Consider the following 94,790-nt stretch of genomic DNA (forward strand, 5'->3'; position numbering starts at 1 on the left):
ATTGCAAGTTTAATGGATCATTTTGTAATAATTATGATCAAATTTGCGTCCAGATATATATTTATTTTTACACTTGGAAAACAGTATTTAGGCGTTAGTGCACTTTTTTCAAGTATTATAACAATACTTTCGTTAGCAGATTTGGGATTTGGTATTGCCCTGCCGCAGGCATTATATAAGCCGTTAGCTCAAAAGGATGAGAGAAGTATTTGTAAAATACTTAAATTTTACTCAAAGGTTTATACAGTAATTTCAATAGCCGTAATTGCTGTCGGTTTGATTTTATTGCCATTCCTTAGATGGATAATAGCGGATAAAGGTACGAATGGAATTAAATATATAAATATTATTTATATATTGTTTATATTACAATCAGCTTCTTCGTATTTATTTATTTATAAGAAAACTCTTTTTGCTGCTGATCAAAAAGATTATTGTATTACATTTATAGAATCTGCTACAAGTATTATATCAACCTTATGTCAGATTTTTGTATTATTATTAACCCATAATTACTTATTGTATCTTAGTGTGTCAATAATTGCTATTATTTCACAAAATATGTTTATTTCAAGAAGATGTGATAAATATTATCCATTTTTAAAAGAAGTAAAGTTAGCTGATAATTTAGATGTTTCTGAGATAAAAACATTATCTAAGAAAATATATGCATTATTTATTTATAAGGTATCAATTGCAGTAGAGAATGGGACAGATAATTTAATAATGACTGCGATGTGTGGAATAATTATTACAGGTATTTGTTCAAATTACACACTTATCATTAAATCAGTAACAAGTGTATTGATGAGAGCAATGGCAGCTGCAACAGCTTCAATAGGTAATGTTATAGCAACAGAAAGTAATAAAAATACATATAAGATATATTCATGGCTTGATTTTATAGGTTTTTGGGTATATTCGGTTTGTGGGATATGCATGGTTATTTTGTTGAACCCATTTATAGAACTGGTTTTAGGAAGAGAATATTTAATTGGGATTAGTACTGTAGTTGTTCTATGTATAAATTTTTATATATGTGGAACGCAAGGGGTTAATTCAAACTTTAGAAATGCATATGGACTGTTTTATGAAGGAAGATACAGGCCGGCATGTATGATAGTAGTGAATATAGTATCATCAATAATATTGGCAAAATATATGGGTATTACAGGTATTTTTGTAGGTACAATTTTAAGTAGAGTTTTTACAGTTGGTGTATTTGATCCATACATAGTTTTTAAGCACGGATTAAAAATGCCGCTGATAAATTACTATAAGTCACATAGTATCTACCATATAGTTACATTCATTGTTGGTTTTGCTTTATCTTTTATATTTAATAAATGGAAAATATCTTCATTGATATGGTGGATATTGAAAGCTATTTGCTTGTTTTTATCTATTAATGTCATTTACATTATTCTATTCTTTAGATATAGAGTCTTTGCAGAATTGAGAATGAAATTTACTAACTTCGCTAAAAATATATATTATAGAAAATTTAAGCAAAGTAATGGTGTATATTATGATAACAAAAGATTTGACATATGATTACATAGATAATGTATTGAGGTGGCAGTATGAAGATTGAGAATATAACTTTAAAAAATAAGACAATACTGGTTACAGGTTCATCAGGTTTTATCGGCAGCAACTTAGTTATGGAACTGTTAAAAAAACAACCTTGTGTGAATATTATAGGCATTGACAATATGAATGATTACTATGATGTATCTATAAAGGAGTGGCGTTTAGAGCAGATTGAGAAGGTGGCAGGTGAGCATAGGAATTCAGTTTGGAAATTTATTAAAGGAAATATAGCGGATAAAGAACTCATAGACAGAGTATTTAGTGAGTATAAGCCTGCGGTAGTAGTGAATTTGGCGGCACAAGCCGGAGTTCGCTATTCAATTACAAACCCTGATGCATATATAGAGAGTAATATAATTGGATTTTACAATATACTGGAGGCGTGCAGACACTCATATGACGATGGCAAAATAGGTGTAGAACATTTGGTATATGCGTCATCATCGTCAGTATATGGATCTAATGAAAAGGTTCCATATTCTACAGAAGATAAGGTAGATAATCCGGTTTCGCTGTATGCCGCCACGAAGAAGTCAAATGAGTTATTGGCACATGCATACAGTAAACTTTATAATATTCCGTCTACAGGTCTTAGATTTTTTACTGTATATGGTCCTGCAGGAAGACCTGATATGGCTTATTTTGGTTTTACCAATAAATTGCTTGAAGGTAAGATTATTGAGATATTCAACTATGGAAATTGTAAAAGAGATTTTACATATGTGGATGATATTGTAGAGGGTATAAAAAGGGTTATGGAAGTGGCACCGGAAAAGCAGAATGGAAATGACGGTTTACCGATACCACCTTATGCTATCTACAATATCGGAAACAGTAAACCCGAGAATTTACTTGAGTTTGTAGATATTTTACAACAAGAATTGGTTAGTGCAGGGGTATTACCTAAGGACTATGATTTTGAAAGTCATAAGAAATTAGTTTCTATGCAGCCCGGGGATGTTCCTATTACTTTTGCGGACACTAAGGCATTAGAAAAAGATTTCGGCTTTAAACCGTATACAAGCTTAAGAGACGGGCTTAGAAAGTTTGCACAGTGGTATAAAGAGTTTTATAAAATTTAATTTTAGGAGGGGTATATGAAAATAGCAATAGCAGGTACAGGCTATGTAGGTTTATCAATCGCAACATTATTGTCGCAGCACAATGAGGTGGTGGCGGTGGATATTATTGCAGATAAGGTTGAGAAGATAAACAAAAGAATCAGTCCTATTCAGGATGAGTATATTGAAAAGTATTTTAGGGAAAAGGAGCTTAATCTGAAAGCCACTTTGGATACAAGGGAGGCTTACAGTGATGCGGATTTTGTAGTGATAGCGGCTCCTACAAACTATGACAGTCAGAAGAATTTTTTTGATACTTCAGCTATTGAAAATGTGATTGAGTCTGTTATAGCTTACAATCCGGATGCTGTCATCGTGATTAAGTCAACCATTCCTGTCGGATATACAGAGAGTATCAGAAGTAAGTATCACTGTGACAATATTCTTTTCTCGCCTGAGTTTTTGAGAGAGTCAAAGGCACTTTATGATAATTTGTATCCGTCAAGAATTATCGTAGGTACCGACACTATGAATGCCAGACTTATGAAGGCTGCGGATACTTTTGCAAAGCTTTTGAAAGAGGGTGCTGTCAAGGAGAATATTGATGTCTTACTTATGGGATTTGCTGAGGCTGAAGCTGTAAAGCTTTTTGCAAATACATATCTTGCACTTAGGGTATCTTATTTTAATGAGCTTGATACATATGCCGAGATGAAGGGACTTAACACTAAGGAGATTATAAGCGGAGTCTGCCTTGATCCAAGAGTCGGAGAACATTATAATAATCCGTCTTTCGGATATGGAGGATACTGCTTGCCCAAGGATACCAAGCAGCTTTTGGCCAATTATGAGGATGTCCCTCAGAATATGATTTCAGCTATTGTAGAGTCAAATAAGACAAGAAAAGATTTTATTGCAGATCAGGTTTTGCAAAAGGCGGGATATTATGACTACGGTGAAGGCAGAGATTTTAATCCTGCAATGGAAAGAGATGTGGTCATAGGCGTTTACAGGCTTACTATGAAGTCGAATTCGGATAATTTCAGAGAGTCATCCATACAAGGTGTTATAAAGCGAATCAAGGCAAAAGGTGCCAAAGTGGTTATCTACGAGCCTACGCTTGAAGACGGTACCACTTTTTTCGGAAGCAAAATTGTGAATAATATTGAAGCCTTTAAAGAAGAAAGTGATGCTATTATTGCCAACAGATATGATGACTGTTTAAATGATGTAAATGCAAAAGTATATACAAGAGATTTGTTCGGAAGAGACTAGAATTTACTCATATCAGTACAAGTAAATGTAATAACTATTGTACAGCATAATACTATACAAATAATGGCAATTGTGGTAGTATAAATATATGAGGAGGTTCTATTATGGCACAAATTAGCTTTAGAGTTGATGATGAAATAAAAAAGAAGGCAGAGAGAACATTTGATGATATTGGAATTAGTATGTCTGCAGCAATTAATATTTATTTAAAAACAGTAGTGCGTGAGAATCGTATACCTTTTGAGCTGTCTGCCGATCCTTTTTATTCAGATGAAAATATGTCAAGACTTAGAGAGTCTATAAGGCAGGTAAGAGACGGAGAAAAGAAGTTAACTGAGCATGAAATTATAGAGGTATAGTTTATGCAAAAAGTATGGAGCGAAGAAGCATGGGAGGATTATTTATACTGGCAATTGCAGGATAAGAAAACTTTAAAGAAGATAAATCAGTTAATAAAGGATATTGAAAGAAATGGTTACAACTGTAGTGGAAAGCCGGAACCATTAAAGGCAGATTTATCAGGATACTGGAGCGTAAGGATTGATAATAAAAATAGAATTGTATTTAGTATAAATAAAAATTACTTAGAAATTTGGCAATGTGGTTCCCATTACAGAGACAAATAAACAACCGGCTGTAGGAGCTTTCCTACAGCCGGACTTTTATATCCTTATATTTTCTCTTGCCTCGCGGTTTATCGGCAGCGGTATCTTTGCGTAGATAAGCTGATAGATAACATATGAGAGTATGGTGGCACCTACCACATCAAGGAAAGAGTGTTGTTTTAAGAACAGTGTGGACAGGCATATGGATACCATTATTATAAATGATATTACCTTTACCTTCATGTTGTTGTAGAAGAATCTTGACCTTACAACGGCTACATGAGTCGCTATTGAGTTGAAGACATGAATACTTGGAAACACATTGGTAGGTGTATCACTTCTGTATATGAAAGTCACCAACTGTGTAAATATATTCTTGCCCGGGTTAAGGTTCATAGGTCTTAAATTGGTTCCGTTCGGGAATATCTGGCAGATGAACAGTGAGATGCTCATGCCGAGCGCCAGGTACAGGCCGAATCTGTAAAACTCATCCACATCTTTGAAAAAGAAAAAGATCAGCACAGATGATACATATATAAACCAGATGAAGTATGGGATTATGAAGTATTCGTTGAACGGAATAAGATCATCTACCCAAGTGTGCATTATATGATAGTCACTGACTACAGTTCTCTCAAGATACATATACCATGGTAAATATATGAAACTATATAAAAAAACCCATGCGTGTTTATACTTTCTCAAAAAATCTGTTATTTTTTTCATAATATCTCCCCTATTTATTTTACATATCAATAGACATTTTCTAATTGATTGTATAGCCATATGAAAAATAATTCAAGTAAATTGGCAAAACAGATATTACAATTTCTTGAAGAAAAAATAAAAAAGCACTTTATTAGTGCTTTTCTATTATATATTTTGCCTCGTCCTCGCTTATACCGCAATCTGTAGCACTCCATCCGTTTTTCAAAAGCCCGTATATTCTAAGCTCACGGTCACTGAGATCGCTCTTTTTTTTAGCCAGATGAACTCTGATTGAGATGATAATTATAAGAAGCAGTATAATGCCTGCGATGCCGCCTCCTATAATCATGTTTTTCTTTGAAATACTAAGCATTACATTTGAAAAACCTTGAGTACCTGTATTAGCGGTACTTGTAGGGTTTGAATTGCCGGTTGCTGTTGAAGCGACCTCACCTGTATTATTATTTGTGTTTGCCTCATAATTTGCATTCTTTTTTGCAATTACATCTACAGAACCGATAGGCCTGCCGTTGTATTTATAATCTATCTTACAAAGTGTATTGGAGGCAGGGCTTTCAGACTGCTCAAAGTCCATAGCCGACTCCACTTCAGATACATCAGCATCGTTTGGAAGTGTTATGGATGCGTTGTCATCAGGCTCTATAGTGTATTCATTAAAATTAGGTATCAGTGCGAGATTGCTTTTAAAGTTTGTACCGATATCGGATGATTTCAACTTTACATTTTTGAAGTTTGCAAAACCGAAATCAAGCAAGCTTTGTGTATCCACATAATGCGTCTTGTTGCCGTTTAATACTACTGTAATAAGTCCTATCTTGTCGGTTCTTGCATAGGTCACCAGTGTATTTCCTGCCAAGGTGGTATAGCCTGTCTTTCCACAGATGGCGTTTTGGTAGTAATTGCCCGAGTTTTTCCTAAGCATGGAGTGGTGGCTGTAAAGCGTCTGACCGGTAGGTACTCTGCTTGTAGGCGGCAGATTATAATATGTTGCGGAGTCTATCTCCGTAACTGTAGGATTTTTGAATGCCGCACGACTTATAAGTGCATAGTCATAGGCACTTGTGTAGTGTTCGGGGTTATTCAGACCGCTTGGGTTTGCAAAATGTGAATCCTTACATCCGAGTGAAGCAGCCTTATCATTCATCATTTTTGCAAAGGCTTCAATGCTGCCTGCAGTATGTTCCGCCAGTGCATTGGCGGCCTCATTTGCAGACTGTAAAAGCATGGCATAAAGACAATCTCTTACAGTAAGAGTATCACCTGCATCTATGCCTGCACTTGATGAACCGGGCTCCACATTATAAACTGCGTTTTTTGAAAAAGTTACCGTGTCATCCAAGTTACAATTCTCCACTACTATCAGTGCTGTCAAAAGCTTTGTAATGCTGGCCGGATAGTAGTGCTCATGCATATTTTTACCATATATAACCGCTCCCGAGTCTGCATCCATCAGTATGGCGCCCTCTGATAAAACGTTTACATTTTCAGGCCAGTCCACATATGCAAATGCATTCATGGGCATGTTCAATATGGTAATCAGTGTTAAAAAAAGTATTAGAGTTAATTTTTTTAGGTTTTTTATTTTTGCGTTCATTCTTATATTATGCATCTATTGTTTAAATTAGTAAAGTAAAAGAATTATAAATATTTACAGCTGAATATTTTCAAAGCTGATAAAGTTGCACGAATTATCAATTCCATATTGCGGGTATGACAAAGAAATATTATAATAGGAATACTGCATTGCGATTTTTCAAATGAGATATCGCATCTTTTATGTAAGATATATTGCTTTTGTGAAAGGGAAAGATATGAAATATGATGTAATGATAATAGGAGCAGGTCCGGGAGGAATATTTTCTGCTTATGAACTTATAACTCAGGACAGCTCACTAAAAATTGCAGTCTTTGAGTACGGTAATCCTCTTGAGAAGAGGCATTGTCCGATAGACGGTGATAAAATAAAGTCCTGTATCAATTGTAAGAGTTGCGGTATTATGAACGGATTTGGTGGTGCAGGTGCGTTCTCAGACGGAAAGTACAATATTACAAATGAGTTCGGAGGTACTTTGCACGAGTATATCGGAAAGAAAAAAGCTATTGAACTTATGCACTATGTTGACGGTATCAATGTAAAATACGGCGGAGGCAAGACAAAGCTGTATTCCACAGCCAATTCCGATATAAAAAGACTTTGTCTTCAGAACAATTTGCATTTGCTTGATGCAAGCGTTCGTCACCTTGGAACAGACATAAACTACGAGGTGCTTGAGAATATCTATAATTATCTTAAGGATAAGGTGGAATTCCACTTCTCAACACCTATAAAGAAGATAGAAAAGCTTGAGAAGGGATATAAGATTTACTCAAAGGACGCTGAGTTTGAGGGTGACAAGTGTATAGTATCTGTAGGTAGAAGCGGAAGTAAGTGGATGGAACAAATCTGTAAGGAACTGAAGATTCCTACCAAGTCAAACCGTGTAGATATCGGTGTGAGAGTGGAACTTCCTGCAGAAATATTCAGACATCTTACAGACGAGCTTTATGAGAGTAAGATTGTATACAGAACAGAGAAGTATCAGGATCTTGTAAGAACCTTCTGTATGAATCCTAAGGGTGCGGTGGTAAATGAGAATACAAACGGTATCGTTACTGTAAACGGACACAGCTATGAAGATCCGGCTCTTCAGACTGAAAATACCAACTTTGCACTGCTTGTTTCAAAGCATTTTACAGAGCCTTTTAAGGACAGTAACGGCTACGGTGAGAGTATTGCCAGACTTTCAAATATGCTTGGCGGCGGTGTAATGGTTCAAAGGTTCGGAGATCTTATAAGAGGTCAAAGAAGTAGTGCAGGCAGACTTAACAAGTCATTTATGACGCCTACTCTTACTGCTACTCCGGGAGATTTGTCTTTGGTTATTCCAAAGAGAATTCTTGACGATATCATTGAGATGATCTATGCGCTTGATAAGATTGCACCGGGTACTGCAGGTGATGAGACATTGCTTTACGGTGTCGAAGTTAAGTTCTACAATATGGAAGTTGAGCTTGATAACAATCTTGAGACCATCCATAAGGATTTATATGTAATAGGTGACGGCAGCGGTGTTACACATTCACTTTCACATGCTTCAGCAAGCGGCGTATTTGTGGCAAGACATATATTAGGAAAGTAAATAGATAAAAAATATATATAGATAATAGCAATGAATATATCTATAAAACGAATATATGCTATAAATATATTCAAAAAAGCTATATAAAATACCTCATTTTTAGTGCAGATACCCAAAATCTGCACTTTTTTTAGTATACAAAAATATTTTTCAGTGTTAGAATATATGAAAATGTTTTTTTGGAGGAAATTATGAACATTAAAGGTGAAATAAGTGTTGACAAGGTAAGACAGGACGCTGAGGACAATTACAGAAACGGATATTTTTGCTGCGAAGCTCTGATGGCGGCAATTGTAGACAATTTTGAGATGGATGTACCGAGAGAAGTTATAGCCATGTCATCAGGTATGGCTGTAGGTGCAGGAAAGAGCGGTTGTATGTGCGGTGCTCTAAACGGCGGAATCATGGCTTTAGGTATGGTATTTGGAAGAACAGAACAAAAAGGTCCTAAGGATCCTAAGGTTGTGAAGTGTATGGAGCTCACACATGAACTTCACGACTATTTCAGAGAGGCAAACGGCAAGCATTCAAACTGCTGCAGAGTACTGACAAGAGAGTTTGATATGGGTGCAGGTGAACATAAGGAGCAGTGTATAAGATTTACAGGAATTGCAGCCAAGAAAGTTGCAGAGATTATAATAAGAGAAAAGGGATTAAAAAACTTAGACGAAGAGTAAGAGGGTGATATGAATTTTTTGAAACGAGTACCGCTGCCTTTAAGTGGTGTTGCACTTGGATTTGCCGCACTTGGAAATCTGCTTGCAGCTTATAATATGTCTTTTAAGATAATCTGTGGGATTTTGGCTTTTGTAGGTCTTTTGTTTGTTGCAGGGAAATATCTGTCAAATCCGCAAGTTTTTGCTACGGATATGAAAAATCCTGTAATTGCAAGTGTTTCAGGCACATATACTATGGCTTTAATGCTTTTGGCAGGTTATATAAAGCCTGTTTTGCCGGCATTTGCTATTGTAGTGTGGTATATAGCGATTGTACTTCATTTTATATTGATAGTATATTTTACATTAAATATAGTTTTGAAGATAAAATTGCCTGATGAGATGATGAAGATTGCAGCCAGCTTTTTTATCGTATATGTCGGAATAGTAGTTGCTTCTGTTACGGCACCGGCTTTTAAAAATATAGCGCTCGGTCAGATTTGTTTTTGGATAGGATTTATACTTTATATACCTTTCTTTATATATGTTTCATACAGATATATAAAGCTTGGAAATAAAAAGATTGAGGCTAAGGCGCTTGCCTGTATATATGCAGCACCTGCAAGTCTTTGTGTGGCAGGTTATATAAGTTCGTTTGAGCAAAAGAATATGTCACTGCTTACAGGAATTTATATCTTTTCATTACTTATGTATTTGGTCGGAATAGTGGTGGCAATAGATCTTTTCGGAAGCTTTTTAAAGAATAAGGAATTTAAGTTTTATCCGAGTCTTGCAGGACTTACTTTCCCTTTTGTAATCAGTGCTATTGCGACAAAGCAGTTTAATGCGGTGCTTACCAGGGCGGATATACAGATGTCTCTAAGACCTGTACTTCCGATGCTTTTTAAGATTGAACTTGTAATTGCGATAATCGGAGTGGTATTTGCGGCTCTATGCTTTGCAAAGCATGTATTTGGTAAAGAAGTTAATAATAGTTAATATGAATGTTTAACTGAAAGGCTGACTGATGTAGTATCAGGCGGCCTTTTTTGATGAAATTTTTGTTTTATTGTGCTATAATCTTTGCGAAAACTTTGGGACACACGGTGTCGGTTTTACAGATTGGTTATGAAAGGTGCATATGGAGAAAAGAGATACAATTACAGAGATATTTGGAGCTAATGTATTCAATGATGAAGCAATGCAGGTATATTTACCGAAGGCTGTATTTAAAAAGTTAAAAAAGACTATTGAAGACGGGCTTGAGCTTGACAATGATATAGCGGATTCGGTTGCTCACGGAATGAAAGAGTGGGCTATAGACAGGGGAGCTACACATTATACTCACTGGTTTCAGCCACTGACAGGTGTAACCGCAGAAAAACATGATTCTTTTATTTCCGCACCGAAAAACGGCAAGGTTATAATGGAGTTTTCAGCCAAAGAGCTTACAAAAGGAGAGTCTGATGCTTCAAGCTTTCCTTCAGGAGGTCTTAGAGCGACATTTGAAGCCAGAGGATATACCGCATGGGATTGCACTTCTCCGGCATTTTTAAAGAAGGATTCACTGGGTGTTACATTATACATACCTACGGCGTTTTGTTCATATAAGGGTGAGGCGCTTGATAAAAAGACTCCGCTGCTTCGTTCCATGCAGGCTATAAATACACAGGCACTTAGAATACTCAGACTTTTCGGCAATACCACATCGCACAGAGTAGTGCCGTCTGTCGGTGCGGAACAGGAGTATTTCATTGTTGACAGGGATAAGTATCTGCAAAGAAAAGACCTTATATATACAGGCAGGACACTTTTCGGAGCAATGCCGCCAAAGGGACAGGAGCTTGAAGACCACTATTTCGGTTCTATCAGAGAGAGAATAGCTTCATATATGAATGATATCAACCATGAGCTTTGGATGCTCGGAGTGCCGGCAAAGACACAGCACAACGAGGTGGCTCCGGCACAGCACGAGCTTGCACCTGTATATGAGCAGGTAAATGTAGCCGTAGACCACAACCAGGTGACTATGGAGACTATGAAAAAGGTGGCCGGAAGACATGGGCTGACCTGTTTGCTTAATGAGAAGCCTTTTGCAGGCGTGAACGGTTCGGGAAAGCACAACAACTGGTCGCTAACAAGTGATGACGGAATAAATATGTTAAATCCGGGAGATACACCGCATGAGAATATACAGTTTTTACTTGTACTGGCATGTATACTTAAGGCGGTTGACAGGCATGCCGATTTGCTGCGTGAGTCTGCAGCCTGTGTAGGTAATGACCACAGACTTGGAGCACATGAGGCGCCTCCTGCAATCATATCGGTATTTTTGGGAGATCAGCTTGAGGATGTTATAGACCAGCTTTGTTCTGTAGGTGAGGCTACACATTCCATTCAGGGCAGCAAGTTAAGAACAGGTGTGGCTACATTGCCGAACTTTGAAACGGATGCCACGGACAGGAACAGAACATCACCTTTTGCATTTACCAACAATAAGTTTGAGTTCAGAATGGTAGGTTCTTCAGATTCCATAGCTTCTCCGAATATTGTACTAAATACTATAGTGGCGGAAAGCTTTAAGGAGGCGGCTGATATACTGGAAGTATCGGAGGATTTTGACGAAGCCGTACATGATATGATAAAGCAGCTTTTTACCGATCATCGAAGAATTATATTTAACGGTAACGGTTATTCAAATGAATGGGTAGAGGAGGCCAAAAAAAGAGGGCTTTCCAATCTGCCGAGTATGATTGACGCTATCCCTGCTTTGGTTTCTGAAAGTTCGATAAAGCTTTTTGAGAGTTTTGAGGTATTTACAAGAAAAGAGCTTGAGTCAAGGGTCGAGATAGAGTATGAGGCATATTCAAAGGCAATCAATATAGAAGCCAAGGCTATGATTGATATAGCCGGCAAGTCTATAATACCTGCGGTTATAAGGTATACAACAAGGCTTGCGGACTCTATTATAAAGTTAAAGACCGCCATGGCGGATATAGATACTTATGCACAAAGTTCTATTCTTATAGATGTGAATGCACATTTAAAGAGTGCAAAGCTTGCACTTGAAAATTTGATAAAGCTTATGGATGATGCAGGTGAGGTTGTAGGAGTAGATAAGCATGCAAGGTATATGAGAGAAGTGATTGTACCTGCTATGGAGGAACTTAGAAAGCCTGTTGATGAGCTTGAGATGATTGTGGATAAGGATCTTTGGCCTATGCCGAGCTACGGCGATCTTTTATTTGAGGTGTAAAATGATAAAGGCTGTTGTTTTTGACTTGGACGGAACATTACTTAATACATTGGAGGCGTTGTCATACTGTATGAGCCTTACAATGGAGCATTTCGGACTTAAAAAGATAGATAAGGAACATACAAGATATTTTGTAGGTGAGGGTGCAAGAAAGTTTGTAGACAGGTCTTTGATATATAACGGAGACAAGGAACTTAAACTGGCAAATGAAGCCTACAAAGTATATGATGAGATTTTTGCAAGGGATTGTCTAAAGGATGTCAAGCCTTATGACGGTATCATAGAACTTTTGAGTGATTTAAAAAAAATTGATATAAAGACTGTGGTACTCTCAAACAAATCACAGTCGGGGGTTGAAAAAAACATTCATACGATTATCGGAGAGGGAGTCTTTGACCGTATATACGGAGAAAGGCCGGGTATCCCGAAAAAACCCGATCCTACCGCATTGAATCTTATAATAAAGGAACTGGGATTTTCAAAAGATGAGATACTCTATGTAGGTGATACCGCTACAGATATGAAGACCGCTCTTGGTGCCGGTGTGACAAGTATCGGAGTGCTTTGGGGCTTTAGAGATGAGAACGAGCTGAGAGAGAATAAGGCCGATTATATTGTGAAGAGTCCTTGTGAGATACTTGAGATAATAAAAAATTATAAGGCTTTATCTTAAAATTTAAAATAAAGCCTTAAGTTTATTCTTTTATCATGGATATAAATTTGATAAGTGAGGGATTGAAATTCTTCTCGTCGTAGAGGAATACAATCTCTCTTTTCGGTATATAAAGGTCAGGCGGCATTTCGATTTCAATCAATGTGCCTTCTTCCAATTCTTTTTGTATAAATTCTTTGATAACACAGGCTATGCCGATGCCGGTTTTTGCAAACTCTATCAAAAGTTCCATATTTCCGGTCTCTATGGACTGGTTGAGCTGTAATTTTGAACCTTCTATGCAGCTGTCTATAAATCTTCTGGTTGCATTGTTCTTATCAAGCATCATTATATTGCCGTCTCTAAGCGGGTCGAAGTTGTTGTTAAAGATATGTTTAAGACTGCTAAGATATGCAGGTGATGCGACAAATATATCATGTATCTCCATAATGCTTATATATGACATACTCTGTGTTCTGGCAGGTTTTGCTACAAGTCCTATATCTATCTTGTTCTCTGAAAGCAGAAAAGATGTCTCATCGGATGACTGTGTAAAAATACTTACCATTGTATGCGGGTTTTCTTTCATGAACCTGTTCAAATATGGGAGCAGTATATATTTGCAAAGTGTGTTGCTGGTACCTACAGTTATTTTCCCTATATTAAATTGTTTTATTTTGGCCAGATGAGTCTCGCCTGCTTCTATTGCAGAGAATGCATTCTGCAAATACTCATAGAATATCTGTCCCTCAGGTGTGAGGCTCACGCCCTTTGATGTTCTTGTAAAAAGGGCGATTTCAAGGTTTTCTTCCAATCTTAGAATAGATTTTGAGATGGCGGGCTGACTTATATAAAGAAGTTTGGCGGCTTTTGAGATACTGCCGGCTTTTGCCACTTCAAAAAATATTCGATATTGTGCTAAGTGCTGTTCCATATTCCTCCGGATAAAAATAAAATCAGTATAACTATATGTAATACTTGATATATTTAATTTATATCGCTATTATATCATTTGATATGTTACAATCAACATTATTTGAAAGAAAAGAGGAAAAATTTATGGGAATGACTATGACGCAGAAGATTTTAGCTGCCCATGCAGGTCTGGACTTCGTGGAGCCGGGTCAACTTATCGAGGCGGATTTAGATCTTGTACTCGGAAATGATATCACATCACCTGTAGCAATAAATGAGATAAAGAAATTTGAAAAAAAGGATGTGTTTGACGGCGGCAAAATAGCGCTTGTAATGGATCACTTTGCTCCTAATAAGGATATCAAGTCGGCACAAAACTGTAAGACTTGCAGAGATTTTGCAGATGACAACAGTATAGTAAATTTCTTTGATGTAGGCAGAATGGGTATTGAGCATGCACTTTTGCCTGAGCAGGGGCTCACTGTTGCAGGAGATTGTATAATCGGTGCAGACTCACATACATGTACATACGGAGCGCTTGGAGCATTCTCAACCGGTGTGGGTTCTACAGATATGGCTGTAGGTATGGTGACAGGTAAGGCATGGTTTAAGGTGCCGAGTGCGATTAAGTTCAACTTAAAGGGCAAGTTAAATAAAGATGTATGTGGTAAAGATGTAATACTTCATATTATAGGAAAGATAGGTGTGGACGGCGCACTCTACAGATCAATGGAATTTGCAGGAGAGGGTGTATCATCACTTTCTATGGATGACAGATTTACTATCTGCAATATGGCAATAGAAGCAGGCGGAAAAAACGGAATCTTCCCTGTAGATGATATAACTTTGGATTATATTAAGGAACATTCAAACAGAACTCCGAAGATATTTAAAGCCGATGAGGACGCGGTATATGACGAGGTGATAGATATTGATTTGTCTGCACTTAAGCCTACGGTTGCATTCCCGCATTTGCCTGAGGATACAAAGGAAATCGGAACTTTCGGGGATATAAAGATTGACCAGGCTGTAATCGGTTCATGTACAAACGGTCATATTTCAGACCTCAGAAGTGCGGCGGCACAGATGAAGGGCAAGAAGGTAGCCAAGAATGTAAGATGTATTGTAATTCCTGCAACACAAAAGATTTATAAGCAGGCAATCAAAGAGGGACTTGTAGATATCTTTATTGATGCCGGTGCAATAGTTTCCACTCCTACCTGCGGACCTTGTCTTGGCGGATATATGGGAGTTTTGGCTGCAGGTGAGAGATGTGTCTCCACTACAAACAGAAACTTTATAGGTAGAATGGGTCATGTGGAGTCCGAGGTTTATCTGGCATCTCCGGCAGTGGCTGCAGCAAGCGCCATAGCAGGTAAGATAGTAGGACCGACAGTTTAGAATAGGAGAGAAATATGGAAGCAAGAGGTCATGTATTTAAGTACGGTGAAAATGTAGATACTGATGTTATAATCCCTGCAAGATACCTTAATGCAACAACAGGTGAGGAACTTGCAAAGCATTGTATGGAAGATATCGATAAGGATTTTGTAAATAAGGTGCATAAGGGTGATATAATAGTAGCAAGAAAAAATTTCGGCTGCGGATCGTCCAGAGAGCACGCACCGCTCGCTATCAAATCAAGCGGAGTGAGTGTGGTAATTGCAGATACATTTGCAAGAATCTTTTACAGAAACGCTATCAATATAGGACTTCCGATTATAGAAAGTCCCGAGGCGGCAGCAGAGATAAATGAAGGTGATGAGGTAAAAGTGGACTTTGATACAGGTATCATAACCGATATCAATACAGGAAAGACATATAAGGGTCAGGCATTCCCTGAGTTTATGCAAAACATCATCAATGCCGGCGGACTTATAAACTATGTAAACAATAAGAATAAATAAATTAAGGGGCTGCAATCAGCCCCGATTTTTTATTTCTCTTTATTAACTTCTGCCATCTTCATAGCCCTTACCTTCAGAGGAAGTCCGAACAATGTGATAAAACCGTCAGCGTCGTGGTGGTCATACAAATCACCTGTAGTAAATGAAGCGAGGGATTCGGAGTATAGTGAGTATGGGGATGTTGTACCTGCCTTTATGATATTTCCTTTATAAAGCTTTAATTTAACTTCACCTGTAACATACTTCTGTGTGGACTCCACAAAGCTTTGTATAGCTTCACGAAGAGGTGTGAACCATTTGCCTTCATAAACTATCTGAGCAAACTTATTTCCCATATCTTTCTTTACTTCAAATGTTGCCCTGTCAAGTACCAGTTCTTCAAGTGCGTCATGAGCTTCCATAAGGATAGTTCCTCCCGGAGTCTCGTATACACCCCTTGACTTCATACCTACAACACGGTTTTCCACTATATCTATAATACCGATACCGTTTGCACCGCCAAGCTCGTTTAATTTGGTAATAATCTCTGAAACTTTCATCTTCTCACCGTTTAGAGCTACAGGAACACCTGACTCAAAGCTTAGTGAAATCTCGGTTTCCTTATCAGGAGCCTTTTGAGGTGTAACACCAAGCATAAGTACATGGTCGTAGTTCGGCTCAAGTGAAGGATCTTCAAGTTCAAGTCCCTCATGGCTGATATGCCAAAGGTTACGGTCACGGCTGTAGCTTGAGTCTGCTGAGAACGGAAGATTGATTCCATGTGCCTTACAATATTCTATCTCGTCTTCACGTGACTGCATTGTCCATATATCAGTCATACGCCAAGGTGCGATAATCTTAAGATCGGGAGCCAATGCCTTGATACCAAGCTCAAATCGTATCTGATCGTTTCCTTTTCCTGTAGCACCGTGACAGATTGCAACTGCGCCTTCTTTTCTTGCCACTTCCACAAGTTTCTTTGCAATACCCGGCCTTGCCATAGATGTTCCGAGCAGATATTTGTTCTCATATACCGCACCTGCCTGTACACATGGAACTATATATTCGTCACAGAACTCATCAATCATATTTATAATGTAGAGTTTTTCCGCTCCTGAGAGCTTAGCCCTCTCTTCAAGACCGTCAAGCTCATTTCCCTGACCACAGTCTATACAGCAGCAAATTACATCATAATTAAAATGTTCTTTCAACCAAGGTATGATAGCGGTAGTATCAAGACCGCCTGAATATGCCAATACAACTTTTTCCTTTGCCATAAAGCCTCCTATGTATAAAAATACGAATAAAATATAGTAATATACTTTATATATACTGTTTGCTATAAAATACGCTTATAAATATACAATAAAAAAGAATATTATGCAAGTGAATTTTTCTTTTTACAGAAATAAATTTTTCTGTACTCACTTGGAGTCAGATTTGTTTCGGCTTTAAAAATCCTGTTAAAATGAGTGAGAGAAGCAAAGCCGGTCTCATGAGATATTTCGGTAAGTGACTTTTTGGTTTCCATTATCTTCCTTTGTGCGTGCATTATTCTGGTTTTATTTATATATTGAACTATAGTTTTATCTGTTCTTTTTTTAAATTCTCTGGATAAGTGATATTTTGATATAAAAAATTTCTCTGACAATATTTCCAAACTCAAATTTTCCTTATAGTTATTATGTATATAATGTATTATCTGACTTATTCTGTTTTTATCATTAACTCTTTCCTCAGGTTTTGCCTGCCTTAATATGGTAATAAGCAGTAGATTAAGCAATGTTTTCCTATATTCCTTTGAAAATTTGTTTGTATCTTCCTCTTCAGCAAGAAGCATTTCAAGAATGCGGTGAATTGAGAAGCTGTTATTTTTGTTGCAGTGGTAGTAGCCACAGTTATTTAGCAGCTTTTGATACATAGACTCCGATTCTATTTGATCTGTATAGAAGTATAGTACTATCCTTTTGAAAGGAATATTTTCTCTACCGAACGAGCGGTGCATTGCGTATGGCGGAAATAATATAAAGTCTCCGGGTTTTATAGGAATGTATTCATTATTCAGTATATGACATCTTTCGCCGCTTTCAAGATAATATAATTCAAAAAATTCATGGTAATGCGCTTCGTTCATATTGTCATTGATACCTTCTATTTGCTCACAGGATATTTTTTCACCCAAAGCTATTTTTATACCGGCATTATCTAACATAGTATCTCCTAAACATATATTTTATAAGTACTTTAAGGCAAAAAAATATAAATATCAAGAAAAATAAAAAACCGCTTGACAAATATAATTAAATAGATTATTATAAACCCATAAAACAAGTAGGAAAACAGGAATACAGAAAATGGAGGTTTGTATGTCTAGAGTTTATAAGAGCAGCAGCGAGTTGATTGGTAACACACCACTTTTGGAGGTGTCAAATATAGAGAAGGAGCTTGGACTTAAGGCTAAGGTTTTGGTTAAGCTTGAGTACTTTAATCCGGCAGGTTCCGTAAAGGACAGAATAGCACTTGCTATGATAGAGGCGGCTGAGAAGGCAGGAAAGTTAAAGCCGGGAGCAACTATCATCGAGGCTACATCAGGAAATACAGGAATCGGTCTTGCTTCAGTAGGTACATCCAAAGGATATAAGGTTATTCTTACAATGCCTGAGACTATGAGTGTTGAGAGAAGAAACATTCTTAAGGCTTACGGAGCTACTATAGAGCTTACAGAAGGTTCAAAGGGAATGAAGGGTGCTATTGCAAAAGCTGAGGAGCTTGCAGCAAGCATTGAAGGAAGCTTTATTCCTGCACAGTTTGACAATCAGGCAAACCCTGCAGTACATAAGGCTACAACAGGTCCTGAGATCTGGAATGATACAGACGGTGAGGTTGATATCTTCATATCAGGTATCGGTACAGGCGGTACTATTACAGGTGTAGGTGAGTTCCTTAAGGAGAAAAAGCCAAATGTTAAGGTTATTGCTGTAGAGCCTACAGGTTCACCTGTACTTTCAGAAGGAAAGAGCGGCCCTCATAAGATTCAGGGTATCGGTGCAGGATTTATCCCTAACACACTTAATACAAAGATTTATGATGAGATAATCACAGTTGAGAACGAAGAGGCTTTTGAGTACGGCAGACTTATAGCATCAAGAGAGGGTGTACTTGTAGGTATATCTTCAGGTGCGGCATTATTTGCAGCTATCAAGGAAGCAAAGAAGCCTGAGAATGAGGGAAAGACAATAGTTGCTCTTTTACCTGACAGCGGTGACAGATACTTCTCAACACCTTTATTTACAGAATAATATTTTATCCCCTTTTACATTGTCCGGTAAAAGGGGATTTTTGTATACAAGTGTCTCCGGGATTGCGATAGATTTATATCAATGATATAATGATATCTTAGTTAATAAAGCAAGAGATGGGAGAAACTTATGTCGGAAGAGATTAAGAATACTGAGACAGTTTCAAAGAATTTTATTGAGATAGAGATAGACAAGGACCTGGCGTCCGGGAGATTTGATCATGTACAGACCAGATTTCCTCCGGAACCTAATGGATATTTGCATATAGGTCATGCAAAGTCGATTATCTTAAACAATGATATTGCAAAAGAGTATAACGGAAAGTTCAACTTAAGATTTGACGATACCAATCCTACCAAGGAAAAGGAAGAATTTGTCAATTCAATAATTGAGGATGTGAAGTGGCTTGGAGGAGAGTTTGAGGACAGACTCTTCTTTGCATCAAACTATTTTGAAGAGATGTATGAGAAGGCTGTAATGCTTATCAAGAAGGGAAAGGCGTTTGTCTGCGATTTAAGTGCGGATGAGATAAGAGAGTACAGAGGCGACTTTAAGACTCCGGGTAAGGAGAGTCCATATAGGAACAGATCCGTTGAAGAAAATTTAAAACTTTTTGAGGATATGAAAAACGGACTTTTTGAGGACGGAAGCCATGTACTTCGTGCAAAAATAGATATGGCATCACCTAATATCAATATGAGAGATCCTGTAATCTACAGAGTGGCAAGAATGACTCATCACAACACAGGTGACAAGTGGTGTATTTATCCGATGTATGATTTTGCACATCCTATAGAGGACGCTATTGAGGGTATTACACACAGTCTTTGTACACTTGAGTTTGAAGACCACAGACCGCTCTATGACTGGGTCGTAAGGGAATGTGAGTACAAGAATCCTCCAAGGCAGATAGAGTTTGCAAAGCTTTATCTTACAAATGTGGTTACAGGTAAGAGATATATAAAAAAGCTTGTAGAAGACGGTATAGTGGACGGATGGGATGATCCGAGACTTGTTTCAATTGCCGCACTCAGAAGAAGAGGCTATACTCCTGAGGCTATCAGAAACTTTGTAAAGCTTGCAGGTGTGTCAAAGGCCGATTCATCTATAGAATCCGCAATGCTTGAATACTGTATAAGAGAAGACCTTAAGCTTAAGAAGTCCAGAATAATGGCTGTACTGGATCCTATAAAACTTATAATAGACAATTATCCTGAAGGTCAGTCTGAATTATGTACAATGCCTAATAATCTTGAAAATCCCGAGCTTGGCGAAAGAGAGATTGAATTCGGCAGAGAGTTGTATATCGAAAGAGAGGACTTCATGGAAGTTCCTCCAAAGAAGTATTTCAGACTTTTCCCGGGAAATGAAGTAAGACTGATGGGTGCTTATTTTGTGACCTGTACTTCTGTAGAAAAGGATGAAAACGGCGAGATTATTGCAGTTCATGCAACCTATGATCCGGAAACCAAGTCAGGTTCGGGATTCAATGCCAGAAAAGTAAAGGGAACAATACATTGGGTAAATGCAAAGACCGCACTTAATGTTGAGATGAGACTTTATGAGAATATCGTTGACGAGGAGAAGGGTAAGCTTGATGAGAACGGAAATCTTAACCTAAATCCGAACTCACTTACAATACTGAAAAATTGCTATGTTGAAAGCTGTCTTAAAGACGCCAAGGCATATGACAGCTTCCAGTTTGTAAGAAACGGATTCTTCTGTGCGGATGCAAAAGACTCAAGACCTGATGCACTTGTATTCAACAGGATTGTTTCACTTAAGAGTTCATTCAAGCTTCCTAAGAATGACTGATGGAGCTTCTTATAGATTTAAGAGCCGATTGCCCGATATATGAGCAAATCTATGAATTTATAAAGAATGAAATAAAAAACGGACAGATTTTGCCCGATACCAAACTTCCGTCCACAAGAAGGCTTTCACAGAGCCTTAAGATATCAAGGACTACAGTGGTCAATGCATATGAACAGCTTTTGGCTGAAGGCTATCTAAGGTCAAGAGGCGGCAGCGGCTATATTGTAAATAAGCTTGATGATATGGATATTTTAAAAAGGGTACCGGATAACGGAGAAAGGTCACATTCCATACTTTCAGGTTGTAAGACTGACAGTAAAGAAGATGATAATTTAATTGACTTTTCTCCGACAAAAATCGATTCAAAGAGTTTTCCGTATGCTTCATGGAGAAGTATTGCAAGAAAAGTATTTTCCGGCTCGGATGTATTCACGGCAGGAGATAAGCAGGGTGAGTACGGACTGAGAGCACAGATAGCGGACTATTTGCATACTGCAAGAAGAGTGGAATGTACTCCTCAAAACATCATAATAGGTGCCGGAAGTGAGTATCTTATATTGCTTTTGGGGCTTTTACTCGGAAGGAAGCATATAGCGCTTGAAAATCCCGGTTATATCAAGGCAAGAAAGATTTTTGAATCTATGGATTGGGATATCATAAGCGTTGATATGGATGATGAAGGTATGGATATAGACAAGCTTGAAAGTGTTAAGGTGGATATTTGCTATTTGATGCCTGCCAACCAATATCCTACAGGTGTTATAATGCCTATAAAAAGAAGAAGAGAGCTGATTGCATGGAGTTATGAAAAGTCGGGCAGATATATTATAGAGGATGATTATGACTCCGAGTTTCGATTTGTAGGTAAACCTATACCTGCAATGCAGGGGCTTGACCCTCAAAAGGTTATATATATAGGTACATTTTCAAAGTCGGTTGCACCTGCAATAAGAGTGGCATATATGGTGCTTCCGGATGAGCTTATAAAGGAGTACGGTTCAAGACTTGATTTCTTTTCATGCACAGTGCCGAGGTCCGATCAGGATATACTTGAAATATTTATAAAAGAAGGGTATTTTGAGAGGCATCTGAACAGGATGAGGACAAACTACAGAATCAAAAGAGATATTTTGATAGAAAGTATAAAAAAGCACCTTCCTAAGGCGAGAGTAGCAGAAAATAATTCAGGGTTGCATATTTTAATGACTTTGGAAGATTTAAGTGAAAAAGAGATACTTGACTACGGGGTAAATGCAGGAGTGAGGTTTTATCCGATATCGGTTTTTTATACCGGTAAGAATATAAAGAAATCAACTGTTTTGGTAGGCTTTGCCTCATTGACGGAAGGTGATATAAAAAAGGGAATAAAAGATTTTTCCATATTAGAGGAAAGAAGAAAGGAGTCTTTATGACAATAAACAAGAATATGACAATAGGTGAGCTTTTGATAACCAATGATTTGATTGCACCTATGCTTATGAGAGCAGGTATGCACTGCCTGGGATGTCCTTCATCACAGATGGAAACACTTGAAGAGGCTTGTATGGTACATGGAATTGACTGTGATACATTGGTTTCACAGATAAATGAAATACTTGCTACAGTATAAGAAAAGTGCCGTTTGAGTTTATTCTCAAACGGCACTTTTTTATTACATAATCTTCGCAAAGAATGAAGCGAAGATAACTGTTATAATACCTGCAACAGCTATGGAGAGTGAACTCATAGCACCTTCGGTTGCACCCATTTCAAGGGCCTTTGATGTACCGATAGCATGGGCTGAGGCACCGAGGCCGATACCCTTTGCTATAGGGTTTGTAACTTTAAATACTTTGTATACAATATCCGCCATAACATTTCCGAACACACCTGTTACAATGATGACTGCGGTAGTGATAGTGGAAATACCGCCAAGCTCTTCAGATACACCGATACCGATAGCGGTAGTAATGGACTTCGGTAACATTGAAACATAGTACTCATGCTTCAGGTGGAAGAGTATTGACATAACCAGTATTGAGATAAGTGATGTCAATACGCCTGCTATAAGGCCGGACATAATAGCTTTAAAGTTGTCCTTTAAAAGTGTCAGCTTTGAATAAAGAGGAATAGCAAGCGCTACAGTTGCCGGTGTAAGCAAATAGCTTATATATTTTGAACCGTTATAAAAATCTTTAAACTTGATATGGAATATAACAAGTACAAAGATTACTATAATGATAGAGATTAGCAGCGGATTAAAAGCCGCTATCTTGGTCTTTTGCCTTAAAAATACACCTATTTGGTATGATACAAGGCATAGTAACAGACCGAAAAATACAGAATTACTCAAAAAGTTAGTCATTCTTTTTTGCCTCCTCTTGCATTTCTTTTATTATTTCTTCCTCTCTTTGTTTTTCCTCTTTTTTTACCTTTTTATCAAACTTTATAACAAATTCAGTCACTTTAGCTGAAACCGCCATTACAAGTATGGTTGAAACAAGAGTCATAATAAGCAAAGGTATAAGCACAGGCTTTAAGCTTGGCCAAACATCAATAAGTCCTGCCGAAGCCGGGATGAACATAAGCGGCATTATGTCAATAAGAAACATTGAGCCGCTTTCCACTTGATGTAATTTAACTTTCTTTGAAACAAGTAAAGCAAGCATAATGACCAGTCCATAGATGCTTGCCGGTATGGGAAGCGGTAAAATTGCTTTTAGCACTTCCCCAAAAAAACTTACTAATAATATAATCAGAAATTGTCTGATAAAACGCATAAACTTCCCTACAATTCTATTAAATTAAAATCTTGCATTGTAGCCGTCATAAGTTGAGCTTCTCTCATATGGCAGCTGAATACTATAATCTGCTCCGGAACATTGTTGGCAATCCATAGTAGTGCAGCTCTAAGTCTGATTGAATCGTAATTTACAAAACTGTCATCAAATATAAAAGGTAATTCCTTGGCACGATTTTGCATAAGTCTGCCGGCGGCAATTCTAAGCGCCAGATAGACCTGATCCATAGTGCCTGAGCTTGCCTGTTCGATAGGAACAAGTCTGTTAGGTGTATTAAGGAATACGTTGAAGTTCTCATCGATAGAGATGGAGTCATATACGCCTCCTGTAATACCCTCAATAAGCTCTGAAGCGTCTTTGTTCAGATACAGACCGAAAGAGTTTTTGATGGTTTCGGAAAGGTTTCTTAGAGTTTCCGTTGCAAGATCTATAGCATCTATCTCAAATCTTATCTTATCGTTTTCTGCAATAATGTTTTTGAGAGCCGCATTGTCGTCCTTCATCTTTGCAAGCTTTTCCATAAGTTTTTCAAGTTCCCACTCGTTCTGCTTTTTAGCATCGATACCGCTGGCATAGGCGGCTTTTTTTGCACGAAGATTTTCAATATCTACGTTCAATGCCTCACTCTTTGCAATATCGGCAGCCATCTCATCAAAAATACTTATCTTTGAGCTGAGCTTTTTATTGGCACGATGTATATTTTCTTCAGTAATAGAGTCAAATGAACCTACTCTTGCCATTGTAGCCATCAAATTGACCTTCAGCTCCGTCAGATGCCTGTTGTCTTTATTGTATACGGTATAGATATATGCCGCAAATATAAGAGATGCCAAGCATATGATAATGAAAAGTACCATAGCAAAAGGATAGCTTACACCTGTGGATGCGGTAATTATATTGGTTTTACCGGTCTTAAAGATATAAAGAGACATTATCACACTCAGTATTGATAAAATCAGGAAAATCACAGAATATACCTTATTTATAGACTTCTTTTCAGACTCATAAGCTGAAAGGTAGTCGTTGTAACCCTTGTTCAGTTCGTCCTGAAGCTGTACTATAGTGGATTTATCCACAAAGCCGAGGTCTGAAAGATGTTGCCTTTTGGAGGCGATACTCTCTATCAGAGTCTCTTTTTGAGCATTCAAGTCCATAATTCTTTTATCTGTTATGGCATCGGCTTCTTTTAATGTCTTCAAATGGCTTGAAAATTCAGGAGAGGAGATCTTCTTTTCCAAAACCCTGATTTCAGTAAGATTCTGGTTATAAGTCTTTGCGGCATCAGGATTTAGAGTAGCGGCAAATGCCTTTTTCTTTTCTTTCAAAAAATCCGACGCCTTATTGATGTTCAAAGACATATTTCCGGTGGTGTTCATATTTGCAATGTAGTTTTTCAGCTCTACAACCATTTTTGCATCTGTAGCGGATTTTAACTGTGAGATGCTTACAGTATTTGAGTAGGCTGTCTCAGTAAGGCCACAAAGTACTTCTTTTAAAAATTCGGATGCACCCTCAACAGGTTTGCCGTCAGTCTCGTTGATGATTGCAAAGGGGGTAGTGGCGGTCTTTGTAAAGTCTCTCTCTATACGATATGCCCTGTCGTGGTATGAGAAGCGAAGATTTCCGCCGTATATATCACCGTTGCCCCAAGGTTTGAACTTGGTCCATGTATCACTTTTGCTTGCTCTGCCCTTGGCTCTTTCAAGTCCGTAGAGCATTGCTTTGATGAACATAAATATAGTGGATTTGCCGGCTTCATTGTATCCGTAGACAATATTCATATTGTCACTGAAGGTCAAATCCTTATTTTTGAATTTGCCGAAGCCGTCTATATGTAGGCTAAGCAGTCTCATGTCTTCCCCCTTTCATCAGTAGTTCTGAGAAGTGCATTGATACCGTAGTATAGCGCCTTTTTATCAAGTTTGCTCATATTCGGCCTGTCAAGCTCACGTATAAAAAATCCTATCATATCTGAAGGATGTTCCGCAAAAAGCTTTGCAAAATCATACTTGGGCTCGGAGTCGTCTATAATTTCCGCAATTCTCAGTGTGGAGGCTAAAGATTCCAAATCAAATTCGATATCAGGATCTCTAAGCCCCTTTATTTTGAATCTGTATATATTTTGTTTACCTTTTTTGTCTATAGTCTCTGTAAGAGAGGTGTGCAGCTCCGAGTTGGTAGTCTCAGGAGTCACATTGATGGTGAGCGATATATATGAAGTATTTGAAATCTTTATAAACTCAAAAGACTTCATAAGTTTGGTTTCATTGTCAATCTCACCGTAATAAATTCCGTGGTCACCGGTTTCAGTCATATCAAGAGGTTCCGGTGAACCGCAGTACGCCATATGCCTGTCAAAAAGTACCTCATGCTTATGTATATGTCCAAGAGCTATATAAGATGAAGAAATCTTATTGAGTTCATTTTTATCAAACGGCAAATGTGTGGCATCTCCGCCATGTAAAAGAAGAATCTTTATTCTGTCGTTTTCACGAATAGAAAGTCCTGAAACGATATTTTCTTTTACCTCCCTGTCATGGTATGAGAAGCCGTAGACTTCCGTATTGATGTCCGGAAAATATACACTGCTGATAGTAGGAGTGGACAAATAAACCACATTCTGCGCCCAAGGAAAGGTAAGTATATTATTGTTTTCTCTTAAGCAGTCATGATTTCCGGCTATTATAACCACCTTTGTATCAGGTATTGTGGAAAAAAGAAAATTGACTTCCTTTAAATCACGACTGAAGGGCTGGGAGTGGAAGAGGTCTCCTGCGATAAGCAAAAGGTCAACTTCACGCTTTTTTGCAACCTCAATAATCTTTTGAAGTGAAGCTTTTACGGCGTCCGCCCTTTCCTTGCCCCAAGGTTTATTTGAATCAGGTTTCATACCATAATGAATATCACCTGTATGTATAAATTTCATATGGCTAAAGTTTACCTCCCTATTATAATTCGCAATTGCCTACTGTTCTTGGGAATGGAAGTACGTCTCTGATATTTGACATTCCTGTAAGATACATAACGCAACGTTCAAATCCGAGACCGAAGCCTGAATGTCTGGTGGAACCGTATTTTCTGAGGTCAAGATAGAAGTCATAGTCTTTTTTATCCATACCGAGTTCCTCTATTCTTGCTAAAAGCTTATTATAGTCATCCTCTCTTTGGCTTCCGCCCATTATCTCACCTATTCCCGGAACCAAACAGTCCATAGCGGCTACAGTCTTTTTGTCCTCGTTTTCCTTCATATAGAATGCCTTGATTGCCTTAGGATAATCTGTCACAAAGATAGGCTTTTTAAATACCTGCTCTGTAAGGTAACGCTCGTGCTCAGTCTGAAGGTCACATCCCCATGAAACTTTGTATTCGAAGTTGTCATTGTTCTTTTCAAGTATTTCAACAGCTTCGGTATATGTAATTCTGCCGAAGTCGGACTCTGCAACATGGTGTAATCTTTCCAAAAGTCCCTTGTCAACAAACTGATTGAAAAACTCCATCTCAGGTGCCGCATTTTCAAGAACATAGTTTATTATATATTTTAACATACTTTCAGCCAAATCCATATTGTCGTTAAGGTCGCCGAAAGCAAACTCAGGCTCAATCATCCAAAACTCCGCAGCATGTCTTGTAGTATTTGAATTTTCAGCTCTGAATGTAGGACCGAAGGTGTAGATATCTCTGAATGCCATAGCAAATGTCTCACCGTTTAACTGTCCTGAAACTGTAAGGTTGGTTTCCTTACCGAAAAAGTCCTGTGAAAAGTCCACACTGCCGTCTTTATTAAAAGGTATATCCTTAGGATCAAGAGTTGTGACTCGAAACATCTCGCCTGCACCCTCCGCATCACTTCCTGTAATTATTGGAGTATGTACATATACAAAGTCTCTTTCCTGGAAGAACTTATGTATTGCATATGCGATAAGAGATCTTACTCTGAATACCGCCTGGAATGTATTTGTTCTCGGACGAAGATGAGGAATAGTTCTAAGATACTCAAGCGTATGTCTTTTCTTTTGAAGAGGGTAGTCAGGGGTTGACTCACCTTCTACATCTATATGTGTAGCTTGAATCTCAAACGGTTGCTTTGCATTAGGAGTTGCAACAAGCATCCCCTTTACAATGAGCGCGGCACCGACATTTATCTTTGTCAATTTATTGAATTCGGGAAGTGTATCATGGTATACGACCTGTATTTGTTCAAAATAACTTCCATCACTTATAACTAAAAAGCCAAATGACTTTGAATCCCTGTTGCTTCTTACCCATCCACCGATTGTGATTTCACTGTCAATATACTTATCCCTGTTTTTGTATATTTCTCTCACTGTTGTCAGCTTCATTAGATTTCCTCCTTAATACCACTTAGGCATAGATTTAGTAACATCTAATTATAGCATAAAAGACTTTGTTTCGACAACTTAAGAACGGATATTATTTTGTGTTTTATACGATATAAATGCTCTGGTGAAATCTAACAAAAATTATTTGAAAAATTTGTGCAATTTTTATTGAGAATCTCTGTATTGAATAATTGAAAGGTAAGTATATAGATTGAATATGAAATTTCGCTAAAACTTAGAAAAAATCGTGTTAAAATAAAATCTTTTATTCACAATCGAGTAAATTTATGCTATAATTCTAAATGTAAACATAAGGAATTAGCATTAGGCAACGAGGTGTGTACATGATTAAAAAGGAAATGATAGCTATGTTGTTGGCAGGAGGTCAAGGCAGTCGTCTTGGTGTACTGACACATAATGTAGCAAAACCGGCAGTTTCGTTTGGTGGTAAGTACAGGATTATAGATTTTCCATTGAGCAATTGTATCAACTCAGGTGTTGATACGGTTGGAGTCTTGACTCAGTACCAACCTCTGAGACTGAATACCCACATAGGAATAGGTATTCCGTGGGATTTGGATAGGAATATGGGTGGCGTAACCGTTTTACCGCCGTATGAAAATGCTTCAGGTAGTGACTGGTATTCAGGAACTGCCAATGCAATTTACCAGAATCTTGAATATATGGAGAGTTATAATCCTGATTATGTTTTGATACTTTCGGGTGATCATATATATAAGATGGACTATGAGGTAATGCTTGATTATCATAAAGCAAATAATGCAGACGTGACTATAGCAGCTATGCCTGTTTCGATGGAGGAGGCATCAAGATTTGGAATATTGATAACCGATGAACATAGCAGAGTGACGGAGTTTGAAGAGAAACCTAAACATCCGAGATCAAATCTTGCTTCTATGGGTATATATATTTTCTCATGGAAGGCGCTTAGGGATTCTTTGATAGAATTGTCAAATGTAGCCGGATGTGATTTTGGTAAACATATTATTCCTCATGTTTTTAATAACGGCGGAAGAATTTTCAGCTATGAGTATAACGGCTATTGGAAAGACGTAGGTACTCTTGAATCATATTGGGAAGCCAATATGGAACTTGTAGATATTATACCGGAGTTCAACCTTTATGAAGAATACTGGAAGATATATACAAAGGGAGATATTATCACTCCACAGTATATATCGGCTACTTCTACTATAAATAAGAGTATCATCGGAGAAGGTGTTGAAATTTATGGAGAAGTCAACAACTCGGTTATAGGTGCCGGGGTTGTTATTGAAGAGGGGGCTGTAGTTAACGACTCCATAGTTATGAAAGGTAGTAGAATAGGAGCAAACTCCAAGATAAATAAGGCTATTATCGCTGAGAATTCTGTAGTTGGAAAAGATTGCGAGATAGGTGCTTTCGATTATTGTGAAAGCAATTACGATAAAAAAGTATATAATTGTGATCTGGCAGTTATTGGAGAAAAAACAAATATCCCTGATGGCGTGGTTATCGGTAAAAACACGGCTATTTTGGGAAATACAACCATAGATGATTATGTGGATAAGAAACTTTTAAGCGGTGACTTCATTGTAAAGGTAGGTGGCAGGTTATGAGAGCAATAGGAATAGTATTGGCGGGTGGAAACTCAAAGAGAATGAAAGAACTGTCCAACAAGAGGGCTATTGCTGCAATGCCTATCGCCGGAAGCTATAGAAGTATAGATTTTGCACTCAGCAATATGTCAAATTCACATGTACAGAAAGTGGCTGTATTTACACAGTATAATTCAAGATCTCTAAACGAACATTTAAGTTCATCAAAGTGGTGGGATTTTGGAAGAAAACAAGGTGGATTGTTTGTTTTTACACCGACTATTACCGCTGAGAGTTCAGATTGGTATAGAGGTACTGCAGATGCGCTTTACCAAAATCTGATTTTTTTAAAAAGATCTCATGAGCCGTATGTTATTATATGTGCAGGTGACGGTGTATATAAACTTGACTATAATAAAGTATTGGAGTATCATATAGAAAAGAAGGCAGATATTACTGTAGTATGCAAGAAAGCGAATGATACAGAAGATTTGACGAGATTCGGTATGGTTTCAATAAATGATGACGGAAGAATAGTCAGTTTTGAGGAAAAACCGATAGTTACAGATTCTGTAAATATATCTTGTGGTATTTATATTATCAGAAGGAGACAGCTTATTGAATTGATTGAGAGAAGCATAGCGGAGGACAGATATGACTTCGTAAAAGATATCTTGATCAGATACAAGAATTTAAAAAGAATTTATGCATATAAGCTTAATACATATTGGAGCAATATAGCTTCGGTAGAATCGTATTATAAGACTAATATGGACTTTCTTAAGAAGGAGGTGAGGGATCATTTCTTTGTAGAATATCCCGGCATTTATTCTAAGGTTGACGATTTGCCGCCGGCGAAGTATAATCCGGGGGCTAAGGTGTCAAATTCACTTATTGCAAGTGGCTGTATCATAAACGGTACAGTTGAAAACTCAGTTCTTTTTAATAAATCGTACGTAGGAAACGGTTGTATAATTAGGAATTCTGTTATTTTGAATGATGTATACATCGGCGACAATACAGTTATTGAAAATTGTATCGTAGAGAGCCGTGATACAATACGTGCAAATTCGACTTATATTGGGACAGCAGAGCAGATCAAAATAGTAATAGAAAAAAACGAAAGATACACTCTATAAGGAGACTAAGGGGGGGATTCAAATAATGCAGATTACTGATGTCAGAGTTAGAAGAATTGATAAAGAAGGTAAGATGAAGGCTGTTGTTTCTATCACTTTGGATAATGAGTTTGTTATTCACGATATTAAGGTGATTGAAGGTGAAAAAGGATTATTTATTGCTATGCCAAGCAGAATGGCGGCAGATGGCGAGTACAGAGATATCGCACATCCTATAAATTCTCAGACAAGAGAACTTATTTCAGAGACAGTCATCGGAAAGTATGAAGCAATGTTGCTTGAAGGGGCAGCAGACGTAAATGTATAATTTGTTGAGTGTGAAATTTATATAATGAAGTTTTTTGGGGGCTGTGTAAACAGCCCCTGTTTGCGTTCTATATAATTTTACTAAGCTTGATAGATTGGAGTTTTCCTGATATAATCAGACTGAGCTTTCTTAATGAAAGTATAAGAGTTTTGTCTTATATGAATTAAGACATTATTTTGATACAATGGAGATGCTATGAAAAATAAAAAAAATACAAAAGCACTATTAGTAAAGAATATAAGTTATTCGCTTATAGTCTTGGTATTTTTACTTGTAATATTACTTGTTGCACCGGGTAAAGGCTGTGGTGCAATAATTTTTTTACTTGCACTGTTGGCAATAGCCTACATTGCCATATGGTATATCAGATTATCTAAAAATATGTCAAACTATATGGTGGAGTATTCTATGGCAAGTGAAAATACGCAGAATATATTTTCACAGGATCTTGATATACCGTATGCCCTGATGGATAAAAAGGGGATCATTGCGTGGAGAAACAGAGCCTTTAACGGACTTGTGCAAAAGGACAGGCTTTCAAAAAAGGATATTCATGCAATGTTTGAAAATATCACACCTTCGGATATAGAAAATATTTCCGACAAGGCGGATTTTCACGGTGAATATCAAGGTAAGAAATACAGGATCAGAATAACAAGATTATATATAGAAGAATCATTTGTTTATACTGTCTGTCTTTTTGATGAGACTGACTTGGTTGATCTTAGGATTCAAAAGGAAAATTCAAAATTTGTAGTCGGACTTATGTATATGGACAACTACGATGAGGCTATGGAAAGTGTGGAAGAGGTAAGACGCTCACTTTTGGAGGCTCTGATTGACAGAAAGATAAATCAGTATATAAACGGATTCAACGGTATTGTAAAAAAACTTGAAAAGGATAAGTTTTTCTTCATTATAAAAAAGGGAGATCTGGACTCGGCAATAAGCGTCAGGTTTGACATCTTGGAGGATGTAAAGACTGTAAATATCGGCAATGAAATGAGTATCACTTTGAGTATCGGTATAGGATACGGAAGTGAGAATCTTGCAAGAAACTATGAACTTGCAAGAATGGCTATGGATATGGCGCTTGGAAGAGGCGGAGATCAGGCCGTGGTAAAGACTGAGGATGATATCAGGTACTTCGGCGGCAAAGCTCAGACTGTGGAAAAGCAGACCAGAGTAAAAGCCAGAGTAAAGGCTCATGCATTCAAAGAACTGCTTGAGAATAAGGATAAGGTCATCATAATGGGACATAAGATGCTTGATATGGATGCTTTCGGTGCTGCAATAGGTATTTGGAGAATAGCCACACATCTTAATAAAAAGGCATATATACTAAGAAGTGATGTAAATCCGTCTGTAAGGCCTATGATAGAAAAGTTTAAGGCGCCTGAGTACCCTGAAGATTTGTTTATGTCTGAAGAAAAAGCACTGAACAGTCTGACAAACGACTCTTTGGTAGTGGTAGTGGATGTTAACAGACCGAGTATAACGGAGGGGCCTTCGCTTTTAAAGAAGGCAAAGAATATAGTGGTACTTGACCACCACAGGCAGAGTTCTGAAATTATCACAAATGCCACACTGTCATATGTGGAGACATTTGCATCGTCTGCTTGTGAGATGGTGTCTGAGATAGTACAGTATATATCGGATGATATTAAGCTCAAGACTTTGGAAGCCGATGCGATGTATGCGGGCATTGTTATAGATACACAAAATTTCAATGTTCAAACAGGTGTAAGAACCTTTGAAGCCGCCGCATTTTTGAAGAGAAGCGGCGCGGATGTTACAAGAGTCAGAAAGATGTTCAGAGAGGATGCCGCAGATTACCTTGCTAAGGCTGAGGCTATACATAATGCGGAGATATATGAAAATTATTATGCTATAAGCGAATGTGACTCCGCAAATACGGCATCACCTACTTTGGTATGTGCTCAAGCTGCAAATGACCTTTTGAATATAAAAGGAATAAAGGCAAGTTTTGTTTTGACATTATATAATGATGTCATATATATAAGTGCAAGATCCATGGATGAAGTAAATGTACAAACAATCATGGAGAAGCTTGGAGGCGGAGGGCATCGCTCCGTTGCCGGAGCACAGATAAAAGAGGGAAGTATAGAAGATGCTAAGAATCTTGTAAAGAAGGTTTTGAAGGAATTGATTGAGAGAGGTGAAATATAATGAAGGTTGTGTTATTGGAAGATGTAAAATCTTTAGGAAAAAAGGGAGAAATAGTAGAAGTAAGTGAAGGCTATGCCAGAAACTTTATTATACCTAAGAAAAAAGGTGTGGAAGCCAATAATGTGAACTTAAATACATTAAAGTTACAAAAGGCAAACGAGGAAAAGATAGCAAAAGAAAAGCTTGAGGCTGCAAAGGAACTTGCTGCAAAACTTAATGAAGCGAGCATATCTTTGACAATAAAGGGCGGAAAGGACGGAAGAGCCTTCGGTTCTGTGTCTTCAAAGGAGATTGAGGAGGCTATAAAGGAGCAGCTCGGTCTTGAAATAGATAAGAAGAAGCTTGTTATAGGTGAGCCTATAAAGACTTTCGGAAATCACGAGGTAAAGGTAAAGCTGCACAAGGATGTTACAGCTAACTTAAATGTAAAAGTTGGAGAAGAATAATGGAAGAAGTTCCGGTTAACAGGGTGATGCCCAACAGTATGGACGCCGAGAAAGCTGTTCTCGGCTCTATGCTGCTTGATAAAGAAACTACGGCAACCGCTATAGAGATGCTTGAAGGAAAGGATTTTTACAGCAAGGCATACGGTCTGGTATTTGAATGTATGGTGGAACTTTTCAATGAGGGAAAGCCGATAGACCTGGTACTTATTCAAAACAAATTGCTTGAAAAGCAGGTGCCTCCCGATATAACGAGCCTTGATTTTTTCAGAGGAATAATGGACTCGGTGCCTACCTCGGCAAATATAAAGAATTATTCCAAGATAGTGAAGGACAAGTCAAATTTAAGGAAGCTTATAAGGGTGTCACAGGATATAGTAAATGATTGCTATATCGGTGAAAAGAGTGTCGATGAGCTGTTTGCAAAGACTGAAAATGAAATATTTAAGCTTTTGGAGACTAAAGAGACTAAGGATATAGTGCCTATAGATGAAGTTGTGCTGAATGTGCTGGATAAGATTGAAGCCGCATCAAAAAACAGTGAGACTGTTACCGGTATTCCTACAGGCTTTATCGATTTGGATTATAAGACAAGCGGGTTGCAACCTTCAGATCTTGTCTTGGTTGCCGCCAGACCTTCTATGGGAAAGACCGCATTTGTGCTGAATATAGTACAGAATATCACTATGAAAAAGAAAATATCCTGCATGGTATTTTCACTTGAGATGAGTGCCGAGCAGCTTGTCAACAGACTTTTGAGTATGGAGAGCAATGTGGACTCGCAAAAACTTCGTACAGGTAATCTTAACGACAATGACTGGAGCAGCCTTATAGCCGGTGCTGTAAGCGTAGGTTCTTCCACGCTTGCTATTGATGATACTCCGGGTATTTCCATAAATGAACTCAGGTCAAAGTGTAGGAAGATGAAGCTTGAAAAGGGGCTTGATATTATAATAATTGACTACTTGCAGCTGATGAGTGGAAGCGGCAAATCAAATGTAAGCAGACAGCAGGAAATTTCAGATATTTCAAGAAGCCTTAAAGCGTTGGCAAGAGAGATGAAAGCTCCTGTGATTGCATTGTCACAGCTTTCAAGAGCCTGTGAGACAAGGCCCGATCACAGACCCATGCTTTCAGACCTTAGAGAGTCGGGAGCTATAGAGCAGGACGCCGATGTCGTTATGTTTCTATACAGAGATGACTACTACAATAAAGATACCGAGCATCCCAATGAAGCTGAAGTAATTATTGCAAAGCAAAGAAACGGTGCAATAGGCACTATAAATCTTGTATGGAAGCCGGACATAACAAAGTTTGTAAATATGGCGAGATAATTTGTCTCGCTTTTTTGTACACAAAAATATTTTGACAATAAAAAAGGACCTGCAAAGCAGATCCTTATCTTATGATAAGCAATTATTACCTGAGCAAGTAATAATTAAGCTATAATAGCCTCTGTTGGGCAAACTGAAGCACAAGTTCCGCAGTCGATGCAAGCATCAGCATCGATGTTGTACTGTGTATCTCCCTGTGAAATAGCTCCTACAGGACACTCTCCCTCACAAGTTCCGCAACTAACGCACTTATCTGTAATTGTATATGCCATTGAATTTTCCTCCTAAAATTTATATGTTTCTCTTACTTGATGCCATTCTAATATATATCTTAGAAAATGGCAAGAGGTATTTTCGATGTATTGAATAAAATACAAGCTAGTAAGGTAGTACTAACTATACAAATTATACAATGATTATATGATTGTTTTCAACCAAAATCCGTTAGCTTGCTTTTAAGAGGTTTTTAGTATATAATAACTAATCAAGTTTAAGAAAAAAGGGGAAATAACAATGACCTTATTGGAAAATTGGAGAAATAAAGCTTACGGAGATGCAACAGATAATAAACAAAAAGAAGAGATTTGGAAGAATTACTTCTTGGTGGAAAAAGGAATCTATGAAAAGATTCTTTGTAACCCTAAGGATGTTATCACTTGCACTGTAGCTGAGTTGGCGGCAAAATTTGATACTGATATAGAGACTATCACAGGCTTCTTAGACGGAATAAATGATTCACTAAACAAGCCTAATCCTATTGAAGAGATGAAAGAGGATACTACAATCAGTCTTGATATCGACCTTGAAAAGCTCTACTACAATATGGTGGAAGCTAAAGCGGATTGGCTTTACAACTTACCGCAGTGGGACAGCCTTTTGAGTGAAGATAAGAGAAAAGAACTTTATAAGGCTCAAAAGAAGAGCGGAACTGTAGTAAAAGAAAAGAAAGTCGGCAGAAACGATCCTTGTCCTTGCGGAAGCGGCAAGAAGTACAAGTTCTGCTGCGGTAAAAACTAAATAGAGGTAGCATTTTAGGTGGCGGTTTGACTGTCACCTAAAATTTTAAGGATAAATAATGGAACAGTATACAAACTTTGCAAAAGTATATGACTTATTCATGGATAATGTACCCTATGAAAAATGGGTAAAGCAGATAAAAGATATATTACAGGCTGAAAATATATATGACGGACTTATATGTGATCTGGGTTGCGGAACAGGTACTATAACAGAGAGTCTTGCAAACAGCGGCTATGATATGATCGGTATAGATAATTCATACGATATGCTGGAGGTTGCAACCGAGAAAAAATACGAGTCCGGAAATGATATATTGTACTTATGTCAGGACATGAGAGAGTTTGAACTTTACGGTACGGTAAGGGCCGTAGTCTCAAGATGTGACAGTTTAAACTATATACAAAGTCTGAAGGATTTGAAAAAAGTGTTTGCGCTTGTGAACAATTATCTCGATCCGGGCGGTCTGTTTATCTTTGATATGAATACTGTATATAAGTATAAAAATATACTGGGTGACAATACTTTTGCGGAAGTAAGAGATATGGCGGGCTTTATATGGGAAAACTCATATGACAGTGAAAAAAGGATAAATGAATATGATTTGAATCTGTTTATAAAGCTTGAAGGAAATACATATCAGAGGTTTGAAGAGAGACATGTACAAAAGGCATTCACATTTGAAGAGATAGTATCCGCTATAGAAGCAAGCAAAATGGTGCTTGAGAGCTATGTGGATGCGGATAATCAAAAGTCTGTAAGTGAGAGTACGGAGAGGATACTTTTTGTAGTTAGAGAGAAGGGTAAATAAATGAAAGATTATATGGTGAAAGCCACAGCGGCAAACGGCTATATAAGAGCGTTTGCAGCAACTACAAGGGATTTGGTTGAAGAGGCGAAAGACGACCACAACACATCACCTGTAGCCACAGCGGCACTTGGCAGAATGCTTACGGCAGCCGCAATGATGGGAAGTATGATGAAGGGGGAAAAGGACCTTCTTACACTGAAGATAGAAGGTGACGGTCCGCTTGGCGGAGTGATTGCCACTGCAAACAATCATGGAGAGGTGAAAGGATATCCTTTCAATCCTACAGTGCTTATACCTGCCAATGCCAAGGGAAAGCTTGATGTGGCTGAGGCTATCGGTGTCGGACTTATGAGTGTAATAATGGATACAGGCATGAAAGAACCGTATGTAGGTCAGGTTGCGCTGCTATCAGGTGAGATAGCTGAGGATTTGACATACTACTACGCGACAAGCGAGCAGACTCCGTCAAGTGTAGGTCTTGGAGTGCTGTTAAATAAGGACAACACTATAAAGGCGTCAGGCGGATTTATAATACAGCTTATGCCGGGATGTCCTGACGAGGTAATAGATAAACTGGAAGAAAAGATAAACGGCTTAAGTCCGGTTACAACAATGCTTAGTGAGGGAATGTCGCCAAATGATATATTAAAGCATATCCTGGGTGATATGGAGCTTGAGTTTACTGAAAGTCTTGACCTTTCATTTAAGTGCAACTGCAATAAAGAAAGAATAGAAAAGGCACTTATAAGTGTGGGAGAAAAAGAACTCAAAGAAATGATAGACGATGGTAAGCCTATAGAGGTAAAGTGTCATTTTTGTAATAAAGCATATGAGTTTAAGGTAAATGAGCTTGAGGATATGTTAAGGAAAGCTACATCAAAGTAGTTACAATGTGGTAGTGGAAATAAAAAAGAGCTCTGTAAAGAGCTCTTTAAACATATATGATTACCTAACGACTGTAACATTTACAGCCTGCGGACCCTTGGCACCCTCTGTCAAATCATACTCGACTGAGTTGCCTTCATTAAGAGTCTTAAATCCGTCCATGTTTAAATCAGAAAAATGTACGAATACATCGTTTCCACCTTCATCTGAGATGAAACCGTAACCTTTCTGGTTATTAAACCACTTAACTGTACCTCTGTTCATAATAATGCCTCCAAATAAATAAGTGTAACTACAGAAAAAAGTTAAATAGCTTGCAAGATTATAGGCTCAATAATCCGATTCAGGGATAATTATAAGTCGTTCTTTGTTTTGATGAAAGTAAAACTTTCTATCATCAAGCATTCTAGTGGTAATTTTTATCTGCAATATTATGTTACCATAGAATGTATGTATTGTCAAATATTTTAATTAGAGGAGATAGATATTTATGCATAATAACAGTGTATTTAATCATTTAAAGACAATAAATAAACATAAGCTAACTGTAATGGACCTTTGTTTTAAAATTGGCTTAATTAAGCAAGGTTTACTACACGATTTAAGCAAATACTCGCCGGAAGAGTTCTTAATCGGTATCAAATATTACCAAGGTGACAAGAGTCCGAACTCTGCAGAGAAGCTTGAAAAGGGATATTCAAGCTCCTGGTTACATCACAAAGGCAGAAATAAACACCACTTCGAGTACTGGATTGACTACGGAAAAGATATGAAAGACGGCCTTCAGGGCATGAAAATGCCTTTAAAATACGTGCTTGAGATGTGCTGTGACAGAATAGCGGCCTCAAGAGTGTACTCGGGAAGTGAATATACAACAGACGTTCCTTGGAATTATTACAGTAAAAGAAAAGACTATATGGATATACATAAGGATACAAGAGCTTTGCTTGAAAAGATTCTTCTTATAAATAAGAATGAGGGAGAAAAGAAGGCTTTGGCCTATATGAGATGGATGCTGAAACACCCATATTTATACTAAAAAATATTTATGTCTTATTAAAAATTGTTTGAGATATACAATTAAAAGTAATATAAAACCCTTATAATCTGATTTTATAAGGGTTTTATAAATTAGAGGCTGTATTTGTAAATTTTTATATCAATTTTCTGAATAATCCAATCATTGTTTTAAAAGTTTGAATTGTTTGAGCATTTCGATGGCATACTCTCTGAAAAAGACCTTGTCTGAAAAATCAAGCTTTGCTAAATTTATATATTTTTCTTTAGATTTATATTCTTTTCTAAAGATTTCACCAATTAATCCTGTATTAAAACATGGAATATACTCGGCAACTTGCTTTATATAGGCGGTTTGTTTTGTGGCTTTCTTTTTTACACTCTTATCTACAAATTCACCTATACTTTTATGTACGGCGTAGTCTTCAATTGTCAGATAATAGTAGTCTTTGTAGTTCTCAAAGAAAAACTTCAGCTCAGACTTCAGTATGGGAATATCAAGTATAAGTTTATTCTCTGAAGCGTTTAAAAATATTTCATCTTCAATGCTTAGTTTATAATCAAGGTACTCGTTGCAGGTATAATAAAGCGTGAGAAAGTCCTCATTCTTTTTTATATCCGAGAGTGTAAAATCCGAATTGAAAAAATCCACAAAGGAGAGCATCTCAACGACCTTAAGCATACCAAGTAAATCCTCTTCATTGTGTAAGAGTAAAAGATGAAGAATTTTTTCATCACGACTGTTTATATAGTCGTAGTAAAACCTTATAAGCGTACCTCCGTCATACTTATCCTCTCTGTAAAGCCCCAGAAACTCTTCCAAGGACTTTTGGTTCATTCTCTCAAGTCCGAGAGGCTTTTTTAAATATCTTACCTCTTTGTAGATATCAAGACTTTTGTAGGTTTCAAGCGGATTAAACAGATAGTACTGCTTTGAACATTCTCTGATATAAGGCAAATCAAAGCCGTCACCGTTGAAATTTATCAGTGTATCAAAGTCTGCGGCATATTCAAAAAAAGCTTGCAGCACGGCGGTTTCATCGGAGAGGCTCTCACAAAACCACTGCTTGAATATAACAGTATCATTATCGATATTTATGCTGCCTATAAGATAGAGGTTTGAGTTTTTGGGACTGAGTCCGGTAGTTTCTATATCAAAAAACAGCAGCCTTTTGACATCACCGATTTTTGATAAATCGTATTTTATATTATTTTTAAATTTCTTTGTTATCTCTTTCATATCTATATTATAATAGTTATTTATAGGTAAATCAAGAAATCACGAAAGTATGTTCGATTTCAATTGATTTATAATCCTGTAGTATGTTATGATAAAATAAAGAAGAAAATAAATGTAGCAGATTTTAGGAAGAACTATGATTGCATATATAAAAGGAATTGTAACTGAAAAGAATATAAATACCGTGGTAGTGGAGTGTGGCGGAATCGGATATGATATTTTCGCTACGGGCAGAGATATTGATAAGCTGTCAAAGGGCGGTGAAGTACTTATACATACATATTTGAGGATTTCAGAGGATGCGCACACGCTTTACGGCTTTTTGAATAAGGACGATATGGATATGTTTAAAAAGCTTATCAGTGTAAGCGGAGTGGGACCGAAGGCGGCTCTAAGCATTATGTCCACATTAAGCGGCTTTGACCTTAAGATGGCAATAGTATCTGAAGATCACAAGGCTATCAGTGCGGCTGTAGGTGTAGGAGTAAAGATTGCAAAAAAGATAATCCTTGAACTTAAAGAAAAGGTGGATATAGACGGTATAGCTTCCATAGAAGCAGATAATACCGGTGTAAGCTCTGTCGCATCCGAGGTTGTGGAAGCACTTGTATCACTCGGTTATTCAAGCAGTGAAGCCTATAAGGCTGTAAAAGATATCGAGGTTAAAGACGGTGATACGACTGAGGATGTATTGAAGCTTGCGTTAAAGAAGATGGCTATATTCTAAGTGAAGTGAGTGTGAAGATGGAAAAAAGGATAATTTCAACTGAAATAACAAAAGAAGATAAGCAGATAGAAAAGAGTCTTAGACCGCAGTTTTTGAGTGAATATATCGGTCAGGAGAAAATTAGGAAAAATCTTAAAGTCTATATAGATGCCGCCAAGCTTAGAAAAGAGAGCCTTGACCATGTGCTGTTTTACGGACCTCCGGGACTTGGAAAGACTACTCTTTGTAATATAATAGCAAACGAGATGGGTACAAATCTTAAGGTGACTTCAGGCCCGGCTATTGAAAAACCGGGTGATATGGCAGCTATACTTAACAATCTGAATGAGGGCGATGTGCTCTTTGTAGACGAGATACATAGGCTCAACAGGCAGGTGGAAGAGGTGTTGTATCCTGCTATGGAAGATTTTGTGATAGATATTGTGATAGGTAAGGATGCCGGAGCCAGAAGTATCAGACTTGATTTGCCCAAGTTTACTTTGGTGGGAGCGACTACAAGAGCCGGGCTGCTTACGGCACCGCTGCGTGACAGATTCGGTGTGGTACAAAAGCTTGAGTTTTATAATACGGACGAGCTTAAGGAGATAGTGAGACGTTCAGCAACAGTGCTGGGTGTGGAGATAGATGAGAGCGGAGCCATAGAGATCGCAAGAAGAAGTCGCGGTACACCGAGACTTGCAAACAGACTGCTAAAGCGTGTAAGAGATTTTGCGCAGGTAAAATACAACGGAGTAATTGATAAGAGTGTGGCTGATTTTGCACTTGATACTTTGGATGTGGACAAGCTTGGGCTTGACAACAACGACAGAATGATTTTGCTTACTATAATAGAGAAATTCGGCGGAGGTCCTGTAGGACTTAATACCTTAAGTGCCGCAATCGGAGAGGATGCAGGCACACTTGAGGAGGTATATGAGCCGTATTTGCTGATGAACGGACTTATAAACAGAACGCCGGGCGGAAGAGTTGCGACTGAGAATGCATATATTCACCTGGGTATTGAAATGAAAGGTTGATGATGAAGATAACAGAGCTTTTGGCGCCTGCCGGCTCATATGAGAGCTTGGTGGCGGCGGTCAATGCGGGAGCGGATGCGATATATATCGGAGGAAAGAAGTTTTCCGCCAGAGCGTATGCAAACAATCCTGATGAGGATGTGCTTATAAAGGGGATTGAATATGCACATACCTTCGGTGTAAGTGTATATATGACAATCAATACACTTTTTAAAGAAAGTGAGATGGATGAACTCTTTGACTACATAAAGACCTACTACAATGCAGGTATTGATGCCGTAATTGTGCAGGATTTGGGAGTATTTGAGTTTATCAGAAAGCATTTTAAAAAGCTTCCTATACATGCCAGCACACAGATGACCATTACAGGAAGTTACGGTGCAATATTTTTGAAAAATATAGGTGCGAGCAGAATAGTCCCTGCCAGAGAGATATCACTTGCAGAAATAAAGGATATCGACAGTAAATGTGATATAGAAATAGAGTGCTTTGTACATGGAGCGCTCTGTTACTCATACTCCGGTCAATGTCTTATGAGTTCCATAATAGGAGGAAGAAGCGGCAACAGAGGCAGATGTGCACAGACTTGCAGACTGCCTTATGACCTGTATGAAAACGGTAAGAAGTTAAATAAGGCCGATGAGCGTAATCTTTTAAGCTGCAAGGATTTATGCAGCCTTGATATTTTGCCGGATTTGATAGAGTCAGGGATTGACTCACTGAAAATAGAGGGCAGAATGAAGGCGCCAAGGTATACAGCCGGAGTTGTAAGTATATGGAGAAAGTATCTTGATTTGTATAATTCAAAGAAAAGAGTCGGATATAAGGTAGATAAGAAAGACAGAAAACTTTTGCTTGACCTTTTTGACAGAGGCGGACAGACGGAAGGCTATTATAAGGAACATAACGGCAGGGATATGATTGCGGTACATGAAAAACCTGCAAACAAAGATGTGAATGCCGATTACTTTGAATACCTTGATAAGACATTTGTAGAGGGCAAGAAAGTACTGCCTGTTTTGGGAGCGGTAAAGATTAAAAAAAATATGCCTATAAGCTTTGAAGTGAGTGTAAACAATCTGAGAGATGCTTACGGCAGGCAAGAGCAGGTAAAGAGTATATCCATAGAAGTATCAGGTGAGGTACCGCAGCTTGCAAAGACCAGAGCAAGCTCTGCTTGTGATGTGGAAAAACAGCTTAAAAAGACAGGTAATACCTTATTTACATTTGAAAGTCTTTATATTGATATGGATGAGGGCTTATTTATCCCTGTAAAGACTTTAAATGAATTAAGAAGAGATGCACTTGATAAGCTATATCAAAAGATATTGGACAGATACAGAAGAGATGACAGCGATGTAGTCGACTATACCGGTTTTATATATCCACATTCCGCTATAAAGGACGAAAATAAGACAGAAACAAAGTTTAATATACTCTGTGAAACTTTAGAGCAAATAGATGCCACAGTCGACTTTGCAAAAAGTGAGGGAATCGTCTTTGATGAAATAAGTATAGAAAGCGAGCTGATATCGGAGTCTTCACTATATGATAAGCTAAACTCGATAAGAGAGTGTTGTGCCGCATTTAATCTTTATATGCCGCATATTTTCAGAGATGAGGCCAAGGCGTTTTTTAACAAATATTTACAAAGGATAAGAGAGCTTAAGTTTGATAATTTTATAGTAAGAAGCTTGGAAGAAATCTTCTATATTAATGACAATATAGATAATAATGCGAATATTATCCTTGATTACAGCGTTTATGCTTACAATAAGAATACAGTAGACTTTTATAATGACAAGTTCAATATAAAAAGACTTACATATCCGCTTGAGCTTAATCTTTCGGAGATAAGACAGCTTGACAACCCGGGCAATGAGATGATTGCATACGGAAAGATACCTATGATGGTGTCTGCACAGTGCTTAAAGAAGACTACAAAGGGATGTGATCACAAAAAAGAGATACTTGTTTTAAAGGACAGAAAAAACAGTGAGATGCAGGTAAAGACTCACTGTGATTTTTGCTACAACACTATTTTAAATTCAAAGCCTTTATCAATTCTCGGCATGGAAAAGGAAGTAAAAAAGATATCACCAAGTATTTTAAGGCTTTGGTTTACCACGGAGAATGCAGGTGAAACAAAGAATGTGCTGAGAAAATATTTGGATGATTTTTGTAATAATGTCAGCGTTTTAAATATAGATGACTTTACAAGAGGGCATCTTAAAAGGGGCATAGAGTGATATGTCCTTTACTATAATGCATCATTGGTTTATACTTCTTTTAGTTATCACTAAAGTGGAGGTGTGCAATGATAGAAGCAACTAGCTGCGGTGGTGTAGTTATATATCATGGAAAGATATTGACCTTATTTAAAAATTATAAAAATAAGTATGAGGGATGGGTTTTGCCAAAGGGAACTGTAGAGCATGGTGAGACATTTGAACAGACTGCACTAAGAGAAGTATATGAAGAGACCGGAGCGAAGGCCCGAATAGTACAATTCATAGGAACAAGCCATTATACATTCAATACGAGTACGGATTTGATTGATAAAAGAGTACACTGGTTTTTGATGAAGGCGGACAGCTACTTTTCAAGGCCGCAAAGAGAAGAGTATTTTGTGGATTCGGGTTATTATAAATACCATGAATCCTTTCATCTTTTAAAGTTTTCAAATGAGAGGATGATGCTTGAGCGAGGTTACAATATTTATACCGAATTAAAGAGAATTGGGAGATGGAATGATAGATTTTAAAGAGTGTTATGTAATGAATTTTGAAAACGCCATGAGGGGAGCAAGAAATCCTATGAACTCATGGGCAAGGTCCGACAGTCACTATGATGAAAAAGGTAATTATATTTTGGGTGAGAATGACCTTTCACTTGCAAAAAGGCTTAGAAATGCCGGAACAAGCGATCACAGAAAGTATTTAAGACAGATAATGGTTTCTATAGATATTACGGCTCCTATGTATTGGTGGAAAGAATATGACACTTACAAGGTTGCAACGGTAGCAAACTCCACCTCCACAATGCATAAGATTCATTCAAAACCTTTTGAACTTGATGATTTTTCACATGATCATCTTGGGGGAAACGGTCTTAATATTTTGAAAAATCTTATAGATGAACTTGAGAAGATAAGACTTTTATATGTGGAGACTAAGGATAAGGCACTTTGGTATGAGCTTATACAGCTGCTGCCTTCAAGCTACAATCAGATGAGAACCTGTACACTTAATTATGAGACTTTGGTGAATATATACAGGTCAAGAAAAAATCACAAGCTTGATGAGTGGAGAAGTTTTTGTGATTGGATAAAGACATTACCGTATGCAAATGAAATCATTATAGCCGAGGATTAAGATGAATATAATAGTTGCGGTAGATAAAAAATGGGGTATCGGTAACAAGGGAAAACTTTTGGTATCAATACCCAGAGATAAAAAACTTTTCAGAGAAGAGACTACAGGAAAGGTGATAATAATGGGACATAATACATTATTATCACTTCCCGGCTCACAGCCGCTTGCAGGAAGAAAAAATATAGTACTGTCAAGAGATAGCTCTCTTTCTATAAAAGGCGCTACTGTTTTAAACAGTGTAGATGCCTGCATAGATTACTTAAATAAAAACAATATAAAAGACAGTGATGTTTTTGTGATAGGGGGAGAAAGTGTTTATAACGATTTCTTGCCCTATTGTGATATTGCGCATATTACATATATAGACTATGAGTATGAAGCGGACAGACATTTTTTAAATTTGGATATCAGTAATGAATGGAGTCTTGTTCTTGAAACAGAGGAAGAGACATATTTTGATATACCGTATACATTCAGATTATATAAGAGAAAGTAAATAGGCTTTAGCTACATAAGGGTCTAATATAAATATTTTTTGAGAGGCAAAAAGATGGATAAGAAATTTGATTTGTTGACTTTCGGGCAGGCACTTTTAAGACTTTCACCGATAAGAGATGACAGACTGGTAAGAGGAGAAACTCTTATCAGACAGGTAGGCGGAGCGGAACTTAATGTTGCGGTGGGAGCTTCACTGCTTGGACTTAAGACCGGCGTAATAACCAAATTACCTTCACATGAGATGGGAGCTTATATAAAAAATACTGTCAGATCCTACGGTATAAGCGATGACTATATAATATATGATAAAAGTAAAGATGCAAGAGTCGGAATATATTTTTATGAGCACGGAGCGTATCCAAGAAAGCCTAATGTAATCTATGACAGAAAAAACTCATGTTTTGAAAATATAAATATAAACGAGTTTAAGGATGATATGTACAAGTCTACAACCTGCTTTCATACAACAGGTATCACATTGGCACTTTGTAAAAATTCAAGAGAAACAGCCATTGAGATGATAAAAAAGTTCAAAGAAAACGGATCCATTATATCATTTGATGTGAATTTCAGGGCAAATCTTTGGACAGGAGATGAAGCAAGACAAACTATAGAGAGAATACTTCCTTTTGTGGATATTTTCTTTTGCTCGGAGGACACCGCCAGACTTACTTTTGATAAAAGCGGCGATGTAAAAGATATTATGAAGTCATTTACACAGGAATACCCTATATCGATAGTGGCATCCACACAGAGAGTTGTACATTCTCCTAAGGTACATGACTTCGGATCTGTAATATACAATGCATATCAGGATGAGTTTTACACCGAAGAACCGTATAAGTCCATTGACGTTGTGGACAGGATAGGCAGCGGCGACGCATATATTGCAGGTGCACTCTACGGACTTTTACACTACAGACTGGATTGCAGGAAGGCTATAGCATACGGAAATGCATATTCTGCAGTAAAAAATACTATACCGGGTGATATTCCTTCCTCAAATCTTAACGATATAGATAATATTATTGCAGACCACAATATGACAGAAGGCTATAGATCTGAAATGAACAGATAGCGTATAAAGGCGATTGTTTTTTAAAATAAACAAAAAATTAACGAAGTATTCTGATATATTGCTCTGAACAGGGTTGGTTTTTTCTTTTTTTTATGTTACTATAGACATGAGATTTTATCTATTTGGAGGAATAAGCAATATGTTTCCTATTGTAAAAAAAAGACAATTAGCTGAAAATATTTATCTTTTTGATGTTTTGGCTAAGAGAGTGGCATCAAAATGTCTTCCCGGCGAATTCGTTATTGTAAAACAGAATGAGCAGGGTGAAAGAATCCCTTTGACTGTCTGTGACTATGACAGAGAAGCCGGAACTGTTACCATCGTTATTCAGGTTATTGGCGGCTCAACCAGACTGATAGCGGATGACCTCAAAGAAGGCGATGAGTTCATGGACTTTGTGGGTCCGCTTGGAAACCCGAGTGACCTTATATCTGAGGATATTGAAGAGCTTAAGAAAAAGAAGATCCTTTTTGTAGCCGGAGGTCTTGGAACCGCTCCTGTATATCCGCAGGTTAAGTGGCTTCACGAAATGGGCATTAAGGCTGACGTGGTACAGGGTGCCAAGAGTAAGGACTTTGTAATACTTGAGGATGAGCTTAAGTCGGTATCCGACAATCTTTATGTATGTACAGATGACGGTTCTTACGGCTTTAAGGGTCTTGTAACAGACAAGATAAAAGATCTTGTACAAAATGAAGGAAAGAAATATGATCATTGTGTTGTTATCGGACCGATGATTATGATGAAGTTCGTATCACTTCTCACAAAGGAACTTGGTATACCTACAATTGCCAGTATGAATACCATTATGGTAGACGGTACAGGTATGTGCGGTGCCTGCAGACTTTCTGTCGGAGATGAAATCAAATTTGCATGTGTTGACGGTCCTGAGTTTGATGCTCATAAGATCAATTTCAATGAGGCACTTCAAAGATTGCAGATATATAAGACGGAAGAAGGCAAGGAACTTTTGAAGGTTATAGAAGGCGAAACACATCACGGTGGATGTGGCGTATGTGGAGGTGACAAATAATGGCACAGGATATGTGGAAGAAAGTTGCTGTTGCTGAACAGGACCCTGAGGTAAGAGCTAAGAATTTTGATGAGGTATGTCTTGGATACTCCAAAGAAGAAGCTATGGAAGAAGCTGCAAGATGCTTCAACTGTAAAAATGCAAAGTGTATACAGGGTTGTCCCGTATCAATCAACATCCCGGGATTCATTCAGGAGATATTAAAGGACGATATTGAGGGTGCTTCAGATGTTATAGCACAGTCAAGTTCACTGCCTGCAGTATGCGGTAGAGTTTGTCCGCAGGAAACACAGTGCGAGGGCGTATGTATCAGAGGAAACAGAGGTGAGGCCGTTTCTATAGGTAAGCTTGAGAGATATGTAGCGGATACAGCAAGAAAGATGGGCATCAAGCCTAAGGCAAATCCTAATAAGAACGGTAAGAGAGTAGCTGTAATAGGTTCAGGTCCTGCAGGACTCAGCTGCGCCGGAGACCTTGCAAAGCTCGGATATGAAGTTACCATATTTGAAGCATTACATGAGCCGGGCGGCGTTTTAATCTACGGTATTCCCGAGTTCAGGTTGCCTAAGGACGGAGTGGTACTCCCTGAGATACAAAACGTTATCGACCTTGGCGTAAAGATTGAGACTGACGTTATTATCGGTAAGACCGTTACTATTGATGAACTTCTTGATGAAGAGGGCTTTGATGCGGTATTTATCGGTTCAGGTGCCGGACTTCCTATGTTTATGGGTATTCCGGGCGAGAACGCAAACGGTGTGTTCTCTGCAAATGAGTACCTTACAAGAAACAACCTTATGAAGGCATACAGAGACGACTATCATACACCTATCATAAAGAGTAAGAAAGTATGCGTTGTCGGCGGCGGAAATGTTGCTATGGATGCTGCAAGAACAGCTCTCAGACTCGGTGCCGAAGTACATATCGTATACAGAAGAAGTGAAGCCGAGTTACCTGCAAGAGCAGAGGAAGTTCACCATGCAAAGCAGGAAGGTATTATCTTTGACCTGCTTACAAACCCTGTAGAGATCATTGAAGATGAGAAGGGTTGGGTAAAGGGAATGAAGGTTGTCAAGATGGAACTTGGTGAGCCTGATGCAAGCGGAAGAAGAAGACCGGTTGCTATAAAGGGCAGTGAGTTCGTTATTGACTGTGATACCGTAATCATGTCACTTGGTACTTCACCGAATCCGCTTATTGCAAAGACTACAGACGGACTTGATATCAACAAGTGGAAATGTATCGAAGCTGATGAAAAGACAGGTCAGACATCCAGAGAGGGTGTATTTGCAGGCGGTGATGCCGTTACAGGTGCCGCAACCGTTATCCTTGCCATGGAGGCGGGCAGAGCGGGTGCAAAGGGAATAGATGAGTACCTTTCAGGAAAATAATATATAAATAAATAATATAAATTTTGAGCCTTTATCATAGTATTTTATAAAAAATAACTGTGATAAAGGCTTTAGTATGTCTATTTGTTATAGCTACTATAAAAAAATAATATAGGCATTTCAAATGTGTTTATTGACAGACTTATATGAAATAAATATAATGAGATGAGTTTGACTAAATTTTTAAATTTTATGGAGGTATTATGAAGAAAAGAGTATTATTGTCAGCATTGGCATTAACTTTTGGATTGGCACTTACAGCCTGCGGAAACTCAGGTTCTAATAAGGCGGCAGATACAGGTTCAAAGAGTGAAACGGAAGCTGCAAAGGTGGACGGAGATGTATTTACTATAGGTTCTACAGGTCCTCTTACAGGAGCTGCGGCATCTTACGGTAACTCTGTAAAGAACGGTGCAACTGTAGCTATTGACGAGATCAATGCGGCAGGCGGTGTAAAGGTCGGAGATAAGACATATAAGCTTGCTCTTAATTTTCAGGATGACGAGGCAAAGGAAGATAAGGCCGTTAACGCATATAACAAGCTTATGGACAGCGGTATCAATGTATATATGGGTGCCGTAACAAGCGGTTCTTCACTTGCACTTACAGATTTGACAGCAAAGGACAATATCTTACAGCTTACACCTTCAGGTTCAGCTAAGGATATCACAAAGAATCCTAACGCATTCAGACTTTGCTTTACAGATCCTCTTCAGGGAAAGATGATTGCGGATTTTGTACTTGACCAGGGATATGAGAGCGTAGCGGTTTTATATAACAACTCGGACGAGTACTCAACAGGTGTTTATGAGGCTTTCAAAGACGAGCTTAATACAAAAGGTCAGTCTGCTCTTATAGTAAATGAGCAGTCATTTACAAACGATGATGTGGACTTTACAACACAGCTTACACAGATCAAGGCTTCAGGCGCAAAGATTATTTTCGTACCTGCATACTATGAGGCGGCTGCACATATCGTACAGCAGGCAAAGCAGCAGGGTATTGATGCGGCTTTTGTAGGTTCAGACGGTTGGGACGGTATACTCGGACAGCTTACAGACAAGACACAGGCTGAAGGCGCCGTATTCTTAAGTCCGTTCCTTGCTTCAGATCCTTCTGCAGCCAAGTTTACAGACGCTTATAAGAAGGCATACAATGCAACTCCTGATCAGTTCGCAGCTGACGGTTATGATTCTGTATATGTAATCAAGGCGGATATGGAGAAAGCCGGAAGCATTAAGAGTGAAGACCTTATAAAGGCTATGACTGAGATTCAGGTTGACGGTATCACAGGAAAGGTATCATTCTCAGCTGACGGTGAGCCTAACAAAGAGCCTAAGTTTGTTACTATAACAAACGGTGAGTATCAGCTTTTTGATAATAACTAAAAAAACCGAGAGGACGGGATATATGTCCCATCCTCTTTTTTAAACATAGACCTCGGAAAGCTTCCGGCATCAGTCGGGAGTTTTCCGTAGTTTAGGTAAAGAGGGGTAATGAAATGTTAATTAACTTTATTGAGCAGTTAATAAACGGTTTGAGGACCGGAAGCATTTATGCGTTGATTGCTATAGGCTATACAATGGTATACGGTATAGCCAAAATGATAAATTTTGCCCATGGAGATATAATAATGGTAGGTGCTTACGCCCTTTACTTTAGTATATCCGTTTTGGGACTTCCTGTACCGGTAGCGCTTGTAATAACTGTTATTGTGTGTGCGGTACTTGGAGTGGTAATAGAAAAGGTGGCATATAAGCCGCTTAGAAGTGCACCTCCGCTTGCGGTTTTGATTACCGCTATCGGTATGAGCTTCTTTTTACAGAGCGCTTCACTTCTTATATTCGGATCGACACCGATTCCTTTCCAGTCTGTAATTCCGAATGTGAATATAAGTGTAGGGCCTGTGGTTATTTCAAGTATAACGGTGGTTACCTTGATAGTAACGGCCATAGCTATGATACTTCTTACACTGTTTGTAAATAAGACAAAGATGGGTTCGGCGATGCGAGCCGTATCTGAGGATAAGGGTGCTGCAGAACTTATGGGAATCAATGTAAACAGTACTATTTCACTTACATTTGCTATCGGTTCCGCACTTGCCGCAGTTGCAGGTGTACTGTATATATGTCAGTATCAGTCTATGAAGCCGACACTTGGAGCACTTCCGGGAATCAAGGCGTTCGTAGCGGCGGTACTTGGCGGTATAGGAAGCATACCGGGTGCGATGCTTGGCGGAATACTGCTTGGGCTTATTGAGAGTGTTTCAAAGGCATATATCTCAACTGAGCTTGCAGATGCTATTGTTTTCGGCGTGTTGATTGTAGTGTTACTGTTCAGACCGTCAGGACTTTTGGGTAAGAAAAAGATTGTAAAGGTATAGGTGATATATGAAGGTAAATAAAAAAACTATAATAAATATAGTAATAATGTTGCTGGCCTATGCATTGGTATTTGTGTTGATAAATTCAGGTGTGTTAAGCAGACAGTATAAGTCGCTTATAGTTCCGATATGTGTAAATATAATGTTGGCTGTGTCACTTAACCTTGTAACCGGATTTTTGGGAGAGCTTTCGCTCGGTCATGCAGGCTTTATGTCAATAGGTGCATATTCAAGTGCCCTTATTTCTATTGCATTAAGCAATACATTGCCTCCTGCACTTGCTTTTTTTATAGCATTGCTTTGCGGAGGAATATTGGCCGCATTTTTCGGATTCATAATCGGTGTGCCTGTACTTAGACTCAGAGGAGACTATTTGGCGATAGTGACTCTTGCTTTCGGTGAGATAATAAAGTCTATTATCAACTACCTTAAGTTTACAGGCGGTTCAAAGGGGCTAAGTAAGATACCGCTTTATTCGGATTACAGAAACTTTACCGTAGTATTTATTATAACGGTGATAACCATAGTTTTGATTTCAAACCTTATAAATTCAAGAGACGGAAGAGCGATAAAGTCCATTCGTGACAATGATATTGCGGCCGAATCTATAGGTATAAATATAAGTAAGTATAAGGTAAGTGCATTTGTTATTGCTGCGGGATTTGCAGGAATTGCAGGCGCACTCTACGCTCACAATGTAGGTATTATAAAGCCGAGTATATTTGACTACAACAAGTCTATAGAGATACTTGTATTCGTGGTACTTGGAGGTATGGGCAATATTCCTGGTTCTATAATCTCGGCAATAATACTTACATTGCTGCCTGAGTTCTTAAGAGGTGCGGATAATTTGAGAATGTTACTCTATGCAATAGTACTTATTGTAATGATGATATTCAACAACAGTAAATTTAAGTCAAGCTTATCTCTTAATAAGACTTTCAGAAAGCTTGGAAAGGAGGAATAATGCTGGAGTGTAAAAATCTCGGAATACAGTTTGGCGGATTAAAAGCCGTTGACAGTTTTAATCTGAATATAGAAAAAGGAATGTTGTACGGACTTATAGGACCAAACGGTGCAGGTAAAACTACAGTATTTAACCTTCTTACAGGAGTGTATAAGCCTACAACCGGAACTATAAGACTTGACGGTAAATTGATAAACGGAAAAACACCTACTCAAATCAACAATATTGGCATTGCCAGAACATTTCAGAATATAAGACTTTTTTCAAATATGTCGGTACTTGACAATGTTAAGGTGGCGCTTCATGAGAAGGTGAAATATCCGCTTCTTGCATCCATGACTCATATGTTCGGCTTTAATAAAAAAGAAAAAGAGATGGATGAGCTTGCAACCGATATACTTAAAGTATTTTCACTTGATGATAAGAGCGACACTTTATCAGGCAATCTGCCTTACGGTGAGCAAAGAAAGCTTGAGATTGCAAGAGCGCTTGCTACAAGTCCTTCACTTTTACTGCTTGATGAGCCGGCTGCAGGTATGAATCCGAATGAGACTGAAGAACTTATGGAGACTATCAGACAGATAAGAGACAGATATAATCTGACAATACTTTTGATAGAGCATGATATGAAGCTTGTTGCAGGTATCTGTGAGAAACTCTCCGTGCTTAACTTCGGTACGGAGCTTGCAAGCGGTACACCGAGTGAGGTACTTAACAACCCTGAAGTTATTACAGCGTATTTGGGAGAATAGGAGGGACTATGGAAATATTAAAAGTAAATAACCTGGTCGTAAACTATGGAATGATAAAGGCTGTAAAGGGTGCAAGTTTTTTTGTAAATCAAGGTGAGATAGTGGCGCTGATAGGTGCAAACGGTGCCGGAAAGACTTCCATATTGCATACAATCACAGGACTTCTTAGCGCAAAAGACGGAAATATAGAGTTTGAAGGTAAGGATATCACAAGAACCAAGGCGCATGATATTGTTAAGCTCGGTATGGCACATGTTCCTGAAGGCAGAAGAGTGTTCGGAGATTTGACAGTACTTGAAAATCTGAAACTCGGAGCGTATATAAGAAATGACAAATCCGGTATAGAAGAGAGTCTTGAGAAAATATATAAGAGATTTCCAAGACTGGCAGAGAGAAAATCTCAGCTTGCAGGTACTCTCTCAGGCGGTGAGCAGCAGATGCTTGCAATGGGCAGAGCGCTTATGAGCAACCCTAAGGTAATAGTAATGGATGAGCCTTCAATGGGACTCTCGCCGCTGTATGTAAATGAGATATTTGATATTATAGAAGAAATACATAAGAGTGGAACCACCGTACTTTTGGTGGAGCAGAATGCTAAAAAGGCACTCGGTATTGCAGACAGGGCCTATGTACTTGAGACCGGAAATATAGTATTGGACGGAGACGCCAAGACACTGATGAATGACGACAGTGTAAAAAAGGCATATCTCGGAGAATAAAAAGAGGACACATTTGTGTCCTTTTTTATTCTATACCTCCGAGAAGTTTTTTCATAATATACTGATAGATATCCTGACTGCATGAACGCCAGTTGTTGGTCATAATGGTGGCCTGTTCCTCGTCAGGTGAGTTGATTTCTATATTTATAAGAGGGGTTTTGCCTTCGAGCACTTCACAGTGTACGATAAGGTCATTGCCCGGAAGCTTATAATATTCGGCGGTAGTGGAAACTTCGTTTCGCATACGGAACTTGTTTTCCTGTATAAATTCATTTATATCGGTGATAATGGCAGGTGAAATCTGATTTCCGAAAAATGAGAGAGCTTCTTCACCCTCTTTTGTCATCTCATATCTTGAAGTATTGTTGATATTTTCAACACTTATAAGGTTTGCTTCAAGCAGCTCTGTAAGAGCCTGCTGAACAATAAAATATGTGGTATATTCCTTGCTGACAAAAAAGTCTGATATATTTGAGTTGGTAAGCGGGAATTTCACTTGCTTTAACATATATAGTATCATCAATTTGTATAATGTCATAGGTTCTGAGAGCATCATGTGACCTCCTGTGTATTATAAAGATTTTACAACAAATACATAGGTCTGTAAAGCACAATGCCGACTTATATAATTGATATAGTAATTAGGATATTTTTATGTTAAAATGTGACTTATGGTTTATAGAAGAGGTGTATAGATGAGAGAGCGAATCAATCGTTTGGCAAAGGGTATTATAGAAGAAGAATTACCGATGTTGGTCTGTGAGCCGAGTAATATAGACCTGCCTATAAAGGTGGATGAAGCAGTTCGCTTTGAAATAGAAGTAAGAAGTGACAATAAGATACCTTTAAAGGGAGTAGCCTACTCTGACAATATAAGAGTAAAAGTGGTAGATGCGACCTTCGGCGGGATAAAAAATGTACTTGTACTTGAGATCAATTCTAAAAATCTGAACAGTGATGAAAAGATAGAGGGCAGTATCACCTTGGTTACAAATGCAGGTGAAAGAGAGATACCCTATATTTTCTATATAAAAAATACAGATACAGTGTTGGTACTTGATTCATTAAAGACTGTAGATGACTTTATGGTCATTGCAAAAGAGGATATGAGTATTGCACTGGCTATTTTTATGTACAAAGATTTTTGCAGCTCAAGCTTTATGAGAGATATAAAACTGCAAAAATTATATGAAACCCTCAGCAGGGGCGATGATTTCAGATCGAATCTGGAAAACTTCTTACAGGCAGCAGGCAATAAGGAGGCTGTAAATTTTCAGCTTGAGAACAGTCAGCTTGATTTTGCAAGTGTGGAAGAGGAAAAGACATCTTCGATAAAAGTCTACAAGGAAAACTGGGGACTCCTTGATATAGATGTTTCCACAAATGCGGGCTTTATAAAGCTTGGCAAGGATAAAATAAAGAATGAAGACTTTGTAGACAATGTATACGAACTTGAATTCACTATAGACCCTAATCTCTTGGACGATAAGAAAAATATCGCAAATATAAACTTTAAAAACGGACTTAACGAAAAGAAACTTGAGATAGTAATAAATAAAAATCTCGAAAAGGAATATCAAAGAGAGGCCAGACTGTTTGAAAGAAAACAGTGGATAAACTACTTTAAGCTCAGGATGGAATTTGAGCTAAGCAATGAAAAACTCAAAAAAAATGAGATACTCTTTAAGATGCTTGCAGTACTTGACAGATTGCTTGTAAGCACATATAAGAGTCTTTTGGTCAAGCTCTTAAAGGCAGAAATATTCCTTATGCAGGGAGATAAGGCAGGAGCGAAGTCCACTATAAACAGTATCGACTCGAAGATAAAAGAAAATAAACATGAGCTTAGAGACGAGTATCTGATTTTGGAGTATCTTGACACATATATGTATCCGGATGCCGAAAAGATAAGAGACCTTTGCAAGCTTGTAAAAGATTTATATAAAAAAGATCACTCAATAATAGAGCTTATACTTATACTTAATCTGGACCCGACACTTGCCGACAATCCTTTAGAAAAGCAGAAGTTTTTAAAGAGAGCCTTTGAGCTTGGCGACAGGTCATGTATTTTGATGATGGAGTATGCGAGATTACTGTGTAAGAATCCCCATCTTTTAAGCAGTTGCGGCACTTTGGAGGTATTGGCGCTAAGCTTCGGCATAAGAAACAATTTGATATCCATAAGTCTGTCTGAAAGAATCTTGGAAGTTGTAAGAGATACAAAGAAGGTAAACGGTGCGATATTAAATATTTTGATTTCAATATATAATGCACTTCCAAGCAATGAACTGCTTTCAGATATCTGTGAGATATTTATAAACGGCAATGTAAGAAAAAGTTATGTCAATAAATGGTATGAAAAATGTATTGAGAAGAGGCTTGAAGTAGACAGAATATATGAGTATTTTATCTACTCACTGCCTGAAAGATATGATGCACCTATGCCTGAGGAGGTTCTTAAGTACTTTGAGAGAATCAACTCAATGGCCGAGGACTTTAAGCTTAGAATATTTGAAAATATTGTGGAGTATTACCCTCACAACAGTGAGATATACAGAGCATATATAAAGAGAATAAAGATATTTACAATTGACAATGCGATGAAGCTTAAGATGGATTCACATCTCACCAATATATATTCGGGAATACTTGAAGAGGACGATATAGATGAGAGGCTTGCAAAGATAATTCCTTTCTTGATGAATTCATATGATATATATGTTCCTGAAGACGGAGCGAAGTCCATTATAGTGGTATATCCTGAGTTAAACGGCGAGAAAATATATGAATTGAAGAACAAAAGAGCATATGTGGCGCTTTATTCGGAGAATGCGGTTATTTTGATTGAAGATGAATTCGGAAACAGATACTATTCAAAGGATATGGTGGTAGATAAGATATTCTATATGCAAAACCTTATCGACAGGGCATATGAGATAGATGAAAACCATGATATGCAAAGGCTTGAAAAGCTTGACAAGATAGCGGACGGAGTCGGAATAGACCTTGAGGATGTGTCACTGATTGAGAGTGCCGTTGAAGAGATAGATATTGATCAAAGATTCAGAAACAAGCTTATGTCAAGACTGATAGAGTACTTCTGGAAGTCGTCAAAAGAAGATGATGACATAGATTTTGACCTTCTCAATAAAACAGGTACAATGAGTCTTAATGAGGAGAATATATTCATGTACTGTGATACTCTTATGAATATAGGCAATAAGCTTGAATCTATAGAGATCATAAAATCATTCGGTATAGAGCATATAAAGAAAGAAGACTTATTGACTTTGGTTACAAAGGCGATTGAGGATGATGTCTTTGAACAAAACAAGATATTGGTTGATATAGCTTTTACACTATATAAGAACGGAGTATTTTGTGATAAGACTCTTGAATTTATCGCAAGGGCGTATAACGGCAGGACAAAGGATATGTTTGACTGTTTGAAGCTTTGTGTCGAACAAAATGTTGAGACCTATGATTTTGAAGAGAGAATCCTGATACAGATGCTGTTTTCAAATCAGACATCAAAGCTTGATGAGGCTTTCGGCATATATGCGGACAGAAAAAGAGTGACGGATACAATTATCAGGGCATATTTTACGGTAAAGAGCGATGCGTTCTTTATGAATGACGAGGAGACAAAGGATGCCGTATTTGAGTATCTTGAGGACGGACTCAATGATGTGGACGATATAAAAGAGTTTCCGAACATCTATATGCTTGCACTTTCAAAATATTATTCAAGGAAAGAAAAACTTAACTTCAAGCAGACAAGGCTTTGTGAGATGATTGTGAAAAATCTTTGTGATGAAGATATGGTTTTCTCATATTTTAAGGCACTTGCAAAGTTTGTTTATGTTGACAGAGATATTTTGGAGTCAACTTTTGTAGAGTATAAGGGCGAAAAGGAAAATATTATACTTAAGTCAAAGATTTTCCCGATAAGTGATGACTTCTTTGAAGAGGAATTTCCTAATGTTTACAAAAATATTTTTGTAAAGTACAAGAAAATCTTTGCGGATGAAATTTGGGAGTATCAGGTTGTGCAGAATACAGACGGTAATATTAAGGTATTGGCAAATGATTGTGTTCAATTCAACAAGGATGAGGACGCAAAAGAGAGCAGGTTTATCCTTATAAACGATATTGAGGATTTGCCTGAGGGAAAAGACGAGGAAATGAAGGAGAAGCTGACGGAATTTATATATAAGGATGAGTTGGTGGACAACTTGTTTGCGTTGATATAAAAAAAGAAAGGAATGCGAATATTTGCATTTAAAATTTATCTAGGATGGGAGAAACAATGAATCCAAAGGTACTTGGAATCGCTTTATCGGATATAAGTACCGGTCTTATATTTTATCCTGATGATGAAGCATTGACATTTCCTACTGTTATAAGTAAGAAAAAGAATGAAGATGCCTGGGTGGTGGGAGAAGAAGCCTACGCACTGGCACTGGACGGAAAAGGTATAATAACTGATAAATTATTAAAGTTGACCAGAAAAAACGGTATTGCAACCATTGACGGTACAAGATATAAGGGTAGAGATATACTGAAGCTTTTTTTCAAAGAGATAATACAGGTCGGTATGGAGAAGCTTTATAAGGAAAAGCCTGAAGAAGTGGTAATAGCTTTGGCAGGTCTTGATCAAAATATTATGAGAGATATCAGGGAAGCCTTTGTGGGACTTGGATATCAACCGAATCATATACATATTATAAGTAAGGAAGAAAGTTTTATATACTTTGTGCTTTCGCTGAAAAAAGATATATGGAACAATCGAGTGGGGATGTTTGACTTATCAGATGTAAGCCTTACATACTATGAGATGCTTGCAAACAGAAATGCAAGGAAGCTCTTTGTAAGTGCGGAATCTGAAAATATGGATGAGGCATTCAATCTTCAGATTTTAAGCAATCCTTCAGGTGCGAAGCTTGCAGATAAGATTTTGACTTCGGTAGCTGAAAAGGTGATGGATAAAAAGCAGTTTTCAGCTATATTTTTGACAGGTCAGGTATTTTCAGAGCATGACTGGGCGGAGAATTTTATAAGTTTTCTATGTTCAAGAGGCAGAGTATATCTGGATACAAATATTTTTGCCAAGGGTGCGGCTTTTAAGGGAGTTGACCTTGCAAATGAAAACTCCATCTACAATATTGTAGCCACCTGTGAGGGAAGATTAAAATCCGATATATATATTGATGTGGTAAGCGGCGGCAAGGAAGCAAAGATATATCTGGGTAAGGCCGGAGATTTTTGGAACGAGCCTACTACCGAGCTTTTGCTTGTACCTGACAACAGCGAGATTATTGATATAAATGTTGTAAGTGTGGACGGAAAAGATAAGAAAAACATACCTATATTGCTCGATTTCTTGCCTAAGAGACCCATAAAGACCAGAAGAATATTTTTAAAATCAAGCTTTTTGAACAACAAAATAATGAATCTGGAGATAGCGGATGCAGGATTTGGAGATATGTATCCTGCGACAGATGCAAAGAGAAATATTGAGGTGAGTATATGGGATTGATTTTATGTGAGAATTTGAGAACAAAAAATCCTTTCCATATTGAGGTGTTGTCACTTAATATATACAGCTTTGAGGAGCTTTGCTATATAATATACGAAAACCCTATTCTGGTGACTGAGGGGATTGTCAGTGATGAACTTGTAGACTTTATTGAAAATGAACTTGGTCTTAGCGCTTTGGCTGAGGGTATCAGGAGAAAAAAGTCAAACGGAGTGGATGATACGGATATATTGGTCTATATTATTGATTCATGTGATTTATATAATAATGCCGAATCCATTCTGTTTAGAAATGCCGTTGCGAAGATAAAAAAGATGAGCGTATGGGAAGTCGGCAAGCAAAGAGCCGACTATATGTTCTATATAGGAAGATACGGAGTCGCAAAGAAATATTACCTTGAAATACTTGATATGGAAAAAAAGGCCGACAACAACTTTGTCGGAAGCATCTATCACAATCTGGGTGTGACCTATGCAAATCTTTTCCTATATGAAGAGGCATATGACGCTTTCAAAAAATCTTATGAGCTTACAAGTGATGAAGTCATTTTGATGGAAATATACTTTTTAAAGAGGATATTTGACTCTGAGGGAAAGAAGAAAAAGAGTGCGGAAATAAATGATGCTTTTAAAGAAGACTTAATGGTAGAAGCAAAAAAAGCTTTTGATATAGCGGTAAGCGGTATCAAAGACGGTGACAGATTAAAATATATAGATCATATCTTCAATATGGAAGATAAAGAAGAAAAGAAAAAGATGATAAGTGAGTATATCAAAAAACTCAAATCAGATTACAGAAACATGAAGTAAGAGGTGTTTATGAAAGAATTGGAAAAGACATACAGCCCCGAAAAAATAGAGGGCAGAATATACAGAAAATGGCTTGAAGGAAAATATTTCCATGCGGAGGTAAATAAGGATAAAAAGCCTTTTACAATCATTATGCCTCCGCCAAATATCACAGGACAGCTGCATATGGGTCATGCACTTGACAACACAATGCAGGATATACTTATCAGATATAAGAGAATGGCGGGATATGAGGCACTTTGGCAGCCGGGAACAGACCATGCGGCTATAGCTACAGAGGTAAAAGTCATTGATAAATTAAAGGCCGAGGGCAAGAACAAATATGAACTTGGCAGAGAAAAATTCCTTGAAGAGGCTTGGGCATGGAGAAATGACTACGGCACAAGAATAATCAATCAGCTTCAAAGACTCGGCTCATCGGCAGACTGGGACAGAGAAAGATTTACCATGGACGAGCACGGTCAAAAGGCTGTAAAGGAAGTATTTTTAAAGCTTTATGAAAAGGGATATATCTACAAAGGCAACAGAATCATAAACTGGTGCCCTGAATGTAAGACATCCATTTCAGATGCAGAGGTTGAGCATATCGAGATGGAGGGTAATTTCTGGCATATCAAGTATCCTATAGCAGGTGAAGAGGGTAAGTTTGTGGAGATTGCGACTACAAGACCTGAAACACTTTTAGGTGACAGCGCCGTAGCAGTGAACCCTTCAGACGAGAGATATAAGGACATAGTTGGAAAGAAACTTATACTTCCGCTTGTAGGCAGAGAGATTCCTGTAGTAGCAGATGAATATGTAGACAAGGAGTTCGGTACAGGCTGTGTGAAGATAACACCTGCACATGACCCTAACGACTTTGAGGTAGGTAAAAGACATAATCTGCCTGAAATCAACATAATGCATGACGATGCCACAATCGACTGCCCGGGAAGTAAGTATGACGGACTGGACAGATATGAGGCAAGAAAACTTATAGTTGAAGATCTTAAGAATGAAGGACTTTTGGTAAAGGTCGTACCGCACAGTCACAATGTAGGAAGACATGACAGATGTAAGACTGTAGTGGAACCTCTTATCAAGCCGCAGTGGTTTGTATCTATGAGCGAGATGGCAAAACCTGCCATAAAGGCGATAGAGACAGGGGAACTTAAGTTTGTACCTGAGAGTTATTCAAAGACATATCTGCATTGGCTTGAAAATATAAAAGACTGGTGTATATCAAGGCAGCTTTGGTGGGGACATCAGATACCTGCATACACCTGCAGTAAATGCGGTGAGATAACTGTAGCAAAGGAAAAACCGGATGCCTGTCCGAAATGCGGATGCCATGAGCTTGTGCAGGATGAGGATACACTTGATACATGGTTCTCATCTGCACTTTGGCCTTTCTCAACACTCGGATGGCCTGACGATACACCTGAGATGAAGTATTTTTATCCTACGGATGTACTTGTAACCGGATATGATATCATATTCTTCTGGGTAGTAAGAATGGTATTTTCAGGATATGAGCAGACCGGTAAGTCGCCTTTCAATACGGTACTTATACACGGACTTGTAAGAGATTCACAGGGAAGAAAGATGAGCAAATCCCTTGGAAACGGTATAGACCCTCTTGAAGTAATAGATAAGTACGGTGCGGACGCCCTGAGAATGATGCTTATCACAGGAAATGCACCGGGAAATGATATGCGATTCTACTATGAGAGAGTGGAAAGTGCCAGAAACTTCGCCAATAAGATTTGGAATGCAGCCAGACTTATCATGATGAATGTCGGAGATGAAAAAGTAGGCGACATAGATAAGTCAAAGCTTATGCTCTCAGATAAGTGGATTCTTTCAAAGACAAATAAGCTTATAAATGAGGTAACCGCAAATCTTGACAAGTATGAACTGGGTATCGCACTTTCAAAGATCTATGACTTTGCATGGGAAGAGTTCTGTGACTGGTATATAGAGATGGTAAAGGTAAGACTTTGGAATAAGGAAGATGAAACCAGAGATACGGCACTTGCGGTACTTATATATGTTCTTAACAATATACTTAAGCTTTTACATCCTTTCATGCCTTTTATTACAGAGGAAATCTACTGCACCGTTAATGAAGGTGTAAAGACTATAATGATTGAGCCTTGGCCTGTAGAAAACCCTGATTATAATTTTACAGAGGATGAGAATAAGGCGGAGCTTATAAAGGAAGCCGTAAGAGCTGTCAGAAATGTAAGATCTTCTATGAATGTACCTCCTTCACATAAGGCAAAGGGCATTGTAGTAAGTGAGGATGAGAAAATAAGAGATACATTTGAAAGTGCCGGGGACTTCTTTAAGCAGCTTGCAGGACTTGATAAGCTTATAATAGATTCGGATGACAGTACCGTTGAAAAAGACTCTGTAAGAGTTGCAATCCCTAACGCGTCTGTATATTTGCCGTTAAGAGAGCTTGTAGATATTGAAAAAGAAGTTGAAAGACTGAAAAAAGAAGAGAAAAAGCTTATCGGCGAGGTGGCAAGATCGACAGGAATGCTTTCAAACGAGAAGTTTGTAAGTAAGGCGCCACAGGCTAAGATAGATGAAGAAAAGAAAAAGCTTGAAAACTATGAGCAGATGCTTTCACAGGTAAGAGAGCAGCTTGAAAGACTGTCTAAATGATATGAATGAAAAAGAATATATAGAGAGTATACCCATGTGGGCAAAGAAAAAGAACTCACTTTCGGAAGTAAAGAAAAACATAGGAACTTTAGAGGTTAAGCTTCCGAAGATTGTTCATGTAGCAGGTACCAACGGGAAGGGCTCTGTATGTGCATATCTTAGCAATATCTTGATTGATGCGGGAATGAAGGTGGGAACCTTCATTTCGCCGCATTTGATAGAAGTTAATGAAAGAATATTGCTTGATATGAAACCTATATCTGATGAAGAGTTGGAGGATATTTCAAAGTATGTAAGAGAAAAGCTTGGAGGGGCTTTGACTCCTCCAACATACTTTGAATATCTTTTCTATATAGCGGCGGTCTGTTTTTCAAGGTCAAATCTTGATATTGTCATACTTGAAACAGGTATGGGAGGCAGACTTGATGTGACCAATATATTTGATGAAACTCTTGGTATTATTACAAGTATAGGAATGGATCACATGATGTATCTTGGAAATACTGTAAAAGAGATTGCATTTGAGAAAGCCGGTATTATAAAAAATAATTCTGTTATAATCTTTGATGACGGTGATGAAGAGTCAAATGAGGTTATAAAAGAGACGGCAAAAATAAGAAATGCAGGGTTAATTGCACTCTCAACTATAGATTATGAGAGCTTTGATTTTACATATGTAAATTATAAGAAAAAGGCTGCGGCACTTGCCATATTGGCGGCAAGAGTGATTCTTAACAAATCGGATATAGATACGAAAAGTATAAAATCTACCGTTTGGCACGGCAGAATGGAAGAAATAGGAAGAGATATTATTATAGACGGTGCCCATAATGTACCTGCAATTAAAGAGTTTGTAGATAATGCTCTTATCGTTTCAAAAAACAGAAACAAAGAGATAAAGCTTTTGATATCAATAGTAAAGGACAAAGAAATTGAAGAGATGTTTGATATAATTACAGCCGGTTTGGATGTAAAAAAATATTATTTAACTTCAATTGATTCATACAGAAGCAATGATATAAAAAAGCTTTATAACAGCTTAAATATACTTTTAGAAAAAAATAAAAAAGTCGCAGAGATTGCCTGCTATAATAAAGTGGAGGAGGCTTTATCTGAGGCCGAGTTTGAGAAAAGGGATGATGAGATTTTATTTTGTGTAGGCTCATTGTACCTGATAGGAGAGATATTAAAAGATGATAGATTTTGAAGAAGAATTAAGTAAGTTTAAGCCGTCACCTGATATTTCGTCAGTGGAGGACATCATTGCAAAAAGTGATATTTCAGATCTGAACGATATATTGATGGAACTGTTAAAAGAACAGGTAAAGGGATGAAAATGGCCGGTATAAATAGAAGAAGAAAACTGGAGCAGATGTCAAACGGTTACTACAACTTGGGTCTGTCTTTAGCAAAGGAAAGAAATTTATCTTCGGCACTTAATGCACTGAGTATAGCTTTGGGACTGAACAAGAAAAATATAGATGCAAGGAATCTCTACGGACTTATCTGCTTTGAGATGGGAGAAGAGACCAAGGCGCTTATTTCTTGGGTGATCAGTATAAATATCAGCCAAATAGGCAATCCGGCACAGAACTATCTGCAGAAAATCAGAAACAAGTCCGCATATCTTGAGAAGTCACAGGATGCTATTTCAAAATATAATAAGGCGATATCGCAGATAAGAACCGTAAATTACGATATGGCGAGGATGAATCTTAAGCAGGCTGTGGATATAAGGCCGCATTTTGTAAAGGCTATGCTTGCACTTGCACTTTTGGATATAAAAGAGGGTAAGGCAGGCGAGGCAAAAAAACTTTTGGATACCGTGCTTTCAATCGACAGATTCAATACAAAGGCTATCACCTATCTGGATGAGATGAAGCCTATGGTTGAAAAAAAGTCCCAAAAAGGAAGACTTTCAGTTATAGGAAGACCTGTAAAAAAAGAAAAGCCTGTGGAAAATACAAGCGCAAATATGCCTGTAACCGAGATATATAAGAATTATTCGGGAATGTTTACAGCTATCAATGTAGGTATCGGACTTATTGTAGGTGCCTGCGCCATGGTATTTTTATATATGCCTACTATGAAAGTGTCACTTAATAACGCACATAATAAAGAGGTGGTTGAGATTTCGCAGAAGTTAAACGATGCAAACCTTTCTATGGAATCTTTAAAGAGTGAAAACGATTCATTAAACGACCAGGTAAATAAGCTCAATGAGGTGAACAATACCTCTACAGAGAATATGAACTATAAGCTTTTGCAGTATGTGTACTTTGTAGGTGTTGTGAAAGAGTATAATGCAAAAAATTATACCAAGGCGGCTGAGATTTTCTCAAGTATTGATACAAATCAGCTTACCGATGTGGACAACGGTCCGGGCATTTCAATAACAGGTATATTCGGAGAGATTGCACCTAAGATGAGGGCTGACGGTCCGAAGCTTTTGACTGCGGTAGCGGACGGACTTGTAAAATCCGGAGACTATGCAGGTGCCATAGGTTACTATGATGCGGCACTTAGGATAGCGCCTGATTATTTGGAAGCAAAGTATAAGAAGGCATTGGCATATAAGACTTCAGGAGATGTGGAGACCGCCAACAATCTCTTTACGGAGATTATCACGGCAGCACCTGAGGACAAATTTGCAAAAGAAGCACAAAGAGAGAGAGGTTACTGATGGATATATCCAAGGCAAAATACGTTTCACTTTTAGCCGGATTATTATTTCTTATATCCGGAATTTATATGATATACAATCCTCTATTTATAGCCTATACAATGAATATAATATTCTGTATATTGCTGATTATAGAGGGAGTTTCACAGATCAGTGCATACATTTATGAAAAACATGAGAGCAGAAGTATCTGGAGACTGATAGAGGGTATTATTTCCATAGTTATCGGAATATACTTTTTTATAGGTGATTCAATCGGACTGCCTCTTGCATTTATAACCGTTATAGGCATATGGCTTATTATTATCGGTATAAGCAGACTTATGATGGCTAAAAGAGTAATGGAATTTGAAAGAAATATAGCAAAAAGACTTATTGTTGCAGGTATTGTAGAGATAATATTCGGAATAATAGCCGTAGCAAGGCCAGTAGCGATATCAAATTATATAGCATATCTGATTGCAATTGCACTTATAATACAGGCGATTGTAGATATTTTCAGATTCTTCAGATTGAATAGAATGCAGAGAAAGATGAAATAGTATTGCATATAAAGACCTTACAATATACTGTGCAAAAATATATTATCAATAGTTTTGTTGTTGAAATAACATACAAAAGTGGTAAAATAGAATAAAAAGTATATGTGAGGTGGGTGTATGAAATTTTTTATTGACACTGCAAATGTGGATGAAATCAGAGAGGTCGCATCATGGGGAGTGCTCTCAGGTGTGACCACCAATCCTTCTTTGGTAGCCAAGTCGGGAAAGAAATTTGAGGATGTTATCAAAGAGATTACAGATATTGTAGACGGTGCTATAAGCGGTGAAGTGAAGGCAACTACTACAAAGGCTGAGGATATGATAGCGGAAGGTAAAGAGATTGCAAAGATTCATAAGAATATGGTCGTTAAGATTCCTATGACTGCTGAAGGTCTTAAGGCAATTGCCGCACTAAGTAAAGAGGGCATTGCAACCAACTGTACGCTTATTTTTACACCTTTGCAGGCACTCTTGGCTGCAAGAGCAGGTGCTACCTATGTATCACCTTTCCTTGGCAGACTTGATGATGTGGGAACCAGAGGAGTATCTTTGATAGAAGATATTGTGGAGATTTTTGATATACACGGTATCGGTACACAGATAATAGCAGCTTCGGTGCGCAACAATATGCACGTGCTTGAGTGTGCAAAGGCGGGAGCGGATATTGCGACAGTGCCGTATTCAGTATTTAAGTCGATGCTTAGCCATCCTTTGACAGATGCAGGTATCAAAAAGTTTGTAGCTGACTATGAAAAATCAATAAAATAAGCAAACAAAAAAGAGCCGATATGGCTCTTTTATTGTGTTTAAATACGCATTCTCCAATATAATTAAGCACGCTCTACAAAACCTGAGCGAAGGCATGAAGTACATACATACATCTTCTTAGATCCACCTTCAGTCTTGACCTTAACGGACTTAACATTAGCCTTCCATATTTTGTTGGATCTTCTATGAGAATGGCTTACTGCATTACCAAAATGAGCAGCTTTTTCGCATATTGAACATTTTGCCACGGTTACACCTCCTTTGACATTAATTATAAATATTTATAATTATTTTGGATTGGACTTCATCACAATCGGGAAAAACCCGTGCAAAATCCATAACGGCTATATTTTACCAAAGAAAAATACTATTTGCAAGACATTTTATAATTTATTATATTGTGGTACAATATAACGGATTAAAGTTCAGGCTGAGTTCTGAATAATGTAATCTTTATGCCAAGATACATATATAAAAGGAGTATTTAAATGAGTAATATTGACATTAAGTCCATAAATACCATAAGAGTATTGAGTGCAGACGGTATTGAGAAAGCAAAATCAGGTCATCCGGGATTGCCGCTTGGGTCGGCTCCGATTGCATATGAGCTTTTTGCACATCATATGAAGCACAATCCGAAGAACCCGACTTGGGCAAACAGAGACAGATTTATCTTATCTGCAGGACACGGTTCCATGCTTTTGTATTCATTATTCCATCTCTTTGAGTATGGCGACCTTAGCTTAGACGATTTGAAACAGTTCAGACAGCTTGATTCAAAGACTCCGGGACATCCTGAGTACGGACATACAGTAGGAGTGGAGGCAACCACAGGACCTTTGGGAGCAGGAATGGGTATGGCTGTAGGAATGGCTATGGCCGAGGCACATATGGCAAGTGTGTTCAATGAAGACGGATTTGATATAGTGGACCACTACACCTATGTTTTAGGCGGAGACGGATGTATGATGGAGGGTATTTCATCTGAGGCGTTTTCACTTGCAGGTACACTCGGACTGTCAAAACTTATTGTATTCTATGATTCAAACGGCATCTCTATAGAGGGAAGCACAGATATTGCGTTTACAGAGAACGTAGTTGAGAGAATGAAAGCATTCGGATTTCAGACAATAGAGGTAAAAGACGGCAATGATATCGAGGCTATAGGAAAAGCGATAGAAGAGGCTAAGGCGGACAAAGAAAGACCGTCATTTATAAAGGTTAATACTATAATAGGCTACGGTGCCGGAAAGAAGGCCGGAAGTGCATCATCACATGGCGAGCCGCTTGGAAGTGAGGCACTTGCAGCGCTTAAGTCAGGTTTCGGATTCAATCCTGATGAGGGCTTTAAGGTGGATGACGATGTTTATGCAAACTTCAAGTCTGTAAACGAGAAGAATGCAAAGGTGGAGGATGAGTGGAATAAGCTCTTTAAAGAGTATGCAGCCAAGTATCCTGATAAGGCAAAGCTTTGGGAGAAATACTACAATGATATAGACGAGTCTTTGATAGATAGTGACGAGTTTTGGAGCTGGGATGAAGCACCTGCCGCTACCAGAAATATATCAGGAAGCATAATCAACAGATTAAAGGACATCTACCCGAATATTATAGGCGGTTCTGCGGACCTGTCTCCATCCAACAAGACCGTAATGAACAATGAGGGATATATTGCAAAGGGAGATTATTCAGGCAGAAATATACATTTCGGTGTAAGAGAGCTTGCAATGACGGCAATCACAAACGGTATACTTCTTCACGGCGGACTTAGAGCATACTGTGCCACATTCTTTGTATTCAGTGACTATACAAAACCTATGGCAAGACTTTCCGCACTGATGAATATTCCTACAATATTTGTATTTACACATGACTCTATAGGAGTGGGCGAAGACGGACCTACACATGAGCCTATAGAGCAACTTGCAATGCTCAGATCATTGCCGAACTTCAACACATTCAGACCTGCTGATGCAAAAGAGACTATTGCGGCTTGGTATGCGGCGCTTGTATCAAAGACAACTCCTACCGCAATTGTGCTTACAAGACAGAATTTGCCACAGCTTGAAGGAAGCACTAAAGAGGCACTTAAGGGAGGATATATAATAAAAGAGGCATCAAAGGCAGTTGCAGATATGATACTGATCGCTTCAGGTTCAGAGGTCTCACTTGCAATAGATGCGGCAAAAGAGCTTGAAAATGAAGGCATTGCCACAAGAGTTGTAAGTATGCCTTGTACGGATGTATTTGAAAATCAGAGCAGGGAATATAAGGAAGAAGTTTTACCGAAGGCAGTAAGAAACAGAGTTGCAATAGAGGCGCTTTCAGGCTTCGGATGGGATAAATATACCGGACTTGACGGAAGAGTTATATCTATGAATTCTTTCGGGGCAAGTGCGCCACAGGATCAGCTTTTCAAAAAGTTCGGATTCACAAAGGAAAATGTAGTAGCGACAGCTAAGGAAGTATTGAATCAATAAAATTCCGGCAGATATAGAATTTTCTATATCTGCTTTTTGTAGTTATAAGGAGATAAAAATGGGCGGTATTTTCGGTGTAGTAGGTAAAAACGACTGTGTAATGGATTTGTTTTTCGGTGTGGACTATCATTCACATCTGGGCACAAGACGAGGAGGAATGGCTGTATTTGACGGTGAGTATTTCAACAGAGTCATCCACAATATTGAAAATTCACCTTTCAGAACGAAGTTTGAAAGAGATGTTGACGACTTGCATGGACCTATGGGAATAGGATGTATTTCAGATGAAGATCCTCAGCCTCTACTTATACAGTCAAGCCTCGGAAGCTATGCCATAACTACGGTAGGTAAGGTGGACAATCATGACGATATAGTCAATAAGCTTTATACCGAGGGGAAAGTACATTTTCAGGAGCAGAGCGGCGGTCGCATCAATGACAATGAGTTGATTGCCACATTGATATCCTCAAAGCAGTCATTTAAGGAAGGACTTGAGTATGTACAGGATACCGTCAAAGGCTCTATAAGTGTGGTACTTTTGACAAAGGAGGGTATATATGCCGCCAGAGACAGGCTTGGAAGAACTCCTCTTGTAATAGGGCATAAGAAAGATACCTTATGTATTACATTTGAAAATCACGCGTATTTGAATTTGGGATACAGTTTTTATAAGGAACTTGGGCCTTCTGAGATTGTATTTATAACTGCGGATGAAGTAAAAGAAGTGTCACCTGCCAAAGAAGAGATGAAGATATGCTCATTTTTGTGGGTTTACTACGGCTATCCTACAGCATCCTATGAGGGTGTGAACGTGGAAACCATGAGATACAACTGCGGAAAACTCCTTGCAAGGAGGGATGATATAGATGCCGATATAGTGGCGGGGGTTCCTGATTCGGGTACTGCACACGCAATAGGGTATGCGAACGAATCCGGTATACCTTTTGCAAGACCTTTTATAAAGTATACGCCTACATGGCCGAGGTCGTTTATGCCGACAAAGCAGAGCCAGAGAAATCTGATAGCGAAGATGAAACTTATTCCGGTACAGGAGCTTATAAGCGGCAATGATATACTGCTTATAGATGATTCGATAGTCAGAGGTACACAGTTAAGAGAGACCACGGAATTTTTATATAACTCAGGTGCAAAAAAAGTTCATGTAAGACCTGCCTGTCCTCCCTTACTTTTCGGATGCAAATATCTCAATTTTTCAAGGTCAAAATCGGACTACGATCTTATTACCAGAAGGATTATAAGAGAGCGAGAGGGCGAGAATGTAAGTAAGGAAGTGCTTTTTGATTATGCCGACCCTGACAGTAAAAACTATAACGAGATGGTGGAAGAGATAAGAAAGATACAAAACTTCTCAAGTCTTAGATTCCACAGACTTGACGACCTTATAGAATCAATCGGTATTTCGCCTTGTAAGCTTTGTACCTACTGCTGGAACGGCAGGGAATAATTAGTGTGCTTGATATTATTCACTAAATTTAGTATAATATTTGTTTGATAAATTAAGCAGGGGATTTTTATGTCCAATGCAAAAAAGGATGAGTATTTTGAAAAGTTCAAGTGAATTTAAAGTAATCCTTGTAAAGTTATTTAATGATATACTTGAATATCAGGAGAGTGCTCTTTGTACCTCTGAATTTAAGGATTTGACCAATAATGATATACATGTAATAAGTGCGATAGGAATGAATTGCAAGAAAAACATGTCTATGATTGCAAAGGAACTTGCAGTCACTATAGGAACATTGACCATTTCTATAAACAGCCTTGTAAGAAAGGGGTATGTAATAAAAGAAAGGTCCGAAAAGGACAAAAGAGTGGTCCTTGTGAGGCTTTCCGAAAGAGGAAAGAATGCATTCCTTAAGTACGAGGAGTTCCATGATGAGATGGTCAGGTCAATGCTTGAAAACTTAGATGATATAGAGAGTGATACACTGATGAGTGCTTTGCAAAAAATAAATTCTTGGATTAGACTGGAAAAAACTAAAGACAAGTGAAATCAATATCAAGGTGTTTTAGCATAGACTAAGCACCAAATACATAAAAAGGTGGAATAACAGATGAGCAAGAAACCGTATTATATAACAACTGCCATTGCCTATGCTTCAGGTAAGCCGCATATAGGTAACACTTATGAGATAGTACTCGCAGACGCGATTGCAAGATTTCGAAGAGAAGAAGGATTGGAAGTGTTCTTCCAGACCGGAACCGATGAACACGGACAAAAGATTGAGAATAAGGCAAAAGAAGCCGGAATTACTCCGAAGGAGTACGTGGACAATGCTGCCGGACAGATAAGAAGAATCTGGGATTTGATGAACACATCATATGACAAGTTTATCAGAACCACAGATGAGGACCACAAAAAGCAGGTTCAAAAGATATTCAAAAAATTCTATGATCAGGGTGATATATATAAGGGATGCTATGAGGGAATGTATTGTACCGCCTGTGAGTCTTTCTTTACAGATTCACAGCTTGTAGACGGAAAATGTCCGGACTGCGGAGGTGAGGTATACCCTGCAAAGGAAGAAGCTTACTTCTTTAAGATGAGCAAATATGCCGACAGACTTATTAAGTATATCAATGAGCATCCTGAGTTTATCCAGCCTGTATCAAGAAAGAACGAGATGATGAACAACTTCCTCCTGCCGGGACTTCAAGACCTTTGTGTAAGCAGAACAAGCTTTACATGGGGTATTCCTGTGGAGTTTGACCCTAAGCATGTAACATATGTTTGGCTTGACGCACTTTCAAACTATATTACAGGTATAGGATACGATGTGGACGGCGACAGCAGCGAGAGATTCAAAAAGTTCTGGCCTGCCGATCTTCACCTTATAGGAAAGGATATCATAAGATTCCATACAATCTACTGGCCGATATTCCTTATGGCACTTGATTTGCCGCTGCCAAAGCAGGTATTCGGACATCCTTGGCTTTTACAGGGTGACGGAAAGATGAGCAAGTCAAAGGGAAATGTAATATATGCGGACACTTTGGTGGATTTCTTCGGTGTGGATGCAGTAAGATACTTTGTATTACATGAGATGCCTTTTGATAATGACGGTGTAATAAGCTGGGAGCTGATGGTTGAAAGATTCAACTCCGATCTTGCAAATGTACTCGGAAACCTTGTAAGCAGAACAATATCCATGACAAACAAGTACTTTGACGGAGTGCTTACAGATGCAAATGACGAGAGCGTAGCAGGCGCAATGGAAGTGGATACCGAACTTAAGGATGTCGTGCTTATGACTGTCGAGAAGGTGGTAAAGAAGATGTCCGAGCTTCGTGTAGCCGACGCTATAACCGAGATATGGACCTTGTTCAAAAGATGTAATAAGTACATTGACGAGACTACACCTTGGATACTTGCAAAGGAAGAAGATAAAAAAGAAAGACTTCAAACAGTGCTTTATAATCTCTCAGAGTCTATTGCAATAGGAGCTTCACTGCTTCACAGCTTTATGCCTGAGACTTCGGAGAAAATACTTGAGTACTTCGGAACAAATAAGAGAAGCCTTGAGGATATGAACAAGTTCGGACTTCTTATGAGCGGTACTACAGTAGCAAAGGATCCTGAAATTTTGTTCAAGAGACTTGAGCTTGAAGAAGTTTTAAAGAAGGTCGAAGAACTTAACCTGAACGGAAATAAAGAAAAATCAAGTGAGACAGAGGGCGTAGATGTAGAGGCGAAGGATACCATAGAGTATGAAGACTTTGCAAAGCTTCAGATACAGGTAGGACAGATAATAAAATGTGAAGAAGTTCCTAAGTCAAAGAAACTTCTTTGTTCACAGGTTCAGGTAGGTAATACCACAAGACAGATTCTAAGCGGTATCAGGCAGTGGTACTCGGCTAAGGATATGGTAGGCAAGCAGGTTTTGGTAGTGACCAATCTTGCACCGAAAAAGATTGCAGGACTTGAAAGTCAAGGTATGATACTTTTGGCTGAAGATAATGAGGGAAATGCATGCTTGGTTTCACCTGAGAAAAACATTAAGCCGGGTTCAGAGATAGCATAGTAAAGAGGGAAATGTCTTATAGGCATTTCCCAAATTTTAAAAGTTTTGAGGGTGAAAGTATTGAAAAACATACCGATAAAGTATTTTTCTTCCGCAACTTTAAAGTATATTGCGATGGTGACAATGATCATAGACCATATAGGTGCTTCGGGACTGATCTTTTTAATGTTCAGTCCGCTCACGGCAGTCAGACTTTATCATATTTCAAGGATGATAGGTCGAGTATCATTCCCTATATTCTTATTTTTGATTGTGGAAGGCTTTGTTCACACAAAGGACATAAAAAAATATATAATAAGATTAACAATATTTGCAGTACTCTCTGAAGTGCCTTTTGATTTGGCGTTTTGGGGCGGAGTGGTGAATATCCAACACCAAAATGTAATGTGGTCACTTCTTATATCAGTTATAATGCTGTACTTTATGAAAAAGTACAGAGACTTCAGTGTGGTATTTGCAGGTATAGCCTGTGCCATAGCATGGGGTATCAAATGTGACTACGAGTACTACGGACCGCTGGCTGTGGCCTGTATGTACTTACTCAGAGAAAGAACACTGTATAAAAATATTGCTACGGCGCTTATTTTTTCATTTGAACCTGCGGCAATTTTTGCCTTGATACCTATAAATATGTACAACGGCGAAAAAGGAAGAAGTTTAAAATATCTGTTTTATTTTTTCTATCCTGTGCATTTGCTGATACTGGTTTTACTGAGGAATATGCTGCGATAAAATAAGTTACATAAATTTTAAGAAAATATTACATGGACAAAAAAGAAGAATTTTATATAATAGATACACATGCACATTATGATGATGATGCATTCAACGAAGACAGAGACGAGCTTTTGGAAAAACTTAATGCGGCAGGTATAAAAAGAGTTGTAAATATTGCCGCTTCAATGGAAAGTGCAAAGAGCAGTCTTTTACTTGCACATAAATATGACTTTGTTTATGCGGCACTAGGAGTTCATCCCTCTTATAGTGAGGAGATAAACTCTGAAAGTATTGCCAAGTTGGAGAGGATGCTTTCAGATGAAAAATGTGTGGCAGTCGGGGAGATAGGACTTGACTATTACTACGATGAGCCGCAAAGACAGATACAAAAAGAGGCTTTTATTGCTCAACTTGAGTTGGCAAAAAAGTATGATTATCCTGTGGTTATCCATTCAAGAGATGCCGCAAAGGATACACTGGATATTTTAAAAGAGTTTGAGGGAGTAAAAGGAGTTATACATTGCTATTCCTACAGTAAGGAGATGGCAAGAGAGTTCATAAAACTTGGATATGTACTCGGCATAGGCGGTGTTGTTACATTCAAGAATGCAAAAAAACTTGAAGAGACCGTGGAAGATATTTCATTTGATGATTTTGTACTGGAAACTGATTGCCCGTATCTTTCACCGGTGCCGAACAGAGGTAAGAGAAATTCTTCCTTGAATCTGACTTATGTAGTAGACAGAATAGGTGAGATAAAGGGAGTTTCAAGGGATTTTATTATAGAAAAGACCTTTGAAAATGCAAGAAAATTGTATCCTAAGATGAAATGATTTTCATATGGAGATTAAGATGACAAAAATTGCTAATCCGGCAAATACTATAGATATAATCAAAAAATATGACTTCAACTTTCAAAAAAAGTTCGGTCAGAATTTCTTGATAGATACACATGTTCTTGATAAGATATGTGCGGAGTCGGGACTGAAAGAAAATGATTTGGCCATTGAGATAGGTCCCGGAATAGGAGCGCTCACACAGTACCTTGCAAATGTGGCAAAGGCGGTTGTGGCGATTGAGATTGATAAAAATTTGCTGCCGATACTTAATGAGACATTGGCAGATTATAAAAATACGAGTATAATAAATGCTGATTTTTTGAAAATAGATTTGGAAAATCTGATTGACGAATGCAGGCAAAAGTATGGCGAATTTGAGAACATAAGAATTGTAGCAAATTTGCCGTATTATATTACAACTCCCATTATCATGAATGTTTTGGAGTCACATACACATATTGACAGCATTACAGTCATGATTCAAAAGGAAGTGGCAGACAGAATGCAGGCTGCACCGGGAAGTAAGGATTACGGCGCATTGTCACTGGCGGTGCAATATTATTCAAACCCTTATGTTGTGGCATTTGTTCCGCCAAATTGTTTTATTCCGAGGCCTAAGGTCGGCTCAAGTGTTATAAGACTTGATATTTATAAAGATAAGCCTATAAAGACTGTAGATGAAAAGTTGATGTTTCAAATTATTCGCGCAGGTTTCAACCAAAGAAGAAAGACTTTGGTGAACTCACTGGCAAATTTTGAGGGACTGAAGCTTTCAAAGGAAAGAATAATTCACGCTTTGTCATTGCTTGGAAAGTCTGAAAAGATAAGAGGAGAAGCTCTTAGCTTGGAAGAGTTTGCACAATTGGCAGAATATTTACAAGAATAAATTTTGACAAGGAAAAGAAGATGAGCAAGAAAAAAAAGAATGAATTTTTAAGAGGGGTAAAGGACAGAGTAGAAGCTGTCCAAGATATGGACAAACATAAGAAAATAATGGCCGGAGGTGTAATCGGTATAGTGGCTATAGCCGCTATAATCGGTGTTTCACTCTCAGGAAAAAGTGCAAGAAGTGTTGCTACAACTACAACCGCAGTGGTAGATTCAACTACAGCGGCAGCAGTAGCTTCCGCCAATGTAATGCCTATGGAAAAGGCGGGAAATGAGTTCCCTTCACTTGATATTACAGTCGAGACAGAGGAGCCGAGACCTGAACTTTTGGAAGAGGGCGTGCAGCACTCATATATCGCCAAGGTACAGTCAAGACTTATGGAGCTTGGATTTATGGACAACGATGAGCCGACCAACTACTTCGGTGAGGTTACAAAGGCTGCCGTTATGATTTTCCAAAGACAAAACGGACTTGCACAGGACGGTATCATAGGACCTTCCACATTGCCGCTTTTGATGGATGCCAATGCAAAGCACTATGCGGCAAAGCTCGGTGATGTGGGCGAAGACATAAAAAGAATACAAAACCGTCTCTACGAGCTGGGCTACTTGGCGTCTGCAGATATGATAACAGGTACATATGATGAAAAGACTCAGGAAGCCGCACTTAAGCTTCAGCAGATAAATCAGCTCTCTGAGGACGGTAAGGTAGGAAGTGAGACCATGAATTTGCTTTATTCAGACGAGATAAAAGCAAATACGCTTTCACTTGGTGAGCACAGTGAGGTGGTTCAGGCAATACAAAACAGATTGTTCCAGCTCGGATACCTTACATCAAGCCCTGACGGTAACTACGGTAGCGATACGGAGCTTGCCGTAAGAACATTCCAGTCAAAGAACGACCTTGTAGTGGACGGTTACCTAGGACCTTCCACAAGAGCAGTCATCCTTTCAAGTGATGCAAAGGCAAACGGACTTGTACTCGGTGACCAGAACGAGCAGGTAGCAAGACTTCAGTCTCTCCTTGCCAAGGCGGGATATTTAAACGAGTCAAATGCTACAGGATACTTCGGTGAGATCACAGAGGCCGCACTGAAGAGATTCCAGAGTAATAACGGTATTGATGCCGACGGTAGAGCCGGAGCACAGACATTTGCAAAGCTGAATTCGGACGGACTTAGAGGACCTTCAAAGAATGATGCCAAGTCAAATAAATCCGAAAAGAGCGGTAAGCCAAGCGGCGGTTCATATTCAGGCAGTGTAGGAAATATGATAAGCATCGCATCTTCGAAGATAGGAAGTCCTTATGTTTGGGGTGCAAAGGGTTCAAACTCATTTGACTGTTCAGGCTTTGTTTATTGGGTTCTAAAGCAGATGGGTGTAGGACAGTCCTATATCACATCTTCAGGCTGGAGAAATCCGGGAAGATATACAAGAATAAGCTCCTTCTCAGATATACAGGCAGGAGACATCGTGGTGGTTTCAGGTCACGTAGGAATAGCCGCAGGCGGCGGTGAGATCATAGATGCTTCATCTTCAAGAGGTAGAGTAAAGAGAAGCGGTATGTCAAGCTGGTGGAGAAACAACTTCATAGTAGCTTGGAGAATATTCTAATATTAAAAGGTTGTTGCAAAGATTGCGACAACCTTTTTTCTGTAGCTAAAAGCGCCTCTATTATGTTATTATACAGAGTATATTTCTATATAAAATACATAATAACAGGAGGGTTGTATGAATAAGACAGCCATCAAAAACTTTGCAATACAGGCAAGGAATAAGCTGATTGCCGATATAAGCTACCGTGCAGGGCTGATGGGAATAACTACAGAGGGAATAATGTTGCGGCAGCAAAAAAACGTAAAGAAAAACTGCAAAAGCAGCTGAAGGAATGTCGCGAATATGATGAAAAGATTGCCCACTTGGCACTAAGCCGTATAGAATTGGATCTTGACGACGGTGTAAAGGTAAACTATAGGAAAATCCAAACCGGAACGGACGGAAAGTTTTATGAAGTATTGGCAGACTCAAAGAATATTATGAGTAAAATAGAGAAATAAGTATTTTATAGTATTTATGGAGGTATACTATGGGAATATTTGATTCATTTAAAAAGAACAAAAAATCAGTCTGGGAAAATTTTGTAGAAAAATATAAGCCGGGTAAAGAGCTTGTAAAGCCTTCAGAGCATATAATAGGTGCCTGCAGGAGTGCCGGAGTGGATGAGAGGATACTTTGGTTTATGGAAAATTATGGCTTCGGTAACTACGGTGACGGCATTATAAAGCTTATAGACCCTGAAGACTATATGGATAGCTTTTATAAATGGCTTGGAAAAGAGGACTATTCGAGGATCCCGTTTATGATGACAGGATTTGGAGATTTGTTTTATTTCAGGAATCTCGGTAACGGCGAATATGATATATCTTTTTTGGATATACACTACAGAAATATTTCTGTGGCAGCATATACTGTGGAGGAGTTTGTAGAATATCTTATTGACAGTGAGGTTGAAGAAAAGATATTAAGACGTAAACTTTTTGATGAGACGAAAGATAAATTTGGAGTTTTGCCTTTAAATGAGATATATTTCTTTACCACTGCACTTGTGACAGGAGGTACTGAAGAAATAAAGTATGTCAATAAAGGAGATGCAGCCGTACATCAGAGCATATTGTTTGATTGGGGCTGAGGATTTTACATTATATATTTATGTAGACGCTTACATAAGATGCAGATATATGGAAAATTTCATCTGATATTTTCTATAGAGGAAGTTAGTAATTTAAATGTTTAAAATGCTTTATTGAATAAAATTATAGGTGTGGAAGGGTTAAGATGAGTAATAATACTGATAACGGATACAGATCAAACATTGTATATTCAATGCTTGATGCAGATAAAACGGTAGAATTTGATACAATTGTCGAAATACTTAACAAATGCTTTGGGAAAAATTACAAGGGATTTCAAAGGGCTTTTATTGTATTAGACAATAAAGGAACTGCTTTTTGGGCACCAAAATTTGGATATAATAAGAAAGAAACACGATGGAAAAATAAGTTGGAAGATGATGGAGATACTATTATTGAAAAGGATTCTGAAGGAAAGATAGGGTTAAGTGATATTGTTAACAGTAACATCAGAGTTACATTTACATGTTTAAACGGTAAATATAGATTCCTTGGAGTATATAAGTTTGATGAAAAGAAGTCTGAGCCGAATTTAAGGATATTTAGGAGAATATACAAGGTAATAGACTTGGCACCTTATTCTTTAGAAAAGGAGAGGAACAATTTAACAATAGAAATTCAAGAGGCAAAAAAGATTCCTGTGGAAGTCTTGAGGCGACAGGCTGAGGAAGAGTCACATAGTCAAGCAGATAGACGTAGTTATGAGGGAATGGTTTATATCAGAAATTCTAAGGTTGCCGCTTATACAAAGATAAGAGCGGCAGGAATATGTCAGTTATGTGGACAGCCTGCTCCATTTAAGGATAAGGACGGAGAACCATTTTTAGAAAATCATCATCTTGTGTGGCTCAGTAGAGGTGGAACCGACACAATTGATAATACCTGTGCATTGTGTCCGAATTGTCATCGTAAAATGCATATTCTGGATCTTCAGGAAGATGTAGATAAATTGATTAGGATAGCAAAAGGGTTGGATTAAATATTGTTTGATGGGGGATTATGTTTTTATTATGATTGACTTGAACAAAGAAAAATTAAATATAAAAGATAAAAAAATCACCCTATACAAGTCAACTGACAAAAATGCTCCTTTGATTGTTTTTAATACTTTTGAGGGTGACGGTGAAGATGTATATCAAGCATTACAGAATATGGGTTGCACTTCCATAAATTTACTTGTAGTTGGAAATATTGATTGGAACCATGATATGTCACCATGGTATATGCCTTCAATTTATTCTAAAGAGAAATCTTTTAGCGGCGGTGCAGATGAGTATCTGAGATTACTTATAGATGAGATTTTGCTGAAGGCAAAGGAGCTGATAGAGGGAGAGCCTAAATTTACAGGGATTGCCGGATATTCACTTGCAGGACTTTTTGCTGTTTATGCTATGTATAAAACTGATGTATTTGACAGAGTGGCAAGCATGTCAGGCTCACTTTGGTTTAGTAACTTTATAGAATATTGCAAAAGAAATGAGTATAAGAGATTGCCTGATAAAATTTATTTTTCTCTGGGGGATAAAGAGGCAAATACACGAAATCCTGTATTAAAAACTGTGCAGGATAAAACAATAGAGCTTTCAGAGTATTTTAAGATACTTGGGAGTGAGGTGATATTTGAATTAAATCCGGGTAATCATTTCACAGATACAATTCTTCGCAGTGCAAAGGGAATAAAGGCAATATTATAGTTTTTATTGAAGAATCAAAATGTAGGAAGATGTATAGAAAAAATAATAGGAGGTTTTATATGGAGAATACAATGAGTGTTGCAACGGCTTTAGACAACATGTTTTATGAAAAAAACGGCAAACATATGGATGAGATGAGAATGCATAAGCTTATGTATTTTGCACAAAGAGAATCTCTAATGTATAATAATGAACCTCTGTTTGATGCAATTTTTTATGGATGGAAATATGGACCGGTGCTAAAAGAGGTCAGATCTGAGTTTAAAAAGAAATCGGGCTTTGAAGGTTCATTAAATTTGCAGTCTCAAGTCTCGAAGTATACAAGGGGTTTACTGAGAAGAGTCTTTAATAGATATGGAAGTTTGTCACCATGGAAGCTTAGTGCTTTATCACACGAAGAATTTTCGTGGAAGATGGCCAGATCAGGTCTTTATTATGAAGATAACGGTAATATAGCATTATCACTTGCTGCAATGAAGGTGGATGCTCAAAGAGAACCTATGAATAGAAAGTAGGGTGTAAGAAAACGTACTGATATGAGTACTCGTAGATATGGAGTTAAAAAAAGCTTAGGGATGGCGTGACTCAAAATTAGTACGCCACCCCTTTTGTATAACTATCATTTCCCGACAGCTAAAAAATTCATACAAATTCAGATACTTCTTTTATAAAAGATTTTATTCTACTAATAATATTTTTTTCTCTTATCTTTACTTCATCATAGTCCCATTTATCAAGTTTTACTAAATCTTGAATATCTGCAAACCTTGATTCTTTATAGGCATTTTTTTTCTTTTTGAAAAATTCATTACTTGCACTTATATTTAGCTTTTTCTCAAATGGTGCAAGGTTACCTAAAGTTTCCATTACTTCTTTTGCTTCCTGTTCATCCCAGTCATTATTATCAGACCACTTTCTTGGTAAGATATGCTCTATTTCTATATTAGAGTTTAAAATCAAGTCATAAAAATCTTCAACACTTTGCGATTCATTCAAAAATCCACTTAGTAAGATAATTCCTCTTTTACATCTACCCAAATCCGCACTTTTAAGTTTGTCATAGAATATTTTTAAATCATTGCCCATATTATCTATATACTCAGACAGGTAATCATCATTATTTTCTATTTTTGCACATACCTTAAATGTTGTATCTTTTACAGTATTAACAGAGTTATACACAACACCTTTTACAAAGTAATATGCTGTCGTTAACATTACCAGCTTCTTATATTCTTCATAATATTCTTCCGGTAAGTATAACTCACCGTCTTTTTTCCATATCAGATATTTATGCAAGAATACATATAAGGGATATCTCCAATATTGATTAGGGTAATTTTCCAAAATATTCCATAATGAATCATTATAGATACCTGTTTTTGTATCTATTATTGCATTTATTTTTTTTAAAGAAGCCATTACATCGCCTGGATTCTGTAGTCTACCTGTTTTAGATGAAAAATAAGACCTTAGTCCCTTTTCCCTGGAAATATCATTTTCTTGTGCTCTACAGATGTACATTAAAATACGAAACAGGTCTTCCTGATCATATAATTCATTCCATTCATCTATAAACTCACTTCGCTTTGAACTTTCAATTCCGGCATAAAGCTTTGACTTAAATATATCCGCATCACTTAATGAAAGACCTCTGTTATTTATAGTCTCAAAAATATTCAAAGCATCATCTTCTGTTTCACATAATATCGGTAATAATACTACATTATCTAAGAATGTCAAAATAAGTTTATTTAATTCATCAGAAGTTTTTCCTTGCTTCCAATCTGAAATTTTCTTCTTGAACATATCATAATTTATATAAAGTCTCGAATTTTCATCATCGCAGCGGCCTTCTAAGATAATTTTTTCAAGATTTTTCTTATCATTCTCAATAACATCTGAATTTAATCTTATATTATTTGTGAGCTCTGAACTTAGCTTGTCTTTTATCTTTAAACACTCCTCCAATGCTTTTACTGTACCCGCATTATCAAAAAGTGCTCTGATAAGCAAGAGAAGAGTTGTCAGTCTTTGTTGCCCATCTATAACTGAAAATTTTTCACTTTCATCAATTGGATGTACTACAATATTCCCTAAAAAATATTTATCTTTTTTATCTTTTTCATTATGAAAATAAATCAAATCATCCCAAAGAGTTTCGCATTGCTCCTGTTCCCATGAATATTCTCTTTGGAACATTGGAATCTGATATTCCCTTGAAAATATTGTTCTAATATCTTCAGGCTTTGCCGTTATAGTTTTCATTACCGTTTCTCCTTATATTTCATACAATAAAACACTTATTTTTTATGTTCAGATTATTAACATTAATGTTTGAAACTGTAGGTCAAAATTTTTATATTATATTATTATAATAAAATTGCCAAATTAAGGTTAAAATCACAAAACCATATCAGATAAAGTGTCTATATGAACTGTATAAATATGATTCTATGTATTTATGATATAAAAGTCAATATTAAATAACATTTCGTATTACGCACTTATGTTGACGCTTACATAAGATGCAGATATAATTAAGCTAAATTCTAAGATTTGAAGGGAAAATAGTATGATTGATTATACTGAGGGAGCAGGAGTACAGTATCATATCGGAGTAGGTAAAGGCGAAGTGGGAAAGTATGTGATTCTTCCGGGAGATCCGAAAAGATGTGAGAAGATTGCGGCATATTTTGATGATGCAAAGCTTGTGGCGGACAGCAGAGAGTTTGTTACATACACCGGGTATCTTGACGGTGAGAAGGTGTCGGTGACATCTACAGGTATCGGAGGACCGTCGGCGGCTATAGCACTTGAAGAGCTTGTAAGGTGCGGTGCGGATACATTTATCAGAGTGGGTACCTGCGGAGGTATGAAGCTTGATGTATGCGGAGGAGACCTTGTTATAGCAAACGGTGCCATAAGGATGGAAGGCACAAGTAAGGAGTATGCGCCGATAGAGTTCCCGGCGGTGGCGGATTTTGAGGTGTTGAGTGCGCTTAAGGAAGCCGCCGATGAGCTTATGTTTAAGTCACATATAGGAGTGGTACAGTGCAAGGATGCTTTTTACGGTCAGCATGAGCCGGAGAATAAGCCTGTAAGCTATGAGCTCATGGATAAGTGGGAAGCTTGGTTAAGACTTGGCACACTTGCGTCGGAGATGGAGTCTGCTGCACTTTTCACTGTAGCTTCATATCTCGGAGTGAAAATCGGATCTATTTTTTTGGCGATTGCCAATCAGGAAAGAGCCAAAAAAGGTCTTAGCAATGAGCAGGTACATGATACAAGCGCCGCTATCAAGACGGCTGTGGAAGCTATCAGAATAATGATAAGGAAAAATAAAAATATATAAATCTTATTTAAATATAACAACTTGATTACAAATAACTTATGGTTTATACTTAAATTGATATTTTTTATTTAATGTTTGTTCATTTTAAGGAGGAAAAATGAAGAAAAGATTATTGGCTATCGCTATGGCAACACTTATGGGATTTTCACTTGTAGCCTGCTCATCAGGCTCATCGGAACCTAAGGTAGACGGCTCTTCAAAGGCTGAGGAAAGCAAGGACGGAGAGAGTAAGGCTGACGAGAGCAAGGCTGATGCAGGTGAGAAGAAGGCCGCAACAGACTTTAAGGTAGGTATGGTTACCGATGTGGGCGGTGTTAATGACGGTTCATTCAACCAGTCGGCTTGGGAAGGTCTTCAAAGAGCACAGAAGGAGCTCGGCATTCAGGCAAAGTACTTGGAGTCTAAGACTGATTCAGACTATGTTCCTAACATCGAGACATTGGTTGATGACGATTATGACCTTATTATCTGTATAGGATATCAGCTTGCAGATGCTCTTAAGTCAGAGGCTGAGAAAAACCCTGATAAGAAGTTCGCTATTGTTGATGATGCATCAATAAAACTTGACAATGTAGCATGCCTTATGTTTGAGCAGGCACAGGCTTCTTACCTTGTAGGTTATGTTGCAGGAAAGACAACCAAGTCAAACACTGTAGGTCTTGTTATAGGTATGTCAACAGATACTATGAATGAGTTCGGATACGGATATCTTGCAGGTGTTAAGGATGCCAATAAGGATGCAACTATCTTACAGAACAATGTAAACAGCTTCGCCGATACAGGTGCAGGTAAGACGGCAGCCAACAATATGGTGGCAAACAAGGCTGACGTTATCTTCCATGCTGCAGGCGGTACAGGTCTCGGTGTTATTGACGGATGTAAGGAAGCAGGCATCTGGGCTATCGGTGTTGACTCCGACCAGTCTAAGGTTGCACCTAAGACTATCCTCACTTCAGCTATGAAGAGAGTTGACAATGCGGTATATGATGAGGCTAAGGCTGCACTTGACGGAGAGTACAAATCAGGTGTTAAGACTTATACATTAAAGGATGGCGGTGTTGATATAGCACCTACAACAGACAACCTTGATCCTGAGGTTTTGAAGGAAGTTGAAGATGTAAAGGCTAAGATCATTTCAGGCGATATTGTAGTACCTAAGACAAAGGCTGATTTTGAAGCTAAGTACGGTGATATCTACGAGCTTGACTAAACAATATATTCTATCGGGCAGCAATCTATTGCTGCCCCCTTAAATATATCTATGAATTTCGTAGGTATATTTAAGGGTAAACCCTTATAGAATGGAGTAATATGAGAGATATCAGCTTAGATAAAGTTAACAAAATCAGAGAGAGTATGCTGGAGACTGTAAAAAGTCCGAGCCTTACTCATGAGCAGAAAGTGGCTACCATGGCCAATCATGCAGATTCACTTCTTGAAGTGCTTGATTTGCCTGAAGGTTTGGATGAGCTTCTTAATGCAGATATAGACAGGCAGTGTATTTGTGATTTGTTTGAGGGACACGCACCGCTAAGACCGAGATATATAATACCTGACTATGCAAAGTTTATGAGAGAGGGAAGCAAGTTTTTGCAGCTTGATCCTCCAAAGGATTTGTATGAAGCATTGAATTCACTGCTTATTTTCTATCGCCATGTTCCGAGCGTAACCAATTTCCCTGTTTATGTAGGTCAATTAGATGAACTTTTGGATCCTTTCGTACAGGATATGGACAGAGATTTGGCAAAGAAGATGATAAAGCTGTTCTTTATAAATATGGACAGAACTATTTTGGACTCATTCTCACACGCAAATATCGGACCTAAGGACACATTGGCGGGAAGAATAATACTTGAGGTGGAGGCCGAGCTTGAGCAGGCGGTACCGAATATCACATTGAAGTATGACCCTGAGGTGACAAGTGACGAGTTTGCACTTATGGCGATAAATACCGCACTTCACAGTGCAAAGCCTTCATTTGCAAACCATAAGATGTTTTGCGGTGAGCTCGGAGAAAAGTATGTTATTGCAAGCTGCTATAACGGACTTTTGCTTGGAGGCGGTTCTTATACACTTTCAAGAATGATATTGGGAAATATTGCAAAGAGAGCGAAGAATATCGAAGACTTTAAGACAAACACTCTGCCATATGTCATGGATATTATGGCTAGATATATGGATGAAAGAATAAAGTTTGAGGTGGAGGAGAGCGGTTTCTTTGAAAACAATTTCCTCGCAAAGGAAGGCTTTATAAGCAGGGAGAGATTCTCCGCCATGTTCGGTCTGGTAGGTCTTGCCGAGGCTGTAAACATTCTTCTTGAAAAAGAGGGAATAGAGGGCAGATACGGTCACAGCGAGGCGGCAGATAAGCTGGCTGTAGAGATAATGGATATAATAGATGATTTTAATAAAAATCATTTCAACAAGTACTGTGAGGGTACAGACGGACATTTCCTTCTTCACGCACAGGTAGGTATTGCAAGTGATGTCAAGGTATCACCGGGAACAAGAATACCGATAGGTGAGGAACCTACCAATCTTTTGGATCACCTTAAGCATTGTGCCAAGTTCCACAAGTATTTCCCTTCGGGAACAGGTGATATATTCCCTATAGACCTTACCGTACACAAGAATCATGAATATGTACTTGATATTATAAAGGGTGCAATGAAAGAAAATATCAGATACCTTTCATTCTATTCATCAGACTCCGATGTAATCAGAATCACAGGATATCTTGTAAAGAGATCCGAGATAGAGAAGCTTGAAAAGGGAGAGAGTGTTCTTCAGGATACCACGGCACTGGGTATGGGCGCAAAGCATAACGGCAAGATCCTTGAAAGGAAAGTGCGTTAGTGTACAGTGCCGATGTCAACAAGATAATACCTTTCAGCAGTGTGGACGGACCGGGCAACAGAACAGCCATATTTTTGCAGGGCTGCAATTTTAACTGTAAATACTGTCACAATCCGGAGACAAGAAATCTTTGCATAAATTGTATGGATTGTGTGCCTACCTGTCCCACAGCCGCACTTAGCAATAAAGACGGCAAGGTGGTCTTTGAACCGCAAAAGTGTATAGCCTGTGATACCTGTATCAAGGTTTGCAAGCACGGCGCAACTCCGAGGATTGTCAGGATGACCTCTAAAGAGACTTTTGATAAGATATGTGAAAATGTACCTTTTATCAGAGGGATTACTTTTTCGGGAGGTGAATGCAGCTTGTATCCTGATTTTATGAGAGAGGTATTTACTCTTTGTAAGCAGGCAGGGTTAGGTACAATGATTGACAGTAACGGAAGCATAGACTTTAGAAAGTTTAACGGCTTATTGGAAGTTTGTGACGGGGTAATGCTTGATATTAAGGCATATGATTATAATGAACATATAAAAGTTACCGATGTCGGAAACGATATTGTACTGGATAATGCAAGATATTTGGCGGGAATAGGCAAGCTTTTTGAAGTAAGGACTGTGGTTGTACCTGAGCTTTTTGACTTTAGAAAGACTGTTGAGGACACATCAAGGGAGCTGGCTCCTTTCCTTAGGATATCAAATATAAGATATAAGATTATAGCGTACAGGAAAAACGGTGTAAGAAAAGAATACAGAGACTTTAGAAGTCCGACAAATGAAGAGATGAATGAAGCTAAAGATATAGCAATAAAGAACGGTTTTAGTGATATTGTGCTGATATAGCAAGTATGTAAAAGACCTGATGATAAGGAGGGAGAATGGACACAGCTGTCGAAATGCAAAATATAGTCAAGAAGTTTGGCGATTTTGTTGCAAATGATGGTATCAATCTCACGGTAAAAAAGGGAGAGGTTCATGCTATTTTGGGAGAGAACGGTGCGGGTAAATCCACACTTATGAATATTTTATACGGTTTATACCATCCCACTTCAGGAAAAATATTCATAGACGGTAAAGAAACCGTCATCGGTACTCCACAAAGAGCGATAGATTTGGGAATAGGAATGGTGCATCAGCATTTCATGTTGATACCTCCGTTTACCGTTACCGAAAATATTGCACTGGGCATGGAAGATACCAAGGGACTTGTATTGGATTTGAAAAAATCAAGAGAAAAGATAGTGGAACTTTCAAAAAAATACGGTCTGGCAGTGGATCCGGACGCCAAGATTGAGGATATCTCTGTAGGTATGCAGCAGAGAGTGGAGATTTTGAAGGTATTGTACAGAGGTGCAAAGACTCTTATACTTGATGAGCCTACCGCTTCACTTACACCGCAGGAGATACTTGAACTTATAGATATCATAAAGAGTCTTACAAAGGACGGAAAGTCCGTAATACTTATCACACATAAGCTGAAGGAAATAAAGGCCTGTGCCGATTCATGTACTATCATAAGACACGGAAAGTATATAAATACTGTAGATGTAAAGACCACAAGTGAGAGCGAACTGGCCGCAATGATGGTAGGTAGAGATGTCTCATTCAGCGTAGAGAAAGAAAAAAGAGAGCCGGGAGAGGTGGTACTTTGTGTGAAGGATCTTTGTGCAAAGGACTACAGAAAGGCGGATATACTCAAATCTCTTTGTCTTGATGTAAGAAGAGGTGAGATAGTAGGTATTGCCGGAGTGGACGGTAACGGACAGTCCGAATTGGTGGAGATACTTACAGGACTGAAAAAGGCCGAGTCCGGAAGCGTTACGATACTTGGAAAGGATGCCTTTAATGTAACACCGAGACAGAGTTTTGATATGGGTATTACAAGTATACCTGAGGACAGACAAAAGCACGGACTTGTGCTTGATTTCAGTGTGGCGGAAAACCTTATACTTCAAAACTTTGAAAATGAGCCTTTCTCAAAAAACGGCATACTCAATGAGAAAAATATAGAATCACATGCAAACAAGCTTATAGAAAAGTTCGATATCAGACCGAAAGACAGCGCCAAAAAGGCGGCAAAGACTTTATCGGGAGGAAACCAGCAAAAGGTAATTATAGCCAGAGAGGTGACCAACGATTCAGATCTTTTGATTGCGGTCAATCCGACCAGAGGTCTAGATGTAGGTGCTATTGAGTTTGTGCACAGATATCTGGTAGAGCAAAGGAATAAGAACAAGGCGGTTTTATTGGTATCATTTGAGCTTGACGAGATTATGAACCTATCAGACAGGATTGAGGTTATATTCGGAGGTCAGATTACAGGTGAAGTCATGGGTGAGGATGCCGATGAGAAGGAACTTGGACTTTTGATGGCAGGAGGAAAAAAAGATGAGTAAGAAAAACGGTATACTTTCAAGCAATGCTTTTTATACTCTTTTATCAATAATTTTGGGGTTTATAGTAGGTGCGATTCTGCTTTCAGTGGCAAAGATAAATCCTCTTGAGGCGTACAGACAGCTTTTAAAAGGTATCTTCGGTAAGCCTAAGTTTATGATTTGGTGTCTTATATATGCCGCTCCGCTTATATTTACAGGTCTCAGTGTGGCTTTTTCATTTAAGACAGGCGTATTTAATATAGGTGCCGAGGGACAGTTTGTAGTAGGTTCTCTTACAGCCTGTGTAATAGGTATTCTTATAAAAGCACCTGCAATTATACATATACCGCTTTGTTTTATAGGTGCCGCACTTGCAGGAGGTATCTGGGGAGCGATAGTAGGGCTTTTGAAGATAAAAAAGGGTGTGAATGAAGTCTTATCATATATTATGTTTAACTGGATTGCATTTTATCTGTCAAATTTTATAGTGAATTTGACTGTAATACATAAGGAAAGCGGCGGTGAGGCTACAAAGGATATTGCAGATACCGCAAGAATCCTGGCGCCTAAGTCTATAATAGAGGCAACCGGTGCATCAGCTGCAAACTGGGGATTTATAATAGCTGTTGTATTTGCAATAATTGTTTGGTTTGTGATAAATAAGACTACACTCGGATTTAAGCTTCGTGCGGTAGGTTTTAGTAACACAGCCGCACAGTATGCAGGTATAGATACCGGAAAATCATTCCTTACAGCAATGGCGTTTTCAGGAGCTTTGGCAGGTATCGGAGGTGCGATACAGCTGATGGGTATGAGCGGAAGAATATCACAGTTTTCAGGTCAGGAAGGATACGGCTTTCAGGGAATTACAGTAGCGCTGATAGCTTCTTCAAATCCGATAGCATGTATATTTGCAGGTATCTTCTACGGCGCTATGAAGTATGGCGGAAGTAAGCTTTCACTTGTAAATGCACCTTCAGAGGTTGTGGATATTATAATGGGTGTAATCATATTGTTTATTGCAATATCAAGTTTGTTCAGAAGTATTTTCTTAAGTCACGGAAAGAAGGGAGCGGTATAATGGAAGTTTTAATAAAGGATTTAGGGCTTTTGATAAATGCTATATTGATAGCAACTCCTCCGCTTCTTTTGGCGGCTCTGGGATCATGTTTTTCGGAGAGAAGCGGTGTTATAAATATCGGTATTGAAGGTATGATGACAATAGGCGCTTTTATAGGTGCCTGTGTGGCGTATTTCAGCGGCAACGGCTGGCTCGGATTTTTTGCAGGAGGACTTAGCGGTGCAATACTTGGTGTTATTCATGCGGTTGCCTGTATACAGTTCGGAGCGGACCAGACTATATCGGGTACAGCAATAAACTTTATAGGTCCGGGACTTGCGGTATTTCTTTGCAAGGCGATATTTGACAACTCGTCGGATTCACCTGCACTTGATACGGCTTCAAAGTTGCCTAAGCTCTTTGACGGAATGTTCCCTTCAGGATCTTTCGGATACAATGTTTTTTCAACATACATTGTAGCCTATCTTAGTTTTATACTGGTTGCCGTAGTTTGGTTTGTATTTTATAAGACAAAGTTCGGAATGCATCTTAGAGCTGTAGGAGAGCATCCGCAGGCCTGTGCCACTTTGGGAGTTAATGTATATCGTACAAGATATATCTGTGTAATACTTTCGGGCTTTCTTGCAGGACTTGGAGGAGCTTTTGTTACACTGGCTACAGTAAGCCAGTTCAGACCGGCGGTAATAGTCGGACAGGGATTCATTGCCATTGCGGCGGTTATTTTCGGAAAGTTTAAGCCGCAGGGAGCATTCAAGGCTTGTCTGCTCTTTGGACTTTGTAACGGTATCAAGGCTTTGCTTGGAGCTGGTAATGCGGTATCACCGAACCTTGTGTCAATGATTCCGTATGTAGTTACAATACTCGCGCTGGTATTTGTAGTAGGAAGTACAAGAGTACCGGCAGCAAACGGTAAGCCTTTCTTAAAGGCAAGATAGGGGGAAAAATGTTATCAACAAAATTATTTGATCATACAATATTGAAGGCGGACGCCACAAGAAAAGATGTAAAAAGAGTATGTGATGAGGCTATGGCATACAGTTTTTGTTCGGTATGTGTGAACTCATACTATGTACCTTATGTTGCAAATCTTTTGCACGGAAGCGATGTAAAGATTTGCAGTGTGGTAGGATTTCCTTTGGGTGCAATGTCTACAAGAGCCAAGGCGCTTGAGGCAAAGATTGCCGTGATGGACGGTGCCGATGAGATAGATATGGTAATAAATGTCGGCGCACTCAAGGACAGAGATTATTCCGTTGTTTTGGAAGATATTAAGGCTGTAAAAGAAGCCTGTGGAGAGCATATTTTAAAAGTTATTATAGAGACCTGTCTGCTTACCGATGATGAGAAGGTAAAGGCATGTGAACTTGCAAAGGAAGCAGGTGCCGATTTTGTAAAGACTTCTACAGGTTTTAGCAGCGCCGGTGCAAAGGTTGAGGATGTCAGACTTATGAGAGAGACTGTAGGTCCTGATATGGGTGTAAAAGCCAGCGGCGGAATACATGATAAGGAGTTTGCCAAGGAATTGGTGGATGCAGGTGCCAACAGGCTTGGAACAAGCGCAACCATAGAGATAGTGGAATCAGCCTTTTATGATATGGGTTAGTCTATGAATAAAGAAGAAATTTTAAAGTTGCCAAAGCTTGACTTACATTGTCACTTGGACGGCTCACTTTCAAAGACATTCCTTGAAAATACTCTTGGCAGAAAATTCAGTATGAGTGAACTCTCAGTCAGTATGGAGTGTTCAAGTTTGGTGGAATATCTTGAGAAATTTGATATTCCGCTAAGCGCTATGAATTCAAAGGAAAATATAAAGCAGGCCGCTCTTGAGGTGATGAAGCTTGCAGCAGATGAAAATGTAAGGTATATCGAGATACGATTTGCTCCGCTTTTGTCGGTTACGGACAGCCTAAGCATTGAAGATGTTATAGAGTCCGTAATAGCAGGTATCAATGAGGGTAACAGGCTTTACGGTATATATGGTAATGCCATATGCTGTGCTATGACTCACCATGATATAGAAGCAAGCAAGTCGATGTTTAAGGTCGCAAGAGAGTACTACAATGCAGGTGTTGCAGGACTTGACTTGGCAGGAGATGAGGCAAATCATCCTATAAAAGAGTTTAGTGAGCTTTTTAAGTACGCCAAAGATCTCGGTATGAACTTTACAATTCATGCAGGTGAGGCGGGGCCTAAGTCCAATATAGAGGGCGCTATAGAGTACGGTGCCAAAAGAATAGGACACGGTATCGCCATGAGAGATGATGAAAGGCTTTTAAATCTCGCAAAGGAGAGAGGCATCGGTATTGAGATGTGTCCGATAAGCAATTATCAGACAAAGGCGGTAGGTAAGAAGGATATTTATCCTTATTCGGACTATATAAAAAGAGGTCTGCTTGCCACTGTCAATACCGATAACAGATTGGTAAGCAATACAAGCATTACAGATGAGATATTATTTTTGCAAAACAAGAATATGATAAATGATGCCGAGATATTGCAGGGAATAAAGAATGCAATAGAAGTTTCATTTGCAAGTGATGATATTAAAGATATGCTTTTAAAAGAGCTTGGCAAACAGGTATTATTATGAAGAAATATAAGAGAGTTTTTGTTGTTGTTTTGGATTCTTTGGGTATCGGTGCAATGCCTGATGCGGCTAAGTTCGGAGATGCAAATACCGATACATTCGGACATATAGTAAGAGAATACGGCAAACTGAATATTCCGAATCTAAGGAAGCTCGGAATGTATAATCTTCATCCGGTTGAAGGAGAAAGCGGAGTGGAAAAGCCGCTTGGAAGATTTTGCAGAATGGAAGAGATGAGTAACGGTAAGGATACTATGACTGGTCATTGGGAGATGATGGGTCTTAGAATTGAAAAACCGTTTCAGACATTTACAGATACAGGTTTCCCGAAAGAGCTTATAGACGAGCTTGAAAAAAGATGCGGTAAGAGAGTAATAGGCAATAAGTCGGCTTCAGGCACGGAGATACTTGAAGAACTCGGAGAAGAAGAGATAAATACGGGAGCGATGATTGTATACACATCTGCCGATTCCGTGCTTCAAATCTGCGGAAATGAAGAGACTTTTGACCTTCAAAATCTGTACAGATGCTGTGAGATTGCCAGAGAGCTGACAATGAAGGATGAGTGGAAGGTCGGGAGAGTTATTGCAAGACCTTATATCGGTAAGAAAAAGGGTGAGTTTAAAAGGACTTCCAACAGACATGACTACGCACTGAAGCCCTTCGGTAGAACCGCTCTCAATGTATTAAAGGATAACGGACTTGATGTTATCTCTATAGGAAAGATAAACGATATATTTGTAGGAGAGGGTATAACAAAGGCTCTTCACTCGGATTCAAGTGTTCACGGTATGGAACAGACTATTGATATGCTTTCAGAAGATTTTACAGGTCTTTGCTTTACGAATCTTGTGGATTTTGACGCACTTTGGGGTCACAGAAGAGATCCGATAGGCTATGCAAAAGAGATTGAGAAGTTTGATGAAAAGCTGGGTGAGTTCATTGATAAGATGAATGATGACGATCTTTTGATACTTACGGCAGACCACGGAAACGATCCGACTCACACAGGAACGGATCACACGAGAGAGGCTGTATTCTTTATGTCATACTCAAAGAAGTTTGACGGGGGAAAGCTGCTTGATACTACAGATACATTTGCCGTAATAGGCGCAAGTGTCGTGGATAACTTTGACTTAAAGATGCCTGAGGGTACAGTAGGATACAGTATTTTAGACAAGCTATAAGGGAGGTTTTATGAATCCTATTTTTGAAAAAGTGAAAAAAAGTTATGACTACATAAGAACCGTCACAGATTTTACACCTGAGGTTGCGCTGGTACTTGGCTCAGGACTGGGTGAGTTTGCAAAGCATATGGAAGTGGAATGTGAGATACCTTATAGTGATATTGAAGGTTTCCCTGTGTCCACTGTAGCAGGTCATGACGGAAGATTTCTTTTCGGTACTGTAGAGGGTGTGAAGACAGTCATTATGAAGGGTAGAGTACATTACTATGAGGGCTATCCTGTAACAGATGTTGTACTTCCTACCAGACTTATGATTATGCTCGGCGCAAAGAAGCTTATACTTACCAATGCGGCAGGAGCGGTAAATAAAGAATATAAGCCGGGAGATTTGATGCTTATTACAGACCATATCTCAACTATAGTTCCGTCACCTCTTATCGGTCGCAATATTGAGGAGTTCGGCACAAGATTCCCTGATATGAGCCATGTATATTCACAGAGATTACTTGATGTTGCAAGAAACTCCGCAAAAGAAGTCGGTATTACTTTAAGAGAAGGTGTTTATATGCAGTTTAGCGGACCTGCTTATGAGACACCTGCAGAGGTAAAGCTTGCAAGAATTTTGGGTGCTGATGCGGTAGGTATGTCGACAGCTATCGAAGCGATAGCCGCCAACCATATGGGTGCGGAGATTTGCGGTATCTCATGTTTTACAAATATGGCCGCCGGAATCCTTGACAAGCCGTTAGACCACAAGGAAGTATCGGAAGCAGCAAATAAAGTCGCAAATATCTTTGAAGGACTTGTAAAAAATATAATAAAGAATATGTAAAAAGGAGGCTGCGAGCCTCCTTTTTGTTTGTATTACGGTGTAGATTTAAATAGATTATGTACGGTATTTATATGTTTAGGTAATATTTAATAATATGATTGAAAAACTGATTATTTTACCTGACTTCCGTCGTTTCTCTCAAAACCTAGTACTCTAGGTATCCAAGAGCATGCAGTTTTGAAAGAAATTGTCGACTTCAGCTTTTGTTAAA

The 94,790-nt window shown here is 38.3% G+C and carries 89 protein-coding genes and 1 pseudogene (1 of these 90 cut by a window edge); 74 read left to right on the top strand and 16 right to left on the bottom strand.

The genetic code is table 11. From position 1 onward, the window contains the following. The 5 genes from EHW90_RS04270 to EHW90_RS04290 form a co-directional block, all read left to right on the top strand. Positions 1-1,554, top strand: partial view of a lipopolysaccharide biosynthesis protein gene (locus tag EHW90_RS04270; protein WP_124951496.1) — the 3' portion only. It extends 45 nt beyond the left edge of the window; the window shows 1,554 of its 1,599 coding nt (coding positions 46-1,599); its start codon lies beyond the left edge, outside the window; its stop codon occupies positions 1,552-1,554. A gap of 29 nt (positions 1,555-1,583) precedes the next feature. After that, positions 1,584-2,675, top strand: a complete 1,092-nt coding sequence (locus tag EHW90_RS04275) for an NAD-dependent epimerase/dehydratase family protein (RefSeq protein ID WP_124951498.1) — start codon at positions 1,584-1,586, stop codon at positions 2,673-2,675. 15 nt (positions 2,676-2,690) lie between these two features. After that, positions 2,691-3,929 carry a nucleotide sugar dehydrogenase gene (locus EHW90_RS04280; RefSeq protein WP_124951500.1) on the top strand — a complete coding sequence of 413 codons (1,239 nt, stop codon included), beginning with the start codon at positions 2,691-2,693 and terminating at the stop codon, positions 3,927-3,929. A 104-nt stretch (positions 3,930-4,033) separates the two neighbouring features. Beyond that, positions 4,034-4,288 carry a type II toxin-antitoxin system RelB/DinJ family antitoxin gene (locus EHW90_RS04285; protein ID WP_008751777.1) on the top strand — a complete coding sequence of 85 codons (255 nt, stop codon included), beginning with the start codon at positions 4,034-4,036 and terminating at the stop codon, positions 4,286-4,288. Positions 4,289-4,291: 3 nt separating this feature from the next. Further along, positions 4,292-4,555 (top strand): Txe/YoeB family addiction module toxin, encoded by a 264-nt coding sequence (locus EHW90_RS04290; protein ID WP_124951502.1) that lies wholly within the window; start codon positions 4,292-4,294, stop codon positions 4,553-4,555. A gap of 36 nt (positions 4,556-4,591) precedes the next feature. On the opposite strand, the gene EHW90_RS04295 is transcribed toward EHW90_RS04290, so the two are convergent. After that, positions 4,592-5,260 carry a phosphatase PAP2 family protein gene (locus tag EHW90_RS04295; RefSeq protein ID WP_124951504.1) on the bottom strand — a complete coding sequence of 223 codons (669 nt, stop codon included), beginning with the start codon at positions 5,258-5,260 and terminating at the stop codon, positions 4,592-4,594. 133 nt (positions 5,261-5,393) lie between these two features. Then, entirely contained in the window at positions 5,394-6,857 is a 1,464-nt protein-coding gene (locus EHW90_RS04300) for a D-alanyl-D-alanine carboxypeptidase family protein (protein ID WP_124951505.1), read from the bottom strand. A gap of 217 nt (positions 6,858-7,074) precedes the next feature. Here EHW90_RS04300 and EHW90_RS04305 point away from each other — a divergent pair, with 217 nt between their 5' ends. The 5 genes from EHW90_RS04305 to EHW90_RS04325 all read left to right on the top strand — a co-directional run bounded on the left by EHW90_RS04305 (position 7,075) and on the right by EHW90_RS04325 (position 13,027). Further along, positions 7,075-8,442: an NAD(P)/FAD-dependent oxidoreductase gene (locus tag EHW90_RS04305; protein ID WP_207667030.1), complete on the top strand. Its 1,368-nt coding sequence runs from the start codon at positions 7,075-7,077 to the stop codon at positions 8,440-8,442. A 191-nt stretch (positions 8,443-8,633) separates the two neighbouring features. Then, positions 8,634-9,119 carry a C-GCAxxG-C-C family protein gene (locus tag EHW90_RS04310; protein ID WP_040457787.1) on the top strand — a complete coding sequence of 162 codons (486 nt, stop codon included), beginning with the start codon at positions 8,634-8,636 and terminating at the stop codon, positions 9,117-9,119. Positions 9,120-9,128: 9 nt separating this feature from the next. Then, positions 9,129-10,097, top strand: a complete 969-nt coding sequence (locus EHW90_RS04315) for a TDT family transporter (RefSeq protein WP_124951509.1) — start codon at positions 9,129-9,131, stop codon at positions 10,095-10,097. A 202-nt stretch (positions 10,098-10,299) separates the two neighbouring features. After that, positions 10,300-12,354 (top strand): glutamine synthetase III family protein, encoded by a 2,055-nt coding sequence (locus tag EHW90_RS04320; protein WP_456298614.1) that lies wholly within the window; start codon positions 10,300-10,302, stop codon positions 12,352-12,354. 1 nt (position 12,355) lies between these two features. After that, the gene (locus tag EHW90_RS04325; protein ID WP_124951513.1) at positions 12,356-13,027 is read left to right on the top strand and encodes an HAD family hydrolase; all 672 of its coding nucleotides are present in this window, start codon (positions 12,356-12,358) and stop codon (positions 13,025-13,027) included. Between the two features lie 22 nt (positions 13,028-13,049). Here EHW90_RS04325 and EHW90_RS04330 read toward each other — a convergent pair whose 3' ends face one another. Beyond that, positions 13,050-13,940, bottom strand: coding sequence for a LysR family transcriptional regulator (locus EHW90_RS04330; protein WP_060930721.1), 891 nt, complete (start codon positions 13,938-13,940; stop codon positions 13,050-13,052). A 125-nt stretch (positions 13,941-14,065) separates the two neighbouring features. On the opposite strand from EHW90_RS04330, the gene leuC reads away from it, so the two are divergent. Together leuC and leuD are read left to right on the top strand one after the other, a co-directional pair. Then, positions 14,066-15,322, top strand: a complete 1,257-nt coding sequence (gene leuC / locus EHW90_RS04335) for a 3-isopropylmalate dehydratase large subunit (RefSeq protein WP_124951515.1) — start codon at positions 14,066-14,068, stop codon at positions 15,320-15,322. A gap of 14 nt (positions 15,323-15,336) precedes the next feature. Beyond that, positions 15,337-15,828: a 3-isopropylmalate dehydratase small subunit gene (gene leuD / locus EHW90_RS04340; protein WP_124951517.1), complete on the top strand. Its 492-nt coding sequence runs from the start codon at positions 15,337-15,339 to the stop codon at positions 15,826-15,828. 29 nt (positions 15,829-15,857) lie between these two features. On the opposite strand, the gene EHW90_RS04345 is transcribed toward leuD, so the two are convergent. Together EHW90_RS04345 and EHW90_RS04350 are read right to left on the bottom strand one after the other, a co-directional pair. After that, positions 15,858-17,084 carry an argininosuccinate synthase gene (locus EHW90_RS04345; protein ID WP_124951519.1) on the bottom strand — a complete coding sequence of 409 codons (1,227 nt, stop codon included), beginning with the start codon at positions 17,082-17,084 and terminating at the stop codon, positions 15,858-15,860. 101 nt (positions 17,085-17,185) lie between these two features. Further along, complete coding sequence (locus tag EHW90_RS04350; RefSeq protein WP_124951521.1) at positions 17,186-18,019, bottom strand: AraC family transcriptional regulator; 834 nt, start codon at positions 18,017-18,019, stop codon at positions 17,186-17,188. Between the two features lie 154 nt (positions 18,020-18,173). Between EHW90_RS04350 and cysK the strand changes: the two genes are divergently transcribed. From cysK to EHW90_RS04370, 4 genes are all read left to right on the top strand, one after another. After that, positions 18,174-19,106 (top strand): cysteine synthase A, encoded by a 933-nt coding sequence (cysK, locus tag EHW90_RS04355; RefSeq protein WP_124951523.1) that lies wholly within the window; start codon positions 18,174-18,176, stop codon positions 19,104-19,106. 129 nt (positions 19,107-19,235) lie between these two features. Next, positions 19,236-20,921: a glutamine--tRNA ligase/YqeY domain fusion protein gene (locus tag EHW90_RS04360; protein WP_124951525.1), complete on the top strand. Its 1,686-nt coding sequence runs from the start codon at positions 19,236-19,238 to the stop codon at positions 20,919-20,921. After that, a complete protein-coding gene (gene pdxR / locus EHW90_RS04365; protein WP_124951527.1) occupies positions 20,921-22,333 on the top strand; it encodes a MocR-like pyridoxine biosynthesis transcription factor PdxR in 1,413 nt (470 codons plus the stop codon). Before EHW90_RS04360 ends, pdxR begins: the two co-directional genes overlap by 1 nt. Further along, positions 22,330-22,530: a DUF1858 domain-containing protein gene (locus EHW90_RS04370; protein ID WP_009444470.1), complete on the top strand. Its 201-nt coding sequence runs from the start codon at positions 22,330-22,332 to the stop codon at positions 22,528-22,530. Before pdxR ends, EHW90_RS04370 begins: the two co-directional genes overlap by 4 nt. Positions 22,531-22,572: 42 nt before the next feature. Here EHW90_RS04370 and EHW90_RS04375 read toward each other — a convergent pair whose 3' ends face one another. Genes EHW90_RS04375 through asnS form a run of 5 tightly spaced genes read right to left on the bottom strand, consistent with a single transcriptional unit; the run spans position 22,573 to position 28,041 of the window. Beyond that, a complete protein-coding gene (locus tag EHW90_RS04375; RefSeq protein ID WP_124951529.1) occupies positions 22,573-23,265 on the bottom strand; it encodes an LrgB family protein in 693 nt (230 codons plus the stop codon). Next, positions 23,258-23,680, bottom strand: coding sequence for a CidA/LrgA family protein (locus tag EHW90_RS04380; RefSeq protein WP_124951531.1), 423 nt, complete (start codon positions 23,678-23,680; stop codon positions 23,258-23,260). The genes EHW90_RS04375 and EHW90_RS04380 overlap by 8 nt, the downstream gene beginning before the upstream one ends. Positions 23,681-23,688: 8 nt before the next feature. Next, on the bottom strand, positions 23,689-25,554 hold the full coding sequence (locus EHW90_RS04385; protein WP_124951533.1) for an ATP-binding protein: 1,866 nt from the start codon (positions 25,552-25,554) through the stop codon (positions 23,689-23,691). Next, the gene (locus EHW90_RS04390) at positions 25,551-26,627 is read right to left on the bottom strand and encodes a metallophosphoesterase family protein (RefSeq protein WP_124951535.1); all 1,077 of its coding nucleotides are present in this window, start codon (positions 26,625-26,627) and stop codon (positions 25,551-25,553) included. Before EHW90_RS04390 ends, EHW90_RS04385 begins: the two co-directional genes overlap by 4 nt. Positions 26,628-26,649: 22 nt before the next feature. After that, positions 26,650-28,041, bottom strand: a complete 1,392-nt coding sequence (gene asnS / locus EHW90_RS04395; protein ID WP_124951537.1) for an asparagine--tRNA ligase — start codon at positions 28,039-28,041, stop codon at positions 26,650-26,652. 344 nt (positions 28,042-28,385) lie between these two features. Here asnS and EHW90_RS04400 point away from each other — a divergent pair, with 344 nt between their 5' ends. The 6 genes from EHW90_RS04400 (at position 28,386) to dnaB (ending at position 35,052) form a co-directional block, all read left to right on the top strand. Continuing rightward, positions 28,386-29,660: a glucose-1-phosphate adenylyltransferase gene (locus EHW90_RS04400; RefSeq protein WP_124951539.1), complete on the top strand. Its 1,275-nt coding sequence runs from the start codon at positions 28,386-28,388 to the stop codon at positions 29,658-29,660. Then, complete coding sequence (gene glgD, locus EHW90_RS04405) at positions 29,657-30,778, top strand: glucose-1-phosphate adenylyltransferase subunit GlgD (RefSeq protein ID WP_124951541.1); 1,122 nt, start codon at positions 29,657-29,659, stop codon at positions 30,776-30,778. The genes EHW90_RS04400 and glgD overlap by 4 nt, the downstream gene beginning before the upstream one ends. 25 nt (positions 30,779-30,803) lie before the next feature. Further along, positions 30,804-31,085: a septation regulator SpoVG gene (gene spoVG / locus EHW90_RS04410; protein ID WP_008751752.1), complete on the top strand. Its 282-nt coding sequence runs from the start codon at positions 30,804-30,806 to the stop codon at positions 31,083-31,085. Positions 31,086-31,280: 195 nt separating this feature from the next. After that, the gene (locus EHW90_RS04415; RefSeq protein ID WP_124951543.1) at positions 31,281-33,275 is read left to right on the top strand and encodes a DHH family phosphoesterase; all 1,995 of its coding nucleotides are present in this window, start codon (positions 31,281-31,283) and stop codon (positions 33,273-33,275) included. Then, the gene (rplI, locus tag EHW90_RS04420; RefSeq protein WP_124951545.1) at positions 33,275-33,721 is read left to right on the top strand and encodes a 50S ribosomal protein L9; all 447 of its coding nucleotides are present in this window, start codon (positions 33,275-33,277) and stop codon (positions 33,719-33,721) included. Before EHW90_RS04415 ends, rplI begins: the two co-directional genes overlap by 1 nt. After that, entirely contained in the window at positions 33,721-35,052 is a 1,332-nt protein-coding gene (gene dnaB, locus EHW90_RS04425) for a replicative DNA helicase (RefSeq protein WP_124951547.1), read from the top strand. Before rplI ends, dnaB begins: the two co-directional genes overlap by 1 nt. A gap of 104 nt (positions 35,053-35,156) precedes the next feature. On the opposite strand, the gene EHW90_RS04430 is transcribed toward dnaB, so the two are convergent. After that, on the bottom strand, positions 35,157-35,324 hold the full coding sequence (locus EHW90_RS04430; RefSeq protein ID WP_009444459.1) for a DUF362 domain-containing protein: 168 nt from the start codon (positions 35,322-35,324) through the stop codon (positions 35,157-35,159). A 241-nt stretch (positions 35,325-35,565) separates the two neighbouring features. On the opposite strand from EHW90_RS04430, the gene EHW90_RS04435 reads away from it, so the two are divergent. The 3 genes from EHW90_RS04435 to hslO are packed head-to-tail and all read left to right on the top strand — an operon-like array spanning position 35,566 to position 37,765. Further along, complete coding sequence (locus EHW90_RS04435; RefSeq protein WP_124951549.1) at positions 35,566-36,069, top strand: SEC-C metal-binding domain-containing protein; 504 nt, start codon at positions 35,566-35,568, stop codon at positions 36,067-36,069. Positions 36,070-36,127: 58 nt separating this feature from the next. After that, on the top strand, positions 36,128-36,880 hold the full coding sequence (locus EHW90_RS04440) for a class I SAM-dependent DNA methyltransferase (protein ID WP_124951551.1): 753 nt from the start codon (positions 36,128-36,130) through the stop codon (positions 36,878-36,880). Beyond that, a complete protein-coding gene (gene hslO / locus EHW90_RS04445; protein WP_124951553.1) occupies positions 36,881-37,765 on the top strand; it encodes an Hsp33 family molecular chaperone HslO in 885 nt (294 codons plus the stop codon). Positions 37,766-37,825: 60 nt separating this feature from the next. On the opposite strand, the gene EHW90_RS04450 is transcribed toward hslO, so the two are convergent. Next, positions 37,826-38,029 carry a cold-shock protein gene (locus EHW90_RS04450; protein ID WP_009444455.1) on the bottom strand — a complete coding sequence of 68 codons (204 nt, stop codon included), beginning with the start codon at positions 38,027-38,029 and terminating at the stop codon, positions 37,826-37,828. Positions 38,030-38,255: 226 nt separating this feature from the next. Here EHW90_RS04450 and EHW90_RS04455 point away from each other — a divergent pair, with 226 nt between their 5' ends. After that, entirely contained in the window at positions 38,256-38,804 is a 549-nt protein-coding gene (locus EHW90_RS04455; protein ID WP_124951555.1) for a DUF5662 family protein, read from the top strand. A 141-nt stretch (positions 38,805-38,945) separates the two neighbouring features. Here EHW90_RS04455 and EHW90_RS04460 read toward each other — a convergent pair whose 3' ends face one another. Beyond that, a complete protein-coding gene (locus EHW90_RS04460; protein ID WP_124951557.1) occupies positions 38,946-40,022 on the bottom strand; it encodes a ribonuclease H-like domain-containing protein in 1,077 nt (358 codons plus the stop codon). Positions 40,023-40,158: 136 nt separating this feature from the next. Here EHW90_RS04460 and ruvA point away from each other — a divergent pair, with 136 nt between their 5' ends. The 14 genes from ruvA (at position 40,159) to EHW90_RS04530 (ending at position 53,960) form a co-directional block, all read left to right on the top strand. Next, on the top strand, positions 40,159-40,749 hold the full coding sequence (ruvA, locus tag EHW90_RS04465; RefSeq protein WP_124951559.1) for a Holliday junction branch migration protein RuvA: 591 nt from the start codon (positions 40,159-40,161) through the stop codon (positions 40,747-40,749). Positions 40,750-40,766: 17 nt separating this feature from the next. After that, positions 40,767-41,765, top strand: coding sequence for a Holliday junction branch migration DNA helicase RuvB (ruvB, locus tag EHW90_RS04470; protein ID WP_060931527.1), 999 nt, complete (start codon positions 40,767-40,769; stop codon positions 41,763-41,765). A 2-nt stretch (positions 41,766-41,767) separates the two neighbouring features. Further along, positions 41,768-44,014 carry a peptidase U32 family protein gene (locus EHW90_RS04475; RefSeq protein ID WP_124952636.1) on the top strand — a complete coding sequence of 749 codons (2,247 nt, stop codon included), beginning with the start codon at positions 41,768-41,770 and terminating at the stop codon, positions 44,012-44,014. Between the two features lie 68 nt (positions 44,015-44,082). Continuing rightward, a complete protein-coding gene (locus EHW90_RS04480) occupies positions 44,083-44,529 on the top strand; it encodes an NUDIX hydrolase (protein ID WP_009445605.1) in 447 nt (148 codons plus the stop codon). Continuing rightward, positions 44,516-45,139, top strand: a complete 624-nt coding sequence (locus EHW90_RS04485) for a hypothetical protein (protein ID WP_124951561.1) — start codon at positions 44,516-44,518, stop codon at positions 45,137-45,139. The genes EHW90_RS04480 and EHW90_RS04485 overlap by 14 nt, the downstream gene beginning before the upstream one ends. Position 45,140: 1 nt before the next feature. After that, entirely contained in the window at positions 45,141-45,635 is a 495-nt protein-coding gene (locus tag EHW90_RS04490) for a dihydrofolate reductase (protein WP_124951563.1), read from the top strand. Between the two features lie 54 nt (positions 45,636-45,689). Further along, positions 45,690-46,715 carry a sugar kinase gene (locus EHW90_RS04495; protein WP_124951565.1) on the top strand — a complete coding sequence of 342 codons (1,026 nt, stop codon included), beginning with the start codon at positions 45,690-45,692 and terminating at the stop codon, positions 46,713-46,715. A gap of 139 nt (positions 46,716-46,854) precedes the next feature. After that, the gene (locus EHW90_RS04500; protein ID WP_124951567.1) at positions 46,855-47,748 is read left to right on the top strand and encodes a sulfide/dihydroorotate dehydrogenase-like FAD/NAD-binding protein; all 894 of its coding nucleotides are present in this window, start codon (positions 46,855-46,857) and stop codon (positions 47,746-47,748) included. After that, on the top strand, positions 47,748-49,139 hold the full coding sequence (gene gltA / locus EHW90_RS04505; protein ID WP_124951568.1) for an NADPH-dependent glutamate synthase: 1,392 nt from the start codon (positions 47,748-47,750) through the stop codon (positions 49,137-49,139). Before EHW90_RS04500 ends, gltA begins: the two co-directional genes overlap by 1 nt. A gap of 203 nt (positions 49,140-49,342) precedes the next feature. After that, entirely contained in the window at positions 49,343-50,527 is a 1,185-nt protein-coding gene (locus EHW90_RS04510; protein WP_124951570.1) for an ABC transporter substrate-binding protein, read from the top strand. A 113-nt stretch (positions 50,528-50,640) separates the two neighbouring features. Next, positions 50,641-51,522, top strand: coding sequence for a branched-chain amino acid ABC transporter permease (locus tag EHW90_RS04515; protein WP_009445598.1), 882 nt, complete (start codon positions 50,641-50,643; stop codon positions 51,520-51,522). Positions 51,523-51,529: 7 nt separating this feature from the next. Next, a complete protein-coding gene (locus EHW90_RS04520) occupies positions 51,530-52,489 on the top strand; it encodes a branched-chain amino acid ABC transporter permease (RefSeq protein WP_060931535.1) in 960 nt (319 codons plus the stop codon). Then, a complete protein-coding gene (locus EHW90_RS04525; RefSeq protein WP_124951572.1) occupies positions 52,489-53,241 on the top strand; it encodes an ABC transporter ATP-binding protein in 753 nt (250 codons plus the stop codon). The genes EHW90_RS04520 and EHW90_RS04525 overlap by 1 nt, the downstream gene beginning before the upstream one ends. A gap of 8 nt (positions 53,242-53,249) precedes the next feature. Next, complete coding sequence (locus tag EHW90_RS04530) at positions 53,250-53,960, top strand: ABC transporter ATP-binding protein (RefSeq protein WP_060931537.1); 711 nt, start codon at positions 53,250-53,252, stop codon at positions 53,958-53,960. Positions 53,961-53,985: 25 nt separating this feature from the next. Here EHW90_RS04530 and EHW90_RS04535 read toward each other — a convergent pair whose 3' ends face one another. Continuing rightward, a complete protein-coding gene (locus EHW90_RS04535) occupies positions 53,986-54,513 on the bottom strand; it encodes a DUF4364 family protein (RefSeq protein ID WP_060931589.1) in 528 nt (175 codons plus the stop codon). Between the two features lie 142 nt (positions 54,514-54,655). Here EHW90_RS04535 and EHW90_RS04540 point away from each other — a divergent pair, with 142 nt between their 5' ends. From EHW90_RS04540 to fsa, 9 genes are all read left to right on the top strand, one after another. Further along, positions 54,656-58,213: a DUF5717 family protein gene (locus tag EHW90_RS04540; RefSeq protein ID WP_124951574.1), complete on the top strand. Its 3,558-nt coding sequence runs from the start codon at positions 54,656-54,658 to the stop codon at positions 58,211-58,213. Positions 58,214-58,269: 56 nt separating this feature from the next. Then, the gene (locus EHW90_RS04545) at positions 58,270-59,499 is read left to right on the top strand and encodes a DUF5716 family protein (protein ID WP_172634491.1); all 1,230 of its coding nucleotides are present in this window, start codon (positions 58,270-58,272) and stop codon (positions 59,497-59,499) included. After that, positions 59,490-60,308, top strand: coding sequence for a tetratricopeptide repeat protein (locus EHW90_RS04550; RefSeq protein WP_124951576.1), 819 nt, complete (start codon positions 59,490-59,492; stop codon positions 60,306-60,308). The genes EHW90_RS04545 and EHW90_RS04550 overlap by 10 nt, the downstream gene beginning before the upstream one ends. Before the next feature lie 9 nt (positions 60,309-60,317). Further along, positions 60,318-62,960 (top strand): valine--tRNA ligase, encoded by a 2,643-nt coding sequence (locus EHW90_RS04555; protein ID WP_124951578.1) that lies wholly within the window; start codon positions 60,318-60,320, stop codon positions 62,958-62,960. A 1-nt stretch (position 62,961) separates the two neighbouring features. Further along, entirely contained in the window at positions 62,962-64,167 is a 1,206-nt protein-coding gene (locus EHW90_RS04560; RefSeq protein ID WP_124952638.1) for a bifunctional folylpolyglutamate synthase/dihydrofolate synthase, read from the top strand. Next, positions 64,154-64,294 carry a hypothetical protein gene (locus EHW90_RS13265; protein ID WP_009445583.1) on the top strand — a complete coding sequence of 47 codons (141 nt, stop codon included), beginning with the start codon at positions 64,154-64,156 and terminating at the stop codon, positions 64,292-64,294. Before EHW90_RS04560 ends, EHW90_RS13265 begins: the two co-directional genes overlap by 14 nt. Further along, positions 64,291-65,643 (top strand): tetratricopeptide repeat protein, encoded by a 1,353-nt coding sequence (locus tag EHW90_RS04565; RefSeq protein WP_408610012.1) that lies wholly within the window; start codon positions 64,291-64,293, stop codon positions 65,641-65,643. The genes EHW90_RS13265 and EHW90_RS04565 overlap by 4 nt, the downstream gene beginning before the upstream one ends. Further along, positions 65,643-66,185, top strand: coding sequence for an HdeD family acid-resistance protein (locus EHW90_RS04570; protein ID WP_124951580.1), 543 nt, complete (start codon positions 65,643-65,645; stop codon positions 66,183-66,185). The genes EHW90_RS04565 and EHW90_RS04570 overlap by 1 nt, the downstream gene beginning before the upstream one ends. Before the next feature lie 117 nt (positions 66,186-66,302). Next, positions 66,303-66,953 carry a fructose-6-phosphate aldolase gene (gene fsa, locus EHW90_RS04575; RefSeq protein ID WP_124951582.1) on the top strand — a complete coding sequence of 217 codons (651 nt, stop codon included), beginning with the start codon at positions 66,303-66,305 and terminating at the stop codon, positions 66,951-66,953. Between the two features lie 62 nt (positions 66,954-67,015). Here the strand turns inward: fsa and rpmB are convergent, their stop codons facing one another. Continuing rightward, positions 67,016-67,201, bottom strand: a complete 186-nt coding sequence (gene rpmB / locus EHW90_RS04580) for a 50S ribosomal protein L28 (RefSeq protein ID WP_007592637.1) — start codon at positions 67,199-67,201, stop codon at positions 67,016-67,018. 240 nt (positions 67,202-67,441) lie between these two features. Here rpmB and tkt point away from each other — a divergent pair, with 240 nt between their 5' ends. The 14 genes and pseudogenes from tkt to EHW90_RS04645 all read left to right on the top strand — a co-directional run bounded on the left by tkt (position 67,442) and on the right by EHW90_RS04645 (position 80,819). Then, a complete protein-coding gene (tkt, locus tag EHW90_RS04585) occupies positions 67,442-69,433 on the top strand; it encodes a transketolase (protein WP_124951584.1) in 1,992 nt (663 codons plus the stop codon). Positions 69,434-69,491: 58 nt separating this feature from the next. Next, positions 69,492-70,898 (top strand): amidophosphoribosyltransferase, encoded by a 1,407-nt coding sequence (locus EHW90_RS04590; RefSeq protein ID WP_124951586.1) that lies wholly within the window; start codon positions 69,492-69,494, stop codon positions 70,896-70,898. Positions 70,899-70,974: 76 nt separating this feature from the next. After that, entirely contained in the window at positions 70,975-71,445 is a 471-nt protein-coding gene (locus EHW90_RS04595) for a MarR family winged helix-turn-helix transcriptional regulator (protein ID WP_009445577.1), read from the top strand. A 63-nt stretch (positions 71,446-71,508) separates the two neighbouring features. Next, positions 71,509-73,476, top strand: a complete 1,968-nt coding sequence (gene metG, locus EHW90_RS04600; RefSeq protein ID WP_124951588.1) for a methionine--tRNA ligase — start codon at positions 71,509-71,511, stop codon at positions 73,474-73,476. A 60-nt stretch (positions 73,477-73,536) separates the two neighbouring features. After that, on the top strand, positions 73,537-74,208 hold the full coding sequence (locus tag EHW90_RS04605) for a TraX family protein (RefSeq protein ID WP_207667031.1): 672 nt from the start codon (positions 73,537-73,539) through the stop codon (positions 74,206-74,208). Between the two features lie 32 nt (positions 74,209-74,240). After that, entirely contained in the window at positions 74,241-75,026 is a 786-nt protein-coding gene (locus tag EHW90_RS04610; protein WP_124951592.1) for a TatD family hydrolase, read from the top strand. Positions 75,027-75,045: 19 nt separating this feature from the next. Beyond that, the gene (gene rsmA, locus EHW90_RS04615; RefSeq protein WP_124951594.1) at positions 75,046-75,918 is read left to right on the top strand and encodes a 16S rRNA (adenine(1518)-N(6)/adenine(1519)-N(6))-dimethyltransferase RsmA; all 873 of its coding nucleotides are present in this window, start codon (positions 75,046-75,048) and stop codon (positions 75,916-75,918) included. A gap of 20 nt (positions 75,919-75,938) precedes the next feature. Beyond that, positions 75,939-77,534: a C40 family peptidase gene (locus EHW90_RS04620; protein WP_124951596.1), complete on the top strand. Its 1,596-nt coding sequence runs from the start codon at positions 75,939-75,941 to the stop codon at positions 77,532-77,534. 117 nt (positions 77,535-77,651) lie between these two features. Further along, positions 77,652-77,804 carry a hypothetical protein gene (locus tag EHW90_RS13270; RefSeq protein ID WP_167456746.1) on the top strand — a complete coding sequence of 51 codons (153 nt, stop codon included), beginning with the start codon at positions 77,652-77,654 and terminating at the stop codon, positions 77,802-77,804. Continuing rightward, positions 77,759-77,977 (top strand): annotated as a pseudogene (locus EHW90_RS13775) (hypothetical protein); the annotation flags it as partial. The gene EHW90_RS13270 and the pseudogene EHW90_RS13775, both read left to right, overlap by 46 nt. A gap of 29 nt (positions 77,978-78,006) precedes the next feature. Next, on the top strand, positions 78,007-78,609 hold the full coding sequence (locus EHW90_RS04630) for a T6SS immunity protein Tdi1 domain-containing protein (protein WP_124951598.1): 603 nt from the start codon (positions 78,007-78,009) through the stop codon (positions 78,607-78,609). Positions 78,610-78,755: 146 nt separating this feature from the next. Beyond that, positions 78,756-79,589, top strand: coding sequence for an HNH endonuclease (locus EHW90_RS04635; RefSeq protein ID WP_124951600.1), 834 nt, complete (start codon positions 78,756-78,758; stop codon positions 79,587-79,589). A gap of 31 nt (positions 79,590-79,620) precedes the next feature. Further along, entirely contained in the window at positions 79,621-80,304 is a 684-nt protein-coding gene (locus EHW90_RS04640; RefSeq protein WP_243113913.1) for an alpha/beta hydrolase, read from the top strand. Positions 80,305-80,363: 59 nt separating this feature from the next. Then, a complete protein-coding gene (locus EHW90_RS04645; protein WP_167456747.1) occupies positions 80,364-80,819 on the top strand; it encodes a Panacea domain-containing protein in 456 nt (151 codons plus the stop codon). A gap of 127 nt (positions 80,820-80,946) precedes the next feature. Here EHW90_RS04645 and EHW90_RS04650 read toward each other — a convergent pair whose 3' ends face one another. Next, on the bottom strand, positions 80,947-82,572 hold the full coding sequence (locus tag EHW90_RS04650) for a DUF262 domain-containing protein (RefSeq protein WP_124951604.1): 1,626 nt from the start codon (positions 82,570-82,572) through the stop codon (positions 80,947-80,949). Positions 82,573-82,879: 307 nt separating this feature from the next. Here EHW90_RS04650 and udp point away from each other — a divergent pair, with 307 nt between their 5' ends. From udp to EHW90_RS04705, 11 genes are all read left to right on the top strand, one after another. After that, complete coding sequence (gene udp / locus EHW90_RS04655) at positions 82,880-83,659, top strand: uridine phosphorylase (RefSeq protein WP_124951606.1); 780 nt, start codon at positions 82,880-82,882, stop codon at positions 83,657-83,659. Positions 83,660-83,756: 97 nt separating this feature from the next. Next, positions 83,757-84,869, top strand: a complete 1,113-nt coding sequence (locus EHW90_RS04660) for a BMP family lipoprotein (RefSeq protein WP_124951608.1) — start codon at positions 83,757-83,759, stop codon at positions 84,867-84,869. A 101-nt stretch (positions 84,870-84,970) separates the two neighbouring features. Then, positions 84,971-86,515: a YjjI family glycine radical enzyme gene (locus EHW90_RS04665; protein WP_124951610.1), complete on the top strand. Its 1,545-nt coding sequence runs from the start codon at positions 84,971-84,973 to the stop codon at positions 86,513-86,515. Then, entirely contained in the window at positions 86,515-87,357 is an 843-nt protein-coding gene (locus tag EHW90_RS04670; RefSeq protein WP_124951612.1) for a YjjW family glycine radical enzyme activase, read from the top strand. The genes EHW90_RS04665 and EHW90_RS04670 overlap by 1 nt, the downstream gene beginning before the upstream one ends. A 35-nt stretch (positions 87,358-87,392) precedes the next feature. Then, the gene (locus EHW90_RS04675; protein WP_124951614.1) at positions 87,393-88,910 is read left to right on the top strand and encodes an ABC transporter ATP-binding protein; all 1,518 of its coding nucleotides are present in this window, start codon (positions 87,393-87,395) and stop codon (positions 88,908-88,910) included. After that, the gene (locus EHW90_RS04680; RefSeq protein ID WP_124951616.1) at positions 88,903-89,970 is read left to right on the top strand and encodes an ABC transporter permease; all 1,068 of its coding nucleotides are present in this window, start codon (positions 88,903-88,905) and stop codon (positions 89,968-89,970) included. The genes EHW90_RS04675 and EHW90_RS04680 overlap by 8 nt, the downstream gene beginning before the upstream one ends. Beyond that, a complete protein-coding gene (locus EHW90_RS04685; protein ID WP_124951618.1) occupies positions 89,970-90,905 on the top strand; it encodes an ABC transporter permease in 936 nt (311 codons plus the stop codon). Before EHW90_RS04680 ends, EHW90_RS04685 begins: the two co-directional genes overlap by 1 nt. 8 nt (positions 90,906-90,913) lie before the next feature. Next, the gene (gene deoC / locus EHW90_RS04690; RefSeq protein WP_124951620.1) at positions 90,914-91,573 is read left to right on the top strand and encodes a deoxyribose-phosphate aldolase; all 660 of its coding nucleotides are present in this window, start codon (positions 90,914-90,916) and stop codon (positions 91,571-91,573) included. Between the two features lie 3 nt (positions 91,574-91,576). Next, a complete protein-coding gene (gene add, locus EHW90_RS04695; RefSeq protein ID WP_124951622.1) occupies positions 91,577-92,563 on the top strand; it encodes an adenosine deaminase in 987 nt (328 codons plus the stop codon). Further along, positions 92,560-93,747, top strand: coding sequence for a phosphopentomutase (locus EHW90_RS04700; RefSeq protein WP_124951624.1), 1,188 nt, complete (start codon positions 92,560-92,562; stop codon positions 93,745-93,747). The genes add and EHW90_RS04700 overlap by 4 nt, the downstream gene beginning before the upstream one ends. Before the next feature lie 10 nt (positions 93,748-93,757). Then, the gene (locus tag EHW90_RS04705) at positions 93,758-94,579 is read left to right on the top strand and encodes a purine-nucleoside phosphorylase (protein ID WP_124951626.1); all 822 of its coding nucleotides are present in this window, start codon (positions 93,758-93,760) and stop codon (positions 94,577-94,579) included. Positions 94,580-94,790: the final 211 nt, after the last annotated feature.

Source organism: Lachnoanaerobaculum orale (genome assembly GCF_003862485.1).
Classification (GTDB): domain Bacteria; phylum Bacillota; class Clostridia; order Lachnospirales; family Lachnospiraceae; genus Lachnoanaerobaculum; species Lachnoanaerobaculum orale.

Excerpts from the sequence above, each read along its gene's own strand:
- EHW90_RS04530 (WP_060931537.1), top strand. The coding sequence starts at position 53,250 with ATGGAAATATTAAAAGTAAATAACCTGGTCGTAAACTATGGAATGATA.
- EHW90_RS04310 (WP_040457787.1), top strand. The coding sequence starts at position 8,634 with ATGAACATTAAAGGTGAAATAAGTGTTGACAAGGTAAGACAGGACGCT.
- EHW90_RS04450 (WP_009444455.1), bottom strand. The coding sequence starts at position 38,029 with ATGAACAGAGGTACAGTTAAGTGGTTTAATAACCAGAAAGGTTACGGT.
- ruvB (WP_060931527.1), top strand. The coding sequence starts at position 40,767 with ATGGAAAAAAGGATAATTTCAACTGAAATAACAAAAGAAGATAAGCAG.
- EHW90_RS04385 (WP_124951533.1), bottom strand. The coding sequence starts at position 25,554 with ATGAGACTGCTTAGCCTACATATAGACGGCTTCGGCAAATTCAAAAAT.
- EHW90_RS04275 (WP_124951498.1), top strand. The coding sequence starts at position 1,584 with ATGAAGATTGAGAATATAACTTTAAAAAATAAGACAATACTGGTTACA.
- EHW90_RS04375 (WP_124951529.1), bottom strand. The coding sequence starts at position 23,265 with ATGACTAACTTTTTGAGTAATTCTGTATTTTTCGGTCTGTTACTATGC.
- EHW90_RS04290 (WP_124951502.1), top strand. The coding sequence starts at position 4,292 with ATGCAAAAAGTATGGAGCGAAGAAGCATGGGAGGATTATTTATACTGG.
- EHW90_RS04475 (WP_124952636.1), top strand. The coding sequence starts at position 41,768 with ATGAAGATAACAGAGCTTTTGGCGCCTGCCGGCTCATATGAGAGCTTG.
- EHW90_RS04280 (WP_124951500.1), top strand. The coding sequence starts at position 2,691 with ATGAAAATAGCAATAGCAGGTACAGGCTATGTAGGTTTATCAATCGCA.
- EHW90_RS04545 (WP_172634491.1), top strand. The coding sequence starts at position 58,270 with ATGAATCCAAAGGTACTTGGAATCGCTTTATCGGATATAAGTACCGGT.
- glgD (WP_124951541.1), top strand. The coding sequence starts at position 29,657 with ATGAGAGCAATAGGAATAGTATTGGCGGGTGGAAACTCAAAGAGAATG.
- udp (WP_124951606.1), top strand. The coding sequence starts at position 82,880 with ATGATTGATTATACTGAGGGAGCAGGAGTACAGTATCATATCGGAGTA.
- EHW90_RS04380 (WP_124951531.1), bottom strand. The coding sequence starts at position 23,680 with ATGCGTTTTATCAGACAATTTCTGATTATATTATTAGTAAGTTTTTTT.
- EHW90_RS04500 (WP_124951567.1), top strand. The coding sequence starts at position 46,855 with ATGTTTCCTATTGTAAAAAAAAGACAATTAGCTGAAAATATTTATCTT.
- EHW90_RS04360 (WP_124951525.1), top strand. The coding sequence starts at position 19,236 with ATGTCGGAAGAGATTAAGAATACTGAGACAGTTTCAAAGAATTTTATT.
- EHW90_RS04560 (WP_124952638.1), top strand. The coding sequence starts at position 62,962 with ATGAATGAAAAAGAATATATAGAGAGTATACCCATGTGGGCAAAGAAA.
- EHW90_RS04330 (WP_060930721.1), bottom strand. The coding sequence starts at position 13,940 with ATGGAACAGCACTTAGCACAATATCGAATATTTTTTGAAGTGGCAAAA.
- rplI (WP_124951545.1), top strand. The coding sequence starts at position 33,275 with ATGAAGGTTGTGTTATTGGAAGATGTAAAATCTTTAGGAAAAAAGGGA.
- deoC (WP_124951620.1), top strand. The coding sequence starts at position 90,914 with ATGTTATCAACAAAATTATTTGATCATACAATATTGAAGGCGGACGCC.
- EHW90_RS04540 (WP_124951574.1), top strand. The coding sequence starts at position 54,656 with ATGAGAGAGCGAATCAATCGTTTGGCAAAGGGTATTATAGAAGAAGAA.
- hslO (WP_124951553.1), top strand. The coding sequence starts at position 36,881 with ATGAAAGATTATATGGTGAAAGCCACAGCGGCAAACGGCTATATAAGA.
- add (WP_124951622.1), top strand. The coding sequence starts at position 91,577 with ATGAATAAAGAAGAAATTTTAAAGTTGCCAAAGCTTGACTTACATTGT.
- EHW90_RS04325 (WP_124951513.1), top strand. The coding sequence starts at position 12,356 with ATGATAAAGGCTGTTGTTTTTGACTTGGACGGAACATTACTTAATACA.
- EHW90_RS04435 (WP_124951549.1), top strand. The coding sequence starts at position 35,566 with ATGACCTTATTGGAAAATTGGAGAAATAAAGCTTACGGAGATGCAACA.
- EHW90_RS13265 (WP_009445583.1), top strand. The coding sequence starts at position 64,154 with ATGATAGATTTTGAAGAAGAATTAAGTAAGTTTAAGCCGTCACCTGAT.
- EHW90_RS04370 (WP_009444470.1), top strand. The coding sequence starts at position 22,330 with ATGACAATAAACAAGAATATGACAATAGGTGAGCTTTTGATAACCAAT.
- EHW90_RS04315 (WP_124951509.1), top strand. The coding sequence starts at position 9,129 with ATGAATTTTTTGAAACGAGTACCGCTGCCTTTAAGTGGTGTTGCACTT.
- EHW90_RS04645 (WP_167456747.1), top strand. The coding sequence starts at position 80,364 with ATGGAGAATACAATGAGTGTTGCAACGGCTTTAGACAACATGTTTTAT.
- EHW90_RS13270 (WP_167456746.1), top strand. The coding sequence starts at position 77,652 with ATGAATAAGACAGCCATCAAAAACTTTGCAATACAGGCAAGGAATAAG.
- fsa (WP_124951582.1), top strand. The coding sequence starts at position 66,303 with ATGAAATTTTTTATTGACACTGCAAATGTGGATGAAATCAGAGAGGTC.
- EHW90_RS04570 (WP_124951580.1), top strand. The coding sequence starts at position 65,643 with ATGGATATATCCAAGGCAAAATACGTTTCACTTTTAGCCGGATTATTA.
- cysK (WP_124951523.1), top strand. The coding sequence starts at position 18,174 with ATGTCTAGAGTTTATAAGAGCAGCAGCGAGTTGATTGGTAACACACCA.
- EHW90_RS04700 (WP_124951624.1), top strand. The coding sequence starts at position 92,560 with ATGAAGAAATATAAGAGAGTTTTTGTTGTTGTTTTGGATTCTTTGGGT.
- dnaB (WP_124951547.1), top strand. The coding sequence starts at position 33,721 with ATGGAAGAAGTTCCGGTTAACAGGGTGATGCCCAACAGTATGGACGCC.
- EHW90_RS04680 (WP_124951616.1), top strand. The coding sequence starts at position 88,903 with ATGAGTAAGAAAAACGGTATACTTTCAAGCAATGCTTTTTATACTCTT.
- EHW90_RS04565 (WP_408610012.1), top strand. The coding sequence starts at position 64,291 with ATGAAAATGGCCGGTATAAATAGAAGAAGAAAACTGGAGCAGATGTCA.
- EHW90_RS04295 (WP_124951504.1), bottom strand. The coding sequence starts at position 5,260 with ATGAAAAAAATAACAGATTTTTTGAGAAAGTATAAACACGCATGGGTT.
- EHW90_RS04345 (WP_124951519.1), bottom strand. The coding sequence starts at position 17,084 with ATGGCAAAGGAAAAAGTTGTATTGGCATATTCAGGCGGTCTTGATACT.
- asnS (WP_124951537.1), bottom strand. The coding sequence starts at position 28,041 with ATGAAGCTGACAACAGTGAGAGAAATATACAAAAACAGGGATAAGTAT.
- leuC (WP_124951515.1), top strand. The coding sequence starts at position 14,066 with ATGGGAATGACTATGACGCAGAAGATTTTAGCTGCCCATGCAGGTCTG.
- EHW90_RS04535 (WP_060931589.1), bottom strand. The coding sequence starts at position 54,513 with ATGCTCTCAGAACCTATGACATTATACAAATTGATGATACTATATATG.
- EHW90_RS04480 (WP_009445605.1), top strand. The coding sequence starts at position 44,083 with ATGATAGAAGCAACTAGCTGCGGTGGTGTAGTTATATATCATGGAAAG.
- EHW90_RS04610 (WP_124951592.1), top strand. The coding sequence starts at position 74,241 with ATGGACAAAAAAGAAGAATTTTATATAATAGATACACATGCACATTAT.
- EHW90_RS04590 (WP_124951586.1), top strand. The coding sequence starts at position 69,492 with ATGGGCGGTATTTTCGGTGTAGTAGGTAAAAACGACTGTGTAATGGAT.
- EHW90_RS04515 (WP_009445598.1), top strand. The coding sequence starts at position 50,641 with ATGTTAATTAACTTTATTGAGCAGTTAATAAACGGTTTGAGGACCGGA.
- gltA (WP_124951568.1), top strand. The coding sequence starts at position 47,748 with ATGGCACAGGATATGTGGAAGAAAGTTGCTGTTGCTGAACAGGACCCT.
- EHW90_RS04640 (WP_243113913.1), top strand. The coding sequence starts at position 79,621 with ATGATTGACTTGAACAAAGAAAAATTAAATATAAAAGATAAAAAAATC.
- EHW90_RS04300 (WP_124951505.1), bottom strand. The coding sequence starts at position 6,857 with ATGAACGCAAAAATAAAAAACCTAAAAAAATTAACTCTAATACTTTTT.
- tkt (WP_124951584.1), top strand. The coding sequence starts at position 67,442 with ATGAGTAATATTGACATTAAGTCCATAAATACCATAAGAGTATTGAGT.
- EHW90_RS04440 (WP_124951551.1), top strand. The coding sequence starts at position 36,128 with ATGGAACAGTATACAAACTTTGCAAAAGTATATGACTTATTCATGGAT.
- EHW90_RS04490 (WP_124951563.1), top strand. The coding sequence starts at position 45,141 with ATGAATATAATAGTTGCGGTAGATAAAAAATGGGGTATCGGTAACAAG.
- EHW90_RS04320 (WP_456298614.1), top strand. The coding sequence starts at position 10,300 with ATGCAGGTATATTTACCGAAGGCTGTATTTAAAAAGTTAAAAAAGACT.
- EHW90_RS04550 (WP_124951576.1), top strand. The coding sequence starts at position 59,490 with ATGGGATTGATTTTATGTGAGAATTTGAGAACAAAAAATCCTTTCCAT.
- EHW90_RS04525 (WP_124951572.1), top strand. The coding sequence starts at position 52,489 with ATGCTGGAGTGTAAAAATCTCGGAATACAGTTTGGCGGATTAAAAGCC.
- EHW90_RS04665 (WP_124951610.1), top strand. The coding sequence starts at position 84,971 with ATGAGAGATATCAGCTTAGATAAAGTTAACAAAATCAGAGAGAGTATG.
- EHW90_RS04705 (WP_124951626.1), top strand. The coding sequence starts at position 93,758 with ATGAATCCTATTTTTGAAAAAGTGAAAAAAAGTTATGACTACATAAGA.
- EHW90_RS04520 (WP_060931535.1), top strand. The coding sequence starts at position 51,530 with ATGAAGGTAAATAAAAAAACTATAATAAATATAGTAATAATGTTGCTG.
- EHW90_RS04595 (WP_009445577.1), top strand. The coding sequence starts at position 70,975 with ATGCAAAAAAGGATGAGTATTTTGAAAAGTTCAAGTGAATTTAAAGTA.
- EHW90_RS04285 (WP_008751777.1), top strand. The coding sequence starts at position 4,034 with ATGGCACAAATTAGCTTTAGAGTTGATGATGAAATAAAAAAGAAGGCA.
- EHW90_RS04650 (WP_124951604.1), bottom strand. The coding sequence starts at position 82,572 with ATGAAAACTATAACGGCAAAGCCTGAAGATATTAGAACAATATTTTCA.
- EHW90_RS04415 (WP_124951543.1), top strand. The coding sequence starts at position 31,281 with ATGAAAAATAAAAAAAATACAAAAGCACTATTAGTAAAGAATATAAGT.
- EHW90_RS04555 (WP_124951578.1), top strand. The coding sequence starts at position 60,318 with ATGAAAGAATTGGAAAAGACATACAGCCCCGAAAAAATAGAGGGCAGA.
- EHW90_RS04430 (WP_009444459.1), bottom strand. The coding sequence starts at position 35,324 with ATGGCATATACAATTACAGATAAGTGCGTTAGTTGCGGAACTTGTGAG.
- EHW90_RS04350 (WP_124951521.1), bottom strand. The coding sequence starts at position 18,019 with ATGTTAGATAATGCCGGTATAAAAATAGCTTTGGGTGAAAAAATATCC.
- EHW90_RS04685 (WP_124951618.1), top strand. The coding sequence starts at position 89,970 with ATGGAAGTTTTAATAAAGGATTTAGGGCTTTTGATAAATGCTATATTG.
- ruvA (WP_124951559.1), top strand. The coding sequence starts at position 40,159 with ATGATTGCATATATAAAAGGAATTGTAACTGAAAAGAATATAAATACC.
- EHW90_RS04455 (WP_124951555.1), top strand. The coding sequence starts at position 38,256 with ATGCATAATAACAGTGTATTTAATCATTTAAAGACAATAAATAAACAT.
- metG (WP_124951588.1), top strand. The coding sequence starts at position 71,509 with ATGAGCAAGAAACCGTATTATATAACAACTGCCATTGCCTATGCTTCA.
- EHW90_RS04400 (WP_124951539.1), top strand. The coding sequence starts at position 28,386 with ATGATTAAAAAGGAAATGATAGCTATGTTGTTGGCAGGAGGTCAAGGC.
- EHW90_RS04305 (WP_207667030.1), top strand. The coding sequence starts at position 7,075 with ATGAAATATGATGTAATGATAATAGGAGCAGGTCCGGGAGGAATATTT.
- EHW90_RS04495 (WP_124951565.1), top strand. The coding sequence starts at position 45,690 with ATGGATAAGAAATTTGATTTGTTGACTTTCGGGCAGGCACTTTTAAGA.
- rsmA (WP_124951594.1), top strand. The coding sequence starts at position 75,046 with ATGACAAAAATTGCTAATCCGGCAAATACTATAGATATAATCAAAAAA.
- EHW90_RS04460 (WP_124951557.1), bottom strand. The coding sequence starts at position 40,022 with ATGAAAGAGATAACAAAGAAATTTAAAAATAATATAAAATACGATTTA.
- EHW90_RS04510 (WP_124951570.1), top strand. The coding sequence starts at position 49,343 with ATGAAGAAAAGAGTATTATTGTCAGCATTGGCATTAACTTTTGGATTG.
- spoVG (WP_008751752.1), top strand. The coding sequence starts at position 30,804 with ATGCAGATTACTGATGTCAGAGTTAGAAGAATTGATAAAGAAGGTAAG.
- leuD (WP_124951517.1), top strand. The coding sequence starts at position 15,337 with ATGGAAGCAAGAGGTCATGTATTTAAGTACGGTGAAAATGTAGATACT.
- EHW90_RS04630 (WP_124951598.1), top strand. The coding sequence starts at position 78,007 with ATGGGAATATTTGATTCATTTAAAAAGAACAAAAAATCAGTCTGGGAA.
- EHW90_RS04485 (WP_124951561.1), top strand. The coding sequence starts at position 44,516 with ATGATAGATTTTAAAGAGTGTTATGTAATGAATTTTGAAAACGCCATG.
- EHW90_RS04660 (WP_124951608.1), top strand. The coding sequence starts at position 83,757 with ATGAAGAAAAGATTATTGGCTATCGCTATGGCAACACTTATGGGATTT.
- EHW90_RS04635 (WP_124951600.1), top strand. The coding sequence starts at position 78,756 with ATGAGTAATAATACTGATAACGGATACAGATCAAACATTGTATATTCA.
- EHW90_RS04390 (WP_124951535.1), bottom strand. The coding sequence starts at position 26,627 with ATGAAATTTATACATACAGGTGATATTCATTATGGTATGAAACCTGAT.
- pdxR (WP_124951527.1), top strand. The coding sequence starts at position 20,921 with ATGGAGCTTCTTATAGATTTAAGAGCCGATTGCCCGATATATGAGCAA.
- EHW90_RS04620 (WP_124951596.1), top strand. The coding sequence starts at position 75,939 with ATGAGCAAGAAAAAAAAGAATGAATTTTTAAGAGGGGTAAAGGACAGA.
- EHW90_RS04675 (WP_124951614.1), top strand. The coding sequence starts at position 87,393 with ATGGACACAGCTGTCGAAATGCAAAATATAGTCAAGAAGTTTGGCGAT.